This is a genomic window from Planococcus shenhongbingii (genome assembly GCF_030413635.1).
GTDB classification, from domain to species: domain Bacteria; phylum Bacillota; class Bacilli; order Bacillales_A; family Planococcaceae; genus Planococcus; species Planococcus shenhongbingii.
In genome coordinates this window covers 918,847-1,034,189 of record NZ_CP129235.1, presented here as the reverse complement: position 1 = coordinate 1,034,189, position 115,343 = coordinate 918,847, and the positions used below count along the sequence as shown (strand labels likewise).

Below are 115,343 nucleotides of genomic sequence, written 5' to 3'. Positions count from 1 at the left end.
GAGCAGCATTTGCATGTCCCCATATTCCAAAGACGCCGCATTCTTCATTTAAGCTTCTGATTTCAGCAAGCATGGGATTGCTCCTTTCCAGGCTGAGCGAAGCGTTTCGACTGAATCATTAATCCAAGCCGTACCGTCTTCACTTTTGATCACTAATTCTTGAGTGTCAGTGACAGTTCCGATTTTCTTGGCATCTGTAACGATCTGTTCGAATTGCTCTGCTTTGCCAGGAGACACCGTCAGAATGAAACGTGATTGGGATTCGCTGAAAAGAGCGGTAGTAGCTGAGCCGGTCAGTGTAATATCCAGCCCTAACCCTTTGCCAAACGCTTTTTCTGCAAGAGCTACGGCAACACCGCCTTCTGCTACATCATGAGCTGAAGCAACAAGCCCTTGCTGAATAGCGGACAAGATTTGCGCTTGGCGCTGTGCTTCAACAGTCAAGTCGATGAAAGGTGCTTTTCCGAAAATGCGTCCTTCGACCATTTTCTGAAGTTCACTGCCGCCGAACTCGGTAAAACTTTCACCGATCATATAAATGAAATCACCGGCATTTTTAGCATCCTGGGTTGTCACATGAGAAAGATCTTCTACCAGACCGACTAAACCGATTGTCGGTGTTGGATAAATCGCTGTCCCGTTGGTCTCGTTATATAAAGAGACGTTACCGCCAATAACAGGTGCATCCAGAATTGTACAAGCTTCAGACATGCCGTCTGCCGCTTTTTCAAGCTGCCAGAAGATTTCCGGCTTTTCAGGGTTTCCGAAATTCAGGCAATCGGTAATCGCAAGAGGTTTTGCACCGGATACCACAACATTGCGCGCTGCTTCCGCTACTGCAATCTTGCCGCCCATTTCCGGGTCCAAGTAGATGTACCGGGAGTTGCAGTCTGTCGTCATCGCTAAACCTTTGTTTGTGCCGCGGACGCGGATTACTGCTGCATCAGATCCCGGGCTGACGACTGTGCTTGTACGCACTTGGTGGTCGTATTGATTATAAACCCATTCTTTAGAAGCAATTGTCGGCTGTTTCAATAAAGCCGTCAGTGTTTCACCATAGTTTTTCACTTCCGGTTCCACATTTTCCATTTGCTGATATTCATTGAAGTAAGCAGGTACACTTGATGGTTTGTGGTAAACCGGTGCGTCTTCTGCAAGCGCGTCAACCGGAACTTCCGCTACGACTTCGCCTTTATGGACCAAACGCAAAGTAGAATCGTCCGTTACTGTTCCGACTGTTACAGCATCAAGGCCATATTTCTCAAATAGCTCCACGATTTCAGGCTCACGGCCTTTTTTCACAACAATCAGCATGCGTTCCTGTGATTCCGACAGCATCATTTCATAAGCCGTCATCCCAGTTTCGCGCTGAGGCACATGATCCAAATCCATTTCAATTCCAGATCCAGCTTTTGAAGCCATTTCCGCAGATGATGAAGTCAGCCCTGCCGCTCCCATATCCTGAATGCCGACAAGCGCATCTGATTTTACAAGTTCCAGACAAGCTTCCAGCAATAATTTCTCCATGAATGGATCTCCGACTTGTACAGCCGGACGATTATCGCCGGACGATTCCGTCAATTCCTCTGAAGCGAATGTCGCTCCATGGATGCCGTCTCGCCCTGTTTTAGCGCCGACATACATTACCGGGTTGCCGACGCCTGAAGCTACCCCTTTTTGAATGTCCTTATGATCAATCAATCCAACGCACATAGCATTGACCAATGGGTTCCCATCGTATGAATCATCAAACTGCACTTCACCGCCGACTGTCGGGATGCCGATGCAGTTGCCGTACCCTGCAATTCCAGCGACTACTTCTTCAAATAAGTATTTCACACGTGGCGTTGTCAATTCACCGAAACGAAGAGAATTCAGCAAGGCAACCGGGCGTGCGCCCATTGAGAAAACGTCCCGGATAATGCCGCCGACACCCGTCGCTGCACCTTGATAAGGTTCGATCGCTGACGGGTGGTTGTGGGATTCCATTTTAAAGACCACTGCCTGGCCGTCCCCGATATCGACAATTCCAGCACCTTCGCCCGGTCCTTGAAGAACACGCGGCGCTTTTGTCGGGAATTTCGCCAGCACAGGCTTAGAGTTTTTATATGAACAATGCTCGGACCACATGACGGAGAACAAGCCGGTTTCTGTGTAGTTTGGCAATCTGCCTAAAATTTTCTCCACCATGGCAAATTCTGCATCGGACAATCCCATTTGCTGATAGATTTTCTGCTCTTTGATTTGCTCAGTATTTGGCTCAAGCATGACTGACATTTGCTTCCCTCCACTGTTTCACAATTGATTTAAATAATGCCAAGCCGTCACTGCCGCCGATCAAATCGGTTACAGCACGTTCCGGATGCGGCATCATGCCAAGCACGTTGCCGCGCTCATTGATGATTCCCGCAATGTTGTTGCGGCTGCCGTTAAAGTCATCCGCGTATGAAAAGACGATTTGGTTGTTCTTTTTCAGCTGCTCGTAAGTCGCATCGTCGCAATAATAATTCCCTTCGCCATGTGCGATTGGAATTTGGATTTCCTGGCCATCTGCGTATTCGCTTGTAAACAGCGTATTGGCATTTTCAACTTTCAAGCCGACTGTTTTGCACATGAATTTCAAGTTTTTATTGCGGAGCAAAACGCCTGGAAGAAGTCCCGCTTCAGTCAAAATTTGAAAACCATTGCAGATGCCGAGAACCGGCTTGCCGGCTTCCACTGCTTTTTTCACTTCATCCATCACGGCCGAAGACTGGGCAATCGCCCCACAGCGCAAGTAATCGCCGTATGAAAATCCGCCTGGCAATAAAATTCCGTCATAACCGCTCAAATCTGTTGAATCATGCCAAACATATTCTGCTTCTTCACCAAGTTCATCCTTGACTGCGTGATACATATCCAAGTCACAATTTGATCCAGGAAATACAATTACTGCGAATTTCATTGCGAGACAGCCTCCTCAATTTCGAAACGGTAATCTTCAATTACCGTATTCGTCAACAACTTCTGACACATTTCATTAACTAAAGCATCGATATCACGTGCGTCATCTGAAACCATCAATTCCAAGTATTTGCCGATCCGGACATCTTCAATTTCAGCGTAACCCATCTTATGAAGAGATCCCATTACCGCAGACCCTTGTGGATCTAATACGCTTTCGCGCAACGTAACGTAAATTTTTACTTTTTTCATGAATGTTGTCCTCCCAGTTTAGCTAAAATGAGTTCGTAAGCGTCAGTTAAATTGCCCAGATCCCGGCGAAATACATCTTTATCAAGTTTTTGTTTTGTTTCGCTATCCCACAGGCGGCAAGTATCCGGTGAAATTTCATCTGCCAATAAAATGCGGCCATTATTGTCGCGGCCAAATTCAATTTTAAAATCCACCAAATCAACGCCGACTTCTTTGAAGAATCCAATCAGCACTTCATTGACTTTTAACGCTTTTTCACGCAGTTCCTGAATTTCTTCCGTTGACGCAAGTTCCAGCATTTCAATATGGTCTTCTGTAATGATCGGATCACCAAGTTCATCATCTTTATAATAGAATTCAACGATTGGACGTTTCAGGATGGTTCCTTCTTCCAAACCGAGGCGTTTCGCCATACTGCCGGCAACGATATTCCGGGTCACTACTTCGACTGGAATGATTGCTACTTGCTGCACAAGCTGCTCGTGGTCAGACAATTGTTTAACGAAATGGGAAGCAATGCCTGCTCCCTGCAATTTTTCAAAAATCAATGATGTAATTTTATTGTTCAGCATGCCTTTGCCGACGATTTCCGCTTTCTTCTCGCCGTTGAAAGCTGTTGCCGAGTCTTTATATTCCACCCATAAGATATCCTGCTCATCTGTTGCATATAAACGTTTCGCTTTGCCTTCGTACAATAGCTGACCTTTTTCCATGTTCGATGCCTCCGTTTAGTTTAATCCAAGACGATTGAAAATCATGTCCACTTGCTGCAAGTGGTGGTTATAGTCAAAGCAATCATCCAATTCTTCTTTAGACAATTGCGAAGTGATTATTTCGTTCGCTTCCACGATTTGGCGGAAATGCGTTTGGTTTTCCCAAGCTTCCATCGCACAAGGCTGAACTGTATCATAAGCCGCTTCACGCGCCATGCCTTTATCGATCAAGGCCAAAAGCACGCGCTGTGAATAAATCAAGCCAAGCGTCGAATCCATATTGCGCTTCATGTTCTCTGGGAACACCGTCAAGTTTTTCACAATATTTGAGAAGCGGTTCAGCATATAGTTCAAAGCGATTGTTGCATCCGGTAAAATTACCCGTTCTGCAGAAGAATGCGAAATGTCGCGTTCATGCCAAAGCGGAACGTTTTCGTAAGCTGTCAGCATATAACCGCGGATCAAGCGCGCAAGCCCTGTCATGTTTTCAGAACCGATCGGATTGCGTTTATGCGGCATAGCTGAAGAACCTTTTTGCCCTTTCGCAAAGAATTCTTCCACTTCACGCGTTTCTGATTTTTGCAAGCCGCGGATTTCCGTTGCGAACTTCTCAATTGACGTCGCAATCAATGCCAACGTGCTAATATATTGCGCATGGCGGTCACGCTGCAAAGTTTGAGTTGAAATAGGAGAAGCCGCAAGCCCAAGCTGTTTGCAGACATATTCTTCGACAAATGGATCGATATTTGCGTAGGTTCCAACAGCACCGGACATTTTGCCGGTTTCAATTGTTTTAGCAGCTGCTTCAAAACGCTCTAAGTTGCGTTTCATCTCTTCATGCCATAGAGCCAGTTTCAAACCGAATGTAGTCGGTTCTGCATGGACACCGTGTGTGCGCCCCATCATGACAGTCATTTTATGTTCTTTGGCTTTATTCGCCAGGATCTCGATAAAGTTATTCAAATCTTTGCGGATAATTACATTCGCTTGTTTAATCAAATACGATAACGCCGTATCTACCACATCTGTAGAAGTCAGCCCGTAATGTACCCATTTGCGCTCTTCGCCCAATGTTTCGGATACTGCCCGTGTAAAGGCCACCACATCGTGGCGGGTTTCTTCTTCTATTTCTAAAATGCGGTCTACCGAAAATGAAGCGTTCTGACGAATTTTCACAACATCCTCTTTGGGAATGTCTCCGATTTCCGACCAAGCTTCACAAGCCAGAATTTCAACTTCCAGCCAAGCATTGTACCGGTTTTCGTCTGTCCAAATTGCGCCCATTTCAGGTCGAGTATAACGTGCTATCATAATTTAATTCCTCCAATTATTTCGGCCAAATGCCGGATTCATCTATTTCTATTAAAGTCCCTTGCAGGTCTTCCGTTAATATTGTAACATGGCCCATTTTGCGTTTATGTTTGGCTTCATCTTTGCCGTATAAATGAACGGACCAGTTCGGATATCTGGAAATCTTTGCCGTTAGTGGAGCTACATGCTCTCCAAGAATATTCACCATCACTGTATCTGCCCATAGTTTCGGTTCTCTGAGCGGCCATCCGCAAATGGCCCGCACATGCTGATGAAATTGGGAGATATTCGTTCCTTCTATTGAATAATGGCCTGAGTTGTGCGGCCGAGGCGCCAATTCATTGACCAGGATTTCTCCGTTCTCAAGCACGAACATTTCTACGGCCAGCGTGCCAATCATATCCAAGTGACTGGCGATCTTTGCAGCAGCTTCTTTTGCTTTTTCAATAGTTGATTCCATAACAAGAGCAGGAACGATTGTTTGGTGAAGAATATGGTCTCTATGTACATTCTCCCCGATTGGCAATATCGTCATCTCGCCTTGGACATTACGTTGAATAATGACAGAAATTTCTTTTGTAAATTCAACGAATGCCTCTGCTACACATTCGCCATTTTGGAAAAGCGGTTCTGCTAAAGCCAATTCTTCTTTGGAAGTGACCGTTTGCTGGCCTTTTCCGTCGTATCCGCCTCTGGCAGTCTTTACGACAAAAGGAAAAGGCAATTGACTGCTTTTCTCTTCTAATTCACTAAATGATGAAGCAGAAATGTATTCTGCAATCGGTACGCCTGCTTCCGAGATTGCTTGCTTTTCAAAAATGCGATTTTGTGTAATCCGGATCAACTCAGATCCTTGGGGTACATATGCTATTTCTGCCAGCTTTTCTAAGCCGGTAACGTCTATGTTTTCAAATTCATAAGTAATAACATCACTGGCTTCCGCCAATTCTTCAAGTGCATGCATGTCGTTATAAGGAGCGATGATTTGAACATCGGCCACTTGGCCTGTCGGTGAATCCATTGCCGGATCTAACACGGCTATTTTAAAGCCTGCTTCTTTAGCAGCTAATGCCATCATGCGCCCTAGCTGTCCTCCGCCAATAATTCCAATCGTTTGTCCCGGTAAAATAATTTTTGTCATGTTAAATCACCTGTACTTTTTAAGACTTCATCATGCGTTCGATTTCTTCTTTCCTGTAATGCCTGTGCTACTTGTGGATCAGTCGTGCCTAAAATCTGAGCAGCCAGAAGGCCGGCATTGGTGGCGCCTGCTTTTCCGATTGCAACAGTTGCTACTGGAACGCCTCCAGGCATCTGAACAATCGACAATAACGAATCCAGACCGTTCAATGCTTTTGACTGAACTGGAACACCTATGACAGGAAGTGTCGTTTTTGCAGCAACCATCCCCGGCAAGTGAGCAGCTCCTCCAGCACCTGCGATAATCACATGCAACCCGCGGTCTCTTGCTTCCTCTGCATAAGAAAACATTAAGTCAGGTGTACGGTGAGCAGAAATAACTTTTTTTTCGTAGGCGATGTTTAATTCGTCCAGAACATCACATGCATGTTTCATCGTTTCCCAGTCGCTCGAACTTCCCATTATTATGCCGATTCGCGAATCCATTGTGAAATCTCTCCTTTAAAACAAATAAAAGCCCTCAAGTAAACTGCTCACATTACGTGAAAAGCAGTTTACTTAAGGACTTTTTAATAAGACGAAATTAAATGATGCCTTAAACAAGCACATTTTTCGCCACGTATCCATAAGTTGCTTTCCCGCATAGTCCAGACATTCCGGTGTCTTGGTAGAAACGCAGAAGCCAATTCTCCTGCATATATGGGGTATCCTCAATCATCATAACAAGATACTGTTACCTAGTCAATAAAAAAGTCGAACGATTGTTTATTTACTAAACTAATCGTTCGGCTTTTTATAGGTTCTATGCTTATTCACCTAGCTTAATTCCCTTAAATTTTACAATTTGCCGTATTGGTACCGGCTTGCCATCAATTTCTTCAAATAAAGGTTCTTCTTTACGGCCGACTGCTGCATATCCTTCCCGCTTCATGCGTTCAAGACAAGCATCCATTGTTTCATTTTCGCCAACCTCAAACCATATTGTCTTCTTGTTCATTTAAATAACTTTCCTTTCCTTACTTGTTTCACCCAGAATCCGCCATGGATTGTTTTTGGTTCATAAGCGATGATAAAAGCTTTCGGGTCTAGCTCTTTAATAACCGCATATAATTGAAGCTCCATTTTGCGTGGCGTTAAAATTTGCATAGAATGCCGCCCGCCTTCCATGCCGTTAGCTATCCAGTCTGTCACTCCATAACCTTTCTCCCGCAATTTCTTCGGAAGTAATTGATTTTCATCACTGGTGATAACATTCACGGTGATATAGCCAAGTGCCATTTTCTCTTCAATTATCGATCCTATAATCACGCCTGATCCATAACCAATTGCATAAGCTACCAAATTCTGAATCTGATCCAAGTTGTCTAAAACAAGTCCTAAACCTACTATATAAATAACTACTTCGACCATACTCACAACCGCAGCAATATAACGATAACCTTTAAGCGTCATAATCATCCGTATTGTAAAGAAGGTTACATAAACGATATTTATAGAGAAAATAATAATAACCATTAACCATGGATTAATATCCACATTTCGCACCCTTTCTGTGTTGCCTTAAAACATTCAAGTTTCATACTAGTAGAAACTACTTGGGAATGCAAGGCAGAGTGCAATAGACTGTAGGAAACGATAGGAATTGCTTCATAAGTAACATGGAAAAGAAGGTGTTAGCAAGAATTTAGAGCAAAGAAGTTAATACACGAAGCACACTTTTTAATTTTTGTTTTATGGCTGCCTCTTATTGAATGAAGCGAAGTAGAACAAACTGTGTTCAATCAAGAACGACTATTAGATTTTATTAATCCTTCATTAATAAACTCCCGCTACTACATAAATTCTATTTGTTCGCTTTAAGATGTAGCAAATGGGCAAAACCGGGCTTTCAAATTCATTCTTGAATAGATATTCCTGGCAGCGCGGTAGTATTTGATAAAAATGCGGTCACTGCCTTATATCAAGCTGAACATTTAACAATTATGTGCAAAACAAAACTTCATTAATACAGCCCTCAGAACTGCTGTCGTCTCCATTTTTGACGTAACTTTAATCAATAATGGTCATGCAGCCAGCCATTCTGTAGAATTGTCTCTTGAAAAATTATTCCCTATCATAATAAAGCGTTTCATGACCTAGACAACATAGACAGTTTTTTCATTAGTTCTGAGCACTAGTGATGGTTTATTCAACTCAACTCGCGGTAATTATCGTCAGAAACACAAAAAAGCCGTAGCCGGGAATGCCGGCTACGGCTTTTTCTTCTTACAGGGCCCAGCAATGTCCTACTCTCGCAGGGGGAAACCCCCAACTACCATCGGCGCAAAAGAGCTTAACTGCCGTGTTCGGGATGGGAACGGGTGTGGCCTCTTTGCCATCATCACTGGACATGAGTGCTTGCGCCCTCAAAACCGGATATGCGACAGTTGAAACAAACAGTTTGGTTAAGTCCTCGATCGATTAGTATTCGTCAGCTGCACGCGTCGCCGCGCTTCCACCCCGAACCTATCTACCTCATCGTCTTTGAGGGATCTTACTTGCTTGCGCAATGGGAAATCTCATCTTGAGGGGGGCTTCGTGCTTAGATGCTTTCAGCACTTATCCCGGCCACACATAGCTACCCAGCGATGCCCCTGGCGGAACAACTGGTACACCAGCGGTGTGTCCATCCCGGTCCTCTCGTACTAAGGACAGCTCCTCTCAAATTTCCTGCGCCCGCGACGGATAGGGACCGAACTGTCTCACGACGTTCTGAACCCAGCTCGCGTACCGCTTTAATGGGCGAACAGCCCAACCCTTGGGACCGACTACAGCCCCAGGATGCGATGAGCCGACATCGAGGTGCCAAACCTCCCCGTCGATGTGGACTCTTGGGGGAGATAAGCCTGTTATCCCCGGGGTAGCTTTTATCCGTTGAGCGATGGCCCTTCCATGCGGAACCACCGGATCACTAAGCCCGTCTTTCGACCCTGCTCGACCTGTCCGTCTCGCAGTCAAGCTCCCTTGTGCCTTTACACTCTGCGAATGATTTCCAACCATTCTGAGGGAACCTTTGGGCGCCTCCGTTACTCTTTAGGAGGCGACCGCCCCAGTCAAACTGCCCGCCTGACACTGTCTCCCACCCCGATCAGGGGTGCGGGTTAGAATTTCAATACAACCAGGGTAGTATCCCACCGACGCCTCCCCCGAAGCTGGCGCTCCGGGCTCAAAGGCTCCTACCTATCCTGTACAAGTTGCACCAAAAGTCAATATCAGGCTACAGTAAAGCTCCACGGGGTCTTTCCGTCCTGTCGCGGGTAACCTGCATCTTCACAGGTACTATAATTTCACCGAGTCTCTCGTTGAGACAGTGCCCAGATCGTTACGCCTTTCGTGCGGGTCGGAACTTACCCGACAAGGAATTTCGCTACCTTAGGACCGTTATAGTTACGGCCGCCGTTTACTGGGGCTTCAGTTCGCACCTTCGCTTGCGCTAAGCACTCCCCTTAACCTTCCAGCACCGGGCAGGCGTCAGCCCCTATACGTCACCTTACGGTTTGGCAGAGACCTGTGTTTTTGCTAAACAGTCGCCTGGGCCTATTCACTGCGGCTCTCTCGGGCTTTTCACCCTACCAGAGCACCCCTTCTCCCGAAGTTACGGGGTCATTTTGCCGAGTTCCTTAACGAGAGTTCACTCGCTCACCTTAGAATTCTCTTCTCGCCTACCTGTGTCGGTTTGCGGTACGGGCACCTCCCGCCTCGCTAGAGGCTTTTCTTGGCAGTGTGAAATCAGGGACTCCAGGGCATACGCCCCTTGCCGTCACCGCTCAACGTTATGGAAATGGGATTTGCCTCATTTCCCGCCTCACGGCTTGGACGCGCTCAACCAACGGCGCGCTCGCCTTATCCTTCTGCGTCCCCCCATTGCTCAAACGGCGGGGAGGTGGTACAGGAATATCAACCTGTTGTCCATCGTCTACGCCTATCGGCCTCGACTTAGGTCCCGACTGACCCTGAGCGGACGAGCCTTCCTCAGGAAACCTTGGGCATTCGGTGGACGGGATTCTCACCCGTCTTTCGTTACTCATACCGGCATTCTCACTTCTAAGCGCTCCACGAATCCTTCCGGTTCCGCTTCAACGCCCTTAGAACGCTCTCCTACCACGGACATCGTTGATGTCCATCCACAGCTTCGGTAATCCGTTTAGCCCCGGTACATTTTCGGCGCAGTGTCACTCGACCAGTGAGCTATTACGCACTCTTTAAATGATGGCTGCTTCTAAGCCAACATCCTGGTTGTCTAAGCAACGCCACATCCTTTTCCACTTAACGGATATTTGGGGACCTTAGCTGGTGGTCTGGGCTGTTTCCCTCTTGACTACGGATCTTATCACTCGCAGTCTGACTCCCAAGCATAAATCACTGGCATTCGGAGTTTGTCTGAATTCGGTAACCCGGGATGGGCCCCTAGTCCAAACAGTGCTCTACCTCCAGGATTCTCAATCTTGAGGCTAGCCCTAAAGCTATTTCGGAGAGAACCAGCTATCTCCAGGTTCGATTGGAATTTCTCCGCTACCCACACCTCATCCCCGCACTTTTCAACGTGCGTGGGTTCGGGCCTCCAGTAAGTGTTACCTTACCTTCACCCTGGACATGGGTAGATCACCTGGTTTCGGGTCTACAACTGCATACTCATTCGCCCTGTTCAGACTCGCTTTCGCTGCGGCTCCGACTTCTCATCTTAACCTTGCATGCAATCGTAACTCGCCGGTTCATTCTACAAAAGGCACGCCATCACCCATGAACGGGCTTTGACTAGTTGTAGGCACACGGTTTCAGGATCTGTTTCACTCCCCTTCCGGGGTGCTTTTCACCTTTCCCTCACGGTACTGGTTCACTATCGGTCACTAGGGAGTATTTAGCCTTGGGAGATGGTCCTCCCGGATTCCGACGGAATTTCACGTGTTCCGCCGTACTCAGGATCCACTCAGGAGGGCACGCCTTTTCGGCTACGGGGCTGTTACCCAGTGTCGCGGACCGTTCCAGGTCGCTTCGCCTAACGCGTGCTTTTGTAACTCCGTATTGAGTGTCCTACAACCCCAAGAGGCAAGCCTCTTGGTTTGGGCTGTTCCCGTTTCGCTCGCCGCTACTCAGGGAATCGCATTTGCTTTCTGTTCCTCCAGGTACTTAGATGTTTCAGTTCCCTGGGTCTGCCTTCTCATGTGCTATGAATTCACACATGGATCCTGCCCCATTACGGGCAGGGGGTTCCCCCATTCGGAAATCTCCGGATCAATGCTCACTTACAGCTCCCCGGAGCATATCGGTGTTAGTGCCGTCCTTCTTCGGCTCCTAGTGCCAAGGCATCCACCGTGCGCCCTTTCTAACTTAACCAAGTTGGTTACATAGAAAGTCGACCGATCGCTCGGTCTCATCACTTGTGTTGCGTTGTTTCGTTTGTTTCAATGTCGTCATATCCAGTTTTCAAAGAACAAGTTGTTGAAAGTCACAAAAAAAGGCATCGCTGCCAAGGTGTGAACCTTCAAAACCGAACGCAAAACGTCAACCGGAACCGTGAGGTTCCGTTCCGAAGTAATCCTTAGAAAGGAGGTGATCCAGCCGCACCTTCCGATACGGCTACCTTGTTACGACTTCACCCCAATCATCTGTCCCACCTTCGGCGGCTGGCTCCCACAAGGGGTTACCTCACCGACTTCGGGTGTTACAAACTCTCGTGGTGTGACGGGCGGTGTGTACAAGGCCCGGGAACGTATTCACCGTGGCATGCTGATCCACGATTACTAGCGATTCCGGCTTCATGCAGGCGAGTTGCAGCCTGCAATCCGAACTGAGAACGGTTTTCTGGGATTGGCTCCCCCTCGCGGGTTGGCGACCCTTTGTACCGTCCATTGTAGCACGTGTGTAGCCCAGGTCATAAGGGGCATGATGATTTGACGTCATCCCCACCTTCCTCCGGTTTGTCACCGGCAGTCACCTTAGAGTGCCCAACTGAATGCTGGCAACTAAGATCAAGGGTTGCGCTCGTTGCGGGACTTAACCCAACATCTCACGACACGAGCTGACGACAACCATGCACCACCTGTCACCGCTGTCCCCGAAGGGAAAGCCTTGTCTCCAAGGCGGGCAGCGGGATGTCAAGACCTGGTAAGGTTCTTCGCGTTGCTTCGAATTAAACCACATGCTCCACCGCTTGTGCGGGCCCCCGTCAATTCCTTTGAGTTTCAGCCTTGCGGCCGTACTCCCCAGGCGGAGTGCTTAATGCGTTAGCTGCAGCACTAAGGGGCGGAAACCCCCTAACACTTAGCACTCATCGTTTACGGCGTGGACTACCAGGGTATCTAATCCTGTTTGCTCCCCACGCTTTCGCGCCTCAGCGTCAGTTACAGACCAGAAAGTCGCCTTCGCCACTGGTGTTCCTCCACATCTCTACGCATTTCACCGCTACACATGGAATTCCACTTTCCTCTTCTGCACTCAAGTCCCCCAGTTTCCAATGACCCTCCACGGTTGAGCCGTGGGCTTTCACATCGGACTTAAAGGACCGCCTGCGCGCGCTTTACGCCCAATAATTCCGGACAACGCTTGCCACCTACGTATTACCGCGGCTGCTGGCACGTAGTTAGCCGTGGCTTTCTGGTAAGGTACCGTCAAGGTGCCGGCAGTTACTCCGGCACGGTTTCTTCCCTTACAACAGAGTTTTACGATCCGAAAACCTTCATCACTCACGCGGCGTTGCTCCGTCAGACTTGCGTCCATTGCGGAAGATTCCCTACTGCTGCCTCCCGTAGGAGTCTGGGCCGTGTCTCAGTCCCAGTGTGGCCGATCACCCTCTCAGGTCGGCTACGCATCGTGGCCTTGGGAGGCCGTTACCCCCCCAACTAGCTAATGCGCCGCGGGCCCATCCAGCAGCGACAGCGTGAGCCGTCTTTCCGTCGGCTCCCAGGCGGGAGCCGAACCTATCCGGTATTAGCCCCGGTTTCCCGGAGTTATCCCGAACTGCAGGGCAGGTTGCCCACGTGTTACTCACCCGTCCGCCGCTGAAAACTTGGAGCAAGCTCCAAATTTTCCGCTCGACTTGCATGTATTAGGCACGCCGCCAGCGTTCGTCCTGAGCCAGGATCAAACTCTCCATTATAGAGATTCGACTTGCTCAAATCTGCTGGCGTCTCGCCATCCCGAAAGATGCGCGAGTCGCTTGATCTGCTTGCGCTGATCAGTAGGTGTTGCTCGGATCGCTTTGCGACGATCCTCGCAGAAAATTCGTTGTCGCGCCAAGGCGCTTCAACAATTTTTGTTGACGTTTTGCTGTTCAGTTTTCAAGGTTCAATATGCGTTGCTTTCAAACAGCAACTTTATTAGAATACCTCAACTCACAATCCATGTCAATAACTTTCGTTATTTTTCTCATTAAATTTTTAATGAACTTACATCGAGTTGTTTTGAGGACAATTACTAATATATCAGAGGTTGTATTTGAAGTCAACGCTTTTAATAGAAATAATAAAAAAATATTATTTCGTTTACATTTCTTATTATAACAGAATATTCTAAAAATGAAATTACAAAAGTGTTACAAATTTGAAAGGGAATATCTCCTTTACATTGCATCTATTTACCATCTATTCATGATCTCGTTCTGATTCAAAAACTCTTATTTCATTTCTCCCCTTTTTTATATCTCTATTTTCTTTTTCTTCTATATAAAACAATCAGACGCCTCCATAATGTTCCGCGAAAAATTCTTAAGTTCTAATAATACGGACACCGAAACCAGCCCGATCAAATTTCTCTTCTATAATTAGCTTCGCCCCCAACAACTTCCTTCTATATAAAAAAGCCCGCCAAAATTCTTCGGCGGGCTTTCTCTTAAGCGATGAACACAAAATAAAGAACGAAGATCACAAACAACCCATACATAATCGGATGCACTTGCTTCCACTTGCCAGCGGTGATCATCGTAACAGGATAGAAAATAAAACCAATAGCAATACCTGTTGCAATACTATAACCAAGCGGCATCGCTATCATTGTTAGGAAAGCAGGTACAGCGATTTCGAATTTCGACCAATCGATTCTTCCTAAAGCTGAAACCATCAGCACACCTACAATAATTAAAGCAGGAGCAGTTACAGCACTCGTAATTACTTCTAATAACGGATAAAAGAATATGGAAATCAAAAATAGTAATCCGGTTACAACTGCAGCAAACCCCGAGCGAGCTCCTGCAGCCACTCCTGCGCTGGATTCGATATAAGATGTTGTCGTCGAAGTCCCAAAGATTGCTCCACTTACTGTTGCAACCGCATCTGCCAATAACGCTCTTCCAGCACGTGGAAGTTTATCATCTTTAATCAATCGAGCCTGAGTGGCAACTGCCACCAAAGTTCCGGCAGTATCAAAGAAGTCCACAAACAGAAATGTTAAGACAATAACCAGAAACTCAATATTTACCAAAGAACCAAAGTCATTAATGATTGGCTCGAAAGCCACTCCAAATGTCGGAGCCATACTCGGAACATTAAAATCGACGATTGCTTTAGGTAAATCAACCACTTGGAAGATCATACCCACTACAGCCGCAATCAGCATCCCGAAGAAAATTCCGCCTTTAACACGGCGAACCATAAGAATTACAGTAACAAACATTCCAAAAATGGCCAGCAGCGTTGAAGGCATTGATAAATCTCCAAGACCGACCATCGTTGCTTCATTGGCCACAATAATTCCGGAATTTTGCAGACCGATAAATGTGATGTAAAGTCCAATCCCCGCTCCAACCGCCAATTTCAAGTCATTAGGGATTGCATTGATAATCATTTCACGGATCCCGGACAATGAAAGAACGATAAAAATTAGTCCAGAAAATAAAACACCAGTTAAAGCGGTTTGCCACGGCACACCGTAAGTTAAAATAACTGTATAAGCAAAAAATGCATTTAAACCCATACCAGGTGCAAGTGCTATTGGATATCTTGCGACAATCCCCATCATTAAACACCCTACTGCAGCCGCCAAAGCCGTCGCCATAAATACGGAGCCGTAATCCATGTACATTTCAGCAGGCAAATCCGGGATTGAACTTAAAGTCAGCGTCAAAGGATTGACCACTAAAATGTAAGCCATCGCTAGAAATGTTGTTAAGCCGCCGATTATTTCACGGCGATAATTGGTTCCCAGCTCTTCGAACTGAAAATACTTTTTCATGTTTTTCTCCTCCGCGTGTCGTCGCGATAATGCTTTAAATAAAAAACGCATACAGCTTTATGCCGTATGCGCTCGATTTATCCTTTCAAAGCAAAAACTCTGAAAATAGTCCTGCTTCTGGGAAGCGGACAAAAATCGTAGTCGAGTCATTTACGGTAACTCGGTAGAAACTTTCGGGCCATATCCCCGACATTATACGACAACGTTATTTAATTTCTATCGTAATATAACATGGTTCCGTTTTTCTAACAAGATTAAATACGAACATTTCTTTGGATAAAGTGAATAAAGTTCGTAAAAACAAAAAACTGTACTCCATAAACAGAGTACAGTTGCTTCAAGTATTTTATTCCCACTCTATAGTGGCAGGTGGCTTGCTCGTAATGTCATACAATACACGGTTGATATGTGAGACTTCATTGACTAAACGAACACTGATTTTCTCCAGTACATCCCAAGGAATGCGCGCCCAATCTGAAGTCATGCCATCGATCGAGGTAACCGCTCGGATGCCGATCGCATAATCATACGTGCGGGCATCTCCCATTACCCCAACGCTGCGGATGTCAGGAAGGACAGTGAAGTATTGCCAAATATCACGGTCAAGACCGGCTTTACTGATTTCGTCGCGTAAAATCCAATCAGATTCGCGGACGATTTCCAGTTTTTCTTCTGTTACTGCACCCATAATGCGAATTCCAAGGCCTGGACCCGGGAATGGCTGGCGCCAAACGATTTCTTCGGGCATGCCAAGCTCAGTTCCAAGCACCCGCACTTCATCTTTAAACAAAGTATTTAACGGCTCGATTAATTTGAATTGCATATCCTCAGGAAGGCCACCTACGTTGTGGTGAGATTTGATCGTTTGAGCTGTAGTTGTACCACTTTCAATAATATCTGTATAAAGCGTTCCTTGCGCTAAGAAGTCCATGCCTTCAAGTTTTGAAGCTTCATCATCAAATACATAAATAAACTCGTTGCCGATAATTTTCCGTTTTTGTTCTGGATCTGTTACGCCAGCTAATTTATTCATGAAACGCTCACGCGCATCAATTTTGATGACGTTCATGTGGAAGCCGTCAGCGAAAGTTTTCATGACGCTTTCCGCTTCCCCTTTGCGAAGAAGACCGTGATCAACAAACATGCAAGTCAGTTGATCGCCGATTGCTTTATGGATCAGTACTGCTACAACGGAAGAATCTACACCGCCGCTAAGTGCGCAAAGAACCTTTTTATCGCCTACTTCTTCGCGAATCTTCTCGATTTCGAGTTCAATGTAATTTTCCATTGACCAATCGTCTGTCATACCGCATACATCAAAGACGAATTGGCGCAATAACTCATTGCCGTAAATAGAATGGCGCACTTCCGGGTGGAATTGGACACCGTAAAAACCGCGGGATTCATCTGCCATAGAGGCAATCGGACAGCCTGCGCTTGTACCAATTACATCAAATCCAGGAGGCGCAGCGGTAACCAAGTCACCATGGCTCATCCAGACAATTTGCTCTTCCGGCAATTCTTTAAATAACTTACTTTCTTTGATCAGCTTCAGTTCCGCTTTGCCGTATTCACGATTTTGCGCTTTTTCCACTTTACCGTTCAAATGCAGCGCCATTAATTGCATGCCGTAGCAAATTCCTAAAATAGGCAATCCCATTTCGAAAATAGCGTCATCTACTGAAAAAGCATCTTTATCGTAAACGGAATTCGGTCCGCCTGAGAAGATAATCCCTGTCGCATTCATTTCTTTGATTTCTTCAGCAGTAATGGTATGAGGATGCAGTTCACTGTAAACTCCAATTTCTCGAATACGCCGTGTAATCAATTGGTTGTACTGGCTTCCAAAATCCAAAACCACAATTTTCTTTTGCTCTTTTAACATCGGGCTTGCTGGCACACTCTTCACCTCTTCTATTCAATTCAGGCCTCAAAAAACAAAAGAACGCGAAAATACTCCTCGCGTTCTTTTGGCTCTACATCAAAAAGGCGAATGCACATGTCGAGGCATGCGTCATCCACCTTCATAGTCAAGTCATTTCCGGGGACTTGGTAGAGACATCTGGTCCATATTACCAGACATATATGAGGGCACCTGTAACTTTAATTTTCTCAATTGTACAAGGTAGACCACTCAAAATCAACCGGTTGTTTGTTTGATTAAATTTTCCCAACTTTCCTGCAATTCCCGCCATTCAACGGCATCTGTATGCCCGCCGTATATTGACTGCTCATAAGCATTCGTTAAACGGGTCATATCTTTGGTGCCGAAAAACGTATCGATGTAAGACGCGTACGATTTTAAAGTCTGGCCTTCTCTTCTTTTAATGCCATACAGATCCAGCTGTTTCAACAGCCGCAAATACGCTTTTTCGAAAGCAGGAGTTCCGCCGCCGCGAAGCCGGTAATAGGGAATCAGCACGACTGGCAGCCATTTCTGGCGAACCTTATAAAATATGGCTGTCAGCAGGGCTAGCCCGATAAAACCCCAACCGATTTCACTTCGGTTTTCGTCTAAAAATGCATTAAAGCGGCTCCATATGGAAGGCCCTGCATTCCCTGAAGCAGCAGCTTCACCTTCTGTTTCTTCCGGTTTTGGCGGTTCAGGGCGATCCGGCATTTCGTGCTCATCCCTTTCTGCCGCATCCACTTCCACATCGAATTCTACAGCCGAGGAGCCAGTAAAACCAATAGTTGGTTCAAATAGCATCCAACCTACATCCGGCATATATGCTTCCACCCAAGAATGGGCATTATTATTAGTGATTTGGTAAATATCTCTTTCCCCGTCAGTCTCCAGCAATTCACCTTCGTTAAAGCCTTTAACCCAACGGGCCGGAATATCAAGAGAACGGAGCATAACAACCATCGATGTGGAAAAGTTATCGCAATATCCCCTTTTCGTTTCAAACAAAAATTGGTCCACGTAATCTTGGTTTTCAGTAGGAACCGGGATATCCTGCTGGCTGTATTCAAATCCCGCATTGCTGAAATACCGTTCGATATCTCGCGTTTTGTCATATATCGTGGTCGAGCTCGCCGTTATTTCTGCTGCCAAATTCCGGACTCTTTGCGGCAGTTCCGCGGGGAGCTGCAAATAGCGGTCAAATTCAGCAGGCAATTCAGCCAAATCAGCGTCTGACGTTTCGCGCAATGCCGTTAAACTGAAAGTAGGTTCGCTGTAAGTAATCTCGTAAACTTCCGGCTCGTAAACATTGCCTTGCCGATAGGTTTCTATCCGCTGGTCCGCCGAATTATATTGATAATCCAATTCTGTATCCATTACAATCGATTCTGTGCCATATGGGTATAAAACAAAAGGGAAATCTTGATCCATCGACAGTAAAGCGGTGTCTTGTTCTTCCGGATCACCAGGAGTAAAATCAGTAGCAATAAAATCCCCATTTTCGTAAAGATATGAATCCCCGACGTTTTCTGTCAGCTCCCAGCCTTTTGTTGTATAAATATCTTTTGACTCTACTTTCCAATATTGGCCGCTTGTCACTTCCGCTTGAAACACCGGAGAACTGTCGCCTATAAAGGATCCACCCAATTGTGAATCATTTACTCCATATCCAATCCTTCCAACTGTACTGCCCGGTCCGCTTCCCGCTTGACTTGATAGGGATGTAATATATGGCACGGGATCCGGCCAAACTGGTCCTGTTTTCGGCAAATACAAGGCGAATGCAGTGGATGCCGCAATCATAATGAAAAGAGGAATGACAGAAGCAGCGATTTTATCACTGCTCAACTCAATATGATGCCGTTCAGTCCATCTGGCTAAGTGCAGAAGTCCCGCAAGCAATAAGCCAATGACCATAATACGGATGATTGCAGTGTTTCCAGTATAAGGGCTGAACGTATCCAAAACAGCGATAAATACTACCGTTAACAAGTAAAACAAGAAAATACTCAAACGGAAACTCACCCAATAGTGAATCAAATAAACGGCCATCCACAGCAAAGCGAAAAATAAAACCGTTCTAAAAATATCAGTCGTCTGTGCCCAGTTCTGTGAAAACAAAGCACTTATATTCGTTTCTGTATCTTGCCAGACAAATGCTAATGCCTCTGAAGTGAAAAATACTTCACCGGTGTACACATAAATGATAAACCATAAAATATAAATCAATTTCAATGGCCCTGAAATCCGCCAATCTACTTTTAACAAAGCCATCAGCAATCCCATGCCAATAAACATTAAAAACAAAGGCTTATAGGCTGTAGCTGTCAAAGTCATAACCGGAGTCAGCCATTCGGCCAGCAGGAAAAAAACTAAAACATATAATCCAGCCATAAACCATCTATTTTTCCGAATGGAAGTCATTTGCCGTTCACCTCCGTGAATACCGATGCAAAATTCTCAGGGCTGACTCGCTTAACAATAAATCCTTTGGAACGGGCAAATTGATGGGCCATCTCATCTTTAGGTGAAGGTCGCTCTCCTTTGTTCATCACGATTAAACACATGCATGTGTTCAAGTGTTTTACGTTCCGCTGAATAACTTTTACCATATCAATCGTTAGATGGCTGGTAACATACAACAAACTCGAAGCTTGTATTTTTTGCAAATCACGATTCGCAGCTTCTTCTACGGGCTTTTCCAAATCAGCTTGCACTTTTGTCAAATGGTACATAATTCGGTGCAGATGTTCTTCCGTCTGGATCACCGGAAAATAATTGCGCGTATCTCCAACAGATAAATAAGCTACACTGGAATTCGCCCGGACAATTGCTTGTAGAATCGAAGCCACTAATTCAACTTGATTTTCAAATTTTTCTGAAGGAACCCGGTCATCCATTAAGAATAAGTCCTGTGATTGCCGATCTTCAAACTCTTTCGTTCTCATTGTTTGAGTTCGGGCAAAAGATTTCCAGTGAATCCACGAGACCCGATCGCCGGGATGATAATCGCGGATGCCGGTAGCCATGGTCGTGTCTTTCACCAAAGTAAAAGGAGCAGCCATTGAACCATGGTCATATTTGGACTCCATCGGCCGATAAGGCATTTCAACCGTATTAGGGTAAACGAGCACTTTTTGCTGCAAAGGCACTAGCCTGCTTTTACGGACCCAGCCAAAAAAATCAGCAATTTCTATCTGAACTCCTTCAAGGATATGTTCTCCGCGAGGCATTTGCTCAATTTCATAGGTCCAGGAATAGGATTTTCGAAACCCTGGAACGATCATCTTTTGATGGCCCCCAACGGCTCTTTTTTTCAATGCGGGAGAATTGGTTTTTTCTGTTAGGACAGTATAAAGCAAAGGAAACCTCATTTTACGGCGAATGTGAATCGTTGCGGAAAAACTGCTCCCTTTCCGCACCTGAGCTGTATGAATTTCACGGGAAAGTTCAATATCCTGCAAGGGATAAAAAGTAAGTAATATTGAATACAGTGCAAAGGGCAACGCCATATAAAAAATAAACCAGCTTACAAACCCGCCTTGAAACATAGCAAACGAAAATGTTAACAAGAGGATGCCGAATACAAAAAGCAGCCTCCCCCACAAATTAAAGAATTCTAACGCTTTATTCATTGGCCTACAAGCCTCTGAACCGGCACCCTGGTCTTGGCCATAATTCTGTCTGTAATTTCTTCAGCAGTAACTCCGTCATACCGGGCTTCAGAACGAAGCATAATCCGGTGGCCAAAGACAAATTTCGCTAAATGCTGCACATCGTCCGGCGTGACAAAATCCCTTCCTTTCAACATGGCATAAGCCTGGGATGCTTTCATAAGAGCGATGGATCCCCGCGGACTTACCCCCAGATAGACATACGGATCAATCCGGGTCTGTCTGGCCAAATCTACAATATAGCTTCGGATTGTTTCATCTACCCTAATCAATTTTACTTCTTCCTGAAGTTTCAATAATTCTTCAAGTGACATCACTGGCTGAAGTTCATCAATTGGGGCTGAAATTTGGGAACGGTTCAAAACTTCCATCTCTTCCCGTGAAGTTGGATAGCCAATTTTTATTTTCAAAAGGAATCGGTCCAGCTGCGCTTCCGGCAATGGATACGTTCCTTCGTATTCAATCGGGTTTTGGGTTGCCATAACAAAGAATGGTTTAGGGATGTGCATGGTGACGCCATCAATCGTAACGGAAGCTTCTTCCATTGCTTCTAATAGGGAGGATTGCGTTTTAGGGGAAGTCCGGTTTATTTCATCGGCCAATACAATATTGCCCATAATCGGTCCTGGTCTAAAATGAAATTCCATATCTTTCGGATTGTAAATAGAAACGCCTATGACATCAGACGGAAGCAAATCAGGGGTGAATTGAATTCTCTTAAAATCGGCGCCTATCGATTTTGCAAGCGCCCTTACCAGCATCGTTTTCCCTACTCCCGGCACATCTTCAAGCAAAACATGCCCTTGCGATAACATGGCTACTATACTCAATTCTGCAATGTGCCGTTTGCCTATAATCACTTTTTCTATGTTATCTATAACGATATTTAATCGGTCTTTTGCGCTCATCCTGATTCCCCCAGTATGTGATGAAATTTTCCAAATTGTCGAAATCTTATCATAAGCATAACGAATTTAAGTAAATTTCTCAACTGTCCATCACTTTTCGAAGGACTTTTTCCGCAAGAAAAAACAGAGCTTAGCATGCTAAGCTCTGTTAGTTTCGGTTATTTCCAAAAATCATCAAATATGGTGACGGGCAAATGCCGTTTATGCTGAGAGCGCAAATAATAGTCTTCCAGCTTTTCCTGCGCATCTTCTGGAATTTTCTTGCCTTCCAAATAGTCATCTATCATGTCATACGTCAATCCCAATGCTACTTCGTCTGGAATTGCCGGTTTATCTTCTTCTAAATCCGCTGTCGGTATTTTCATATACAAATGCTCCGGCGCCCCTAGCTCTTTCAATATTGCGCGGCCTTGCCGCTTGTTTAAGCGGAACAGCGGTGTAACATCCGCCGCGCCATCTCCGAACTTGGTATAAAAACCGGTAATCGCTTCAGCGGCGTGGTCCGTCCCTAAGACGACTGCATTGTGCGTAGCTGCTATTGAAAACTGCACTTTCATCCGTTCACGAGCTTTTTCATTTCCTTTAGCGAAGTCCGTCAATTCAATGCCAACTGCATCAAGCGCCCGTTTGCTGGCATCTACTGCTTCTTTGATATTGACTGTATAAATTTTAGTCGGATTGATAAAATCGACGGCATCTTGTGCGTCGTGTTCATCGAATTGTTCCCCGTAAGGCAGCCGGACAGCATAGAAGCTGTATTTTTCTTCACCGGCTTCGCCATTAAGTTCATCGACTGCCATTTGTGCCAACTTCCCGACTAAAGTGGAATCTTGTCCGCCGGAAATTCCTAATACGTACCCTTTTAAAAAGGAGTGATGAGCCAAATACTCTTTTAAAAATGAAACAGTACGGCCAATTTCTTCTTTTGGATTTATGGAAGGTTGAACCTTAAGTTCTTCAATGATTTTCTTTTGCAACTCTGTCATCAATACTCCTCCTTATTTCCCAGTAAGCTGTTGGATCATATCTTTCACTTCTTGGATATTGCGCATTTTATTGTCCCAGCATTTTTGGCTTAAATCTACAGGATATTCTTCCGGATTCAATGAACGCTTGTATTCATCCCAAAGCAACTCCAAATTTTTTGCCGCAAATTGCTGCATTTCTTGTACAGATGGGTTTTCATATATGATTTCTCCATCTTTGATGACTTGATGATGGATATCCACTGCATCAAAATTGGAAACAAATTTTGAAACGTAGGTATGGACAGGATGGAACATCTTCAAGTGATCTTCTTCAGCTGGGTTCTCATCCTGCAATGTAATATAATCGCCCTCTGACTTTCCATTTTCCCTATCTATAATCCGGTAAACGTTTTTCATGCCAGGAGTTGTAACTTTTTCCGCATTTCCGGAAATTTTAATGGTATCTTCCATTTCGCCGTGTTCATTTTCAATGGCTACGATTTTATAAACTGCACCGAGTGCCGGCTGATCATATGCTGTAATCAGTTTAGTCCCGATTCCCCATGAATCCACTCTAGCTCCTTGTGCTTTTAAGTTTAGAATGGTGTATTCATCCAGATCGTTCGAAACAACAATTTCCGCTTCCGGGAAGCCTGCTTCATCCAGCATTTTTCTTGCTTCTTTCGATAAGAACGCGATATCACCGCTATCCAGCCGAATGCCTTGGAAATTGATTTTATCTCCTAATTCTTGCGCTACCCGGATAGCAGTCGGCACACCCGATTTCAGCGTATCGTAAGTATCCACTAGAAACACACAATCTTTATGGCGTTTCGCATACGAATGAAATGCTTCATATTCATCTTTATAAGCCTGTACCATCGAGTGGGCATGAGTCCCGGCAACAGGAAGGCCGAACCGTTTCCCTGCCCGTACATTGCTCGTGGCTTCTAGCCCTCCGATAAATGCGGCGCGCGTGCCCCAAATAGCTGCATCCATTTCCTGTGCCCGTCTGGTGCCGAATTCCATGACCCGCTGTTCTTTAACAATTTGTTTAATCCGGCTTGCTTTAGTCGCGATTAAAGTTTGGTAATTAACAATGTTCAAAAGCGCCGTTTCGATCAATTGCGCTTCAACTAACGGTGCTTCAATCCGCAGCAGCGGCTCATTCTGAAAAACCAGTTCTCCTTCAAGAACGGAATACACATTGCCTGTAAAACGGACTGTCCGCAAATATTCGATAAAGTCCTCTTTATAGCCGACTTCTTCTTGAAGATAGGCAAGATCACTTTCAGTAAAACGGAAATCTCTTAAGTAATCCAATACCCGTTCCAATCCGGCGAATATGGCATAGCCGTTGCCAAACGGCAGCTTCCGGAAAAAAAGTTCAAATACGGCTTTTCGTTCATGCATTCCATCTGCCCAGTAAGATTCGGACATATTGATTTGGTACAAATCGGTATGTAAGGCTAAACTGTCATCTGAATAACTTTTCTGCATATGAATCTCCTTCTTCCACTAACATTGTTTTTTTTATTATACCCTAATAGGCAAATTTCATTAAATTAAAAAACGGCCAAACAAATAGATTGACCAATTCCTGAAAACATGAGATACTATTCCAGTTAACAACGAGGTAACTGATATATTTTGATAATCTGGCATTCTACAATTAATGTTTTTGAGAATACTTATTCACACTGGCGCGATTTAAGGATCGCAAGGACGTAAAAGAAGGTAGGGTTTACGTTGCTTAAGTTAGAAAGCACCCAGTGGAACTATGACCGCGGCACTGAAAGAAATACTTTTCAATGGAAATGATTCCCCCGATTAAACGGGATGAAAAATTGAGTCAAAAATAAGTGAATGTTACCTTGCAAAATCAAAGGGATGCCCCCAACTCGGGGGCATCCCTTTTCCAATTGTTCTTATTTAATTTTTTACTGCTGCTGTTGATGCGGTTGTTTCTTCTCGGTTTAAATAATCGGTAACGGCTCCTTTAGAAGAACAAGTTACATTGTGCGCATATTTGCCAAGGACGCCTTTTTTATGCAAAGGAGGAGCAATCCATGCCTTGCGGCGTTCTTCCAGTTCAGCGTCTGATACGTCCACCGTAATTTCCTGTGTTTCTGAATCGATGGTTACGATGTCGCCTTCTTTCAGCAAAGCAATCGGTCCGCCGACTTGCGCTTCCGGTGCAATATGCCCTACGACCAGTCCGTGAGTTCCCCCAGAGAAACGGCCATCTGTCAGCAATGCAACTTTTTCGTCCATTCCTTTACCAACAAGAATTCCCGAAATTGACAGCATTTCCGGCATTCCCGGCCCGCCTTTCGGTCCTACGTAACGAATGACCAAAACATCGCCGTCGTTGATTTGATCCGCCATAACTGCTGCAGTCGCTTCCGGTTCATTGTCAAAAACGCGTGCAGGGCCAGAATGGCGCTTCACTTTTACGCCGGACATTTTCGCGACTGCTCCACGTGGCGACAGATTCCCTTTCAAAACGATCAGCGGACCGTCTTTTCGCTTCGGATTATCGAGCGGCATGATTACTTGCTGCCCTTCCAGCAAACCAGGTGCATCTTTCAAGTTTTCTGCCACTGTTTTACCCGTAACCGTCATGCAATCACCGTGGATGTATCCCGCTTCAAAAAGCATTTTCATCACCGCTTGCACGCCGCCTACACGGTGCAAGTCCTGCATGACGTATTTCCCGCTCGGCTTTAAATCAGCGATATGCGGCACTTTTTTTTGAATCCGGTCAAAGTCGTCGATCGTCAAATCGACTTCAGCTGCATGGGCAATCGCCAGCAAATGCAGAATGGCATTAGTGGAGCCGCCAAGCGCCATCACGACTGTGATCGCATTTTCAAATGCTTCTTTGGTCATAATATCTTTTGGATAAATGCCTTGTTCAAGAAGATTGTATACCGCTGCTCCCGCTTCTTCACAATCCGCCAGTTTCGCTTCTGTTTCAGCCGGGTTGGATGAACTGCCCGGCAAGCTCATGCCCATCGCTTCAGCAGCAGATGCCATCGTATTTGCCGTGTACATCCCGCCGCAAGAACCAGCTCCTGGACAAGCAGCACATTCGATTTTGCGAAGAGCGCCATCGTCGATTGTTCCGGCGTTATGCTGGCCTACCCCTTCAAATACTGACACAATATCGATATCCTGCCCGTTGTTTCTTCCCGGGGCAATCGTTCCGCCGTAAACAAATACAGCAGGCACTTCTGAATTCGCGATGGCAATCAAACACCCTGGAATGTTTTTGTCGCAGCCGCCAATTGCTACGAGTCCATCAAGGCTCTCCGCCCCAACAACTGTTTCAATTGAATCTGCAATTACATCGCGGCTGGAAAGTGAATACTTCATCCCTTCCGTCCCCATTGAAATTCCATCCGAAACTGTGATTGTGTTAAAAATCATCGGCTTTCCGCCAGCTTCTGCTGCGCCTTTTTTTGCGCTTACTGCCAAATCATGAATATGTATATTACAAGGAGTGACTTCGCTCCATGTACTCGCAACGCCGATCTGTGGTTTTGTAAAATCATCATCTGAAAACCCTACTGCCCGGAGCATCGCCCGGTTCGGTGCTTTCATGGACCCTTCAAACACTTTACTGTTAATACGCAAATCTTTTTTCATAAGGCATCTATCCTTTCTTTTAACTCATTATAGAGCAATATTTACGCAATTCAATGAATTAAAAATTTTATTAGGCAAAAAATTGATATTTGTCAAAAAACTTTCACATGTAAGCATTTACATTTTCGAAAGAACTTTTATTATTATTTTTGTTGCTAGCAAGGAAAAAGAAATCCGCTAGCCAGAAAATAACCATTAAAAATGTTATACTTACCGAAAATACTTTTAATTCAAGGCTTTTGTGAATACTGAATTAAATAGGAGATGGTCATTTGTTAATCAGAAAAGCGCATGACAATGAATACGATATGATTAAAAAGCAGCGGCTTGCCTCATACGCCGCTTATAAACATGCAATTCCGGAAGGCCATTGGAACGTCTTAAAAGGCACGTTGTCGTCAGAGAATGTAAAAGACTCAGGCGCTGAAATATATGTTTCTGAAATAAATGGAGATATTGCAGGGAGTGTCGTTTTATTCCCTTCAAAGACAAAAGCTTATGAATGGGATTCACAAACTTTAGAATACCCCGAGATCCGCATGCTTGCCGTAGACGCTAGCTTTAGAGGCAATGGGATCGGAAAAGCTTTAGTGCAGCATTGCATCAAGCAAGCCAAAGAAGACGGTTCCACCTTTGTCGGTCTGCATACGGCAAATTTCATGGAAAACGCTATGCGGCTGTATGAAAAATTAGGGTTCAGACGCATCCCTGCCCTCGACTTTGAACCACTGGACGATGGCATTGTGGTCAAGGCATTCCGGCTTGATTTGAATTCATAAAAGGAGCGGTTTCTGCTATTGCAGAGACCGCTCCTTTTTATGAGTTGGAAAAGATCTTCAAGTGCAAAAAGGGTTTTTCCATTCCATTAATAAGCCAAAGTTACGCGATTCCGCATCTTCCAGATATCCAGGCACCAAGCATACCGGCGTACGGCCGCAACGAAGCAAAAAAGTGATGACTGGATCTTTTATTTGACCACTGATTATCTGCTGCACATATTGCTCTGGTGTCCATTCATTCGCATAGCGATGATATCCCGGAAGCCGCCCCCCTCCAAGCAAGCGGTCCAATTTAAACTGGATAACATGTTCGTACATCGATTGCATGAGCAGTTTACCCAAATCCAGCTTGCGATAGGATGGTTTAACACATATATCAGCAATGTATAATGTATTTCCGTCCGGTTGGTGATTGCCTATTGAGCCATTGTCGGTGATGTCCTCCCAAGTATGGTGAGGATGAAGCGGATCGAAATCCACTATTAAGCTAGTCACAGAACCAGCGATTTCCCCGTTTACTTCTATGCATAGTGCACCTTCCGGAAAATTTTCCAAATGGCTTTCCAGTTGATTCTCCGTCCACCATAAGTCTTCTGGGAAAGGAGGTGGAAAACTTTCCCGCTGCACTGCCATCAAACCTTCAAAATCCTTTTCCAGATAGTTTCTGACAGTGGCCAGCACTGGTAGGCCGTCTTGAAAAACGTATTGTTGCTTTCGATACATCACTTTCCCGCCCTTTCAATGAACTTTCTCTTTCCATTATATTAAAAAACCTTTCGGCTGATAGGCTGAAAGGTTTTAAAAAACACTTCAATCAGTTACCACTGTACCGGCACTAACAAAGCCGGAACCAGCCTAATTTAAACAGAATGGCTTTAAATCGCTACAGCAGATTTTCAACTTATTTTCTTAGTTGATACAACCGGGCTTCAAATGGCCGCAGTTTATTGGCATCTTCCGATCCATAATTATCGAGCAGCAATGTCGCTCCATCTGGCGCCGTCCACTTAAGAGGATCATCTTTGTGATTGGATACTACAAGCATTTTTGCTGTTTCATCTTCTCTAGTGTACGCGTAAACGCAGGAATATGGAGTTTCAAACAGTTTATAAGTCCCATAAATCAGAACTTCATTTTCTTTCCGCAAAGCGATCATGCGCTTATAAATGTTTAAGACAGATAAAGGATCGGGGAGCTGTGCTTCCACATTTAGCCATGTATAATTGGGGTTCAAATTGAGCCAAGGCTGTGCGGTCGAAAAGCCGGCATAACTGCTGCCATGCCATTGCATCGGTGTACGCGAGTGGTCTCTACTGCTCATTTTAATCATTTCCATAATGGCATCATGGTCCATGCCTTCCGCTTTTTTATAACGGTATAAGTTCAAGGTCTTCACATCATCGTATAATATGATGTCATTGAAAGGGGCATTGGTCATCCCGATTTCCTGGCCTTGATAGATAAAAGGCGTTCCTTGCATGAAAAAATACATAAAAGCGATCGAAGTCGCACTTTCACGCCAATAGACATGATCATCTCCCCAAGTTGACACAATGCGGGACCGGTCATGATTTTCGACATAAAGCGCATTCCATGCTATCCCTTCAGCCGCTTCCTGCCAGCGGGTCAACACGTCTCTGAGCGCATCTATATTGACACCGCATGGTTCATCCAGCTTCCTTAAATACCAGGTTTCGAATTGAAACAGCATGTTCATTACGCCGTTCTCTTCACCAATCCACTCTTCCAGTTCATCAGTGGTTACTCCATTTGCTTCTCCGACTGTCATTACGTCGTATTTGGCGAATGTTTCATCCCGCAATTCCACTAAAAAATCAAGTACCCCTTCAACATCGGTCATCTTTCCCCAAGCCGGAACATAATCGCGGCCTTCCGGATTCGGCATATCTGTATAATCTTTTTTAATATGGCTGATGGCGTCTATGCGGAAACCATCAATGCCTTTGTCCAGCCACCAATTGGTCATATCATATAACGCTCGCCGGAGTTCAGGATTTTCCCAGTTTACATCCGGTTGCTTTTGCGCGTACAAGTGCAGATAATATTGCCGGGTTCTTTCATCAAATGCCCATGCGGGCCCACTGAAAATACTTTCCCAATTGGTCGGTTCATCACGCCAAACATACCAGTCGCGTTTGGCATTTTTTTTCGATGAACGGGATTCGATGAACCAGGGATGTTCATCACTTGTATGGTTAAGCACCAGATCAATGACCAATTTCATGCCGCGAGCATGGACTTCAGCCAGCAAGCGGTCAAAATCCGCCATTGTTCCCATGACTTCCATAATGTCTTGATAATCACTAATATCATAACCGTTATCTATATTTGGCGATTTGTACATCGGACAAATCCAGATAATATCAATTCCCAGTTCCACTAAATAGTCCAGCTTTTCTATTACACCGTTTAAATCACCGATGCCATCCCCGTTTGTGTCTTTGAAACTTCGGGGGTATATCTGATAAATAACCGCCTCTTTCCACCATGTTTTTTTCACTAACAGCGCCCCCTTATATCTTTAATGCAAATTCTTAAAGATTTTCATACTAGGCTGGGCCAAGCAAAATTTAAACTTCATAATCCTTTATCTTAGTTCTGTTCCTTCTAATAGCAATGCCGCACCTAAAACTCCCGCTTCATTGCCGAATTCAGCCATTTTCACGGACAGTGGATTCAATAGCAGCGGCTCGAGCTGCTGCATGAATTGATCCCACCACAAAGGAGCTGCTTCTGACACGCCGCCGCCAATCACGACAACTTCCATATCGAAAATGGCTTGCAGAGAACTGATGCCTTGTGCCAAATCAGCTGTGAACTCTTTGACAAGCTGCATAGCGTGTGGATTTGTCGCCGCAACTTCAAATAATTCATGTGAACTGATCGTCAGGCCTGCTTCTTTAATGCGCCGATTAAGCGCTGTTCCTGAAACGTATTGCTCGTAACAGCCGCGCCGGCCGCAAGGGCATAAGACTCCATTCGGATATAACACCATATGCCCAATTTCAGCAGCACCGCCGTGCGGTCCCCCGCTTAACAATTTACCATCCCAAATAATGCCGCCTCCAAGACCCGTGCCAAGGGTCAAACAAACGACGCGGCTGTTCCCTCTTGCCGCTCCGATCTTAGCTTCTGCAAGAGCCGCACAATTTGCGTCATTGTCTACTTCAACTCTTTTTCCTGTTGCAGCTTCCAGCTGTTTTTTCAAGTCGGTTCCTGTCCATCCCGGCAGAATGTCAGTGGCATAAATCACTTTTCCATTAATGGAATCCACGAAGCCATGTGTCCCGATGCCAATTGCATTCACTTCGGGGTGATGCTTGATGATCCGCAGAATTTGTTCTTCCAGATAAGGATACAGCGGAATTTTTGTCGGCACAGTTTCATCAAATGACAGTGTTCCCTGCTGCCCGACAATTGCCAGTCTGATCTTCGTCCCGCCAATGTCGACGCCTAATACATTATTCATGTTCTTCCTCTTTTCTTGTACGCAAATTTCTAAAACTGTTATAACAGTTTTACTGCTTCATTTAACTCATGCGGCCATTTCCAATCACTGATATTCACCGCTTCTGTCACGTGCTGCGGCTTGCTGGCTCCCACAATTGCCGAAGTGACCGCCGGTTGATTCAAAATCCATGCCAGCGAAAACTGTGAAAGATTGACACCTTGCTCTTCTGCCAACTGTTTGTATTTATCAATGCGTTCGAAATTTGCATCTGTGAAATAATGCTGGATCAATTGTTCTCCTTTGGCAGCCCGGCTTTCTTCCGGCAGTCCCTCTTTTGAGTCATACTTGCCAGACAGCATACCGCGTGCCATCGGACTGTAAACCAGTAATCCCATTCTTTCAGAAAGGCAAAAAGGGATTACTTCATGCTCCAATTCTCTGGATAGCAGATTGTATTGGGACTGAGAAGAGATAAAATGTTCGAGCCCATAGAAATCACTGAAGCCGTTCGCTTTTGCCATTTGCCAAGCCGCGTAGTTCGAGCAGCCAATATAGCGGACTTTTCCCTGTTTGACTAACTCAGTCAGCGCCGATAACGTCTCTTCCAACGGAGTCCGTCTATCAAATCGATGAACCTGATATAAATCAATGTAATCGGTTCTGAGCCGCTTCAAAGAATTTTCCACTTCTCTCATGATATGAAATCTTGACAGACCGGCATCATTGACATACTGCCCGACTGGTAGACCTACTTTTGTCGCCAAAACGATTTTATCCCGTCTGCCTTTCAAATTGCGTCCAATGATCTCTTCAGATTCACCTGTCCCGTATTTAAAAGCTTCATCTTGTCCTTTTCCATAAAAGTTAGCGGTATCGATTAAATTAATGCCGGCATCAATTGCCCGGTCTAAAATTTCTGCAGAAGCTTTTTCATCGATCCATCGGCCAAAAGCCATTGTTCCAAGACTAAGGTTCGAAATGCGCAAACCCGATCGCCCTAAATTTGAATACTTCATCTTGATCCCTCCAGTATTCATATTTCTTACGCAAAATACCTTTCCCTTTTTATTCGCTGCTTTGTTCAGGAATCCCTTCAATACCGCTTGTTTTCAATCATTCAATATAATAACAATTACAATAGAAATTCGATATACTTGAATTGACAGAATTTTCTTCGGGAGGGAAGAGCAATGATCAGTGATTGGTTGAACTCTTCAAGGTATACTGTGATTTTTACCGGTGCAGGCATGTCAACGGAAAGCGGTCTGCCAGACTTCCGTTCAGCCAACCAAGGCATGTGGCAACAAAAAGATCCGAGCAGAGTTGCAAGCATTGAAGCTTTGAATAACAATGTGGAAGAGTTTATGGATTTTTATCGAAACCGAGTGATTAGAGTAAAAGAATACGGACCGCATAAAGGACATCGCTTGCTGTCCGAATGGGAAAAACGTGGACTCGTCAAATCGATCATCACGCAAAATGTGGACGGCTTTCATCAAAAAGCAGGCAGCGAGCACGTTGCTGAACTGCATGGCACGCTGCAGACGGTTTTCTGCAATTCGTGCGGCAAAGTTTTCAATAGCGAAGAATATGCAAATGGGATTTACCAATGCACAACTTGCGGCGGATACTTGCGCCCTTCTGTTGTGCTGTTCGGTGAAATGCTGCCGGAGGAACCGTTTAATATAGCGTTCGAAGAAGCAGCACGCGCCGAATTATTCATTGTTCTTGGCTCATCGCTCAGTGTCACACCGGCCAATCAATTTCCGCTCATCGCAAAAGAAAACGGCGCACAGCTCGTGATTGTCAACCAGGAAGAAACGCCGCTCGACCGATTCGCGGACCAAGTGATCCATGACCGGAAAATCGGTGATGTATTGGTGGAGTGGGATAGGCTGTTGAAATAAAAATGGGTTAAAAACGAAACAGAATGGAGGCAAACTATGACAACTTTGAATTATGAATTGATTGATGTTTTTACCAGCCGCCCTTTTGGTGGAAATCAGCTGGCAGTGTTCCACGATGAAATTGAGCTTTCGGCAGAAACTATGCAGAAAATCGCCCGTGAACTGAACCTTTCGGAGACGGTTTTCATCCGCCCTCCCAGCAATCAGGAACACCATAAAAACCTGCGGATCTTTACTCCGAAAATAGAATTGCCGATGGCTGGACATCCGACAGTAGGTGCCGCTTTTGTCTTAGCAAGCAAAGGAATCATTCCAACTGAAGCGGGCACAAATGAGTGGCTTTTAGAAGAACAAATAGGAGAGGTCCCTGTAACGGTTTACAAAGAAGCCATGGAAATTACAAAAGTCGAGATGACACAGCCGCTCCCTGTTTTTGGCAGCCCTTTTCAAAAACCCGGACTTGTTGCTGATTTGCTGTCACTTTCACCTAAAGATCTGGATAACTGCTTTCCGATCCAATCCGTTTCATCAGGTATCCCCTTTTTATTCATCCCTGTCCGTTCTTTGAATGCCATGAAAGAAATCAATTTTCGCGCTGATATCTGGGAAAGGCAGTTTAGCCAAAATCAGTACACACAGCATATCTTCGTTTTCACGATGCAAACCGAAGAAAAACAATCTACCGTCCACAGCCGAATGTTCGCGCCGGCAATGGGCATACAGGAAGATCCCGCCACCGGGGCAGCAAGCGGTCCATTAGGAGCTTATCTGGTGGAGCACGGGATGATTCCTGCAACAACAGACGGCACTTACTTGATACGCAGCGAACAAGGATTTGAGATTGAGAGGCCCAGTTATATCGATATCACTATTGTTAAAAAAGGGAGCACCATAAAAGAAGTGAAAATTGGAGGACAGGCCGTAACGATGGGAAAAGGCCAAATTATTCTTGATGTGTGATCCAGCTCTTCATATTAGCCAGTACAAATAAAAAAGCCGTTCCTTCAATATTTCAATTGAAGGAACGGCTTTTCATTTATTTTCTTGAGTATTTACTTGGAATTGCTTTCCACTGGTCTTCGAGCCATTGGTCGAAGTCAGCGCCTTTATCGCCTTTATACGTATCATAAATATCCACACGTGTTTTTTGCAATTTCACTTTGAAATCCTCAAAAGTATGGTCTTTCGGCAAACTTTTCTTAAGGCGCACAAATGTTTTTGAAGTATCTTTGATCAAGTCGAATTTTTTGCGCTCCGGCATTTCCACCTCTAGCCCAAAATCCTGCAATGCCTCAAAAGCGGCTTCTTGCACTTTATAAACGGGATCGTTGTTCAAGCGGTGCGTCAATATATCAATTGTCTGTTTATGCTTCCATTTGCTCAGCTCTTCAACCGCAGCCAAACGTTCTTTCCAGTTTGCTGTCCGGTTTACAGCCTTTCTCAATTCGTCGTAATTCGGTGGTAAAGTATTGTTGTGTTGTTGACTCAAAAAATTCATTCTCCTTTGATCATTTTCCTTTCCGGAAAATGAAATGATCTCTTCCGTTATCAGAAAAGCTTGTCCTTGTATTGTACCATATATACCGGAAAGAACAAAAAGGCTGACAATGCATTTATTTCCGAAAATTTTAATTGGAAAATATTTAAATAATTTGAAAATAATTGTTTGAATTTTTAAACAAAGGATAATTTAAAGATTGTTACATACAATTTCTAGGAGGCGAAGGAAAAATATGTTGAAAAAAACGGTATTAGGCAGTTCGATGATTTTGCTTCTGGTTGCTGGCACTTCTCTTGACATACAAGCCGCGGTAAACGACAAGGATTGCGGGGATTTTTCATCCCATCAGGAAGTAATGGAATTCTGGTATGCAAATGGCTTTAGTGCTGACAATGATCCCCATGGCCTGGACCGCGACAATGACGGCTTGGCTTGTGAAGTAAGCCAAAGCGAATACAATAGTTTTGTTGCAAGCAAAGAAGCAGATGATTCTTCGGACGATGCTGCAACTGAAGAAGAAGCTGCAACAGGTGAAGAGCTGCCTGATACGGCTTCCAACAATCCACTTATGATGCTGTTTGGCGCAGGTATTGCCGGACTGGGTTCGTTGTTGTTATTCCGCCGGAAAAGCCAGCAAGCTTAATACTTAATATTTCAAAAAGGCAGATCCACTCCTGCCTTTTTCCTTTGAGGTGAATTATTATGAACAAATGGTTGGGGCTGGTCTTAATAATTGCCGGCTTAGCAATCGGCCTTTTTAGTCTGTCGGAATGGTACACAGCGAAAAGTTCGGCACAAAACCTGACCAATGCGGAGATTGAAAGTTTTAAGAAAGTCGAAGCAGCAGCTGGCAGTGAAACTGGAAAAGTAAAAGAAGAATCAGGCAAAAAAAAGCCGCAACCGCAGCCGATGCCTGAACCTACTCCTATATTGACTTCAGGAATCGACCGGCAGCTTGGTGAACAAACAGCAAAGTTGATAATTCCAAAAATCGAACAAAAATATTCGGTTTATTGGGGTGCTGATCCTGCAACATTAAAAAAAGGTGTAGGCATGTATATCAGTGACCTCACCACTGTCCCCGGCGGCCATGGTCATACGGTGTTGAGCGGACATCGCGACACCGTCTTTGTAAAACTTGGCGAACTGGAAAAACAAGATCAAGTGCTGCTGGAATACGAAGACAAAATCTATGTCTACGAAATCACCGATATGTGGATCACTGATGCTGAAGACCGCAGCGTAATTGTGGAAAAAGACGAGTCTGTTCTGACATTGACTACCTGTTATCCGTTTGACTTTATCGGCTATGCTCCAGACCGCTATATTGTACAAGCGAAACTGGTTTCAACACAGGATCCTTTCTAAGGCAAATGAAAAATACCTATTTCTAAATATAAGAAAAGCAAGGTTCAGCCGAATGCTGAACCTTGCTTTTTTGATTTTAAAGTTCTGAAACCGCCTTTATAAATCGTTCGACTTCCTCAAATGTATTGTACGGCGCCAGCCCGGCCCGTATCCAGCCGCCGCTTTTATTGATATCCAGACGGTCGGCCAGCGTCGATGCATAAAAGTGTCCAGAGGCGACAAAAATGCTGTGCTGTTCCGCCATGATTCTGCATACTTCTTCCGGTGCAATTCCTGCTACTTGAAAAGCGATTGTCGGAGTTTTAGGAACGCTGTGATCCGCTTCAAACAAAGTAACTTTATCAAGAGCCGCCAGCCCTTCTCTTAAACGGGCAGCTAAGTTGTTTTCGTATCCTTCAATCTTCTCGAGCCCAGAAAGAATCCGTTCCCTTCGCGTGTCACCTCCCCCGAAACTTGCAAAGAATTCAATTGCCGGACGAATTCCGGCAATGCCTTCATGGTTTTGCGTACCGGTTTCTAATTTATCCGGATAGTAACTTGGTGCCGGCACCAGTTTATACGGCTCCAACTTTTTGAAAACATCTTCTTTGATTGCCGCAATTCCAACATGCGGTCCGAAAAACTTATAAGCCGAACATAACAGGATATCTATGCCTTGGCGGTCGCGGTCAATCGGAATATGCGGCGCTGCATGGACGGCATCCGCTGCCACCAAAGCGCCGACTCTTTTTGCACGCTCCACAATGGGTTTCAGATCAACAATGGTTCCAATCGCATTCGATGCAAGTCCAATCGCCACCAACTTGGTTTTTTTGTTGATTGTTTCTTCTAAATCCGATAAATCAAGCGTCAACGATTCCGTATTCACTTTAATCCATCTGACTTTCAGCCCTCGGTCTTTTGCCATCAATAGCCACGGATCAACATTTGCCCGGTGGTCCATTTCCGTTACGGCAATCTCATCCCCTGCTTCAAATTGCTTGCCAAGTGCATTAGCGATGGCAATCGTAAGTGTGGTCATATTTGCTCCAAAAGCCACTTCATTCATCTGAACTCCTAAGAAGTCCCCCACCGCTTTTTTAGCTTCTGCGATGACTTCTTCCGTTTCCCAGCTTGAAGGGAATGCACCATGCAAATTCGCTCCGCCGTTTTCCATATATCCGGCAATCGCTGCAATTGCTGTCTTCACTACTTGGGAGCCCCCGGGGCCGTCAAAATAAACAACCGGTTTTCCATGATACGTTCTTTTTAATGCTGGAAATTGTTCACGCACTTCAGTAATCGGAAAAGTTGTTTCACTCGTTTTCATGCATTGCAGCTCCTTTTCATAGTGATTCCCTTCTAATAAACCACGAAAAAGTCTCCCATGTCTATTGTTAAGGTATAAATACTCAGAAAAATCAATAAATATTTCTTGAGTAAAAAAATAAAAAATCATGCATAAAGAAAAGAAGAGCGGATAAAACCTGACTAGTGTTGCCTTTACAAACTTGAAATTGGAGGGATTACTGATGGCAAAAGAACTTGCTGCACATGAATTACTCGAAGTCCATGAACTATTAATCTTTAAAACAGCTTGTGTCGCGAAAAGCAAAGTATTCAGCGGCTTGGTTGAAGACAAGAAATTAAAAGAAATTCTTGATGAAGACGTGGAACTTTCTACAAAAGCAATTAAAGATTTACGTAAAATCCTGGAAGATTCTACAAAATAATTGACTGGAAAGGAAGAATATTATGGCTAAACAAGACGAACAGAAAAAAATGACGCAGCCGAAAAAGAAGCGATTAATAAAGAAAACTTAGCAATTCCTGGCTCCATGTTGGATGATTTAGCAATTGCAACGGATTTTCTCGTTACGGCAAAAGCTGCTGTCCGCAACATCGCCGTAGCGATTACAGAAACGGCAACACCTCAAGTCAAAAAAATATTGCGCCGTGAGTTAGACAACGCCATTGAAACTCACGACAAAATCGCCCAATACATGATCAAAATGAAATGTATCATGCCTATGATGTCGATGAACAAATTCAGCATGATTTGAAAAAAGCCGATATTGCACTAGAACTGGCTAAGAAAAATTAATAAAAAACCGTCCAATGCTTCTTGGCAACGGACGGGTTTCAGGCTGTTGTGAAACTCTCAGCCGCCGTTTCATTTCGCTCCACGGCGGACGCTTTTCGCGGGGGGCGGCCTAAGCCTCCTCGCTCGCTGGCGAAAACCTCGTGCTCCTGCATCGCTGCGCTAGCTTCGTCGCAAATGAAGGGGGCAAACTGCTTTTGCCCTTTCATTCCCTGCGGGGTCTCAGGACTCGCCTCGCTTCGCTGCTCCCGCAGGAAAGGCATCAGCCAACCGTAGTTGGGTGGTGCCTTTGCGACGAAGCGCCTGGCGCTGCAGGAGCACATCTTTGCCCTTCGCCGCCTTCCGCTGCATTCTGCTCTCTTTTATCACTTTTAGAGACTCTATAAAAGTGTGATTTTTTGAGAAACCCTTCTCTTATTTGTTCCTGCTCACCAGATATGGAGCCAACCAGCGGAGGAAAACATACTGCTCCTGCGCAAGCTCGTCGCAAAGACTTGGCCTCGCAGGCGTCGGCCAATGTCTTGCCTGCGGGGCAGCGTAAGCGACGAGACAGCCGAGACCCTGCAACGCCCTTTCATGTTTCGAAGCTAGCGCAGCGATGCAACGCTTTTCCATGTCTCGAAGCTAGCGCAGCGATGCAACGCTTTTCCATGTCTCGAAGCTAGCGCAGCGATGCAGAGACAGAAACAGGAGCGTAAGCGACGAAGCGGCTTGGCGCTCGCCCGCGGCTAAAACATATGCTCCTGCAGCGCTGCGCGCTTCGTCGCAAAGACTTGGCCTCACAATCCTCGGCCAATGTCTTCGCAGCTGGTTGGCGGAATATCGGTTAAGAAGTAATCACTGATACTAATTTAAACTTTCTCAACAAGCTTAAAACCGTCCGTTGCTTAGTGGCAACGGACGGTTTTGATTTTATTGCGCAGTATATCCGCCGTCTAAAACAACAGCCTGTCCTGTGATGCCTGACGCTTTGTCGCTTGCTAAAAACATCGTATAGTCCGAAATTTCCTGTACAGACAAGAGCCGTTTTTGCGGCACTAAAGGATAGATGACTTCTTCCAGCACTTTGTCCAAAGAGACATTGCGTGTTTTTGCCAAATCGCCCATCTGGTTGCGCACGAGCGGCGTATCAACATAGCCTGGACACATTGCATTTACTGTGATGCCATGCTCCGCCCCTTCAAGAGCTGCTACTTTCGTCAAACCGATAACGCCATGTTTCGCACTATTATAGGCTGCTTTTCCAGCAAAACCTACTAAGCCGTTAATGGACGCCATATTGATGATGCGGCCTTTGCCTTGCTTTTTCATGATTGGAAAAGCATGCTTTGTTGCAACAAACGGAGCGACCAGCATAATTTTCACCAAGAGCTCGAATTTTTCAGTTGGAAATTCTTCAATTGGAGACACGAATTGCATACCTGCGTTATTGATCAGAACATCAAGCGAACCAAATGTCTCAACGGTTTTATTGATTGCCTGCGCAAGTTCCGTTTCATTTGTCACGTCCACTTTGATGCCAATCACTTCATGGCCTTGATCTTTCAGAGTTTGTACCGCTTTCTTAACTGCTTCTTCATTAATATCCGTCAATACGATTTTGGCACCTGCTTCGGCAAAATCTGCACTAATTTCATACCCAATGCCACTTGCTGCTCCTGTAATAAACACCACTTTATTTTCTACCATTCATATGACCTCCAGAAATTATTAAATTCCCATACCTAGTGAAAACAAGACGATGGCAATAATGGTTCCAAGGGCTGGCACAATAACCGTTACCGCACCGACAGAGCCGTATGCAGCTTTATGGGTTTCCCCGCAAATGCCCTGGATTGTCGTTACGACGTAACCGTTATGCGGCAGTGAATCCAGCGCTCCGGAAGAAATTGCAATCGTCCGGTGAAGCGCTTCTGCATTTACACCCATATCCAAATAATGCGGTGCCAATAATGGCAAGGCGATGGCCTGTCCACCGGAAGATGAGCCGGTGATGCCGGCGATGACACTAACCGCAATCGCTCCGCCAATCAATGGGCTTCCTGGAATGTTCGTCATTGCGTCAACTGCTACCTGAAATGCAGGCGCAGCTTTTGCAACACCACCAAACCCGACAACCGCTGCCGTGTTTCCGATGGCGATCAGTGCACCAATTGTACCATCAGTCAATGCTTTGCCTAAGTCATGGAAATGCGTTCTATTCAATAAGTAAGTGGCAATTACACCGCCAAGAAGCGCAATGATCAATGCTGATGTTTTCAAAGAATCATGGAAGATATACGAAATCACCAAAACAACCAATAGCGGAATCAATCCCATAATCGGACTTGGCAAATTACGCTCTTCTACCAATGGATCGGTTTTGCGTGTTTCAAAGCGTTCTCCTTTATTGACCGCTTTATTGATCATGCGTTTCAGCCACCAATAACCGAATACCGCCATAAATACAGCAACGACGATGCTGACTTCCCATCCGGCGTATGGGCTAGTTCCCAAGAATTCGATTGGAATCCAGTTCTGGATTTCCGGCGATCCGGCTGAAGTCATTGTGAATGTAACTGAACCTAAAGCCAGTGCAGCCGGAATAAATCGGCGCGGAAGATCCGCTTGTTTGAATAAGCTGAGCGCCATCGGATAAACCGAGAATGCCACAACGAACAAACTGACTCCTCCGAAAGTCAGTACCGCACAAGCGATGACAATAGCGAGTACCGCTCGCTTGATGCCAAACTTCCCGACCAGCCAGCGTGATACACTGTCAGCCGCTCCACTGTCTTCCATCAATTTCCCGAAAATTGCTCCAAGCAAGAACATCGGGAACCAGGAAGTGATAAATCCGGAAAACCCGGTCATATAATTGCCTAAAAAATTCACTTCCCCTTCCGCTACCATCTGCGGGAACAGTGGAAGGCTGCTGAACAAAGCGACGACAAGCGCGCTTAACGGCCCAGCAATCAGCAAGTTCATGCCTCTCATCGTCAAATAGATAAGTAAGGCAAGTCCTCCAATTAATCCGATCATACTTAACATGTTTTTCCCCCTTTGATTTTATTGCAGCTTCTTCGTTTTTCAGCAGTTCCCCTTCTGCTTTTAACAGGCATCTTGCTTCGAATCCGCTGCAATTTTTTTCGCATATAATTATTTCCGTCAGTGTCCCCATAAATAAAAGAGCTAAAATTGAATATGAAAGCGCTTTCGATGAGCTCAAATAAAAAAGATCGCGTTTTCAAAATATTTAGACCTGACGATTTTTTTAGTGTACACTTCATTATCTGATAGGTAAAATGAATAATACCTATAGTTTCCATAACTAAAAGTTATAGAAAGGCCGTGAAGAAATTGGATATTCGCCAATTAAGTTACTTCATTGAAGTAGCCAGGCATAGAAGTTTTACTAAAGCTGCATTAGCGCTGCATGTCACGCAGCCCACTTTAAGTAAAATGGTTAAAAATTTAGAAGAAGAAATGGATGTTACTTTATTTGATCGTACTTCCCGCAAAATCGTATTGACAGATGCAGGAGAAGTGGTTTTTATACAAGCACAAAAAATCGTCAATAGCCTTGATGACTTAACGTCTTCCTTGTACGATGTCATGAATTTGAAAAAAGGCAAAATTAATATCGGCTTGCCTCCTGTAATCAGCACATTGTTTTTCCCTACCATAATCGCTGAATTCCAAAAAGCTTATCCTGATGTGGCAATTTTGCTGGCAGAAGATGGCGCCAAGAAAGTAGAGCAGAAAGTGCTCGACGGAGAAGTCGATTTGGGTTTCGTCATGCTGCCTGTCGACGAGGAGAAATTCGATGTGGTGCCTTTTGTACATGAGGAAATCAAGCTGCTTGTCCATGAATCCCACCCATTGGCGAATCGGGGCATCATCAATTTAGTCGAATGCAAAAATGATTCCTTTTTGCTGTTAAGCAAGGAATTTACGCTGAACAGCCGAACTGTCGAATTCTGCATCAGTGAAGGCTTTACTCCAAAAATCGCTTATGAAAGTTCGCAATGGGATTTTATAGTCGGCATGGTTGAAAAGAATTTAGGTGTCACTTTGATGCCAAAACTTATTTGCGAGCGGGTCAAAGACGGTCCCTTTAAAACGCTGTCTCTAACTAATACTTTTCCTTGGGTGCTTGGTATTATTTCTGCTAAAAACCGTTACATCCCTTATACTTCCCGTTCATTTATTTCACTTGTGAAAGATCTTCCGAAAGTTTAAAAGATAAAAACTGCGCCCCCATCAGTGGATGAAGGCGCAGTTTTTAAATGGAAAATTTTCTGTTATCAATAATCCTGTATAAAACAAATCGCAAAAATGGTACGCTTTCTTTGATGGATTGAATTGACTAAATTCTCAGTTTTCCGAAGACATTAATCGATGCCTATTATAATTCTAAGCGGGTGACTTATGCGCAGACTTCTTCCTTATATGCTTTTCGGTATTTGTTGCTTATTGTTGAGTGCAGCGGCTCATGGCATCTTTCTCCGTGAATTAGCCGCCAACCGTTTTATGGCGGGGCCAAACGACGGCTTGTCGCAAATGCTGCCATTTAAACATCTTCTTTATCATCAATATACAGCAGGAGAATTTTTCTATTCAACTCTCTTTGGCTTTGGCACCGGCACATATAGCGAACTGGCTTATTATTTTTCTACTTCTATAATCTTCATCATAACCGTCGCTGCCGTTTTCCTTCTTGAATCAGCAGGAATCATCGGTTCACCGGATATCTTGTTTTGGGCACATGCTGCCGTTATCATCAACATCATTCGGCTCGCTGCTGTCTTATTTATTGCCACCTTCGTTTTTCGATATATGAAATTCCGTCCCGTACCGGCTTTTCTTGGTGCATGTGTTTATGCTTTTTCCAACATTTATTTTCGCCATGCCACCTATTGGGAGTTTTTTGCTGATGCTTATTTGTGGCTTCTGCTTCTCATTTTCGGGGCAGAGAAAGTTTTTCGTGAAAAAAAGGGCGGCTGGTTTATGGCCGCTGTCGCTATATCGATGATTGATAATTTCTACTTTGCTTATGTCAACTTCCTGCTGATCGGCATTTATATTCTTTTCCGGCTCTTTCTGCCACTTGAAAAAAGCGAATCACCTAAAAAGACAGCTATAACCAAACTTTTGATAAGCGGTTTGATAGGTGCCGGTATCAGTGCGGTGTCGTTTATACCAGCCGTCTATGCTTATTTGAACAATCACCGCCCGCCTTTTTCTCAAGACGTCAACTGGTTAGGATTCATCGACAATATTTTATTTACCAGTGCTTTTATAGTACTGCCGGCCGTTTTTGTTTTGCTGGTCTTCGCGCTTCCGCTTTATCGTGAACAGAAATTCCGTTTTTTCGCGTTTCTTGTGCTGTTTTGCATTCTGCTTCACTATAGCCCGAAAGCGGCAAGCATGTTCAATGGCTTCTCGGCTCCCCAGTACCGCTGGGAATATTTTATGGCTTTTGCTGCCGGCGGGGCAGTTGCTGCCGGATTCAGTAATCTGTCTTGGTTAAAGCTAAAGCATATTGCCATAGCCGGCGGCCTGGCATTGCTCAGTTATGCGTTATTCGCCTTGATCGATCCGAATCTGGGCATTGAGCGCTCAATACTGGCCGTTGTCATTGCCGTGACACTGCTGCTCTTTTTTTCATATGTATGGGCTTTGCATAAAAAGTCCAGAATTGGCCAATCCGTTGTCCTCCTGTTATTGGGGACGGGAATTGTGGCAAGTGGTTATCAATTTCTGCTAGCGCTAATGGAACAAGGAAGAACGGTTCAGTTTCCTTTATTTCTTGGAGTCATGGGAATCGCCCTTTTTACATTTGTGCTGTTCGCCCAGGCGAGCCGCGATGCTGTTTATGGGAAAGTTGCTGCTGTCTTTATTGTATTAACGTTGCTATTTTCTGTAAATGGTTCTGAATATGTCTTATTGGTAATCAGAGGGGAAACCCAGCTTGTGACTAAGGAGTTGATCACTGGCCCGGATTATAACGATCCTGAAATTTTTGGTTTGCTTGATGAAATCCGGAAACGGGAAACTGATCCTGTCTACCGCATTGAGTGGATGGAGGGAATTCGAAATAACACTCCTATTGCCATGAACTATCGGGGTTTAAGTGCTTATTCCAGCATTTTAAACGAGCAGCTCCTCCGCTTTTATTTATATGACTTGGAAATTGACATGGCAAGGGAAAGCGTCAGCCGTTATGCGACTCTCGGCAAACGAGCAAATCTGCATAGCTTGCTGCAAGGGAAATACAGCATTTTACCACTCGAAGATGTTAATGTTCCGGCCGGATTTGAACAGGTGTTGGCTTCGGATAATTATGCCGTTTATGAAAACCGCTATCCTTTGCCGTTCGTACATGGAGCTTCGGCAGTGTACAGTGAGGAGAGATTAGAAAGGATGCCGATTTTAATGCGTGAACATGCTTTGTTAACGGGTGTCATCTTGAAGGAAACGGAGATTTCCTCCCCACTCCCTCCTGCTCCCAAAAAGTTATCATACGCAATTGAAAATAAGAATGCGCTATTGGAAGACGGCATTTTAAATGTGACTGGTGAAACAGGCGGTGTCAATCTCCTGCTCACTGAGCCTGTGCCGTCTGGAAGTGACTTATATGTATCGTTTCATCTTGAGAACCAAGCATTGGATGCCCGTTTTCCGCTTACAGTGAATTCATACAGAACTTCAAGAAAATCGAATATTTCCGTTTATAAAACGTTCGTAGACGATCTTACAATCCGTGTGCCAGCGGATGAGTCGATTCGAATCCGAATGCCAAAAGGCACTTACAACCTGACAGAGCTCGAGGTTTTTGAAGAGCCTTACGATGTGCTGCGTGCTGCTGCAATGGAAAAACACCCGAATCAGCAAGTCAAATGGAATGGCAGCCGCTTGGAGGCCCAGTATTTGAATGAAACGGAAGCAAAATATCTGGCCATGCCAGTGCCGTATGAAATCGGTTGGACAGCCGAAGTTAATGATAAAAAAGTCAATGTGCTGGAAGCAAATTATGCATTTATCGCAATTCCGGCTGACATTGGCCTCAATAAAATTTCGCTCACTTACCGGCCGCCGCATTTTTATAAATCGCTGTTGATTTCACTGTTATTTCTGATTGCTGGAACTCTCTATACGCTGAAACAAAAGAGATTATAGAAGCTATTGCCTTCCTTTTTCCTGCCAGCTTCCTCAGGTAAGAAATGATTAACTTTCAGAGAAGAGGGAAATCCATTAAAAACACCATCTTTTGAATGGAGGAATAGCCATGAGTGATCAAAGCCTGCAAAAGATTTTTTATGCTGGCGCAGCAGCGGCTACAGCTTTTGTGTTAATAAAAACGTATACTAACCGAAAAAAGACATTTTGGGTATTTCCGGATCATGACATGCGCAATAGTGTAGAAGTCGACCATAAAGAAAGTCCGAATGCACCTTATGACCATGCAGAAATCGGACTATCGGAACTGGATTCCGCATATCGTTCAGAATGGGTTTCCATGGGGTATCCAAAAACTTATCATGACCTTGAAGAAAATGAGAATTGAAACAACGAATCGTACAAAAAACAGGAAAGACTTCTATAGCCTTTCCTGTTTTCTATTCCTCTGGAACTGAAAAGCCAAGTCCAAGCTCTTGGCAATTCTTCATTCAATTAAGCTTGCATAAACAATGAGCCGTTCTTCACGCGTTCCCCTTGAGTGGTCATAATCTCCAGAACAAGTGATCAGCACAAGTTCCGGGGAAGAATGATAACCGAAAATAGCGGACAAATCTGCAGTTTCCAATGGAATTGATTCCATTTTATACACCTTAAACTTTAGTTCCTTATCTCCTTCTTTTAAAACGATTTCATCACCTGATTGCAATTTGAAAAGATCCCAGAAAACAGCCGGACCATCAACTTGATCCACATGCCCAGCAATGACTGCCCGCCCATTTTGGCCAGGCTGATAACCGTGAGAAAACCAGCTGACATCTTCTCCATTGTCCGGCACAGCCATTTCTCCTGTTTTTGTAAGGCCAAGGTGCTGGACAGCAGCTTTTGCTTTGATAGCCGGGATTTCCAAGGTTGCTGGCAGAATTCCCGATCGTTTAACAGAATTGATGGGATTTGCTGCTTGGACTGGCTGCCTGGCTTCTATTGCTGCAGGCTGTTCAGACTCAAATCCTATTCTTTCGCTGCGTACACTGACTTCATCTGTTTGTACGTGACAGCCACAAAGAAAGGCAGCTGCAATCACAATCAATAATTTATTCTTGAAATCGTTTTTTCCAAACTAACCCACTAGCCGCAAACAATGCAAATGTTCCAAGCATCAAGATCCAAGGAGTCTCGGAATCTGCTGGTACACCAAGACCAGTAGTCGGCATTCCATCAGGTGAAGCTGCTGCTTCATAGTCAACCAACGCAATAACTTCCAAAGCATCCGCATTATTCACTGCAAACACACTATAAACTGTTCCTGCCGCTAATTCTGTTCCTTCCAGAGGCAACACTTGAGTGCCGTCCGGCAAGCGAATTTCTAAATCGTAGGTCCCTGCATCCAATTCTGCATAATCAGTGATTCCAGGGAATTCTGCTCCGCTAAATAATGCGTCCCCACCAATTAATCCAACGTCTACTGCTGGTGCATCCGGAGATAAATGACCAACACGGACTTTTGTTTTTCCTTCTGTCACTTCCATCGAATCCTCAGCAACCACAAATTCAAGAGCATCTACTGTATTTGCTGCTGCCACTGTATACGCTTTCCCAGCTTCAACAGTTAAATCGGCTTGCAATACCGCTGACCCTTCTGCGTATTCAGTCCCAGTAGCAAAAACTTCGACGTTATGGGTTCCGGCCGGCACTTCTAAATATCCTGAATCGGCTTTGAACGGCACATTTTCCAGCGTTAAATCGCCATTGACGTAGACATCTACTGCAGGGGCATCCGGTGACGCGTGGACAACTCTGACTTTAGCCATATGGCTATCCGCAGAGACTCCAATAGCAAGTGAAAAGACAAGGACTAGAGCGACAGAAACTAAAGCGAAAATTTTCTTCATGTTCACTTCTCCTTTGTATCGTTTTTGTAAAACTTTTGTACAACTTATTTATAATACTTCCGAAACGAAAAAGCAAGTTAAAAATCTAACTATTCAGATTTTTTATTTGAAATAAAAAAGAAACTGCTCACTTTTTTGTCACAAAGTAAAAATACTTCCCTCATTAAAAGTGAACAATTTCAGATTTCTTATGCTCTTTCCTCCAGAAGGAGTTTTAAAATGGTTACCGTTTTAAGACACAGTTGATAAAATTTCATTGATTTCATCCATCAGCTCTGCTTCCAAGCGTATTTCTGCAGCTGCAACGTTTGAAAGCACCTGCTCCGGCTTTTTGCCTCCTGGAATGACTGCGTCTACGCCTGGCTGTTCAAGTAGCCAAGCGAGTGCCAAATTGGAAACATCCGTCCCTTTTTTGTCGGCCACTTTTTTCAGTTTCTCTACAATATCCAAATTCTTCTTGAAAATGCCTTTTTGGAACAAAGGCACGCGATTGCGCCAGTCTCCTTCTTCAAGCTGTAGATCTTTTGTATAATTGCCGCCAAGAATGCCAAACGCCAATGGACCATAGGCCACAACAGAAATATTATTTTGTACACAATAAGGCAGAATGTCTTTTTCGATGCGGCGATCGAGCATATGATATTCCAGCTGTACAGCCGAGATCTCCAGGCTTGAATTTGCTTCACGGAGTTGTTCCAGTGAGACATTCGAGACGCCGATCGCTTTGATTTTCCCTTCCTGCTTCAATCGGGACAGTTCCGCAATCGCTTCCCGGATCGGTGTTTTTTCATCCGGCCAATGAATATAGTATAAGTCAACGTAATCCAATTGCAGCCGTTTCAGGCTGTCTTCGAGAGCGCTCCGAAGATATTCTGGGCTATTGTTCCGTGTACCAGTGCGCCAATCGCTTCCACCTTTTGTAGCGATGACATACTGATTCCGGTCATATTCTTTCAACACTTCCCCCAGCAGTTCTTCCGAGCGCCCTTTGCCGTAGACATCTGCTGTATCAATGAAGGTGATGCCGTGGTCCAACCCTGCTCGGACAAAATCTTTTCCATCTTCTTCGCTCAAGCCTTCAAAGAGGTTATGTCCTCCCACTGCATTCGTTCCAAGGCCAAGAACTGAAATTTGTATATCTGTTTTTTTCAATGTAGAAAATCGCATGAAAACACCCTTTCACTTTTCCGGAATCAATTCGATTGTTCCAGAGATTTCCGTCCCATTCAGCGCCTGGGTGGCTAGCCGGTCTGCTTCTGCATTGGCTTTACGCGGCACCAATTCATATTCTGGCTGAATGCCAAGATCTTTCAGCTTCTGGTCAATGCGGTCAGCCCAGCGCATTAAATCCTTTTCAAGTGTGGGCCATTCCCCGCTCATTTGGTTAATGACCACTTTGGAATCCCCAATAAACCGGACCGGCAAATGGTGGACATTCAGTTGCTCTAGTTCTTGAATCCCCATATAAAGCGCTGCGTATTCAGCTTCGTTATTGGATAAAAGCTCTGCTACTGCTGCATTTTGGCGCAGCCGATATGACTTGCCGTTCATTTCATAATAAATGGCGCAGCCGAGACCAGATTTCTGCGTCTCCCGGTCATAACCGCCATCAAAATAAACGGTGACATTGTGAGGTTCCGTTTCAACGCCTTTCAAATACCCCTTCATCTCTTTCATGGTCCAGGAACTATCGTAGTTATCAATGAACACCAGGTTTTTGCTTCGGCCTGTCCGTTCCAAATCTTCTGCGATAATCACCCCTTTGGCTGCCGGCATCTCTTCGGAGCGAAAAAAAGCTTCTGTGCCTTTTGCTGTTCTATATGTGCATTCGATCCGGATGTTCAACGCGCCATGCCTCCTTCTGCAAGCAAGTCTTTATACAAGTCTTATTTCCTTTCCTCCAAATGATAAACTAAAGAAGCGCCAGAAGTTCGTGTTTCTCTCAATGCGCCGTTCTTGAATCCGCTTCTTCAATCTTAATTCTACTGAAGTGAGCCCCCTATTAAAGTGGCTCTTGATCAGAGTTTAGAAGTACGGAGCTGTGTCTTTGACCTATGCGTTCATCCGCGTCTCCAGCCTAGGCATCTAAAAAAAAACCGCCATTACAACAGCTTCCTCCCGAAAAGAAACATATGTTGAACTAATAGCGATTCGCTTGCATAGCTTGATATTCTGTTTTCTTGTTAAATTCCGCTTTGGCAAATGAACAAAGCGGAATTATTTTTTTATTTTGTTCTCTCGCTGTATCTACTGCCGATGCAACCAACCTGCCTGCGATTCCTTGCCCGCGCAAAGAATCAGTGACAAATGTTTGATCAATAATCAGCAAGTTGCTTTCAGTAGGAACAAAACGGATTTCAGCAATCGTTTCTCCTTTTTCGTTCTCTATACAATGTCGACTGTCACTTTTAATAATTTTCATCCTTCTCCTCCTTTCTTCATAGTCGGCTGGGATTTCATCAGCAAGGGAGTTTCGAAATAATCGCGGCCTTCCCATTTTAATTCATCAGCTAAAATGTCAAATGTGGTATGGAAAAATTGCTGTACAGCCTTGCTCGGCGCAGGCGAATCAAAAACGGCTTGAGCGGTCAGAAAATATTCACTCGCTTCTTGATCATAAAACGCTTCCTCAGGTTCTAAAGGTAACTTATTCAAATCTTTATTCAAGAATGGATAAGGCAAAACAAAAAAAGAAGGCTCATCTGTCCGCTCGTCCCCCAACCAAAATCCATATTCGATAAACTGTTCATCAAATGCCGCTTTCTCAATGATTTTATCTTCTGGGAACGGCTCAGAGATGTTTTGCACAATAATAGCGGAGACATCAAAAGTCCCCCAAAATAAGCCCGGCTTTACTTTCCGGCAACGCAAAGGGCCGATGAATTTCATTTCTTCACGGAATGCAAAGTGAAACAGTTCTAAGCCCCGCAGAGCTTGAAGAGGTTCATAAACATTATGGACCATGTCTTCATTCAATAAGGTTTTCACGTTCATCTCTTGCGGACGCGGATTGATGGTAATGCTGATTTGATGCTGCCGCAAAGAACGGAAGATAAAATCATAATACATTCTTATGGGCGTACCATTCCGCAGATGAGTGGAATGGGTATGGCCATCTACATTGATGCTCACCGTACTGCTCCGAATATCAACATCTACTTGAAAAACATGATTTTCATAATAAAGAAGCCCTGTAGAAAATCCGTCCGGTGTCAGCGCCAACATTACATGCGCCCACTGCGGTTCTTGTGGAGCCGCCTCCAAGCGGATTTTGCCTAAAATCTGAGACAATAATTGCAAAGTTAATTTGGTATCTTTCCATTCAGAGTGTTTCAGTAATTCCATGCACAGTCCCCCTCTAAGTAAGAGTATGAACATTAAATGATTGGCATTAAAAAAAGATTAATTTCATAATATCATTTTAACCCTGAAAAATATTAACTATTTCAAAAATTTTGATAATAAAGAGAAGAACTTTGCATTTGTTTCATCGTTATTTAAAATACTTTATGACTATTTTCCTTCGATGCTTTAAGCCTACTAAAATAGCAGCATCATTTTTTCACGCCGCAATTCTTTTATTCGGCCTCTTCAAATTGAAAAATCATTACATTCCTAGTTCTAGTTTCAAACTAAGTTTATTAACTGCCATCCCATATAAATCGCTATTCCCCAAATAATTATTGCAGATATTTGATTCAGCCGAGTAATCACTGTTCCTGTCTTGTCCAATTGGCCGATTTGCCTTCCTACCGAAGCTAAAGCGAAAAACCAAACCCAAGAAACTCCAATGCAGGAAAAAGTGAAAATCCATTTTTCCATTCCTGTATAAATCAAAGAACTTGTGCCAATTACAATAACGATATCGATAAAGCCATGAGGATTTAGAAGTGAAACTGAAGCGGCGAATATAATTTGGCGTTTTGTTGTAAAGCTGCCCATAACTTGTTTGTGGGTAGCTTTAGAGCTTTTCCATAATAGCCCTCCCATATAAATCAGGAAAAAGAATCCTCCCAAATATAAAGTGTTCCTCAGCCAACCAAAATCGATTACTAAAACCGAGACACCCGCTACTGCTGAATAAATCAGAATTGTATCGCAGACGCCTGCGGTTATTATTGCAGGTAAAGCATTGGAAAACTTTTTATGGGCAGTCCCCTGATTGAAGATAAAAACATTTTGCATGCCTAACGGTAAAATTAAGCCGAACGCTAAAACTATTCCATGAAACAATGGTTCCATGCCACTTCCCCTCACTCTACTTAAGAATGGATAATAACGGAAGCTTGAATTAACGTATTAGAACGTGTCATATGTTCTGATTCTACCCTGTAAACTGAACCCCGACTTTTTGACATAACCTGCCATTCTTTCTTTCTGGTAATTCTACTTCTGATTCACTTGCTGGAATGATGATCAAAAAGCTCAAAATATCACTTCCATCTTTTTAAAAATTTTTGCTAAAATTAGTAAGGACTTTTTTAAAAAAGGGATAAAAACAACAGAAGAAGCAAGCTGTTGAATAAGTTTCCCTCTAAGTATGTGTTGCAGCAATTCTTTTTTACATAAATTACTCCACTAATAAAATCATATAAAAATGACAACTCATTCTCTAAATATCATTTTCATACTTTTTAATATCAAATATTTGATTTAAATTAACTATTTATAATTCTTAATAACTATTATACCAAATCAAAGCCGGAATATATATCTGAAATTTCTGAATTATTAAACAAATTAAAAAGCACCCTTATATAGGATGCTTCTTTCCCCAACTATTTTATTTCCACGCTTTAAAAACTTCCGCAGCCCTGGCTGCTGCTTCTTCGCTGTTTTCGTCCTTTTCTTGATTTTCAATCATTAGCGCGAGGATGAACAAAGGATAATCAGAGTTATAGCCGACAAAATAATCATTTTCTCCAAGGCGATTTTGTGCAGTACCGGATTTCCCAGCGAGTGGAACCCCACTGAGACTGGCTGCTTCGGGGAAACCTTCAGCCACAGCTTTACGCAGGCTTGTACGAATAATCTCAGCATTTTCAGCGTCGATCAACTCTTTTTTCCATACTTGCCCGTCTTCTTCCTCTAAGAAAAAGGTGGGTTTGTAAATGGTTCCTGCTGTGAAAAAGGGCTCGTACATAGCTGCTAGATGAAGGATGTTCACTTGCATCTGGCCCTCGCCAAGTGAAGTATCCGCAAGCTGCCCTTCCGATCGGAGAGTGCCTTCATTTGAAATTTGAGAAGAGATGAGGGGAGTCGGAAATGGAATTTCTTCGCCAAAACCAAATTGCTTCAACCCATCAACCAAGGCGTCTCGTCCGATATCCATCGCTTGCCGCGCAAAATAAATATTATCAGAGTAAACAAGCGCTTTGTTCAAGTCAATTGGATTCGGCACTTTATCGTACATGCGCTCTACCCGGTAATTCCCCCAGGAAGGCACTCTCTGCCATGTCTTTCCGTTAATTTCCAATCCTTCAGCTGGATCCAGTGTCCCTAATTTTATCCCAATGGCTGCGGTCACAGGCTGAATTGTAGTACCCGGAGCATATGTCGCCGCGAAACGATTGAATAAAGGATTCAAAGGGTCTTTTTGCAGTTTCCTGTATGCCGACCCGCTGATGCCTAAAATAAAATCATTCGGATTGAAACCTGGGGAGCTGAACAGCACAAGCGTTTCGCCGGTTTTCGGATCTACTGCGGCACTGGTCCCCGCTTTTCCACTCATTGCCTGGTAAACTGTTTTCTGCAACTCGGCATCTATTGTTAATTTGATGATGTCTCCTTGCTTTGCCGGCTTCTCAGCTGCAATGATCGGTTCACTTCCTGCATGAGGTTTTTGGATCAGAATGCGCACTCCCTGCTCTCCTCGGAGCCGGTCCTCCAAAATACTTTCCAGTCCTTGGCGTCCGATCAAATCCTCTTGTTCATACCCTTGGCCTTGCCGCTGCTTTAATTGTTCTGCGGTAATCGGTCCGATATACCCCGATACATGAGACAATGCAGCCCCGTAAGGATATTCACGCAGCGGCACTTCTTTTTGTTCAGTGCCTGGTATCGCAAAGATTTGCTGCAAAGCGTCTGTCGCTTTAGCAGGCAGCACTGCGAGCGGAACATAATGCCCCGGCTGCACCCAACTTTGATTCAGTTTTTCTTCGATTTCTCCAGGGGTGATATTTAAAAGAGCAGCAAGATCATTTTTCTTTTTTGCCTCGTCAAAGTTTGCGGGCACTACTCCGATTTCAAAGCCTTTTCCATTGACTGCAATCGGCTTCCCGTTGCGGTCATGAATCTCTCCCCGTTCAGGATCAGTTCGTTCAATTTCAACAAGATCCCCTTCTTCAAGCTGCGGAAAAATGAAAGAGGGATTCCATTCCACATACCAGTCTGCTGTTTCTTCTTGGGTTTCAAATAACATCGTCAATGTCCGACTGAACTCTACCGGTCCTGCTGCGGTGTCCATCTTGATTTGAATGGGAAAGTCAGCAGGCTCACTCTTGCTCCAGCCAACACCGGTGTCAGGTTCCTGATAGCTGATGCTGACATTTTCAATGCCCAAGTCTTGATATAATTGTTGCTGCCATGCCACAAACGTTTCTTGTCCAAATGCCATTTTAGTGCCTTCCGTTAAATAACCGCCATACATCCCAGTGAAATCCGCTTGTTCCCAGTGGCTAATGTATTCCAAAAAGCGAATCTCCGGTGTGGCTTGCTCTTCCAGCGGCTGTTCTTTAGGTGTTATTTGCTGTTCTTCCTGACAGCCTGCGAGGAGGATGCCAAGTAAAAGCAAAAGAATGACGGACCTTCTTTTATCCATCTACTAACCTCCGTTCCAGTCTTTTCCCCCCCAATACCCGATTAACGGAAAAGTTAAATGCCGCAACGGAACAATTGAAAAATAAAAGCCAACAAACTTTTTATCCTCTAGATGTTTCCAAAGCTAATATCAATACATCTTCCGTGGAATCCGCTAATTTCCACAACTTCATTTTTATCAATGAAATTCCACACGAGTTTCTTTAAATTCTGAAACTAAACTTGCATCATTGCCTGTATATTTACCATAATAGACAAAAAGGAGGAGTGCTGATGAATCAAGATGTATTAGTTGTCGGCGCCGGGTTTGGCGGTTTAACCGCCGCATCATTGTTGTCGAAGCACGGAATGAGTGTAACGCTTCTTGAGGCCTCTTCTGAACTGGGCGGCTGTGCCGGCAAATTCACACGCCATAAGTTCGTTTTTCCTGTAGGGGCGACTCTTGGAATGGGGCTTGAAGAAAACGGTATTCTTGAGCGGGTGTTTCGTTATTTGGAAAAACCGTTTCCTCTTGAGCCTCTTGAAACTGTCATGGAGATGATTCATCCCGAAGCTACGTTTCTTTTTTTAAGAGACCGCAACCGCCATGTGGAGCAGCTTATTCTCGCGTTTCCACAGTATAAGAAGCAAATTCAGTCGTTCTACAGCGAAGTTTTTTCAACCGCTTCAATCATAAGGACACTCATGGGGCCGCTTCCTGTCCTTCCTCCTTCCACGGCGAAAGAATGGACGTTTTTGATTGGTTCTCTTCGTCCGCGCCACATCAAATTATTGCCTTTTTTCAACCAGACACTCGAACATCGGCTAGAGCGCCATGGCCTGGCCCATCTTACTCTTTTCCGCCAAATGATTGATGGGCTGCTGATGGACAGCATGCAGACAGACAGTAAAAATGCCATGTACCTGCTCTCTGCGCTGGCGCTTGATATTTATCATGAAGGAGCCTACTACGTGCCTGGCGGGTTATATCGTTTTGCCGAATTAATGGGCCAAAGCCTGACTGAAAATGGAGGCACATTAAAAAAGCGCCGTACCCTGGTCAACTTGCAGCACGCAGATGGCAAGTGGATGGCAACCGACCACCGCGGCACGCAATACAAAGCAGCACATGTCGTGTTAAATGTACCAATACATCAGCTGCCGAAAATTTTGCCGGCAAATTCACTTGAACAATTAAAAAAGCCATTACGGGATGGCCTTTCCACCCCTACCTGGACAACACTGGCTTTATACATTGCTGTTGATTCGTCGAAACTTGGTACTCCTTTGCCGCTCTTCAGGCAAATTGCAACAGAGGCAGGAGCCGGGCTAGCTGAAGGTGCACATTTTTTCATGTCAGCGTCACGTCCAGGAGACTTGCTGCGTGCTCCTCTGGGCATTCAAACAGTAACAATCTCCACTCATTCACAGGTACAGCATTGGGATACTCAAGAAAAATATGAATCAACCCGAGAAGCAGTCGCGGATCGCATACTTCATTCAATCGAGAAAGTAGTGCCTAATTTCAAAGAAGCCATTATCCATTTCGAAACCGGCGCCCCAAAAGCATGGGAACGCTTTGCAGGGCGCCCAAACGGCTATGTAGGAGGGTTCCCGCAAACTTTAGATAATGCCCTCTTTAATGCCATTTCGCACCGATCCGGGCTCCCAGGCCTTTATGTCTGCGGCGATCATATTTTTCCAGGTGGTGGTACAATCGGGGTGGCGACAAGCGGCATACATGCGGCCCGTTCGATAACCGGAGAGCGTCTGATTCTTTGAATCCCTTCATTCTCTTAGGATATTTTTCATGGATCATAATCCCTAAAAATTTTCTTATGGGAATTCCGTTTCGTTTTCAACTGTCATATAATGAAATAAAAAATTTCATTTTTATTGAAGGGGAAATCGAAATGATGCAGCCGCCATCCGCACAATTTCCGTTATTAGCATGGGTTGTACTAATTATCGGAGCTTTCTTTTTCGTATCTATGCTTCCAATTTTTTTTATGACTGTCATCCTCCCTATTTGGAGGCCGGAAGAATTCAGTTTTGTTTCCGTCATTATGCTATTGATTGCTGCAGGTTTTATGGCGATTGCTTTGCGAATGATGAAATGGGCAAAACAGGAAATGAAAACAGCTGGCAGACAAAAGAAAGAAATGTCCCTGCCTTCTGAAGAAAGGCCATCTCTTTTATTGCTGGAAGAAGTTCCGGACAAAAAACCGATTTGGCCATGGCTAGTAATCGCTCCAGGGGCTTTGCTCTTAATCAGCGCTGGCCCCGGCGCGGTGATGTTCCCGATTATGCCTTTGTTTTTGGCAGGAATGTCGACTGATTCAGGAACTGTCCCAAAGTATGTGCCTTTACTTATTATCCTGATTGGATATGGGGTAATGGGCGGGTATGTATACTGGCTTTTCCGCGCCATCAAAGCTTTGCGGAAAACTTAAGGTTTTGCTGTTTTTAGAACTCCTAAGAACTATCTCACTGCTCTTTATTTAACAGCTATTCCGTAAAACAGCCGTCTCCAAAGACAGTTGTTTATATGTAGAGAGTGGCAATGCCGAATTTAAATGAATTGAACCACAAAAAGAAGCACTTGAACCGAGTAGTCCAGATGCTTCTTTTACTTTTAATATTTATCTGTCCTTCAATCTCCGGATGCCACCGGCTTTTCTTTTTCTTGATAAGATACCGCTTTAACAGTCACGTCTGTATTGCCCCGCACTGCTTTGGATACTGGACAATGTACATGAGTTTCATCCGCCAGTTTCTGTACTTCTTTTTCGCCTAGCCCTTCGATTGCAACTTCTAAATCTACTGCGATTTTATTAAATCCTTTGTCCATTGGGTCAGTAAGCAATGAAATCTTGGAACTCACCTGCGTTCTGCCTGTGACTCCTTTTTCCTGCATAATTTTGGAAAGGATAAAACTGAAGCTTGAACTGTATCCCAATGCCAGAAAGCGTCCTGGATTAAAAGCTGTTCCCGGTCCTGTTCCTCCAAGTTCTTTTGGCATATCGACTGGTGCTGAGAAGGCACCGTCCTCCAAATAACTTTCTCCACCTGGTCCGTCAACAGTGATTGCAGCAACTGATCGATGCAAGAGCTGCGAATCTTCCATTGCAAAATCTCCTTTCTGGATTTAATTTCACCGCCAGTATACTTCATTTACGTTTATTTTATTATTTGGCTTATCGAAAACAGGATGATGAAAAAATCTTCTATGAAAATTTATGCTCATTTTCAAATGAACGCCCGTAAAATTTTTTCATCCAATTGCAGCATCCATTTCCGGATTGATCGGCGATGGCGTTTTTCGGCAGGCAAAATTTCTTTTGCCCGGTCCAACAATTCGGCACATTTTTCTTCAAGAGCCGGATTTTCCTGCCAGCAATACTCAGACAGATAATAGTAAAGCAGCTTAATTGCTTCGATATAAGAATCCAGACTAACAGGGGCTAGCAAGTCGATGCCGACCAATAACAATACGGCTTCGTCATCTTCTTCGAGGTCTTCCTTATTGGGTCCATAAAGCCGGCTAAACTCTTTCATTTCTTCGAAAAGCACCTGAACTTCCCCCAAAACCAAAGCGGCGACATAATCTTCATTAGAATTGATCAACATCTTCTTTCCCCCCTCTTTTTTTCGTACCTAGGCACTTCTGTTATTGTAAATCGTATTCACTAGCTTCTTTAGATATAAATCAAAGCATTTAAATTTATAAATATAATTCTACAAACACTCTCTTTATTCCTTCTTCTATTATTCCCTTTTTAGAATAAATATTAAACAAAACTTTTTAATAATGTTAAAGGTCATTGGCATATCAGAAAATATTTAAATTAGCCTGTTTATTTATATCACCGAAGTAGATTGTTACATTTTTCACAATAAAAAGAGCTTTTGATGATAGAACATTCATCAAAAGCTCTTTTTAATATACATTGTATATGCATAAAATATGCATTATCAAAACCTTTTCTCCATTGTTTATACAAATGCTTCCAGATAAAAGTTCCTGTTACTCACAGAACTTCATAATCAAGTTCTTCTCCATTCAGTAATTTTTTTATATTGGAAATCGACACATTGCTTATCCGTGCTACCGCTTCATAACTGGCTCCTCCAATATGAGGTGTGGCAACGACATTTTTTAAAAGAGGCAATTCATTTACAGGCGGTTCTTTTTCAAAGACATCCAAGGCCGCTCCTTTGATCTGGTGATTTTTTAATGCATCAATCAAATCCTTCTCATTGACCAATTGGCCACGGGAAATATTGATTAAAAAAGCGGTAGGTTTCATCAACGCCAAGGTTTTCTTGTTAATGAACTGCCTATTTTTGTCTGTCAGGGAAGTAGCGATGATGATGTAGTCGGCTTCCTTAAATAACTGATCACGTTCTACAAAATCAGCGTTGAGCTTTTCAGCCAGTTCATAATCTTTGTAGTTGCCAAAAACCATGGTTTTCATGTCAAAACCCATAGCACGCTTAGCCAAGGCTTTCCCAATCGCCCCAAAACCAATAATGCCCAATTTTTTATTATAAATTTCAAATCCCATCGTTGTGTCCCAATGGTTTGACTTCACTTCTTTGTCTTTCCCAGGGATATCGCGGGCTGCCGATAGCATCAAACCGAAAGCATGGTCCGCCACTGCCTGGGCATTTAATCCGGGAGCGCTTGTCACACGGATTCCTTTTTGCCGGGCATAACCTACATCTATATTGTCTACTCCTGCCCCGAATTTGACGATGTACTTTAAATTCGGTGCTGCATCCATTATTTCCTTATCAATTTTCACGATATTCACGAGAATGATGTCCGTATTTTTCACTTCTTTTTTCAGCTCTTCTTTATCTATTCCTTTATCGGTGTATAAGACTTTAACATCACCAATTTTCTTCAGTTCTTCAATCAAGTGCGGATCAGCTCCGTAAAAGGCTTCCCTCAGCATAAGCAAAATATTCATAAAATCCCTCCAACTAGTGAGTTTTCTATTTATATTTCTGAAAAAAAAGCTTCCCTTTAAACATACTATAGCGACTTCTGAAATTCATTGAAACTAAATTTCTTTTAGAATTGAACAAACAACTGGAACAGCCCTGCTTTCTTCAAATTTAAAAGCACTGGCTGTATTCCCCAGTGCTTATTTCCAGCTTCTAACGATATACGCGGAAATAGGTTTGTCTCCTTCAAAACCTTCCCCATTGTAAATAACGCCAAGTTCTTTTACAAAATAATACAAAACCGTGATGTATTCTTTAAGGCTGTCTGCTAAAACGACGCGGTCATCGTATTTATAATCGACTTCAATCACTTGTCCGTACCGCCCTTCGGTCCCAGGATCCAAATCAATAGCGATAAAATGCCCTCCCCCGTCGCGGTAAATCGGAATCTTCCGAGAAAGCATAAAGTTATCTTTTACAAACCCCTCAGGAATGGATTGAACTTCTTCCTGGCGTCCAGCATCCTTCACTGCATCCTCAGCCTCCATAAGGATTTCCTTCAAACTCATTAACGGATATCCCGTAATATGGGCATATGCCAGCTGGCCGGCTTCCATTAATTCCATCCAAGGTTCTAGATCGTTGCCATTGCAGTATCGGTAAAGCGACACAAAATCCTCAATCCGTTCAGCTTCATACAAATCAAAAATAGCTGCAATTTCCTTTTCCGCATTGCCAGGCATTAAAGGCACCAGCAACTCCCCGAATTTTTCTTTCAAAAATTCATGGTACTCTTGCCAAATTTCAATAAATGCCATACCTCTATACTTGGTTAAAAACTCTTTCATTCCGGGTACAGAATGATAAATTCCAAATTGATGCTCCAATTCAATTATTTCAGATGGATTTTCTTTATTGTGGTACTCTTCAATCGGCTCTTTCTTCCACCAGACGCATTTATAGGGCAAGCCCGCCTCCAACACTTCAGCAATTGCATAACGGACCATTTGTCCGTCATGTTCATATTCCATCAACTCAAATGGATATGGCTGTTTGCTTATTGGATGAACTAATTCGATCTGGTCCGTTCGCGCTATATTGTCCTCACTGTTTTGAAACGGATTCGGCATATCATCGGGCAGCTGAAGGCCTGAATGCTCCGAAAATAACAAAGCCGACTCTTTAAAATACAATAGATCCCACCCTTTTTCATACATGGAGGTTCCCCTTTCTGATTGGCATTTACTTTCCCACTGTAACTATTCATTTTTTACATTCCTATTCTATACCCATCTTTAATGAGGTTTAGCCGCTGCATAAAGCTGCTTCCCTTTTTTCTTCATAAAATCCCATTTTTTCTATAATAACTGGTAAACATTTTGCGAAAAGCGGGTATGCATTAGCTACAAGTATGGTTCCTACTTTCAGAAATGGAATGATTGTTTTGCTTATGCCAAGCATTGTCGTCATTATCGGCTTTGTGCTCGTTCATCTTTTCGCAAAGAATGTCAGATTTCTTAACGCCCCTGAAAAGAATATATTCATGTCACTGCTCTCCGGAGGCTCCATTGCTTAATTGTTCTTGTAGCTTCTCTTCTTCAGCTGATTTTATAAATTCAGCCCCCTTTATTGCCAATAAAATAAAACATCGCAACCTCCAGTAAAACTGAAGAATGCGATATTCATTGAATAGCAGGCTTTCCGAAAGACATCAAGGCGTTCAGATGACTTAATTTAACAGAGGTTGCGATTGCAGCTTTAAATTGGATCCATAGATTGAAAATAAGATTAATGCCCTGCGCAAAGTACTTGAATCCTTTAAAAAGCAGTTTATTTTCAAGGTCTTGAAATGAATTTAAGATGTTTGCTTTTAACAAGTTCGATAAAATGCAGCCGCTCTTTTTCATCATTTAGCAAAAGGTCGACGTTTTTGGGCCTCACTAAAAAGCGTTTTATGTTCCTATCATGCCAAATGATATAATTATACCGGAAATCATCCTCGAGTTCTGCAAACCATTCTACTTTCTTTAGTCTCTTTATATTTTTTTCGAACTTTGAAGATGGAGTATAAAAATACAGTACTGCTTCCACAAAACTTTCTGCCAGACCCAGCAATATTTCAAAAATAAACCCGATAATAGCCTCTCCCAAAGTCAACACCTCAGATTTTTGAAATAAATGGAATCCCTCAGTCTTTTTCGCAGGTATACGAATGACTAAAATATATTTCTCTTCTTATTTTCTGCTTGATATTCAAAAAAACAGCACCATCATTAAGACAGCGCTGCTTTTCTATACTCTGCTGATTAAAACCCTAATCGTTTAAATTCTTTCGACATATAGATAGGTGTTAAAAAGTAAAGATTTTGATGATGTCTGCCAGAGATATTCATCAATTCCTTGAAAATGTTCTCAGATACGGCGTACAGGTACATGGCATTCGGCATGCTTTTTAACTTAGGAGGCGCTTGATCCCATTTTACTTCTTCGATTTCAACCCATGCGCTTTTTGATTCTACAGAACTTTGAATGGTTAATCTACCAAATAAAGTGATGAATTTTTGGCCGTTCTCTTCGTGTGTGTCTTTCACGCGTGTAAAAGTGTACTTAACGTTTTCTGCAGATAAGGGCTGATTCAAAAGCATAGGTCCCATCTCCTTCTTAGAGTGTCAGCTTGGCTAGGCAACAAGAAAAGAAAACTCTTATATAAAAGAAAAAATCTGAAATAAAATTTACGTGCCCGCTTGTTATGTAAAAGAATGCATTAGACGAACTATAGAATACTAGCAGATTCAATTTCTCTGCCTATAATAATCTCTCACATGAAAAGTTGTCAGGTACAGAAGAGAACTCCGGAGCCAATATAATAAATAAGGCAACAGCAGGACTTATTGTTTTTTGCATAATTAAATAGTAGCGCAAAATCTTCTTGTTGTGTCAGAAAATTTATAATTATTTATTTATTTATCTAAAATACATCATTTTTCCCATATACTTACTATTTCACGGTTGCCGGTTCACTTTTCAGAATAGTCATTAGGACTTAGTTCAAACAAACATGGCAATAAAGGCATTATCAGACTTACAACGATTTAAATTTACTTTTCTGTGATGTCTAAAAAGGCACGAGCCTCTCTCAAGTTAGACTCTAAATCCTCACTAAAAATGTGTTTGGATATCTCTGCAATACCGCTTCTTTTCGCCAGGCGGTCCAGTTGATTTTGCATAAAAGTCGAATTACACAAAATGGCAGCTTTTTTCATGTAAGGCAGCATCCAATTCAGCAATTCTTCCCACACATCATATACTTCAGGAGTAAAGACAAAAGGCTCTCCGTCCATCACCATTGCCTGATTATCAACCAATAGTTTGATTTCTCCCTTTTTTAATAGCAATGCCAGGCTTTTAATAGTTTGAGCAATTCTCCGCGCCTCATTTTCTTTAATCGGACCCGTTATTCTCCATAAAATAACTTGCTGAACTAAATCAATGTTATAGGTAAAGCGGCTTTCCAATGGCCTTTTAAATTCTTTTTTCAATAAAGCAGAGCGTGGCGTGAACCGTTCATGCTCAAACAAATAAGATAAATTTACATCGAGCGCATTTGAAAGTTTCTCGATATTCAGCAGAGATAAGTTTTTCTCTCCTCTTTCAATCGCTCCTACGTAAGAGCGATCCAATTCAGCACGAGTAGCCAATGCCTCTTGAGTGATGCCCGCTTGTAAACGTAATTCTTTTATCCGGCTCCCAAAATCTTTTAATGTATTCAATGGAGTTCTCCTTGTCTTCACTTTCTTTTTATTTATTATAGACTCCATTTTTACGAAAACCACAAAAAAATTTCTTTTAAATGAAATTACCTGTCCGATGGCTGATGAATTCTTTTTCTTTTTCTTGAACATTCCTTCTGTACATTTCCATCTCTCAGCATTCCGGCAAGTAATTCAAAAATCCCTCTCTTTCAAGATTATTCCCATCCTTGATTCCTATCCGGTATTTGTAAATTCGGGAACAGCTTATCAATCATTATAAGAAGCAGCTCTTATAAACACTACGGACAATAAATCCCATTTTCATTATTAACTAATAATTTCCAGTCTTTATCCGACTATCGTATTGTTTTGTCATCACTTTATTACAGCAAAAGGCAGTTTGGATAGGATTCCAAACTGCCTTTTGTATAATGATTTCTTTTACTCGATGGGAATGCGGTGCCCAATATGGTCGTTATGCAGGTCATGGGATTTTGGTACGTTTAGTGTTAAAACCCCATTTTGAAAAGCAGCTGTTACATGATCTTCGTCGATTTCCCCAATATAAAAACTGCGTCGGAAAGAACCATAGGTGCGTTCTTTTCGGATATACCGCTCATTCTGCTCATCTGACTCCACTCCGCGTTCTTTTTTGCCGCGGATTTCCAAGTACCCGTCCCGGTATTCTATTTCGATGTCGTCTTTTGTGAATCCAGGCAAGTCGACCTGCAGCTCATAAAGTTCATTTTTTTCTTTAATATCCACTTGAGGATAATGCGTTTCTCCAAAGAATTTGTTAAAAACATCTGTTTCCACTGTACTTTCAAAAAGGCTCGGGAAAAACTCATTTCTTCTTTTCGGTCTGAGCTTAGCCACGACATTCCACTCCTTTTCGTTTTTTGAATCTCATTGTCCGTAAAACAAGATCAAACATGGACAGGAGATAAAACTGACATTAAGGCTTCTTTCAACAGACCTCCTGCAGCTTCCTGAACTGCCCCTTCTTGCTTTACATCACCAATCGAATTCTACAGCTTCAAAATCCCTCTAGTTTGGTACTCCCAGACTGTTTTCTAAATAGATCTCTTCACCATGGATTATAATAAATTTGATGTTTTTGTCAATTCATCCGCATACCTATCAGGCGTTGAATTTCCGAAAACTATATTGAAGCTTCACCAAGTATCTCCGCCAGAAGAGGGGGGCCATGCATCTATCATCCGCCGCACCAGAACAGCTTGTCCAGCATGATAACTATTATGGTTGATAATCACCATCAACAAATCTGCTCTTGTTCTTCTTTTGCCGCCAAACCCTTCTTCAGACAACTCTTTTGCTGCTTCCTGCTCAGCTTGCTGCAAGCCGTGCACGAACTTTGAGACCTCCTCATTCCATTCCTCTTCACTCGCTGGCATTGCTTCTTTGGGCCAAGTCTCTTCTGCATGTTCCGGGTTTTTAGGTGCTTCGCCTTTCAAATACGCCAGCATGAACTCCTGCCAATAATTCATATGCCATAAAAGCTGCCAAACGGAATGTGGGCATTTATCGGGTTTGTCTCCAGCTTTTTGCCAATCCAACTCTTTAAATACTGCAGCTGCATCAATATGCGCACTTGTTCCGCGCATTCCTTTTTGCAAAAATTCATTGGCCATGTATATTCCTCCTGCTGTAAGAAATTCACAAATTGAAACAGAAAATCTTTCAATCCATAATAACCGCCCTCTAAATCGTTTGATTTATGAGGACGGCTTTTTTTCAGCTAGTTAATATAAGTATTTGTTTTATCTGCGATGTATTTTCCCTTACAACAAACCCATTAAGAATTTTTCTTTTTCTTTTTTTCTTCCTTCTCTTTTTTCTTTTTCTCGTCTTTTAAAAAACGCTTTGGCCTTTCCAACACTTCAATCAAGTCTCCCAGGAACTTCGCAGCCGGTGCGCCGTCAACTGCCCGATGATCTATCGTCAAGCTTAGCGGCAGCCGCTTTCTTTCCTGGACTTTGCCATCTTCCATTACAAGGTAATTTTCGATTTGCCCAATTCCAAGAATCGCCGCTTCCGGCGGATTGATAATCGGTGTGAAAAATTGGACCCGATACGAGCCAAGGCTGCTGATTGTAAAAGTGCTGCCGGTACTTTCCTCACTCGACAATTTGCCTTCTCTTGCCTTTTCAGCAAGTTTAGAAAGCCGCTTCTGCAGCTTGGCTGGCGAGTGCTTGTCTGCATTCTGAAGAACGGCTACTTGCAGACCGTTTTCTGAATCAACTGCAAAACCCAGATGGATTTTCCTTTTTGGAATAATTTGATTTTCAATGATATGGGCATTCAAAGCCGGATGTTCACCAAGCGTCTGTGCCACAGCTTTTGCAATAAGAGCGGTCCAGCCCGCTTCCTTTCCTAACGAGTCTTTTCTAGCTTCCAGCTTTGTGATATCTGCCCACGCAGTTTCTGTAAGCTGGGCACTGTTTTGAAGGCTTTCCGTCATCCTTCTGGCGATTGCCCCCCGAATACCCGAAAGCGGAATAACTTCATTTTGCAGAGTTTCATCTTCGTTTTCGCCGCTTGACTCTTCTTGGTCAGAGGTGGATGAGTTTTCAGTCTCTGATTCTTTTGGTGCTGTTTCTTGTAATGCCTCATCCTCAGGCATTGCTGCCGCCTGCTCTTCCATTGACGATTCTTCTTTTGATGTTTCTTCTTGCACTGCTACTGCCTCAACTGCTTCTTCTGTTAATGCTTCTTCCGTTGCCGGCTCTTCTGTTAATGCTTCTTCCGTTGCCGGCTCTTCTGTTAATGCTTCTTCCGTTGCCGGTTCTTCTGTTGATGCTTCTTCCGTTGCCGGTTCTTCTGTTGATGCTTCTTCCGTTGCCGGTTCTTCTGTTGATGCTTCTTCCGTTGCCGGTTCTTCTGTTGATGCTTCTTCCGTTGCCGGTTCTTCTGTTGATGGTTCTTCCATTGGAGGTTCTCCTTTTGGCATTTCCTGCTGTGATTCTTTTGTTTTCTCAGCTGCGTCCATCACTTCAGTTTGTCCAGCCACTCTGCGAATATCCTTTTCCGTAATCTTGCCATTTCTTCCCGTTCCCGCTACTGACTCCAGTGGAACGTTAAGTTCGCGCGCAAGCTTTCGCAGACCTGGAGCCAAACGCATCGCTTTTGCCGGTTCCTTTTGTTCAGTAGCCGTTTCCTGATTTTCGGCTGTTTCTGTTGTTTTCTGTTCTTCTGGCTTCTGATTTTCTGTCTCTGCACTTTTTTCCGGTTCCACTTTTTCTACCATTCTTTGCTCTTCCGGCTTAGTTTCCTGAATTTTTCCTGTTGGATCAATCGTAGCCAACACCTCCCCGATTTTTGCTGATTCCCCTCTTTTAAAGACAATTTTTTTAATGATCCCACTGGTTTCAGCTTCTATTTCAGACACTTCTTTTTCAGTTTGTATTTCAAGCAAAGGGTCCCCTTTTTTAACTGCATCTCCTTCGGAAACGAACCAGATGACCACTAAGCTTTCGTCGACATCCTCCCTTATTTTCGGTAATTTCACTTCAATCATTCCACCGCCTCCTGTTTTCCCGTTATCCTTCGTTCACTAACTCTTTTACTTGTTCATAGATTTTTTCCGCGCTCGGTATCACAAAGTCTTCCAGCGGACGGCTGTAAGGTACTGGCACATCCGGATTGGCCAGACGCCGTGGCGGAGCCTCCAAATCGTAAAACACTTCTTCCGCTACAATTGCTGTCACTTCAGCAGTCATGCCGTAAGATTTGTAGTCTTCATCAACAACGAATAACCGATGCGTCTTCTTGACTGACTGGATAATCGTATCTTTATCAATCGGAGCGATTGAACGCAAATCGATCACTTCCGCCTCGATTCCTTCTTTTGCCAGTCTTTCGGCCGCTTCTACCGCGTAATGGGTCATCATTTGGACGCCCACAATCGTGACGTCAGTCCCTTCCCTCACAATTTTCGCTTTATCAAGCGGCACTGTATAAGCTTCTTCCGGCACATGTTCGGCAGATGCCTCCAGCTGTTCCATCCATCCCAGCCCCTGCAGTGATTTATGGAACATGAACAGGACCGGATTGTCGTCCCGGATAGCAGAAATCATCATACCTTTCAAATCATAGGGAGTGGAAGGGGCTACCACTTTCATGCCTGGCATATGACCGAATGTGGCATAAAGCGTTTGGGAATGCTGCGCTGCATCGTTATATCCGCCGCCGACCGCTGTCATAAGCACCATCGGCAACCGGACGTTTCCTCCAGACATATAAGGAATTTTCGCCATGTGATTGTAAATCTGGTCCATGCAGACCCCGAAAAAGTCGACAAACATCAATTCAGCAATCGGCCGCATGCCTTCCGCAGCGGCACCGATAGCAGCACCAATAAATGCCGTTTCAGAAATCGGCGTATCCAATACCCGCTGCGAACCGTATTTTTCAATCAATCCTTGCGTCGATCCAAATATGCCGCCATAGTTTCCAATATCTTCTCCCAGCACAAAAACGTTCGGGTCTCTTTCCATTTCAAGTGCAATCGCTTCAGCCATTGCTTTATTGCCTGTTAAGATTCTTTTTTTCGCTGTCTCCATTCTGAATTTGCCCCTTCCATTTTAAGATGTGAATACATCTTTTAACGCTGATTCAGGTTCAGGATAGCTGCTGTCTCTTGCAAATTGATATGCTTCATCCACTTCTTGCTTAGCCTGTTTTTCAATTTTCTCAATTTCCTTTTCTGTAACTCCTTCTGCTTCTACAAGCATTTTCCGCAGTTTCAGGATTGGGTCTAACTGGCGCAACCCCGGCACTTCCGCTTTGTCGCGGTATAATTCCGGATCTCCCTGGAAATGGCCCAAATAGCGATGGGTTTCAATCTCGATAATTGTCGGTCCCTGTCCAGACCGCGCTCTTGCAACCGCTTCTTCCGAAGCTCTATACATTGCAATCGGATCATTGTCTTTGACATAAGCGCCTGCAATTCCATATGCAGCTGCCCGCAAATCGTTTGAAGCCACAGCAGTCGAGGAAGCTTTTGGGACAGAGATGCCATAAGAATTATCTTCGACTACCACAATTAACGGCAGATTCCATAACGCCGCAAGGTTTAACGATTCATGGAATGCGCCTGCATTGGCAGCGCCTTCGCCGATAAACGCCACGGCTACCCAGTCCCTGCCTTGCATTTTGCTGGCAAGCGCCGCTCCGGCGGCATGTGGAATGCCAGCAGCAACAATTCCTCCACAGGAAAATTTGGCGTCAGGATCAAACAAATGCATATGGCCGCCTTTGCCTTTTCCAAGACCTGTTTCCTTACCAAAAATCTCGGCTGTCATCTTTTTTAAATCGACGCCTTTTGCAATGGCATGGTGATGCGGACGATGCGGTGCCGTTACCGTATCGTCTTTTGTCAAATGCACACAAATGCCTGCTGCAGCCGGCTCTTGCCCTGTTGACAAGTGCATCTCACCAGGAACCGGACCGGCACCTATATTAAATACAGGAGTCTTTCCTTCGGTATACACTTCTACCATCTGGTCTTCATAATATCGACTTTTCACCATATGTTCGTACATCCACTTCAGTTTTTCCACGGACACGGCAGGCTGTTTTTCCTCGAAAGTAGTCAATTTTTTTCCTCCTTTTTGAAATAGTGAGCCTTGCAATTGTTGGAAAACACCTTACAAAGTGTAACTAGTATTAATACTATCTACTTTCTGTTAATTGTCAATATTCTGTCAAAATTGCAATTTCCGCTGCCTTTATTGTCCATTGCTCAACCAATCTCTTCACATTCGTTCATTAACAGTACGTCGAAAAAACTTATTCAACTATTCTTTCAGTTTTCTGCTTATGCTGGTTTTTTTATCAATTTATCGAAAGAACAATGCATTCCGGTATTACAAAAAGACTATTTCTTTCTGCGTTAGTATAGTACGATATCAGTAATGTCATATTCGGCCATTTCATTTCTTTTAAGCTTTAAAGACAAAACATATTTACTAGACAGAGGTGTCGACGTTGAAAAAGAACCAAAAATCCATGATCCTTCTCTTCATTCTACTCGTACTGTTTTTGTCTGGTTGTTTTTCAGAAACAGGGGCTCCTATTGCAAAAGTTGGTGAATTTGAAACTAGAAAAGCTCCGGTTGCTGTTATTCCCTCTAAACTTGTTAAAACAAGCGTGGCTTCCTTATCGGCAGTCGGCGATATTTTAATTCATGAACGGGTTTATCTGGATGCCCAAACCGAAAACGGTTATGATTTTAACCCCATGTTTGCCGAAGTAAAGCCTTTTCTCGAAAAATCCGATATCACCATCGCTAATTCCGAAAGCATTGTCGGAGGAAACGAAGTAGGTTTATCCACTTATCCTTCGTTCAACAGTCCGTTTGAAGTGGCAGATGCAATGAAAAGCGCAGGGATTGATGTTGTTTCGATGGCGAACAACCATACACTCGACAGAGGAGAAAAAGCGATTGTCAGTGCGCTGAAATACTGGGATAAAATCGGGATGACGCATACCGGTGCCTCTGCTTCTGAAGAAGAACGCAATCAGATTCCCACCATCACGAAAAATGGCATTGTCTTCTCTTTTCTTTCTTATACGTACGGAACGAACGGAATCCCCACACCTAAAGGAAAAGACTATCTGCTCAACCGTATCGATAAAGCGAAAATGAAAACAGACTTGATAAAAGCGAAAGCCGCCTCAGATGTTGTGGTATTGAGTTTGCATTTCGGAAATGAGTACGAAACTATGCCAACCGATGAACAAAAAGAATTGGCGCATTTCGCTGCTGAACAAGGTGCCGATCTTATTCTCGGACACCATCCCCATGTGCTGCAGCCTGCAGAATGGATTGAAACGACGGATGGAAAGAGAAGCTTCGCCATCTATTCTTTAGGCAATTTCCTGTCAGGCCAAGAAGGACTGCAAAGGCAGATTGGTGGAATTCTTCATATCCATGCTAAAAAAACAATAGATGCCAATTCGACAACTATCGTCCTGAAAGAGCCTTCTTTTACACCTACTTATGTGGAAAGCCAGAACCATAAAAATTACAAAATCACATTATTAAAAAATGCTGATCCAGCTGCAAATCAAGCGATTAAAGACCATCTATCCTTATGGGTAAAAGACCTTGCATTTGATGAATAAAAAGAAAACCACTCAGTGGTAATTATTTTCCGCTGAGGGGAAGTTGATCCATTCGGACTTATAGGTCAATGGGATAAAACAAAACAACGCCGCATTCAATCCAATTGATTGAATGCGGCGTTGTTAATTTTTTCATTTTTAAGCTTTTATTCGATTTTGCTCCAATGCCACTCCGCCCGCACACCCAATCGCAATGCCAAATCCAAGCCCGACTGCCACATTGCCAAAAATCATGCCGATAATTGTACCGATTAAAACGCCTAACACAATGCCAATGCCTATAAAAGGAGTCTTTTGATTGTTTTCATTATTGGGATTGGTAGCCATTATGCTTCTTCCTTTCTATTCTTAATTAGTAACGGATAGAAAACCTGGAATAAAGCTGATCGATGCGTTCTTCAATGCCAACTGCATATGCATGAGTTCCCGCTATAATTTCTTACCTATATTGTAGGGGCTTGCAAAAGGTTAAGCAAAGAACCTTACTTCATATCCCTGTAAATGAAAGGAAAGCCCTGGCTTTCTCTAAAATTTTAAGACTATATGCCTGTTTGGCATGGAAAGTAAGCAAATTAAATATGAAAGAGCGAGAGGACTGCTCTTCACAAATCGAGTGAAAAGCAGTCCTCTATATTCCTTAATGCCATTTTTCATACTGCCGAATTTCCACTTTTTTCTCCGAACTCAGTTCAATCGGCTCTTCATGATGAAATAGGATTACCTTTCCTCCTTCAATCAATTGATAGCTGACGGACTCCTTGTCGATACGCATATAAATCAAGCGGCCGTGAAACTGAAAATGAAAAGCAAAAGAATTCCATTCATCCGGAAGCGCTGGAGCTAAATGAAGACCGTCTTCTTTTATCCGCAAACCGGCAAATCCATATACAATAGTGAGCCATGAACCTCCCATATTCGCCATATGAAGTCCGTCTTTTGTATTGCCATGGCTATTATCCAAATCCAAACGGGCCGTTTCTTGGAAATACTGATAAGCTTTCTCTCTATAGCCCAGCTTCGATGCCATGATGCTGAATATACAATAAGACAGCGAGGAATCGTGAGTCGTGATTTGTTCGTAATAATCATAGGAATTTTTTATCGTTTCGAAACTCTGTTCGTCTTCCAATAAGAAATGCGCCAGTACAGTGTCTGCTTGCTTGCATACTTGATACCTGTAAAGAGCAAGCGGATGATAATTCAAGAGCATCGGAAACTTGTATGGCGGAATCTCATCCAGATTCCAGCGGGCCTTTTGTAAAAAACTATCATCCTGCGCATTGATTTTATATGCTTCATTATATGGAAGAAACATCTTTTCTCCTGCTTCCCGCCATTCCGTCACTTCCTCATCTGTGAGTTTCAAATGTTCAGTGAGCCTCTCGAAATGCATTTCGTCGTTTTCTTTAATCTGCTGATAAACTCGTGCAGCCCATAAAAGATTATGTTTGGCCATTACATTTGTATAATAATTATTGTTGACGATGCAGGTATATTCATCTGGACCCGTGACACAGTCAATTTTAAACTGCCCATTATCCATATGCCCTGTATCCACCCATAACCGGGCAGTTTCAAACAGCACCTCGGCCCCGACGTCTTTAAGAAATGCTTCATCTTTTGTTACCAAATAATATTGGATATAGCTATAAGCAATATCAGCGCTGATATGGTATTGGGCAGTGCCTGCTGGAAAAAACGCAGAGCTTTCAGGGCCATTGATGGTCCGCCAAGGAAATAATGCGCCTTTCTTATGTCCAAGGACAGTCGCCCTGGCTCGTGCGCTGTCTAATATGGAATATCGGTATAAGAGAAGATTTTTGGCTATTTCCGGATTAGTCATCAAGAAAACAGGAAACATAAAAATTTCTGTGTCCCAAAAATAATGCCCTTCGTAACCTTCTCCTGACAGTCCTTTCGCCGAAATATTGCTGTGAGGATCTTTGCCGACTGATTGCAGCAGGTGATAAAGATTAAAGCGAATGCCTTCTTGGAGGGCGGCATCCCCATCAATCTCCACATCAGAATGCAGCCAGAATCGGTCCAAATACTCTCTTTGCTCCATCAGCAAATCTTCAAAACTGGTTTCTTCTAACCGTTCCTGAATTTTGCGTGCTTCTTCCACTACTTCAATTCCGTGTCTAAGTGTATCCGTATAGACGTTGAATTTAGTAAATTCAATCGGCCGATTGCCTTCGCACAAATAGATTTCTTCAACACGGCTTTCTGCCGCTTGGCTTTCATACGAATACTTTTCAGCGCAGATATCCGTAGCGGTTACACAAGCCACTTCAAGTTGAGTGACGTACGTCAAGTCTTTGACAATACTGTAGTCCTCTTCTTTTCGGGCTTCCATTACATACAGCCTTTTCGCATGCCCGGAAGCCACTCTTGGATCCCGAAGGTCCACAAAGTTCGAGACATCTCCTTCAACTGCAGAAATAATTTTCACTTGCCGTATGCCGTCAATCGGCTCTATGTTAATTGCAATTGCAAATAATTCTCTCGTAATAAAAGAAGTAAGCCTTCTGAAATGAATTTTCACTTCTTTTCCTTTTGGCGATTTCCAGTGGATTATCCGTTCTACAAATCCAGCTTCCATATGTAAACTTCGTTCAAAATGAATAATTTCTCCTTCAAACATTGAAAACAATTCATCATCCAGATAAATCTGAACGCTCTGGGCATCAATGACATTAAGGATTTTTTGCTGCATCACGGGATAGCCGTACAGTTTCTCCCCATATACAATTTCCACTTCATCATGAAAAGCGTTAATATAAGTCCCTCGAATAGAGCTAAATGATTCCGGGTAGCCTTCTTCAAAATTTCCTCTTACCCCCAAATAGCCATTTCCCAGGGATAAAATGCTCTCATCGAGCAATAAGTTAGGATTATCTAGTTCGCATTTTGTCAGTTTCCACGCCATCGGTTTCACTCCTCAGCTGCTCCCGAAGATTGCAAAAGAATCTGGAAGCCATTTGTCCGCTTATCTTTTGGCGTTAGCCTGCTGATAGCGCTCGATAATTTCTTCAAATACCAATTTTGAAGTATCGCTAACCAGATAATCTGCCTCGGAAAGATGAGCGGCATCTCCTACTCCAACGGAAAACATGTTTGCCGCATTTATTGCTTCAACTCCAGCAGTTGAATCTTCAATACCTATGCAGTCGGAGCAGCTGAGTCTTAATGCATCAGCGGCAACTATGAATGTTTCAGGATCCGGTTTTCCTTTCTTCACTTTTTCGGCATCGACAATGTAATCGAAGTAGGCAGTCAACCCCAGCTTTCCAAGGATATGGCGGGCATTCTTGCTAGCTGAACCGAGAGCGATTTTAATGTTTTTTTCTTTATTGGCGCTTAGCAGCTCTAAAATTCCTGGAAGAATATGAGATGGATCTATCGTTTCAACCAACTCTAAATAATGCTCATTTTTTTTGCTGGCCCAATTTTGTTTCTCTTTTTCCGAGAGCTCAGAAAGAGCGGGATTTAGTTTTAAGATCATATTCAGCGAATCCATCCTCCCTACTCCTTTAAGCTGTTCATTGAAATGCCGGTCAATTGGAATGTCGAGCTCACTCGCAATTTTCTGCCATGCCAAAAAATGAAATTCTGCTGTATCTGTAATCACGCCATCCAAATCATAAATAAAAGCTTGTGGAAATTTTTCCATAGTCATCCTTCTCTCCTTGCTTTTCTTTCTTCTGGAACCAATGCCGTTCAAATCGACGATTCTGCTTTTTTTTGCATTTTCAAAGAAAATCGGTAAAAAACAAGAAAAGAAAGATACGCACTGATTGATACTGTAAATAGTGGAATCAGGAAGTATAATCTTGTAGCACTTACATAAAACAGCGACATATTGCTTACCAGGATGAACAAGCTTAATAACGGATTACCAAGTGTGATAAAAAATGCATTTTTCAATAGAGTTCTTGTTTTCATTCGGTAATGCACACAGAGTGAAAAGAAATTAAGCGTATACACAAACAAACCAAGCCCAATCAGCGTAAATAGCAAAGCCATAAAATCATTCGACTGCTTAAAAAAATAAATATCCACCAGCCAGACTAACCATAATGCCAATAGGGCCAACCCCGCTAAAAAATTCTTCCGGTAATTCGCTTTCATGTGAAAAAAATACGTTTTTGTAATCGAAGACTGGTCTTTTTGCAGAATCCATTCCCGGGCTGTCGCAAATAAGGCAACGGTACTTGGAACTGTCACTGCTGGAATCAACAAGACAAGCGGCAGTAAATACACCACAAACCCAGGGCCGAATCCATTAATGTAAACACTCAGCAAAACAAACAGCAAAGGCAGATTAACGATAATCCATAAGAGGTTTGCCATCGAAAATCGCATGATCCATTCTGCAAAAACATATAAGGCGCCTGTCAAACCTGGCAAATCACGCATGTTACGCCCTCCCTGCATCAATAACTCTTAAGTTGAAATCTCCTCTTATTTTACTGCCCCTTCTCCGATGCCTTTAATGATGTGTTTTTGCGCCAATGCATAGAAAATAATTACCGGAATGATGGTTAAAGTCAATCCCGCCATCGCTAAATTCCATTGAATAGTAAATTCACCAAAGAAAAAGAATGTCGATAAAGGAATTGTCCGCAAGTTCGTGTCAATCAATGTAAGGGAAGGCAATAGAAAATCATTCCAAATACTGATAACGTTCAAAATCATGACTGTAGCTGTAATGGGTTTCAGCATCGGAAAGATGATTCGCCAAAAAACCCCGAATTTCGAAGCTCCGTCTATCGTAGCTGCTTCTTCTAATGTAATGGGGATAGACTTGATGAAGCCGTGGTATAAAAAAACAGAAAGACTGGCATGAAAACCGATATTCATGAAGATCAGCCCTTCCCGGGTATTGTACATAGGGATATTCAAGTTTTCAGTAATGGAACTCATCAATTGCATAAGCGGCATCATCAAGGTCTGAAAAGGAATCAGCATCGTCGCGATTAAAGTCATGAAAATGACAGTACTTATTTTGCTTTCGGTTCTGACCAGCATCCAGGCAGTCATAGAGGATAAGACGACAATCAGTAAAACTGAAATAATCGTAATATAAAGTGAGTTGCCGAGTGCGCTTAGAAAATTCATTTTCTCAATTGCTTCAATATAGTATTGAAAACTAAAATTTTCCGGCAGAGATAAAGCATTATCGTATAGTTCCTGGCGATCTTTAAACGAGTTGACAAAAATGATGTAAATTGGAGACAGGAAGAAAAGCGCTAACAGAATCAGCAAAACCGCTTTCAAGACATTTGTGGTTTTCCTCATCACATCTCAACCTCCCGTTTTTTCGTCATATATACTTGGGTCAGCGTAATGGCAGCGACTATCAAGAAAAAGACAATGGCTTTCGCTTGCCCAAAGCCATAATTGCTGCTTCCAAAAATCTCCTGGTAGATATTCATCGCAAATAGCTCAGTGGCATTTGCCGGTCCCCCGCCAGTCAGCGACAAATTGACATCGTAGATTTTAAAAGCGGATGAAAGGGTCAAAAATAAACTGATGGTCAGGGCAGGCATCAACAGAGGCAGCGTAATTCTGGTAAAGCGTTGCCATTTACTGGCTCCATCTATTTTGGACGCTTCGATGACATCATTCGGAATAGCTTGAATTCCTGCAATGTAAATGATCATGATATAGCCGGCCATTTGCCAGGTGAAGACAAAAACTAAGCTGTATAAAGCAAACTCCGGATCAACAAGCCAATTAAAAAATACTTGGTCAAATCCGGTAATTTCTCCGAAGAACGTAAAAACATCCAAAAATACAAATTGCCAAATGTAACCTAAAATCAGTCCACCAATCAAATACGGCATGAATAGCAAAGTCCGTGCCGCATTGGCAGACCGGACCTTGGACGTGACCAGCATGGCAAAAGCAAGCCCGATGATGTTGATGGTGATGACCGATAGTACAGTAAACAAAGTCGTCAGCCAAGTCGACCGAAGAAATTGTTCATCTTTCCATAATTCGATGAAGTTATCCGTGCCTACAAAAACTTTTGGATTTGCTCCGATTCCGTCCCATTCAAAAAATGAATAATAGATGCCGATGAGAAAAGGGATAATTACCACTATCGTAAAGATAAAGAGCAAGGGCACAGTGAATAATACAAACCATTTGATGTTGCTTCTTTTCGTCACGTCCACCCCTTCTTTCCTGTGATTGATAAGCAGGGACCTGATAAAGGAATAGTGGACACGCCTGTACAGGCGTGTCCCAGACTGTTGATAACCCTTATGCTTTTCTTTCATTTCGCTCCAGGGCGGACGCTTTCCGCGGACACGGCCTCAGTCGCTTCCTTCGCTTCGCTCTGTCCAGGGTCTTCGGCTCGCGCTGCTCCCGCTGGAGTCGCCGCCTTCCGCTGCATTCAACTTCCTTTTTCCACCTTTAGAGATTCTCTAAAATAGGAACTGCTTGAGTTAGCTCTCTATTGTTTGCTCCTATTCTTCAGATATGAAGCCAAATAGCGGAGAAAACCGTACTGTCCCTGCATCGCTGCGCTAGCTTCGAAAATTAAAGTGCGTTGCAGCTCACTAATACAAAATTAACTTTCTCAACAAGCTGTGGACACACCTATAAAGGCGTGTCCAGATCCACTTTTATTTAATTTTTATTGAGCGCCTTTCCATGCTTCATCCATGCCTGCAATAAATTCTTCGCCGGTCATATCTTCTGAGAAGAATTGCTGAGCTAGTGGCGTTAAATCGTTTGGAACGATATTAGCCGGATAATAGTTGATGGCCCAAGGAATGGTCTCCCCACTATTGCTGGCATCCAGAACAGCTTTTGATAATGGATCCAATTCGCCCGCTTCGATATTTGTCAGAGCCGGAACAAATCCGAACTCTTCTACAATGTAGCGGTGCCCTGTTTCACTAGTAGCCATCCAGTTTAAGAAGTCGTTTGCCGCTTGAATTTCCGCTTCTTCTTTTTGGCTATTGATCACCCAGTTGTTGCCCACGCCAACCGCCAATTTATCATTGCCCATCAGCGGAAACGGCATCATGCCGACCTCAAAATCAAAATCGAATTCTGAGAGCATACCGAACGCCCAGTTTCCTTGGTGGATCATCGCAGTTTTTCCTGATGCAAAATCACCGATTTCCTGGTCATATGTGATGCTGAGCGGATTCGGTGTGTTCGCTTTTATCGCTTCCATGAACTTTCCAAACTCCTGGAATTCAGGTGTTTCTGCCATGGTTACTTCTCCAGCATTCAATCGATCAATAAAATCAAAATGATCTTCTTGAAGGGCAAAAGGATAGTTGCTCATGTGTCCGATCAAGAAATACGCATCTTGAGCAAGACCGAAGCCATTGATGCCTTGGCCTTTGAATTTTTCCAGCGTGCTGACAAAAGATTCATAGTCGGCAATATCTTCGGGTTTCACAAGGTCTTTGTTGTACACTATTCCAAATCCTTCTACTCCGTATGGAACACCAACTGTTTTGTCGTCGACTTTCAACTCCATATTTGGCGCTATGTGCTGTACGTATTCTTCCTTGCTCAGATCATAAGCATATGATTTCAATTGTTCAGCTTCGGTTTCATTTTGAAGCGTGAAAATAGATGGTCCCTGGTTGCTGTTCAACCGGATCTGCAGCTGCTGAAGATAGTCGTCGCCAGTTGTGCCGAGAACTTCCACTTCAACGCCTGTTTCTTCTGTATATTCTTTGGCCATTGCAGCCAGCTGATCTGAAATTTCAACTTTCCGGTTGAAAACCGTAATTTTTTGGCCTCCTGACTCTCCGGAATCTCCAGTGTCTCCGCCACTGCCCTCACTTCCCTCTTCGCCGCCTCCGCTGCACGCAGCTAAAATCAGCAGCACAAATGCCAACACTAAAGCACTCCATATACTTTTTTGGAACCTCACGCAAATCCCCCCTTTTAAAGTTTGACTGCTATAGTAAATAAAACGAAAATCCGTTTTATCACACCCAAAATTAAGTTTGTTGAAGTTATGGTAAATGGCTTAAAGCGTGAATGAGTTTTACTTCGGGTAATAGAGCCATTTATTATTGCTGGCTGTTGCGGATATCAGTTATTCAGATTTTGCCGTATGTATTTATCTGGGTGTTTAACTTGACCTCTATCTCACCATGTAAAATTCAACAATATTGGTTAGGCTTAAAAGCTTTCACATCCGTAATTATAAATTCAATATTCGGAATAGTCAATATCTTCAAGTTTTGAGCACCCGTAAAGTATTGCATTAAAACATAACGCTACTCAAAAGGGTTTTTGAAGCATACAATAGATTAATATGGTTTCTTTTTTTATTCCATAGTAAAATATTTCGAATGCGAAGTATTCAATTTATAAAGTAATAGAATTAATTTAAAGTGAATTTTTCTTAAATACCATCGAAAAGGGGAAACTGACGTGGCACAGGCATTAGAGAACTCAAAAGAACTAAAAACTTTTTTCGAAAATAATAGAGAAGATTTCGAGGAGCATCTGTTATCGGAAGCTGTTAATGTAAAAGAGAAAATCGATGAAATCTTGGCTATTGGAAATATTGATCTTATTTCAAATGCTCATAAATTAGTTGTTTTTATCATCGATGGCCAAGAAGAACAACTGAATTTATTTGCCAAGCAAGAAGGCATCGCTTGGGCTACGCATTCCATCGCCTTAACCTTCAAGCTGGAATGGATTCAGGCAATTCGACGCACTCTCTGGAAATTTATTGAGCATTACAACTTAACCTTGGCTAAAAAAATGCCTATGGATTTTTTCCGTCTGGAAGAAGGGCTCAATTCCGGAATTGATACGTTTTTAAATACTTTTTTCATAAACTACTCTACATATAAAGATTCATTGATTCTGGCCCATCGCCAGCTGGTTGAAAATTTGTCAGTTCCAATCATTCCGATCAATGCATCGGTCTGCATCCTGCCTTTAATAGGTTCAGTCGACTCTTTTCGGACTAACATCCTGGAAGAAAAGGTATTGACAGAAATCGGAAGATCCCGCATCCAAACATTGATTATCGATTTGTCGGGCATCGCTGACATGGAAATTGAAGCCATCCACCACTTGATGAAAATTATCGACGGCACTGCTATGATGGGCTGCAAATCCATCATTACCGGTTTACGGACTGAAGTGGTTAGAAAGATGATTCAGTTGGATTTATCGTTTGACCAAAAAACAAAAACACTTGGCACGCTTCAGCAAGCGTTAAAAGAATACTTAATCGTTTAATCATTAAAATATAAGCTCCAGTAAAGGAGGCATCCCATTTGGATCCTTTAGATATTCTTGAAAATCTGGACAAAGTAAAACCGGTTTTCCAACCGATTGTCAGCGCCGTTAAACACTCCATTATTGGCTATGAGATTTTTGGCCGTTTTCAATCCGATGGCGACTGGATAAGCCTGGCCGATTTTTTTCATGATTTGGATGTACCGGATGAATACAAAGCCGAAGTCGATCATCACCTGCTCAAACAAGCGATTGATGAAATGCTTGAATCGGACAATAAAGGTTCCCTGTTCATCAACCGCAATGCCAGGCAATTACTGGTCAACGGCGGCGAAGATTTTTTGCAGACCTTGATGGAGTTTGAGAAAAAAGGCTTTTCAATGGACCGCTTGGTACTGGAAATTACAGAGCATGATTTTGAAGAAGGTTTTGACGTCCTGAATCATTTGCTAATCTATTATAAAACCTACGGCATCCAGATCGCCGTCGACCATGTCGGCGCAAAAAGCTCAAATATTGATCGCATTCGGCAAATCAAACCCCATATCCTGAAAATTGATACCGGCATCATCCGTCAAAGTAATCCAGATGTTTTTCAGGATATCCTTTATTCCTTATCATTATTAGCGCATCGGATTGGAGCAAAACTTTCTTTTGAGAATATTGAAGATGATTACCAATTAAATTTCGCCTGGAAACATGGCGGTCATTATTACCAAGGTTTTTATTTGGCGAAGCCTGATTTCACTCCTTTATTGGATGATTGTTTATTGATTGATGTGGGTGAAAAAGTAATCGGTTTTATACAGCATGAAAAATCACTTGTCAAAGAACGCCTCGCTTTTGCCTTGAGCTGTGAAGAGAAAATAAAAAAATTGATGAGTAAATGGGATGGTCCCGAAACGGCAGACTCTTTCATTGAAGTTGTCACCCGTTCTTTTGACGAGGAAAGTTTCCGGATTTATATTTGCAATAGCGACGGCCAGCAAATGTCTTCAAACTTTAGAAAACAGGATGAGCATTGGAAAATAGAAAAAGGGCAAGTCGGATCTCACTGGGGTTTCCGTCCTTATTTTTTGGAAAACATATTGCATATGCGCACTTGGCATAAAGGCATCCTTTCGGATTCCTATGCAGATATTGAGACAGCAGAAATGATTCGGACTTTCAGCTTCCCACTTTCCGAAAAGTACTTCCTTTTTATCGATATCAGTTACTCGTTTATTTTTAACCATGATTATTTATTGATCGAATAGAACGTGAAAAAGCAAAGAAACCGCTGTCCTTGAAATCTTTGGATTTCATAAGAAGCGGTTTCTTTTTGAGTTAGCAATTGCTAATAAACATCAATAATTATCCTGTTCAGCCATTTAACTTGCCGACACGTGGACGCGGCGACATTAAAATTTTATGATGATGCGTGACGATTCTCCTTTTGCCAGAATATCGAATCCTTTGTTCACTTCATCCAAAGTGATAAAATCCGTTATCAGTTTATCGACTGGCAAGCGGTCTTCCTGGAACAAATTCATATATCTTGGAATATCCCGGCTCGGTACACAACTGCCAATGTAGGATCCCTTTAAAGTCCGCTCTTCAGCAGTCAGCGAGAGATAGGGGAAAGAAAACTTATGTTCCGGATGAGGAAGCCCTGTTGTGACAGTAGTTCCGCCCCTCTTAGTGACGGCATATGCCACTTCCATCGCGGGAACCACTCCTGCTGTCTCAAACGCAAAATCCAAGCCGCCTCCGGTAGCTGCTCGAATCTGCTCCACTACATCCGGATCTTTGGAGTTGAAGGTGTCGGTCGCCCCTAATTCCTTTGCCTGCTTAAGTTTGGTTTCATTGATATCAACGGCAACGATTCGGCTGGCACCTGCAGCAAGAGCGCCGAGCAAAGCACTAAGACCGACACCGCCAAGGCCAACAATGGCTACCGTACTGCCCAATTTCACTCCTGCCGTATTGACGACTGCTCCAACTCCCGTAATGACCGCACAGCCGAATAAAGCCGCTTTTTCAAAAGGGATGTCTTTGCTTACTTTTACCACTGAGTTTCGGGAAACTACGGCATATTCCGAGAAAGCCGAAACCCCAACATGGTGGTTCACCACTTCACCTTCATTATGCAGGCGTTTGCCACCGCCAAGCAGCGTACCCGCCGTATTCGCGGCAGCTCCCGGCTCACATAAAGCTGGACGTCCTTCTCTGCACGGCCCGCATTGGCCGCAGCTCGGAACGAAAACGCAGGCGACATGGTCTCCGGCCTCCAAATCTACCACGCCTTCTCCGACTTCCACAACAACCCCTGCTGCCTCATGCCCTAAAGCCATCGGCAACGGACGCGGCCGGCTGCCATTCATCACTGACAAATCCGAATGGCAAAGACTGGCAGCTTTAATTTGAATCAGCACTTCTCCCCGTTCCGGAGAATCTAACTCCAATTCTTCAATCTGGATCGGCTGGCTTTCTTCATATGGAGTCTGTGCTCCTATTTCACGCAATACAGCTGATTTTACTTTCATCTGATCCTCTCCCTATTAGGATTTTCACGTTTTATCTAAAGCCCTGCAGCATCCATCAATACAGCTTAATCCCGACAAATTTCAAATCCGTCATTTCCTCGATGGCATATCTGACGCCTTCTTTGCCGATGCCGCTGCTTTTTATGCCTCCGTATGGAATATGGTCGTAGCGGCGGACTGACACTTCGTTGATCCAGACTCCTCCCGTCTCAATCGCATCGGCCATGCGCATCGCCCGGTTGATGTCAGCGGTGAAGACGCCGGCATGAAGGCCAAAATCCGTGTTATTGGCATGGGCAACGACTTCTTCTTCCGTTGAAAACGGCATGACGCTGACGATCGGTGCGAATACTTCCACACAGACCACTTTCATTTCATGAGTCGCGTTGCTGAGGACAGTAGGTTCCAGCAGTGAACCTTTCCGGATTCCACCGGTCAGGATTTCCGCTCCTTGTTCTTCCGCTTCTTTCACCCATGACTCTGCGCGCTGTGCAGCTTCTTCCGTAATCATCGGTCCCATGTCTGTAGCTTCATCCAATGGATCTCCCGTTTTAAGCGCGCTTACTTTTTCAACAAGCTTGTCCAGGAACTTTTCATAAATCGTTTCATGGACATAAATTCGCTGCGCGGAAACGCATGCTTGTCCGGCGTATGTATATCCGCCGAGCACAATGGCATTGACCGCGACATCAATATCTCCGTCTTCAAAAACAATATTCGGTGCATTTGATCCCAATTCCAGCGTCACTTTTTTCCGTTTCGCCATTTCATGGATTTTCCATCCTACGGCACTGCTTCCGGTAAAAGAAACCTTCTTGACGTCTGGATGGGTCACCAATGTTTCCACTAGCTCCTGCCCGGGTCCCATAACAATATTCAAAGCGCCTTTCGGCAATCCGGCATCTTCCAATAATCGATGCAGCAGCACCGATGAAAACGGCGTTTTTTCAGCAGGCTTCAGAACCACGGTATTGCCTACTGCAAGGGCAGGCGCTACTTTATGAAGAGCCAGGTTCAAAGGGAAGTTAAATGGCGTGATGGCCGCTACTACACCTAACGGCACTCGCTTGGCTATGCCAATTTGATTTTCTCCGCCAATGGCGCTGTCGAGTGGAATCGTTTCTCCGTAAATCGCTTTCGCTCCTTCTGAAGCAAAGCGTAGGACTTGGACGGCACGCAGCACTTCCACTCTGCTTTCTCTGATGGGTTTTCCCGCTTCCAGCACAAGCATTCGGGCAAACTCATCCGTTCTTTGCTCCAACAAATCCGCCGCTTTCCGTAAAATTTCTGAGCGTTTATGGGCTGGCATCTTTTTGGTTGTTTTGTTATAGACACGCTGGGCCGTTTCGATAGCATCTTCAACATCTTTCGGAGTAGCACAGGATATTTTGCCGATCACTTCATTGGTATAGGGATTAAAGACTTCAAGGTCTTTTCTTCCGTCTTTGCTGATTTCTGTGCCATTGATAATGGAGCCAAAATAAAGATTCTCAACTTCAATCATTTGTTGTTCCTCCTTCATCTTAAAAAACCAGCCCTGCAACATCCGAAATTCAGTTGTCAGAGCTGGTTCATTTAGGCGGACTTATTCATAAAAGCCCTCGGTGGATTTGATGAAATTCCGGAATTGATTGGAATCGTGGCCATACCAGACTTGTGAGTTGGTGCGCTCGGCATACTTTTTAATTTTTTCCACTGCACTTAAATAGCCCAGCGAGTCATAAATGATTCCCGGGATTTTAACGGGCGGCCCATAGTTCTCGGCAGAGTAGACGGCATCCGATGCTAAAATGACACCGCCTTCTCCCGGCAGATCGATATGGAGCCCGAGCAATCCCCAAGCATGGCCTGGACCAAAGTTTAAAATTTTAACGCCTTTCGCAAGCTCGAGTTCATCTTCATGAGGCATGACGGTTTTCCATTTTAAATCTTTGCCGATCCACGCATTAATATCCGCCCATATGTAGGCGCCCATATCTTTCGTCATCGCGTATTGCTTCATCGTATTTTTCAATTCCGAATCATGCACGATGATGGTGGCATTTGTAAACAGTTCCAGACAGCCTGCATGATCCAAATGCAGGTGAGATGCCACTACGTATTTAATATCGTCCGGACGCACATTCAACTGTTCCAAGCGGTTGATCAAATAACAGGATTCGTCTTGGAATGCCGGGAATAACTTCTGGACGCCTTCCGGCCATCTTCCTTCTTTCCCCATGCCTTCCGGATTGCAGCCCGTATCGAATAAGATTTTTCCTTCCGGGTGGTCTATTAAAACAGCATATACCGGAAACTCTATGAATTCTGCCGGGGGATTTGGATTGTCGATGCTTGCCGGATTGTGCGCGGCCACCATAAAGTTTTTGTCCATTTTCATTGTTCCTGTATCCAATACGTATAATTTTGGTTTATCCATTGTATGACCTCCATTTAGTTGTTATTTTCCCAACCTGAATCAGACCCACATTTCTCTAAACCTTTCATGAATACAAAACCAGATTATTTCTCCATAATGATGGTGGCTCTTGTCACTTCTCTTGCAGCGGATTTATCCAATGCCAATTTAATATCATCCATAGAAAACTCGGCGTCTATCATCCCGTCGAACGGATATTTGCCTTGAGTATCTGAAAGAAATTTCAACGCTTTATACAAATACCACGGGTTATAGCGGACTACTGGTATAATTTGAATCGATTTTCTGGTAAGCAGCCCCGGATCGAATTCAACGAGTTTGCCTGGTGTGATATTTCCGATGGTGACATATTTTCCGCCTGGCCGGATATAGTGGATTCCTTCAGCGAAAGCTGCAGGGACACCCGCCACTTCCATGGCAAGTTCGGCTCCTTTTCCATCCGTTAAATTGAGCACTACTTTTACCCGCTCTTCAACAGTTGCATAGTCATTTAAATTAAGCGTATGATCTGCGCCAAATTGCTTGGCTTGCTGCAGCCGGCTTTCCACGCCATCGACCACTATCACCGTCGCCCCTTTTTCCTTGGCTACCGCAGTGGCATTCAAGCCGAGTCCTCCCGCACCTTGAATCACAATGGTTTGCCCGTAAGTCACTCCGGCTTTATCGAGGCCGAAATAAACCTGTGATAAAGCGCAATTTGCACTGGCTGCAGAAGCTTCTGAGACATTGTCGGGGACTTTGTAAAAATATTGGTCTGGGTGGATGTAATAATGCGAAGCAAAGGTTCCATGAAAATGAGGGCTTACTTCCGGTGGCTGATTCCAAAAGTCATAGGCATGTTCACATAAATGAAAATGCCCTTCTCTGCATGCCGCACATTTTCTGCATGTAATGTAGTAAGCTGAAACGATTCGGTCTCCTTCTTTGATCGGAGTTCCTGCATAATCCGTCTCAACCCCTTCTCCGAGCGAATGGACTTCCCCGACCATTTCATGGCCCAGTACTCCTTTTTTTTTCGTCGGATGCTGGCCTCTCCAAATATGCAGTTCCGATCCGCAAATATTGGAACGCAACACCTTCAGAAGAACCGCTCCCGGTCCTGGAAGCGGCAAGTCATATTCCCGGTAGCTCAATTTTTCCGGTTCGTCCATTACCGCAACTCTTCCTTTTTGAGGGTTTCCCTTCACATTTCTCCACTCTCCTCTCGTAAATGAAAAGCGCTTACTTTTTCATTATACTTAGCAGAATATGGGATAACAATATATTATTCTGATTATTCACAATATTTTAATATAAAAATGAAAATTGATAAGAAGGCTTAATTTGGTATCGCTATTTTTCCGAGGAGGTCAAAGCTTCTTTAGGAGCTTCATTTTTCACCGTTCCCAATATAAATTTCGCTAAGAAAAAACCTGCTGCAATAGCAATGCCCATGGCCATCAGTGAACCAGCCGTTTCAAGCTTCATAACCATCAAAAAGAGAATTCCAATCGTCACGAGCGTCATAATAGAAACTGCCTTCCAGAGAATGCGATCCCGCACTTTATTAAGCAAAGCACTTGATGGAACATTGTCGGTTTCACGATTAGCAGCTTCCCCTATTCCTTTCAGTCGAATCAAATTAAATAAAATCCCTAAAATACTGTTGCCGATAAGTGCTGCCACAGACACATTGATCCAGGCATATCCCCATCCCCAAGCGGAGAACACGAGATAAAAAGCAGAAGCTAAAGTAAGAATCGTACTGATCGGGAATAAGATGTCCAACTTTACAGCAAGACTGGACCATTGGCGTATCCCTTTTACATCCTTTGCATGGAGCATAGAAATCATGGCGGTAAAAAGCAGTCCGATAGACATAAAAATCAATGCCGCTCCTAAAATGTGAAAAAACAGCACGATATTATAAAGCATGTCCTCATCCTCCTTTTGTGTTCAAGTTCAGGGTATAACAGCAGAGTTTTCAATTCTCCGGCAAATCCTCTTTTTCCCGTAATGTCTTAATTCAAAAAAGCCACTTTAGAAATAATCGGCTTTATTTCAAAAGTGGCTTTTCGATTATGAAATTGATTGAAAAATTCACAAGCAGCTTGAGCTTATCTGAACGAAACAGTATCAGAAGAGGTTTCCGCTTTGGTTTTTGCCAGCATAAAATGCGCCAAGGCAAGACCAGCAACTACAGCGATTGCCATCGTGATTAAGGATCCCCATAAAGTGAGCTTAACGGCCATCAAAAAAAGAATGCCGACAACCAGCATGAACATGATTGAAACTGAATTCCAAAGAACCGGATCTCTCACTTTATTCAACAGCTCAACGGAAGGCACAGCATCTGTTTCTATATTGGCAGCAGCCAGAATTCCTTTTAAGCGGCGAAGGTTAATAACCGGCCCCAAGAAACTGTTTCCGAGAAGCGCAACTAAAGATACATTGATCCAGGCATGGTCCCAGCCCCAAGCTGAAAAAACCAAATAGAAAGCAGGCAGCAAGATCAGCAAAGAGCTTAGTGGAAACAAAGCATCCGTTTTTACAGCCACCCCCGACCAAAGTTTAACGTCCTCTGTTCCTTTCGCATGCAACATGGAAATCATTGATAAGGCAAGTATGCTAATTGCCATAAAGATGGTAACAGCGCCCAATATATGGAGAAACAATACAACATTGTACAGCATTTTATTCTTCCTCTTCTCCAGTTAAGTCATCAAAAGATTGACTTCGCTAACTTTTCGAGTGACCGGGTTTGGGTGAAAAATATGCGCTATTACTCTTTTCCTTTTTCTGCTCCTTCCTTTCAGTTAGTTTCTTAAAGCAAAACATAATTCCTTGATTAATTTCGTAACCATTATACGCCTTTACAGCTCTAAAAACCACCTATTTTCTAATTATTCAGAATACGTTACAATGATAATAAATTATTAACTTCTATTCATCATTAGGAAAGGAGCAAATACATGGAATTTAAACTTCAGGAAGCAATAGAAATTTTGGAACGTACGCCAGACACGCTGATATGTTTTTTATCTGGTTTATCGAACGAATGGCTCCTTGCCAATGAAGGTGCAGGAACCTGGAATGCGGAAGAAGTAGTTGGCCATTTGATTGAAGCAGAGAAAACCAATTGGCTTCTCCGTGCAGAAACAATTCTTCAAAAAGGAGAAAATGAGCTGTTTCCTCCATTTGACCGCTTTGCACATTTGAAAAACCAGTCCAGCAATTCAATCGAAGAAAAACTCCACGAATTTAAGACAATCCGGATGCAAAATATTGAGAAGTTGAAGGAGATCATCGATTCCGAGACGCCTTTCGAGTTGACCGGTATACACCCCGAATTTGGTCCTGTCAAATTACGCGAGCTGCTTTCTACATGGGTAGTTCACGACATGACGCATATTTCACAAATTGTGCGGGTTATGGCTGAAAGATATCGGGAAGACGTCGGTCCTTGGGCAAATTACCTTGGTGTTTTAAAGAGAAAATAATAAGGCTTATACAAAAAACCACTATCCAACACGAGTTTGTTGGATAGTGGTTTTCGCAAAATGTTTTATATTTTAAATAACCTCCACAATAGCCGGTTAATCATTTTCCTAATCATCCTTTTGCCGATTCGGCTTCCAATTGTTCCATTTCGTACTGCTTTAAAATCACCTGTCAGCCGATCGATTTTATATAATATTCCTCTGGTCTTATTAAAACTCATTCCTTCACCTCCCGTTATTGCAATCATAATTAGTCATATTATTTAACATCTCCATCTAAGTATCAAGAAATATTTTTTAATGGTTCTCATTCTGAATCGCAGACATTTAATTTTTCCATTACATTTCTCTTGTTCCCCTAGGTTTCTTGATAAAAATATGATATCATAAGCAATATCTGAATTTTCCAATAATGTTTTATTTACAACATTTTCAGTTCTCAACTCACATATGCGGTTCAACCGATAGAATCATATTGTATTATTCCAGTGCTGTCTGCACCTAATTAGAGGAGGAATTCCAATGGCCAAGAAAAAACTGTCTATTGCCACAAAACTGCTAGCATCTGCTTCTATATTTTTAGCAATCGGTTTCACCCCAGAACCTGCCGAAGCCCATAATGGAGAGGGCAATTGGCCTTCGCATGCGGTCGGTTCGATGTCGTGTGCCGGAAAAATGGTTAAGGCGGCACCTCCCCGCTTTGTAACCGCTTGGAAAGGACGCGAAATGGATACGGTTTTTTGGAAACCGGTCCTTTACCGATACAATGGATCAAAATATGAACAGTATAAATCGCTTGCAGATTGGCCAGGCTATGCCTACGTCACACTATATGGATTTAACCCAGATACTAAACCGGGCTGGCGCAATACTTCGAATGACGGAAAGTTGAACTTCACTTCATTCAAAAGCCTTCCAACTGGAAGTTATAAAATCCTGAATCAGATCCATTGGGTGAGCAGCGGATCTACACATACGGAATGGTCACCAAATTCGTGCAGTATAAAATAAGAAATTTAAAGTCCGTTGAATAAAACCAGTGGTCGAATCGCTGATTCCACTACTGGTTTTTCATTCCGGCTTCTGTTGCAGCAAATTGAATGCAATCTTCCCTTGTCCGCAGTTATAATGGTCAAGAAAAGCATATAATTCGACAGTAGCAAGGAGTGCCGGCAATGGAACAAACCATCCGTGTATTAAATCTTGAAGATTTGCCTTATTTAGAAGAAATGGAAACAGGTATAGAAGATGATTATGTTAAACGGATCTTTGAGTGGCTTGTCACTTCCGACAATAATCGCCTGTTCGGTTTATTTTTAGACAATCAACTGGCGAGTATATGCGGCTACTCACTATTTGCCAAACATTATGTGATGCTCGGCAGAATTCGCAGTGATATCCGTTATAGAGGCAAAGATTTGGCTACCGTGCTGACTGGCCGTGTCATGGATGAAGCATTCAAACTTCCGGAAGTCCAATGGGTCGGAGCGAATACACAAGAAAAAAATCTTCCTGCGCGGCGTGTTTTAGAAAAGCTCGAACTCACGCCTTATGCTCCCATTCACGGAGCGACCACAAAAGATGTGTCAAAGCTTGCAAAAGGTGCTCCGGTTTGGCATGAAATTACAGACCTTGAGCGAAAGAAAATATGGGTCGATAAATTATATGTAAAGACTGGCGCTATTTTTCCATATGAATGCTATTATTCTTTCCCAGCTTCTAAAGAATTGTTTACAGAAGATGAGCTGAAAAAATGGTCCTTTTTTGAAAATAAAAAGGCGACACGATTCCTGATTGTCAAAAAAGATATTAAAAAACATCATTATTTGCATACCATTTATCCGTGGAATGATTTGGCGGAACAACCGGGCTTGTGGGAAACCATTGATGCCGCTTATCGGAGGCTGTGCCAGGAAGTTGGAGAAGATACTTTAATTTGGATGGATTTTACGAAAGTTCAAGCTTCTGCTCTTCCTCAAAACCATGACTTTGAACTCTCTTCTCCTTGGATATTGTACGGAACCGGGCGGCTTAAGAGTAACCACAATCAGTAAGATTTCTCTTCATTTTACGGGCCTTTCAAAAGGAAGAAAAACGAAAGTGCATAAGGCAAAAGAAGAACCGGAAGCTCTCTTTCCCGGTTCTTCTTTTATGCCTACGCAGCTTTAAAAATAAGCAGGAATCGGCTCATTTATTACTCGGCCGTATAATTCCTTACTTGCCCGTATCATACAGACTCCTTGACTGGTATGCTGATACTCTGCAGGCAAGGCACAGAAACCGAAGCGTGCGTAATAAGCAATGCCAATTTCGCTGTACAGCATGAAAGCAGCATGAGGTTGCTGTTTCAGACACTCTTCTATGATTCTTTCTCCAAATCCACGGCTGCGAAAAGCTGGGTTCACTACAATGGAGCCGATGCCAAATAAATAAGGTGTGAACTGCAACAAAATAAGCGAAGCAATAATTTCTTCATTGCCGTCCACTACTATAAAACGCTTTCCATACTCCTCCTCTTTTTTATTATCTTTTATGTATTGCTCAAACGAGCGGCCTTTTGCCCATTCCCGGTAACCTTGTTCATAAATTTTTATATACTCGTGTGCAGATGCCTCCCGGAACTTCACCAGATTTTCCTCCTTTTTATTCAAATCATATCTTCTATATAAATTGACCCCATAGTTTTCAGCTGTGGATATTCTGCAAGCTCGCCGCAAAACGGCCGAAGCGTTATAGTAAAGGACGATTCTTTAGTTCAGCATATATAAATTCTATTTTTCATTAATTGAAAGAATCACAAAAAACGAAAAAAGCCTCTCCTTAAAAATATTGGAGAGACTCGGTTTCAACTGTTACCACGCGCTGGGTCTCAGCTGCTTCTAAAATGGCTAAGATTACGGCTAATGACGATAAGGCTTCCCGGCCTGTAACCATCGGTGGTTGATCCAAGCGGATGCTTTCAATAAAGGCGTCAATCATACCCGTGTTTGTCTGATTGTCATTGGTCTGGATGCTCTCTAATTCATAATTGACTTTCTCGCCGTCTTTTGTCAGCACTTCCAACTGGTATTGATCGCTATTGTATATTTTCAAAATACCTTTTTCACAATACAGGACAGTGCTATTGTCTTCTTGCCCGTAATGGGTCCAGGAAAAAGAAGCTGTTCCTAATCGCCCTTTTTTCGTTTTCAAACTGCAGACAACGTTATCGCATACTTCAATCGGTTCACCGTGTTCATTGACTTTATCCAGTGCTCCTTGAAATGCGCTGACTTGTTCAATTTCGTCATCCAGCAGGTATTGCAGCACATCCACTTTATGGATTCCCAAATCCCCTGCCACCCCCAGGCCGGAGCGTTCTTTTTTAAAAAACCAGGTAGAATTGGTTTTGTTATACCCCCATTGTTCAGGACCCGAATGCCCGAACGTCGTCCGAAAAGTCAGCACTTTCCCCAGTTCTCCACTTGCAACGATTTCCTGAGCTTTTTGATGGGCACGCGTAAAACGCTGGTTGTGGTCGATCATCAATTTCTTTCCTGATGCTTTTTCGGCGTTGAGGATTTCTTTGGCATGTTCGATTGTCAGCGATATGGGCTTTTCGCATAGCACATGCTTGCCGCTCAGTAATGCTTTGGACGAAAAAATGTGATGGTGTTCATTTGATGAACAATCACTGATAATCTCGATAGTCGGATCCTCCAGTAATTCTTCAACTGTTTTTGCAACTTTCCCACCGAATAACGCCGCTAAAGCTTCCGAACGGTCCAGATTGCGGTCATAGAAAACAATTTCATCTACGTACGGATTCGCGGTATATTCTGGTGCATGGCGCAGTTTGGTAATGGAACCGCACCCGATGATGCCTACTCGATATCCCATTTTTTGGCCCCCTACTCTCTTTTTTGGAATACTACCGCAATAATGATGATCAACCCTTTTACAAAGCCTTGCAAATGCGGTGAAACGTTCATAAGATTCATCATATTATTCAAAATGCCCAAAATTAGAACGCCAAAAAGCGTGCCGATTATTTTGCCGCGGCCGCCTGTCATCCGGGTCCCGCCGATAATGACAGCTGCGATGGCATCCAATTCGTATTGCGCACCAGAGCTGGAAGAAGAAATCGAATTCAAACGGGATGTCTCAATCACAGCCGCCACGCCAACCAATGTTCCAATTAAGGTATATACACCAATTTTAATGCGGTCTACACGGATCGCTGACAGCAAAGCCGCTTTTTCATTGCTGCCAAGCGCATAGACATAACGGCCGAAACGGGTTTTATGCATCAAGAGATAGACAATTGCCGTCATCACAATGAAAATGATGACAGGAACATCAAATATCCATAAGTCACTATTGGCAATGGCGGTAAATCCCGTAACTTCCCCCGATACGCTGCCCCCGTCCGCAATATAGAGCGCAATGGAACGTGCACCTGCCATCATTCCAAGCGTCGCAATGAATGAGGCAATCCTGCCTTTTGCCACCATCAAGCCATTCAGAAATCCCGCAAATGAGCCGACCAGCAATGCAGTGAAGACGCCCACTAAAACGCTGCCCGAAGCATTCAACGCCAGAACAGATATGACTCCAGCTAAAGCCAGGACAGAGCCGACTGACAAGTCAATGCCGCCGGACAACATAACAACGGTCATCCCCATCGCTATAATCCCGATAATCGAAACTTGCATCAAAATATTCAACTGGTTGTTCATGTCCAGAAATCTGGGGTTCATAATAGATGAGGCGATGAAAATGACAACAAAGGCGATGATGACACTATATTCCGACCAAAGCCAGGAAAGCCGGCTTTTCGCAGTTGACTTTTGAGGCTTGTATTCTTTCACATTGATATTAGCCAATTTTTGCAGCCTCCCTTTTCGAGCCAGTGGCATAATTCATGATTTCTTCTTCTGTTGCTTCTTCACCAGTAAATCTTGCTGTTATTTCACCTTGGTACATCACGTTGATATTATGGCAAATCCTCAGTACTTCCGGCGCTTCAGACGATAAGATAATGACCGTTTTCCCCATTTTGGCTAATGCGGTGATTTCATGATAAATTTCCTGCTTTGCTCCGACGTCAATTCCTTGTGTCGGATTATCAAAAATCAAAATGTCTGCACCAACTTCAAGCCATTTGGCGATAATGACCTTTTGCTGGTTTCCTCCACTTAATTTGTCGATGGTAATCCGGGGGTTATGAACTTTGATATTCAGCATTTCCTTGTACTTCTGAAACTTCGCTTTTTCCGTCTGCTCCCGTATGAATCCGCTTTTCTCAAAATTCCCCATTGAAGACAAACTCATATTGTGAATGACGCTCAAATCTTTGATAATGGCGTTTTCTTTGCGGTCTTTCGGCACAAGCCCTATCCCGGCTTTGACCGCTTTTCTTGGATGATCTATTTTTACAATACGGCCATGGACTCGCACCTCACCCGTGTATTTTTTCCGGTAGCCAAACAAGCTTTCAAAAAGTTCTGTTCTGCCATCACCGCTAAGGCCTGTAAAGCCAAGAACTTCTCCTTGCTTAACGGTAAAATTGATGTTCCTGAACAATCCAGGACTTGTTAAATTGACCACTTCCAAAGATACGGGACCAAATTGATGCTCATGTATAAAACGGTCTTGTGAAATTGATTTGCCGACCATTAGTTTCGTAATCGTTTCAATATCTTCTTCTTCAACGCTGCCGCTTTTAACCCGCTCACCATCCCGTAAGACTGTAAAACGGTCACACACTTCTTTGATTTCTTTTAGCTTATGGGAAATATAGATAATCGAAACCCCTGATTGTTTTAGATTCTTCATTAACTCAAACAGGCGGTTCACTTCATGTTCAGCTAATGATGTCGTAGGTTCATCCATAATGATCAATCTGGAATTATGCAGCAATGCCTTCGATATCTCTATCAATTGTTTGTATGAAGTAGCCAGATTCCGGACATATTCCTTTGGATCGACATCTACGCCAAGCTTTGTCATTATGTCATGCGTTTTCTCGCACATTTCTTCCACTTTTAGAAATCCGACTTTATTTCGAAGTTCAGATCCTAAAAACATGTTTTCATAAACCCGAAGATCAGAAACCATATTCAGTTCCTGGTGTATAAAACTGATGCCCTGCTCTTGAGAAACCCGTGGATTCAGCATATTAACTTCTTGTCCGTCTATGAAAAGTGAACCATTATCTGGTTGATGGACCCCGCCTAAAATGTTCATCAAAGTCGACTTACCGGCGCCGTTCTCTCCCAGCAATGCATGTATTTCCCCTTTTTCGACTTGCAGTGTTACACCTTTTAAGACAGGTACCCCATTAAACGACTTTTCGATATTCTTCATAAGCAGAAAAGGGTGTGTAGCCATGGCTTAGACTCCTTATATAGGAAAAGAGGAAATACAACGGCCAGCATTGTATTTCCATAGATTCCTTTAGAATTTAGATTCCGGATCGTAATATTCATCGACGTTTTCTTTTGTTACTTGTGTTGCTTCTTTAACAACCATTTTTTCAGCTGGTTCCTCGCCTTGAGCTATATCTGCAGCAATTTTCACAGCATCTTCAACCATTTTCGGGGAATACAGGAATGTCGCTTTCATCAAACCATCATTTTTCATATCTTCAAATACTTCTTTTGCACCGCCTGCACCTGTTACAAACTTGATATCAGTGCGCCCTGCTTCTTTGATCGCCTGTAATACACCTAATGCCATTCCGTCATCTTGTGTGAAAACTGCGTCAATCTGTGGATTAGCCTGTAAAATATTCTGCATCACTTCCAATGATTTTTCAGTCGAGAAGTCGCCGCTTTGTGAAGCGATGATTTCCATTCCTTCCTGGCTTGCCACTGCTTCTTGGAAACCAGATCCACGCTGCTCAGTGACTGAACTTGGAGGTCCAGTAATTTCGACGATTTTTCCTTGGCCATTCAATTGTTCTATGAAATACTTGCCTGCATTGACGCCGATTCCTTCATTGTCGCCTTTTACTACTACTGTCGCCGCGTCATTTTCAAGTTCCCGGTCAACAATGACCAGCGGGATGCCTGCATCTTTTACTTTTTGTCCGACTGGCGTTAAAGCTGCCGATTCAATCGGCAGCATGACAATCACATCAACGTCTTGAGCGATTAAATCATCCACATCGTTTGCCTGCTTGTTCGGATCTGCCGCGTTGGTCATTACATAATCTATGCCTTCACTTTCTTTTAATGCCTGGGCTTGTTTCTCCGCACTGTCAATCAACGCTCCCATCCATCCGTGCGTTGCAGAAGGCAAGGATATGCCTATCATCAGCGTTTCGTCTTCTGCTCCGCTTCCTCCTGAACCTGCTTCTTCATTTCCTCCGCAGCCTGCTAAGCCGAAGACTGCAGCCAGCGATAAAATCAACAATTTCTTCATTCAATTCACCCCTTTGTTTTTTTAAAACAGCTTTCCTTCGAATGTAAGCGTTTACACCCAAAACTAAGGCCAGCGCTCTATCATCAAGGTCCATTAATAACAGAGCGCCGGCCTTAGCTGCTTTATCCCGATGTCGATCCACGTATGACCAATTCATGCTCCAATATAATATTGTCCACTTTTTCTCCTTTAATCTTGCCGATCAACATATCTGCTGCAATTGTGCCCATTTTATACATTGGCTGAGCGACAGTTGTCAATGTTGGATTTGTCATATTTGAAAAATCAATCTTGTCAAAGCCGACTACCGCAATATCATTCGGCACATGCAAACTTGAAGCATTTATCTCTTTTAACGCTCCGATTGCAAGCATATCGGATACCGCAAAAACAGCAGTCGGCCGATCCGCCAGCGCTAATATCTTCCTCATGGCTTGCTGTCCATGTTCAAAGCTTAGTTCTGAGGTATAAATCATATAATCTTTGTTCAAGGAAATGGTGTTTTCCTGCAAAGCCCGCTGGTATCCCATTTTCCGCTCTCTTGCGTACAGGAACTTTTCATCTGAATTTATGAGAGCGATTTTCTGATGACCTATCTGAATCAAATGCTTTACTGCCCGATAAGAAGCTTCTTCGCTATTGATGGTTACATAAGGAATTCCAATACCACCTCCATATTCGCTGCATTGAATGATTGGATAAGTTTCTGCCAATTGTTTTAATGTCTCGACATTGACAGCAGGATCCATCGAAATAATGCCATCTGCCATTTTCTTACGAACGAGATCAAAGTAAATATTTTCTTTTTCCGGATTTGAATCCGTTTCACACAGTAAAATGTTATAACCTTGGCTAAGCGCCATGTTTTCAATGCCTTTAATAATTTCCAAGTAAAAAGGGTTCGATAGATTTGGGATTAAAACCAGCAAGATCCGGCTTTCAGAATTCCGGAGATTTCTCCCCAATATGCTTGGCTCATAATTCAATGTCTTTATGGCCTCTTCTACTTTGGTTTTCGTTTTCGTCGAAACCGAATTTTGGCCATTTAAGACTCTTGAAACGGTTGCTACCGACACTCCTGCTTGTTTTGCTACCTGCTGGATATTTGCCATATTGTTTTTCCTACTTTCCACAATTCCCATACATAATAAATGAAATCGATTACATTTCTATAGTAAATTGTTCAGAATTATCTGTCAATATATTTTTTAGTTAAACATTCTTGTTGATTTACTCCATGAATTTATATATGTTAATTATGTAATGGATTACATTTCTGTATTTTCTGATTTTTATAAAAGGAGGTTTTTTAATTGAAACTAGGGGTCTTTACTGTTTTATTCTCCGACAGAAATTTTGAAGATATGCTGAGTTATGTGTCAGCCAAAGGAATTGAGGCTATTGAACTTGGCACCGGCGGCTATCCTGGAGACGCCCATTGCAAAGTGGATGAATTGCTGGAGGATGAGCAAAAATTGCAGCGCTTTAAGCAGCAGATCAGCGACTATGGCTTAATCATCAGTGCGTTGAGCTGCCACTCGAATCCGCTTCATCCTCAAAAACAAATTGCTGAACCGGCTGATGAATTGCTGGTAAAGACCTTGCAGTTAGCTTCCAAGCTGGAGGTTCCGGTAGTAAATACTTTTTCAGGTTGTCCAGGCGATCATGAGAATGCTCTTTATCCGAATTGGCCTGTTGCTGCCTGGCCACACGATTTTCAGGAAATATTAAAATGGCAATGGGAAGAAAAACTGATTCCTTACTGGAAAGAGAAAAACGATCTGGCAGAATCGCTCAATGTAAAAATTGGTTTGGAACTCCACGGCGGATTTTCGGTACATACCCCCGCCACTTTGCTGCGGCTGCGTGAAGCCTGCGGTTCTGCAATTGGAGCCAATTTAGACCCAAGCCATATGTGGTGGCAAGGCATTGACCCGGTCGAAGCCATCAAGATTCTCGGCCGTGAAAATGCCATTCATCATTTTCATGCGAAAGACACCATATTCGATCAGCAAAATGTGAATCGAAACGGCTTGACGGATATGACGGAATATTCGCAGATGCGTGACCGGGCATGGTATTTCAGAACCGTCGGCTTTGGGCACAACCAAAAAACCTGGGCAGACATCATCAGCGCACTGCGGCTTTATAATTATGACTATGTGGTCAGCATCGAACATGAAGATGGCTTAATGTCCATTGAAGAAGGATTTACAAAAGCCGTTGAGAACTTGAAGCCGGTTTTGGTCAAAGAGTCTGTTGCCCAAATGTGGTGGGCTTAAAACAAAAAAATGGCTTTGGCACAATCTGCGCCAAAGCCATTTTTTTGCTGCCTGCTTTTCTGCCGTATATATCGATGCATGGATGCACTTGGAATATTTGCTTACATCACCTAATCGATTCTCTCAGGTAGTGGAGTGAATTGAAATAGGCTTGCTCGGGATTTTCGCCCCGGACTCTGCATTCAAGCGTTAAATCCCCTTGATAGCCATCCTTTTTCAATACTGAAAATAGACGTTTAAAATCAATGGATCCACTTCCAGGCTGGAACCGCTGATTGTCTGCCAAATGAATATGCCCGATCACATCGCGGTGATCATGCAGCGAAACAGCCGTATTATCTTCTTCTATATTCATATGATAGAAGTCCGCAATAATTTTCACATATTCAAAGCTATTTTCTTCAATATAGCTTCTCGCTTCGGCAATTGTATTAATCATATGGTCCTGATAGCGGTTCAGCGGCTCTAAAAATATCAGGGTCCCAGTTTCTTTAGCTGCATGGTTCAAGTAAACCAAGGATTTCGTTACAATTTCCCGGTCTTTCTCTTTGCTGCGCGGAGAAATCATGGGCGGCAACCGGTAGGTGAACATCCCCCACGCAGCAGGGACGACAATGCCTTTCCCTCCTATCTGCTGCAGCGCCTTTAAAATCCCTGTTATTTCCTTTAAGCCATTAAGTCTTTTTTCCTCATTGAAATCACCGATCCAGCCATCATATCCCCCGCAAGCAGTTGTAACGGAGAGACCTGTTTCTTCTTGTTCTTTTTTAACGCTTTCCATATTTCCCACCAGTAATTTGCCGTCAATTTCGTAGCCGTCAAACCCCATCTGTTTAATATAGCGAAATTTTTCATTGATCGCTTCAGGAAAGAACGGCTGGTTTTGTGTGCCGATTTTCATTAAAGTTTCCTCCTGTCAACGACTTTATGCTTCGGGCACTACCTTAAAGTTATGGAAAGACTCTTGTTTCAAATCAATCGCCATTTTAATGCTCAATTCCGGATGCTGATCGACAAAACGAATATACGCCTCTGCGCTATCCTGGAAAGGAATAATGGGGTCGATGATGTCTTCGCAATTAAGGTGGCCGGACATCAGCAATTCCCAGCACGTGTCTTCAATGCGTTTCCGGTTCCATCTAGGATAATCTGGATTCGGTTCACTGGCTGCTCTTGAAAACACAATTTTCGCATTATTGAAATGGGCTTCCCGGCCAAAATTTAATCCTTCCGGAAAAGTTTTGCCGAAAGCTACATAGGAAATGATGCCGCCATAACCAATGCCTTTGAGTGCGCCTTGTAGCGCTGCTGCATTGCCGCTCGTTTCAATGATGGCATCTGCTCCCAGTTTATTCGTCAGCTTTTTAATTTCAAAGCCGGCATCCACCATTTGGGGATCCAAAGCTGCATCAGCACCATTGCGAAGAGCCACTTTTCGGCGATGAGCAAGCGGATCAACAGCGATAACCAAAATAGCCCCTGCTCTCTTCGCCAATTGAACCGCAATCTGGCCAATGGCCCCGAGCCCAACAACCACGGCGTAGTCGCCGGCACGAACATGGGCATCGCGCACTCCGCTAAGCGCAAACTGGGCCGGGTCATAACAAATAGCGTTCTGCCATTTGGCTCCTTCCGGCATTTTACGCAACCGCGGATTATTTATGCCATCGACAATTAAGGTTTCCATAATAGGACCGTATGTACAAACCAAATCTCCAATTTCATATTTGGTCACATTCGGCCCTGTTTCAATAATACATCCGACAATCATATTTCCTAATGGAAATTCACCGAACACAATCCCTTTAGCGGAACCTTCTTTTCTTGGCATAAACATCCGCCATTCCTCTGAAAACTCTTCTTCCATGAAAGGCGACTGCCCTCTAAAATCAGCCACTTCTGTCCCATGCTTCGGGGAAGCAATCTCTACTGCAATTTTCACTTCATTAGGAAGAACCGGCCGATCCTCATAATCAATCAATGCAGCGACTCTTGGTTTGATTGCTACAAGCTTTTTCATCTGCACGTAACTCTCCTTTTATTTTTTAACCTTTAACCCCGCCTTCAGTTGCTCCTCCTTTAATAAACCGCTCGGTGATCCCATACATGATGACAACAGGCAAAGCGGTAACAATGGAAGCTGCCATCATTCTGCCCCAAACATAATCCGGCGTACTGAACAAAGCATTTAACCCGATCGGAAGTGTGAAATTCTCTGAGCTCGACAGGAAAATGGAAGCGAATAAAAAGTCATTCCAGGCAATCATAAATGAATAGACAAAAACAGATATGATTCCTGAAATGGATAACGGGATAATAATGTAAAAGATAATCTGCACCCGGTTTAAGCCGTCAATCATCGCAGCTTCTTCCAAATCATCAGGTATCGTATCAAAATAACTCTTCAACATATATATGGCGGCTGGCAATGTCTGAACAATAAGCGTAATGACTAATGCGGTTCTTGTGTTATACAGCCCAAGGCTTGAAATGATTTTAAAAAGAGGTACGACCAGCAAAAGGCCGGAAAACATATAAACGACATAAAAACTTGAATTAATGGTAGTGCGTCCAAAAAACTTTAGTTTCGACAAAGCGTAAGCACCAAAAATAGAAAACAACACGGATATCGCTGCCACAATCAGAGAAACGATCAAACTATTATTGAAATAAGTGATATATGGAAAGAGAACCGGATTAAAAATATCCAGATAATGTTCGATTGTCCATTGTCTCGGAAGCAACGTAGGCACTTGTGCAATCGCTTCAGCGGAGTTTTTCAAAGACACCATTAGCATAATGAAAAATGGGAAAAGGGAGACCAGCAAAACGAAAGCCAATCCGATGTAAAACAAGATTTTCCTTGTCATTTTTTCTTTCTTGCTGCTAGCCATTGCCATCAGCATTCACCCGCTTTCTCATTAATAATATGACTGCGAACAAAATGATAAAGAGAATAACTGAAATAGAAGCAGCTTTCCCAAGATCATTAAATGCAAAAGCTGTTTCATATAAATAGATCCCAAGCGTATTAACTTGATTGGTCAACAGGTAGACGTCTTCAAACATATAGAACATCCAGATTGCCCGGAGAGTGACGACAATGACTAAAACCGGCATAATAGCAGGCAGCGTCACAACTTTAAATTTCTCCCACGCTGAAGCTCCATCTATTTCCGCTGCTTCATACAAGGTGTTGTCAATGGTTTGCAAAATAGCTAAAAACGAAATGAATGCGTATGGAAAATACCTCCAAATGGCAAATATCACAACCAGTACAAAGCTGCTGGCTGGCCGGTCAAACCAAAGCGGTGCCTGATCGAATAGATGGAGAACATCCACGGTTAAATAATTCACAATTCCATAATTATTGTTGAACATATATTTCCAGGCAAATACGAGAGAAATCGAAGGAGCTACATAAGAAGCAATGATCAAAGAACGCGATATCTTCCGGAATTTAAAGGGCCGGTTAAAGAAGATTGCGACAGCCAGTCCCACTACCGTACTGCCTACTACTGTCAGTAAGGTATATAAAAAAGTAATTCCCAGTGATTTTAGAAAGACCTCGTCTGTCAAAATTTGTTTGTAATTTTCAAAACCGATGAAAGTTGGATCCAGGTTTGGATTAATGGATTGCTCAAAAAAACTGATTTGTATATTAGAGAGCATCGGATAAGCGACCAGCAATAAAATCAAGAAGATGCTTGGAAAAAGCAGAACGGCTGCAAGTTTTGTATCGGTTTTTCTTTTAGCCTTTCTTTTCATAGTTTCCCTCCATTTCCGGCTTCGTCAAAATCGGCCTAAGCAAGTCTTTCAGAATCACTCCGCTAAGCTTTCTTGCCACAATAAGGAGGGGATCACCTAAAGGCATCCCCTTGTCTTTTCTTATTTTAAAATGCCTTCTAAAGAAGTTTCAGCATTTGCAATGGCGTCGTCGACATTTTGATTGCCAACAGTAACACCATTCACCATTTTCGGAATCTCACCCGAACTTGTAATATCCCCCATCTTCAAAAAGTTTTTTCCATCAACCAGCCCAAAAATTTGAATATCATTGAAAGAAGACGCAATTTCAGTTGAAAGGTCGCCAAATGCATTGACCACTTCATTCGCTTGATAGTCTTCATTTTCAGTAACCAAATCGCTGACCGGCTGTGCTCCTCCCGGGGACATTAAAACCCAGTCCGTCATATTTTCCGGCTGTGCCATGAAAGCAAGGAATTTTTGTGCTGCTTCTTTTTGTGCGTCTTCCAAGCCGGATGTAACAGTCAATGCCGAAGCGGATCCATAAACGGCTTTCGTTTCATTTTCCGGAATCGCAAATCCGATATTTTCCGCTTTTCCTTGTTCAAAAACTCCTGGCAGAATATAAGTAGAGTAAATCGCCATCGGAACCGATTCGTTCATAAAAGCATCGTTCACTTCAGTTGTGTCGTTCGAACCCGGCATCGTATATTGAGCCAAGTCTTTGTAATATTGCAGCGCTTCTTTCATTTCCGGTGTATTCAACGTTAATTCTCCGTCTCCATTCAACACATTGGCATTGTTTGACAAGGCAAACTGAGAGAATACTTGCTCGGAGAATCCGCCTTCTACAGTCGGTATGGCGATTCCATATTTCTTGTTTGCTGCATCTGTAAAGGCTTCTGCCACTTCCATGACTTCCTGCCAATTTTCCGGTTCTTCAAATCCTTTGGATTCAAGCATCTGCTTGTTATACCAAATCCCTTGGACCCATCCACTGACTGGCAAACCGGTATAGCTTTTACCGTCTTCAGTGGCAAGCAACTTTAATGCCCCTTCATAAAAATTATCTTCACCCGCCTCTTCAATGACAGATTGGACGACTTCCCGGTCAATCAGCTGATCCTTATCCATTACCTTTGCGTAGTCCTGCCCTACTTCTACAATTTCCGGCAATTGACCGGCGCTGGCCAGCGTGACAATTTTCGTATTATAAGCATCTTCTTCTACCGGTACTTGCTCTATAATAATATCCGGGTTTTCTTTCTGGAACCGTTCAATCAAGTCAGTAATGACGGCCAAACGCTCTTGCTCTACTGATGAATGCATAAATTCGATGGTAGCGCTTTCCGCATCACCTGCTTCTTCACCGCCGCAGGCAGCCAAAAAGCCAGTCAGTAAGATTGCAAAAAACAGTAAGTATTTTCGATTCATTTTCTCTCCTCCTAATCGATTGGTTTTAACCAGAAAAATTGATACGGCTCCAGTTCAACGCTTTCTTCAAATTTTATATTTTGTTGCGTGAGTATATTGCAGTAATGCCCAACTACCGGCAAAACGACTGATTGATTTGCCAGGTTGTGCAGAAGCAGAATTTGTTCTTTGCTTTTATTGATTCGGTAAAAAGCAAAAATTGATTCCCCGTAATCCAGCATTTTCATTGCGGCATTCGGATGAAAAAGTGGTTCGGCTTTCCTTATTCCAATCATTTTAATCATTTCTTGAAAAACTTGATTTGTTACGGTTCCACTTTGAAGAAGTTCCTGCTCTATGTCACCCAGCCAGTATTTCTCGCGATTGATGGAACGGGCTGCACCTGTTTTTTTTACTCCATCATAATCATTTCTTGCCCCTAAAACACTTTGAATATAAATGGCAGGAATGCCGGGCAATCCGAGTAAAATTGAATGCGCAACCAAAAAACGTTTAATGCGAAGCGCTTCTTCATCGCTTTTTCTATTCAATGCATCAAAATAAGTAGCATTAATTTCATAGGGGACATCTTTTCCGTCTTCGTTTTTCTTGTACGAAATTAAAGCTCCTTCTTTTTTCAATGCCTCTGCCATCTCAATGATTTTATTTTCGGGAATAATTCCGCGGATCGGATTTAAGCCGATTCCATCATGAGAAGCCAAAAAGTTGTAGAAAGCCGTTTCTTTGCCCATATGCGGAAAGCTTTTCGCCCACTTGCTCAAAGCACTTGCATCCCCATAATGGATAGAGTATAAAATCAAAGGCGGCAAAGGGAATTGATAAACCAAATGGGCTTCGTCACGGCCATTTCCAAAATAGGAAATATTGTCTTCATGAGGCACATTTGTTTCAGTAATCAGCAGCGTTCCTTTTGCCGCTTCGTCTACTACTTCTCTGAACAATTTTATGATGTTATGTGCCTTTTCATGATGAATTGATGAAGTCCCAATTTCTTTCCAGATAAAACCGACAGCATCTAACCGGATATATTCTGCCCCTTGTTCTATATAAAAGAGAAGGGCATCGATTATTTCTGCCAGGACGGCAGGGTTGGAAAAATTCAAGTCGATCTGATCTTCGCTAAACGTCGTCCAGATATGTTTTTCTTCCTCTGTCGATAAAGTGAATTTGGTCAATAGCGGATGCGTCCTTGGGCGTGTCACTCCACTTAAATCCACTGTTGGATCCACTTCTATAAAATAGTCCCGGTAGACAGGATTTCCTTTCAAATACTCCTGAAACCATTCGCTTTTTGCAGACACATGGTTGCACACCAAATCGACCATAAGGCGGGCCGACGCAGAGAGTTGCTGGATATCTTCCCAGTTTCCCATCACAGGACTTACTTCTTTATAGTCAATAACAGAAAAACCATCATCTGAAGAGTAGGGATAAAACGGAAGAATATGGACGATTTCAAATACAGTGGAAAAATAATGGTCATATATCTTTTTTAAAGTCTGTAAGGCTGGCTGCTGCTGTTCTTTAAATTGGTCACCATACGTGATTAAGACAACATCTTTTTCATCCCAATACTGTTTCCTCATTTTCAAAGGCTTCTGCTTGGTCTGATGAATGGCTTTCATTATATAGGAATAAGTAATTTCAACATTCTGATTATTGTAGATAGAAAAAAGCCGTTCTCTTATACGTTCCATGGGTACCTCCAATTCTGAAGTACTTGTGACCCAAAAAAGGATGCCTTTATTAAATTCGTATTCAGCTTAATATTACTTCTGCTTTTGGTTAAAACATATAATAGATAGCACTTTCTGTCAAATTGATTTTAGAATTTTCTGTGAAATATTAAGTGGCTGCCAATAAATTTAAGAGCCCTTTTTACTATTCGGAAAGAGTCCTAAGTCTGAGAGATTACATTTAACACTGCACAGTCAGAACTGCCAATAATAAGAAAAGCGGACAGCAAAGGAGCAGCTTCTTTTCCATATCAAAATTCAAGAAGCTGCACCGTCTACTAAATATTATTTCCCTATCATCTGTTGGCCAAAATTCCTGGAAATTCGTCACCTCATAAAGTTTCCACCTGAAATTTTCATTGCTTCACCTACAATATTGCGGGCAGCGTCCGTCAGCAAGAAAGCGATCATGTTCGCCACTTCTTCTGTTGTTGATATACGGCCCGATGGAATAGCGGCGGCTGCCTCGTTCATCCCTTCCTCAAAAGAAACACCTTTCTTTTCCGCTTTCTTTCTGATGCTGTTCCACGCCATTTCCGTGTCTACATATCCAGGGCATACCGCATTGACGCGGATCTTGTGTTCAATCGCCTCAAGAGCCATCGATTGCGTCCAGCCAATCACAGCAAATTTGCTGGCGGCATAAGCCGTATTTCCATGCGTCCCTCTTAGCCCTGACAGCGAAGACAAATTGACTATATCGCCTTCTTTCTTCTCCAGCATTCTGCTATACACCAGCTGAGTTAAAAAGAGCGTGGATTTGAAATTCACATTCATGACTCGTTCAACCGTAGCCTCATCCAGTTCCTCTACTACCCCACCACCGCCAATGCCGGCAGAATTGACAAGTCCATTTATAAATCCAAGTGCTTTATCAGCGCTTAACACAAGTTCTTCTCGTTCTTTTTCAACTGTAAGGTCCGCAGTTTTAACGAAGACATTTTCCTCTCCAACAACCGGAATCAGCTGCTGTTTCAACTCATTCAGCTTCTCTTCGTTTCTGCCCGTAATGGTCAGCCTTGCTCCCATTCCAGCTAGCACCTTTGCAGTTTCGTAGCCGATGCCTCCAGTCGCACCCGTAATTAGAACATGTTTATGTTTTAATGCCTCATTCGAAAAAATAGACATGAACATTCCTCCGTTTGTTTCGTTTTGCGATGAATGTTCATCTTTTCCCTTTCTGCAGCGCTAATCAAACATAATGTGCCGGAATGGAAAGCGTTCAAAAACAGAATGCAATGAAGAAAGCAGTCTTTAGAAGCTCAAAATTGTTTAACAAACAGGTAAATCAGGAAAAGAGACATTAACATAAAAGAAGGTGGGATCAATATGCGTATGTCTTGTATGGGGAGCATTCTTATTTCGATTATTATTTCAATAATTTTAACCATCCTTATTAATTTAATTTTCCTTTAAAATAGACAAAACAGCCGATTTTGAAATGAACATTTCAAAATCGGCTGTTTTACTGCATTGCTTACTTTTATTGTTACATCTGATTTAAATACTGTTCCAGACGGTCAAAGGTTTCTGTCATGCCTTCGACTACACCCATATCCATTACTTGTTTCAAATCTTCCTCTTTTTCAAATAAAGTACGGCTGACAACCCGGGTTCCATTGCCTTCTTCCACAAATTCAACCGTGATTTTCATGGTCGGAAAACCTTCAGCATTATTTCCCTTTTCATCGGAAAAAATATCCTCATAGATGAGCCGCTCTGGTTTTGCCACTTCCTGATAGACGCTTTTTCCCCATGCTTCTTCACCGTCTGCTGACCGCATGCAATAATGCCAGATCCCTCCCGGCCGGACATCCATTTGATAAGTAGTCGTTGTCCAGCCGACCGGCCCCCACCAATTTTTAATGTGTTCAGGTTCAGTATGCATCGTAAAAACAAGCTCTCGTGGGGCCATGAAAAACCGTTCCATCACCATTTCCAGTCCTTCAACTCTTGTAAAGGCGTCATTTGATCCTTTGTTGACTGACATTGGAACTCCTCCTTATGATTTGTTTGATTTCTTTGGCTCTAGTTCCCGGCATTTACAGCTTTTCTTCCTCCTCTCCGTTTTTTTGGACTTCTTTTAAATAATCATCCAATCGATCGAAGCGATCTTCCCAAAGATGGCGGTACGTATCCGTCCATTCCTGCAATTCCTGAAACGGCTGCGGATTCAATTGATAGACACGCCGGTTTGCGATCGGATGGACAATCACGATGCCAGCCTCGCTGAGCACGCGCAGATGCTTTGATACCTGCGGCTGCCGGAGTCCAAGTTTCTCAGCAATTTCTCCAACGGTAAGCGGACCTTGTTTCAATAGTTCGACGATGTTCCAACGGTTCGGTTCTGCCAGTGAATTCAATAGTGTTTTCATAATCCTATTATACTTCCAGAGGAATATTCCTGCAAAGGAATATGAACTGATTATTCAATCTTTTTTCATTATTTTAAGGCTTTTATCTAAAAAAAGAAACCGCTTTAGCCGTATATGTAACTGCTAAAGCGGTGAATTTTTCGTACTTATTCATTTTCCAACGCCGCTATAGCTTCTTCCAGCTTTTTCTTTTCCTCGCCAGAAATTGCCGGATACTGAGGATTGATTTTTTCAAGCATTTCAACCATCACTTCCGAAATGATATAGCGCGAATACCATTCGTTGTCAGCTGGCAGCACATACCACGGTGCATAATCCGTGGAAGTCTGGTTGATGATATCTTCAAAGATGTCCTGGTATCCTTCCCAATGCTGCCGCTCTTTTACATCATTAAACGAGAATTCCCAGTTTTTTTCCGGATTTTTCATCCGCTCAAGCAGTCTTTCCTTCTGCTCTTCTTTCGACATATTAAAAAAGAATTTCACGACTGGAAATCCATTTTCTACTAAGTATCTTTCAAATTCATTGATCTGGCGATAACGGAATTTCCAAATGTTCTCATGGATCAATTCATTCGGAAGCGGTGTCTCCTCCAGCAAATCGTGAACTCTTGGAGCGATTACTTCTTCATAATAGGAGCGGTTGAATATGCCGATCTGCCCTCTTTCAGGCAAACCTTTATGGAACCTCCAAAGATAATCATGTTTCAGCTCCTCTTCCGTAGGCTTTTTAAATGAAGTCGTTTTTAAGCCTTGTGCTGATAAATTAGAAAAGATATAGCTGATGGCTTCATCTTTTCCTGCGGCATCCATCGCCTGTAAAACAACGACAATGCCTTTCTCCTCTTCTGCACGCAGCTTCGTATACAATTCTTTCAATTTCTCGACGCTTTTAGGAATCAAATGCTCACGCAGCTCATCTTCTGATGGGCAATCTTTTTCATGGGTATTGTAGTTTGACAATTCCACTTTCTCATCTTGTTTTATCAGATACTCACTCGTGTCCATAGTTTTCCTCCTTTGTTTCCTTCTTTAAGATAAACCTATAGTGCAAAGAGTAGCTGGCAAAAATTAAAAAACGAGCACATTATGCCTTGCTTCTTTAATTTACCCGCCCCGCTGAGCGACAAACTGCTTCAAATACATTAACTGTGACATGTTTTAAAAGTTTAAATAGCAAATTAAAAAGAACAGCATCTTTCAATAATGACTTAGAAAGATGCCGTTCTTTTAGTTTTATTAAGGACCTACCAATTCCTTAAGGTGTTCATATTGCCAATTTCTTTCTTCCGCAATTGCCGCTTCTTCAAAATCCGTTTCAAAAGCTACAGCTTTGACTGCATATGTTGAAGCATGAATGGCATGGCCAATCATATGAGGAGTGGAACTCGCTTGTCCCGCTGCTCGGGCAGCAGCTATTGCCGCTTCACCGATTGCTTCTCGCGCTGCCGCATGCGCAGGAAACGCTGCTTTTCGGGCATCGCCTACCCGGATTTCACCTCTGGCCCATCGCCTGGAAGCTTCAAGGGCTCTTTTTAACCGTTCGTCTTGCGGACGCTGCTTTTCGTAATAGGAAAGCACACGTTCGGCACAATCCGATGCCCAGTTCGCAGCCGTTTGATGATTGGTCTTTTCCAATAATTCATCGATGAATTTTTTGGTCTCTGTATCTGTAAATTCTTTTGCCATCGATTCCCATCCCCTTTGGCATATCTCTCAATTCCCTTTAAAGTATAGAGGAAAAGGCATGATAAAAAAATAGAACTATTGGAATATATTACTGGCGAAGGTGATTTTCACGGGAAACTTCATTTGAAATGAAAGACATTCGGGTAGTTTGAGACTATAATAAAGGCTATTGTTTTTAAATAGTCGGCTGTTTTTCTTATGCAGTTGGGAAAGCTGAATAAGCAGCCACTTAATAATCAATGGAGGAATTTTCTTGAATACAAAAGCTTTTTCTTTGGCCTTATTCACAGTTTTAATATGGGGTTCATCTTTTGCGGCCATTCGCGTCAGCCTGCAAGAGGGATATGGTGCTGGCCAATTAGTGCTCGTACGTTTTGTAATTGCGTCAGCGTTATTTCTTGTCTATGCCTTGTGGCCAGGAACAAAATTCCGGCTGCCGCGTAAAGGCGATATTGTCAGTATTCTAACACTTGGCTGGATTGGCATCAGCGTATACCACCTTTGTGTCACATTCGGAATGGAAACAATATCAGCAGGTACAGCTGGCATGCTGATCGGTTCGGGTCCTATTTTCACTGCATTGATTGCAGTTATTGTTTTAAAAGAACGTTTGACTCCGCTTGGCTGGCTTGGCCTCGGCATCGGATTTATCGGAATTGTGCTGATCGCTTTTGGAGCTGCCGGAGCTTCGTTGACACTTAACAATGGCGCGCTGCTCGTCTTGATCGCTGCTTTTGCGACGTCCGTATTCTTCGTTTTCCAAAAGAATCTGTTGACTCGCTATACAGCTATTGAGTTGACTGCCTATTTTACGTGGGCTGGGACTTTGCCGTTCTTTATTTTTTCACCCGGAATCTTCACAACGCTGCAAAACGCTTCACTAGAAGCTCATTTATCGACATTGTATGTCGGTATTTTTCCGGCTGCCATCGCTTACGTAACCTGGTCGATGGCTTTGTCTTTGAGCAACGCCAGTTCCGTTGCAAGTATGATTTACCTGGAGCCTGCAATCGCAATACTTGTAGCTTGGATATGGCTGCATGAACTTCCAACTTCCCTATCATTGATTGGCGGAGTTATCGCGATTTCCGGTGTGCTGATTGTCAATGTGCTAAGCAGAAAGAGCCAGCGTATGCATTCAAGCCGCACAGTTGAATCTTCATAAAGAATGGAAAATAGAAAGCCATAGCTAGGGACGGAGTCTTTTACTTTTTGTTAATAATTTAAATGGAGGGATAAAGAATGGCAGACAATCAAACAGAAATCGAACACAGCTTACCGCACGGAATAGGGAAACCTGCAACACGTGCCTTTTTGTTAGCCGGTTTTGCGCGTTTGGAGCAATTCACCACTGTTTCGGAAAAAGAGATGTTGAAGCTGCATGGCGTCGGCCCCAAAGCAGTCGCTATCATTCGCGAGGCACTGGCTGAAAAAGGGCTCTCTTTTTCCCAAAAAACCACTGACTGAAAAAGCCTTGCAAAGGATCTGCATCCTTTGCAAGGCTTTTGTTTTTATTTTCCCGCAATGCATTAATATGATTATTGCTTAGTGGAGAGCACCGAGATGTACTCTTTTACAACTTCATAAACATAATCCTGATTAGCTGAAGCTGTATCCGGATTGTAGGCACCGTCGTTTGTCTTGTTATTCGATAGAACCCGGATACCGAGAAACGGAACGTCATATGCTGCAGAAATTTGGGCAGCAGCTGCGGTTTCCATTTCTTCCACAGAGGTGCCATATTTCTCATGAATCCAGTTGATGCGGTCCACTTCATTGTTCCAAAAATCAGCAGAACCGATTGTACCTTCTACAACTTTCCCTTTTGAATACGTATCTTTCACCGCATTGGCCGCAGCCAATAAATCTTTATCACCTTCGTAGTAACGGATATTTTCAGCATCTGGATCTTCTCCGGCACTGCCTTCCGAAGCCATCAAATCCATGGGCTTCCATTCCGTCGGCTCAATGCCTTCGCCTTTTGCCAGCTCACCCGTTTTTAAAGCTCCTATATTTACAGAACGCTTGCCGAGGACAATATCAAAGACGTTTAATGCCGGATCATGTCCGCCTGAAGTCCCTTGATTGATGATTGCAGCTGGATTGTATTTTTCGATTGCTAGGGCCGTAGCGGCACCAGTGTTTGCGAAACCTTTGCCTGTCTTCGTTACAATTACCGGATAGCCTTCCACTGTACCGATGTAAAATTCAAAAGTTGAACCGGATTCTTCAACTTTCACATTTTCCAGCCGTTCCGCAAATTTTTCCGCTTCAATCGGCATTGGTCCTTGGATTAGAATAGGCCGCTGCGGCTTTTCTTCCGCTTTTGTCTCGGCAGTTGTATTGCATCCTGCAAGAACCAGCAATACGGCCATGATCATGGCTAAAATCTGATGTGCTTTTACTTTTTTCACACTGTCTTCCTCCTAGTTGTCAATTACTCTCGTGTTTGGACCAATAGAAAAAGGCCGGAACAGGTAGCATATGCTCTACATTCCGGACCCACAAAGTCAAAGTATAATGGATTGGCAAGCCGAAGGAATGCCAACTACTTTAACCCGTAGTCCAGTTCATTTTTGGGAACTTGGTAGAAACGCCCGGACCATATTACCGAGCATATACGAGAATCAATATGTATTTATTGTACTTGGTTAATATAGCAACGAGATGGAATATCGTCAACCTATAAACGAACATTTGAAACTAATAGACCATTTATCGTTCGTCTTTGACCCTTTATTCCCCCTTTTCTCTTTCGTTATTTCAAATTCCCTGTCTCATTACATCTAATTGCTTACTGCCGATTATTTCCTCAAAATTTTCTTTGGCAAGAAAATACCGCTGATTTTGAAAACTCTCAAAATCAGCGGCTGAGCCGTTCATCATTCAAATTGATCGTTGTTCCCTGACAATCGTCTGGGCATAGACATCATGCGGTAGTTTCGCACCTTCCAGCCTTTCAAAGCCTTCACGATTTTTGAACAAATCAATTGGACTTTTGAGATCCCGGTAAAGAAAACGCTTGGCGATTTGTTCGCCGCTGAGCTGAAGGCCGTCTTCGCTTTCCAGTATCAGCCCTTGGGCTTTGTATCCAAGCGTCTGCCCGGATTTGGCTAATTGGACATATTCGAGTCCCCAAACGACAAGCGTCGGCACCACTAGGGTATACACAGGATTGGCTTTAACTTTCTTTGGCACCGCTGTTTCCAACACTGCTAGCGCTGCCGTTGCCGCGATAAAATCAATGAACATTGCCTTAGAACGTTTCTTAGATAAATCTTTCATCCAACTCCTCCTTTATAATCCTTTGCTACAATAAGAGTAGTGGAAGAAAAGGCTCTTTACAACAAAAAAGCGAGTGGCCTAAGCCTTCCCGCTTTTTATCATTTGTTTGCGGGAAACCTTTTTTTAACTGCTCTGAGTATTGACACAAGCATATCACGGATTGCATATACCGGCCGTACGCTGCTTTTGCTTTGCCACTGAATCCATTCAAGCGCAATCAAACACAGAATAAGCCAAATGGCGCCCGCTATGAAACCGGCCAGCACATCACTCGGAAAGTGTGCTCCCAGGTAAACCCGGCTCATGCCAATTAAGGTCACTAAAATAGCCATTAAAAAGATGGACACCCACTTAAAGAGAGCATTTCCATTTCCGCGTATTACCAAATACATGATAAATCCGTAAAAGATAAGGGAACCCATGGAATGGCCGCTCGGAAAACTATAGCCAACTGCATCAATTTCGGGATTGATCGATGGACGGCCTCTTTCATAAAGTCCTTTAAGCATCTTAGTCAATAAACCGCCGATTCCGACTGCCACCAGAAAAAAAAGAATGCCCCATTTATCTTTATACTTAACCCACAGGACCACTACTGTCAGTGTAGATAAGGTGGTTAAGAACCATACTGATCCCATCTCAGTGATAAAAATCATCGCACTGTCTAAAAAAGGAGTATCAATCGCTTTAAAATAACCGATAATCGTCCCGTCGAATCTTCTCATTTCATTTTCCATAACTTCTTCAGCCAATTCCGTAAATATGACAAGGAACAGAGCCGCAATTCCAAGGCCAAGACCCAGCAGCAAGAAGGTGATGCCGACTTTTGTATTCTCTTTGATCATCTAATCGCCCCTCGCCTACTTCCTAAATTGTTAAACATATACCCCTAACCCCCGGAATTTATTCGCTGAAAAGGAAACAGCTGCCCCTCAAATTTATTGGCAGGAGCAGCTGACATTTTATAAAGCTGTCGTCTTTGATGATTCGCAAACATCTTTCAAATTTTTCAATGATTGGTCCATAGCATTACTCATCAGCTTTTTAATAATCAGCTTATCAGCCATTTTCATCAATAAACTATGCGGTACCTCGTATTCTTCAAAATAGTCGACTCTCGTCCCATTTCCTTCAGGCGTATAAGTCCAGTTTTGAAGGGAATCAATTGAACCTTTAACCATGCCTTTCCAAGTATATCCGTTGCCGTTCTGCGAGTTTTCCGTGACGGCAACAATAACAGGCAGCTGCATTCCAAGAATGTTGAAGTCCAAATCCATGGTAGTTCCTGTTTCGCCTTGCCCTTTTAAATTACGTGGTTCAGACAAACCCGCATACCACTGATACCACCGGGTCGGATCTGCTGCATATTGATAAACTTCATCAATCGGACGCTCAATCAAGATGCTTTTTTCAACAGTCACCATAAATTCTTCCTCCTTCTAAAAGTATGATTTGGTTAAATCGTAAACTTAATCTAAAGGAATGTACAAGAAATACCTTTCATTAAAAGTTTTTTCTTTAGTGCCGTTTTTTATTTCTTATGCTCTTCAACTGAATAATGCTTATCCAGAAATTCTTTCACAATCACCCGGTGGCTGCCAATCATCTTCTCGGGCAATTGATCTGGAAAAAAGAACTCAAAACTCACCGATTCCGATTCCTCAATTACCAGTTCCCCTTCATAGCCTTCTGAATAATACGCTATGGTAACGAGATAAAATTCGTCCCCGTTTTCAGCCACAACAAAATGATCCGGACCGGAGTAGACATTGATAAGGTGCAGTCCGCTGACCGTCAATCCCGTTTCTTCCAGCACTTCACGCCGGGCTGCCTGTTCTGTTGATTCGCCCAATTCCATCAATCCTCCGGGCAACCCCCAAGTCCCTTTTGGAAACTTCCGCTCCTGCAGCAGCAGCCGTCCCTTATCATCCGCAATAACTGTCACAGCTCCTGTAAATATCACCGGCCGGTGTCCGATCATTACTCTCAAATCCTCGACATAGCCCATTCTAAAACTCCTTTTCAGCAATCCCGTTTGTTTTATTATACCCAATAATACCTACCTGCCACCCAAAATAAAAACCACCATCTTTAAAGAAAGATGGTGGCTTTGTGAAATTAAGACAATCCCAAAAATTTCATGAAGCTGAGGATCACTATCCCGATGACACCGAAATCAGAATCCCCGAATGTTGTTCCTTCGAAACCGATGTCTCCCATCAGCACCAGCAGGATTGCTGGTATAAAACTGATCAAAAGTCCATTGGCAAATGCGCCGGCCATAGCGCCTCGTCGGCCGCCTGTGATATTTCCGAACACACCCGCAGCGGCACCCGTGAAGAAATGCGGAACGAGTCCCGGAACAATCACACTCAGACTAAGCGAAGGAAGAACGAACATCGCCAAAAGACCGGCTAAGAAACTGAATAGGAATCCGATGATTACAGCGTTTGGAGCAAATGGAAAAATTGTCGGGCAATCTAATGCCGGTTTGGTATTCGGCACTAGTTTATCGGCAATTCCTTGGAACGCTGGAACGATTTCAGCGATTAGCATCCGTACTCCAGCAAGAATTATGTATACACCTGCAGCAAATGTAATGGCCTGAATGAAAGAAAATACAATGAAATTGGAACCGCCGGAAAGATTGGTTTCAATATATTCCTGTCCGGCAAATAATGCCACGATTACAAAGAACACTGTCATCGTCAAAGATACCGCAACCGATGTATCCCGTAAAAACCCTAATGATTTCGGCACTTTGATTTGCTCGGTCGTCTTTTCCTTATTGCCTACCCATTTTCCGACTGTTGCAGAAATGAAGTAGCCGACAGATCCAAAATGGCCGATGGCAAAATCATCGCTTCCTGTGATTTGGCGCACGAATGGCTGCAGCAAGGCAGGAAACAGAACCATACACGCCCCCAGCAAAACGGATCCGACTGCAATAAGCGGTATGCCGGATAATCCACCGATTGACAAGGTAACAGCCAATAAGCAAGCCATAAACAGCGTATGATGGCCTGTCAGGAAAATATACTTGAATGGTGTGATACGAGCCAAAATAATATTGAAGATCATCCCAAAAACCATGATCATAGCAGTCGATGTCCCGTAGCTGCCTTGGGCTGTCGCTACGATGGCTTCGTTATTCGGAATGACGCCCTGTACATTAAAGGCATGATCGAACATTTTGCCGAATATATCAAGCGCTCCGATTAATACTGCCGCTCCTGCGCCAATGATGATAAAACCCATTACTGTTTTCAGTGTTCCAGATACTACATCCGCGCTGGACTTCTTCTGCAACAGCAACCCGATGAGCGCAAACAGCCCGACGAGAATGGAAGGTGTCCCTAAAATGTCTGTCATAATTAGCTCAAGCATTGATTCTCATCCCTTTGATATGAATTTTATTGGAAATGCGGTTCTAGTTTAGATTTAATCTCCGGAATACTCATCATATTCTCCAGTGATACAAGCGTCCGTTTTCCGTCGTCAAGCTGGCCGATGATGTCTCCTGCTCCAATAAAGATATCGGCCTGCTCCGATTTGGCTGAAGTCAGATCCGTATGGTCCACTTCTGCTGTATGTTCCATTTCTTTCAAGGCTTTCTTGACATTCAATTCCATAATAAAGCTGCTTCCTAAACCGTTTCCGCATACTACCATAATCTTCTTCATTGTGTTTCCTCCTTTGAATTTTCATGAATGAATTCCATGAGCTCCGTTTTATCTGCGATTTCAAGCATCCGCTTAATATTAGCCGGTTCATTAAGTAACTGCGTCAGTTGGATCAGTGCACGCAAATGCGAGTCACTGTCAGATGCGGCCAATACGATAATCAACTGCACTGGCTTGTCCGCTGCAAATTCCACAGGCTCTTCCAATTTCAATAAGCTCATCGACAAAGAGTTGACTCCTTGTTCCGGCCTGGCGTGTGGAATGGCCACGCCTGGAGTGATGACGACATATGGGCCATTCGCTTCGATGCTGTCAATCATTGCCTCCACATAACGCTCTTCAACTGTTCCTGATTCAACAAGCGGCTGCGCTGCAGATTGAATGGCCTGCTGCCAAGACGCCGCAGAGGGGTGCAATTGAATCGTCTGCAAAGTGAGTAATTCTCCTAACACTGGTTTTTCAGCCTCCTTTAATGAAAATTTTGTTTGCTTTCGTGAAGGGCTGTACAAATTGGATTGCAATGCTGTTTCAAGTTCTGTTGCATTGTGAATAGTCGCA

The 115,343-nt window shown here is 43.3% G+C and carries 104 protein-coding genes, 3 rRNA genes and 4 riboswitches (2 of these 111 only partly in view); of the genes, 21 read left to right on the top strand and 86 right to left on the bottom strand.

Features of this window, described 5'->3' with window-relative positions; genetic code table 11:
* The 21 genes from purF to ilvD all read right to left on the bottom strand — a co-directional run.
* Positions 1 to 73: the start of an amidophosphoribosyltransferase gene (gene purF / locus QWY16_RS05070; RefSeq protein ID WP_300991831.1), read on the bottom strand. 1,349 nt of this gene lie to the left of the window's left edge; the window shows 73 of its 1,422 coding nt (coding positions 1-73); its start codon is at positions 71 to 73; its stop codon lies off the left edge, out of view.
* The gene (gene purL / locus QWY16_RS05065) at positions 49 to 2,277 is read right to left on the bottom strand and encodes a phosphoribosylformylglycinamidine synthase subunit PurL (protein ID WP_300991830.1); all 2,229 of its coding nucleotides are present in this window, start codon (positions 2,275 to 2,277) and stop codon (positions 49 to 51) included. The genes purF and purL overlap by 25 nt, the downstream gene beginning before the upstream one ends.
* Positions 2,261 to 2,944, bottom strand: a complete 684-nt coding sequence (gene purQ, locus QWY16_RS05060; protein ID WP_300991828.1) for a phosphoribosylformylglycinamidine synthase subunit PurQ — start codon at positions 2,942 to 2,944, stop codon at positions 2,261 to 2,263. The genes purL and purQ overlap by 17 nt, the downstream gene beginning before the upstream one ends.
* A complete protein-coding gene (gene purS / locus QWY16_RS05055; RefSeq protein WP_300991826.1) occupies positions 2,941 to 3,195 on the bottom strand; it encodes a phosphoribosylformylglycinamidine synthase subunit PurS in 255 nt (84 codons plus the stop codon). Before purS ends, purQ begins: the two co-directional genes overlap by 4 nt.
* A complete protein-coding gene (purC, locus tag QWY16_RS05050; RefSeq protein WP_300991824.1) occupies positions 3,192 to 3,908 on the bottom strand; it encodes a phosphoribosylaminoimidazolesuccinocarboxamide synthase in 717 nt (238 codons plus the stop codon). The genes purS and purC overlap by 4 nt, the downstream gene beginning before the upstream one ends.
* 15 nt (positions 3,909 to 3,923) lie before the next feature.
* On the bottom strand, positions 3,924 to 5,219 hold the full coding sequence (gene purB / locus QWY16_RS05045; RefSeq protein WP_300991823.1) for an adenylosuccinate lyase: 1,296 nt from the start codon (positions 5,217 to 5,219) through the stop codon (positions 3,924 to 3,926).
* Between the two features lie 16 nt (positions 5,220 to 5,235).
* Complete coding sequence (gene purK, locus QWY16_RS05040; RefSeq protein ID WP_300991822.1) at positions 5,236 to 6,360, bottom strand: 5-(carboxyamino)imidazole ribonucleotide synthase; 1,125 nt, start codon at positions 6,358 to 6,360, stop codon at positions 5,236 to 5,238.
* A complete protein-coding gene (purE, locus tag QWY16_RS05035; RefSeq protein ID WP_300991821.1) occupies positions 6,357 to 6,845 on the bottom strand; it encodes a 5-(carboxyamino)imidazole ribonucleotide mutase in 489 nt (162 codons plus the stop codon). The genes purK and purE overlap by 4 nt, the downstream gene beginning before the upstream one ends.
* Positions 6,846 to 6,982: 137 nt before the next feature.
* A riboswitch (purine riboswitch) is annotated at positions 6,983 to 7,082 on the bottom strand.
* Between the two features lie 85 nt (positions 7,083 to 7,167).
* Positions 7,168 to 7,356, bottom strand: a complete 189-nt coding sequence (locus tag QWY16_RS05030) for an NETI motif-containing protein (protein WP_300991819.1) — start codon at positions 7,354 to 7,356, stop codon at positions 7,168 to 7,170.
* Positions 7,353 to 7,874 carry a DUF2179 domain-containing protein gene (locus QWY16_RS05025; RefSeq protein ID WP_436837180.1) on the bottom strand — a complete coding sequence of 174 codons (522 nt, stop codon included), beginning with the start codon at positions 7,872 to 7,874 and terminating at the stop codon, positions 7,353 to 7,355. The genes QWY16_RS05030 and QWY16_RS05025 overlap by 4 nt, the downstream gene beginning before the upstream one ends.
* A 757-nt stretch (positions 7,875 to 8,631) precedes the next feature.
* Positions 8,632 to 8,747 (bottom strand): 5S ribosomal RNA (rrf, locus tag QWY16_RS05020).
* Between the two features lie 52 nt (positions 8,748 to 8,799).
* Positions 8,800 to 11,732: ribosomal RNA gene (locus QWY16_RS05015) — 23S ribosomal RNA — on the bottom strand.
* A 209-nt stretch (positions 11,733 to 11,941) separates the two neighbouring features.
* A 16S ribosomal RNA gene (locus QWY16_RS05010) occupies positions 11,942 to 13,494 on the bottom strand.
* Together the 16S, 23S and 5S rRNA genes form the textbook arrangement of a ribosomal RNA operon.
* 731 nt (positions 13,495 to 14,225) lie before the next feature.
* Entirely contained in the window at positions 14,226 to 15,563 is a 1,338-nt protein-coding gene (locus QWY16_RS05005) for an NCS2 family permease (RefSeq protein WP_300991815.1), read from the bottom strand.
* Positions 15,564 to 15,681: 118 nt separating this feature from the next.
* Positions 15,682 to 15,783, bottom strand: a riboswitch (purine riboswitch).
* Positions 15,784 to 15,909: 126 nt separating this feature from the next.
* A complete protein-coding gene (gene guaA / locus QWY16_RS05000; protein ID WP_300993294.1) occupies positions 15,910 to 17,448 on the bottom strand; it encodes a glutamine-hydrolyzing GMP synthase in 1,539 nt (512 codons plus the stop codon).
* Positions 17,449 to 17,570: 122 nt separating this feature from the next.
* Positions 17,571 to 17,672: riboswitch (purine riboswitch) on the bottom strand.
* 31 nt (positions 17,673 to 17,703) lie between these two features.
* Entirely contained in the window at positions 17,704 to 19,893 is a 2,190-nt protein-coding gene (locus tag QWY16_RS04995) for a DUF4129 domain-containing transglutaminase family protein (protein ID WP_300991813.1), read from the bottom strand.
* Positions 19,890 to 20,756, bottom strand: coding sequence for a DUF58 domain-containing protein (locus tag QWY16_RS04990; protein WP_300991811.1), 867 nt, complete (start codon positions 20,754 to 20,756; stop codon positions 19,890 to 19,892). Before QWY16_RS04990 ends, QWY16_RS04995 begins: the two co-directional genes overlap by 4 nt.
* Positions 20,757 to 21,100: 344 nt before the next feature.
* Positions 21,101 to 22,051 (bottom strand): AAA family ATPase, encoded by a 951-nt coding sequence (locus QWY16_RS04985; protein ID WP_300991810.1) that lies wholly within the window; start codon positions 22,049 to 22,051, stop codon positions 21,101 to 21,103.
* Positions 22,052 to 22,209: 158 nt separating this feature from the next.
* Positions 22,210 to 23,037: an NAD(+) synthase gene (gene nadE / locus QWY16_RS04980; RefSeq protein WP_300991809.1), complete on the bottom strand. Its 828-nt coding sequence runs from the start codon at positions 23,035 to 23,037 to the stop codon at positions 22,210 to 22,212.
* Positions 23,038 to 23,049: 12 nt separating this feature from the next.
* Entirely contained in the window at positions 23,050 to 24,519 is a 1,470-nt protein-coding gene (locus tag QWY16_RS04975; RefSeq protein ID WP_300991808.1) for a nicotinate phosphoribosyltransferase, read from the bottom strand.
* A gap of 432 nt (positions 24,520 to 24,951) precedes the next feature.
* Positions 24,952 to 26,670 (bottom strand): dihydroxy-acid dehydratase, encoded by a 1,719-nt coding sequence (gene ilvD, locus QWY16_RS04970; RefSeq protein ID WP_300991806.1) that lies wholly within the window; start codon positions 26,668 to 26,670, stop codon positions 24,952 to 24,954.
* 272 nt (positions 26,671 to 26,942) lie between these two features.
* Between ilvD and QWY16_RS04965 the strand changes: the two genes are divergently transcribed.
* Positions 26,943 to 27,449 (top strand): GNAT family N-acetyltransferase, encoded by a 507-nt coding sequence (locus tag QWY16_RS04965; RefSeq protein ID WP_300991805.1) that lies wholly within the window; start codon positions 26,943 to 26,945, stop codon positions 27,447 to 27,449.
* A 57-nt stretch (positions 27,450 to 27,506) separates the two neighbouring features.
* Here QWY16_RS04965 and QWY16_RS04960 read toward each other — a convergent pair whose 3' ends face one another.
* The 4 genes from QWY16_RS04960 to QWY16_RS04945 form a co-directional block, all read right to left on the bottom strand.
* Entirely contained in the window at positions 27,507 to 28,172 is a 666-nt protein-coding gene (locus QWY16_RS04960; protein ID WP_300991804.1) for a GNAT family N-acetyltransferase, read from the bottom strand.
* A 178-nt stretch (positions 28,173 to 28,350) separates the two neighbouring features.
* On the bottom strand, positions 28,351 to 29,970 hold the full coding sequence (locus tag QWY16_RS04955; protein ID WP_300991803.1) for an alpha-glucosidase: 1,620 nt from the start codon (positions 29,968 to 29,970) through the stop codon (positions 28,351 to 28,353).
* A gap of 87 nt (positions 29,971 to 30,057) precedes the next feature.
* A complete protein-coding gene (locus QWY16_RS04950; protein ID WP_300991802.1) occupies positions 30,058 to 30,939 on the bottom strand; it encodes an ROK family protein in 882 nt (293 codons plus the stop codon).
* A 38-nt stretch (positions 30,940 to 30,977) separates the two neighbouring features.
* The gene (locus QWY16_RS04945) at positions 30,978 to 31,937 is read right to left on the bottom strand and encodes an aldo/keto reductase (protein WP_300991801.1); all 960 of its coding nucleotides are present in this window, start codon (positions 31,935 to 31,937) and stop codon (positions 30,978 to 30,980) included.
* A 174-nt stretch (positions 31,938 to 32,111) separates the two neighbouring features.
* On the opposite strand from QWY16_RS04945, the gene QWY16_RS04940 reads away from it, so the two are divergent.
* The gene (locus QWY16_RS04940; RefSeq protein ID WP_300991800.1) at positions 32,112 to 32,828 is read left to right on the top strand and encodes an NAD-dependent deacylase; all 717 of its coding nucleotides are present in this window, start codon (positions 32,112 to 32,114) and stop codon (positions 32,826 to 32,828) included.
* 36 nt (positions 32,829 to 32,864) lie between these two features.
* On the top strand, positions 32,865 to 33,788 hold the full coding sequence (locus tag QWY16_RS04935) for a PhzF family phenazine biosynthesis protein (protein ID WP_300991799.1): 924 nt from the start codon (positions 32,865 to 32,867) through the stop codon (positions 33,786 to 33,788).
* A 76-nt stretch (positions 33,789 to 33,864) separates the two neighbouring features.
* Here QWY16_RS04935 and QWY16_RS04930 read toward each other — a convergent pair whose 3' ends face one another.
* Positions 33,865 to 34,326 carry a HEAT repeat domain-containing protein gene (locus QWY16_RS04930; protein ID WP_300991798.1) on the bottom strand — a complete coding sequence of 154 codons (462 nt, stop codon included), beginning with the start codon at positions 34,324 to 34,326 and terminating at the stop codon, positions 33,865 to 33,867.
* Between the two features lie 235 nt (positions 34,327 to 34,561).
* On the opposite strand from QWY16_RS04930, the gene QWY16_RS04925 reads away from it, so the two are divergent.
* Entirely contained in the window at positions 34,562 to 34,972 is a 411-nt protein-coding gene (locus tag QWY16_RS04925; protein WP_300991797.1) for an LPXTG cell wall anchor domain-containing protein, read from the top strand.
* Positions 34,973 to 35,031: 59 nt separating this feature from the next.
* A complete protein-coding gene (srtD, locus tag QWY16_RS04920; RefSeq protein WP_300991796.1) occupies positions 35,032 to 35,697 on the top strand; it encodes a class D sortase, LPxTATN-specific in 666 nt (221 codons plus the stop codon).
* Between the two features lie 76 nt (positions 35,698 to 35,773).
* On the opposite strand, the gene QWY16_RS04915 is transcribed toward srtD, so the two are convergent.
* Positions 35,774 to 37,006: a cysteine desulfurase-like protein gene (locus tag QWY16_RS04915; RefSeq protein ID WP_300991794.1), complete on the bottom strand. Its 1,233-nt coding sequence runs from the start codon at positions 37,004 to 37,006 to the stop codon at positions 35,774 to 35,776.
* Between the two features lie 202 nt (positions 37,007 to 37,208).
* Here QWY16_RS04915 and QWY16_RS04910 point away from each other — a divergent pair, with 202 nt between their 5' ends.
* Both QWY16_RS04910 and QWY16_RS04905 read left to right on the top strand, forming a co-directional pair.
* Positions 37,209 to 37,409, top strand: coding sequence for a spore coat protein (locus QWY16_RS04910; RefSeq protein WP_300991792.1), 201 nt, complete (start codon positions 37,209 to 37,211; stop codon positions 37,407 to 37,409).
* 105 nt (positions 37,410 to 37,514) lie between these two features.
* The gene (locus QWY16_RS04905) at positions 37,515 to 37,739 is read left to right on the top strand and encodes a spore coat protein (RefSeq protein WP_436837165.1); all 225 of its coding nucleotides are present in this window, start codon (positions 37,515 to 37,517) and stop codon (positions 37,737 to 37,739) included.
* 950 nt (positions 37,740 to 38,689) lie between these two features.
* Here QWY16_RS04905 and QWY16_RS04900 read toward each other — a convergent pair.
* Both QWY16_RS04900 and QWY16_RS04895 read right to left on the bottom strand, forming a co-directional pair.
* Positions 38,690 to 39,466: a 3-hydroxybutyrate dehydrogenase gene (locus QWY16_RS04900; RefSeq protein WP_300991791.1), complete on the bottom strand. Its 777-nt coding sequence runs from the start codon at positions 39,464 to 39,466 to the stop codon at positions 38,690 to 38,692.
* A gap of 21 nt (positions 39,467 to 39,487) precedes the next feature.
* On the bottom strand, positions 39,488 to 40,807 hold the full coding sequence (locus QWY16_RS04895) for a GntP family permease (protein WP_300991790.1): 1,320 nt from the start codon (positions 40,805 to 40,807) through the stop codon (positions 39,488 to 39,490).
* 309 nt (positions 40,808 to 41,116) lie between these two features.
* On the opposite strand from QWY16_RS04895, the gene QWY16_RS04890 reads away from it, so the two are divergent.
* From QWY16_RS04890 to QWY16_RS04880, 3 genes are all read left to right on the top strand, one after another.
* Positions 41,117 to 41,998, top strand: coding sequence for a LysR substrate-binding domain-containing protein (locus tag QWY16_RS04890; RefSeq protein ID WP_300993291.1), 882 nt, complete (start codon positions 41,117 to 41,119; stop codon positions 41,996 to 41,998).
* A 189-nt stretch (positions 41,999 to 42,187) separates the two neighbouring features.
* Positions 42,188 to 44,938: a YfhO family protein gene (locus tag QWY16_RS04885; protein WP_300991789.1), complete on the top strand. Its 2,751-nt coding sequence runs from the start codon at positions 42,188 to 42,190 to the stop codon at positions 44,936 to 44,938.
* 109 nt (positions 44,939 to 45,047) lie between these two features.
* The gene (locus tag QWY16_RS04880) at positions 45,048 to 45,326 is read left to right on the top strand and encodes a hypothetical protein (RefSeq protein ID WP_300991788.1); all 279 of its coding nucleotides are present in this window, start codon (positions 45,048 to 45,050) and stop codon (positions 45,324 to 45,326) included.
* A gap of 99 nt (positions 45,327 to 45,425) precedes the next feature.
* Here QWY16_RS04880 and QWY16_RS04875 read toward each other — a convergent pair whose 3' ends face one another.
* The 8 genes from QWY16_RS04875 to QWY16_RS04840 form a co-directional block, all read right to left on the bottom strand.
* The gene (locus tag QWY16_RS04875; protein WP_300993288.1) at positions 45,426 to 46,022 is read right to left on the bottom strand and encodes a class F sortase; all 597 of its coding nucleotides are present in this window, start codon (positions 46,020 to 46,022) and stop codon (positions 45,426 to 45,428) included.
* 10 nt (positions 46,023 to 46,032) lie between these two features.
* Positions 46,033 to 46,830 (bottom strand): DUF4397 domain-containing protein, encoded by a 798-nt coding sequence (locus QWY16_RS04870; RefSeq protein WP_300991787.1) that lies wholly within the window; start codon positions 46,828 to 46,830, stop codon positions 46,033 to 46,035.
* Between the two features lie 231 nt (positions 46,831 to 47,061).
* A complete protein-coding gene (locus QWY16_RS04865) occupies positions 47,062 to 47,997 on the bottom strand; it encodes an aldo/keto reductase (protein WP_300991786.1) in 936 nt (311 codons plus the stop codon).
* A gap of 12 nt (positions 47,998 to 48,009) precedes the next feature.
* Positions 48,010 to 48,675 carry a ribonuclease H family protein gene (locus tag QWY16_RS04860; protein ID WP_300991785.1) on the bottom strand — a complete coding sequence of 222 codons (666 nt, stop codon included), beginning with the start codon at positions 48,673 to 48,675 and terminating at the stop codon, positions 48,010 to 48,012.
* Between the two features lie 295 nt (positions 48,676 to 48,970).
* Positions 48,971 to 49,252 carry a GNAT family N-acetyltransferase gene (locus QWY16_RS04855; protein WP_300991784.1) on the bottom strand — a complete coding sequence of 94 codons (282 nt, stop codon included), beginning with the start codon at positions 49,250 to 49,252 and terminating at the stop codon, positions 48,971 to 48,973.
* A complete protein-coding gene (locus tag QWY16_RS04850; protein WP_300991783.1) occupies positions 49,249 to 50,175 on the bottom strand; it encodes a DUF5996 family protein in 927 nt (308 codons plus the stop codon). The genes QWY16_RS04855 and QWY16_RS04850 overlap by 4 nt, the downstream gene beginning before the upstream one ends.
* Positions 50,176 to 50,457: 282 nt before the next feature.
* Positions 50,458 to 51,072 (bottom strand): LysE/ArgO family amino acid transporter, encoded by a 615-nt coding sequence (locus QWY16_RS04845; protein ID WP_300991782.1) that lies wholly within the window; start codon positions 51,070 to 51,072, stop codon positions 50,458 to 50,460.
* Positions 51,073 to 51,613: 541 nt separating this feature from the next.
* A complete protein-coding gene (locus QWY16_RS04840) occupies positions 51,614 to 53,650 on the bottom strand; it encodes a penicillin-binding transpeptidase domain-containing protein (protein WP_300991781.1) in 2,037 nt (678 codons plus the stop codon).
* A gap of 272 nt (positions 53,651 to 53,922) precedes the next feature.
* On the opposite strand from QWY16_RS04840, the gene QWY16_RS04835 reads away from it, so the two are divergent.
* Positions 53,923 to 55,410: a phytoene desaturase family protein gene (locus QWY16_RS04835; RefSeq protein ID WP_300991780.1), complete on the top strand. Its 1,488-nt coding sequence runs from the start codon at positions 53,923 to 53,925 to the stop codon at positions 55,408 to 55,410.
* Positions 55,411 to 55,541: 131 nt separating this feature from the next.
* Complete coding sequence (locus QWY16_RS04830; RefSeq protein ID WP_300991779.1) at positions 55,542 to 56,081, top strand: hypothetical protein; 540 nt, start codon at positions 55,542 to 55,544, stop codon at positions 56,079 to 56,081.
* A 200-nt stretch (positions 56,082 to 56,281) separates the two neighbouring features.
* On the opposite strand, the gene QWY16_RS04825 is transcribed toward QWY16_RS04830, so the two are convergent.
* From QWY16_RS04825 to QWY16_RS04775, 11 genes are all read right to left on the bottom strand, one after another.
* Positions 56,282 to 56,755 (bottom strand): OsmC family protein, encoded by a 474-nt coding sequence (locus tag QWY16_RS04825; protein WP_300991778.1) that lies wholly within the window; start codon positions 56,753 to 56,755, stop codon positions 56,282 to 56,284.
* Positions 56,756 to 56,877: 122 nt separating this feature from the next.
* Entirely contained in the window at positions 56,878 to 57,258 is a 381-nt protein-coding gene (locus tag QWY16_RS04820) for a hypothetical protein (RefSeq protein ID WP_300991777.1), read from the bottom strand.
* A 401-nt stretch (positions 57,259 to 57,659) separates the two neighbouring features.
* Positions 57,660 to 58,604, bottom strand: coding sequence for a phosphoglycerate dehydrogenase (locus tag QWY16_RS04815; protein ID WP_300991776.1), 945 nt, complete (start codon positions 58,602 to 58,604; stop codon positions 57,660 to 57,662).
* A gap of 177 nt (positions 58,605 to 58,781) precedes the next feature.
* Positions 58,782 to 59,798: an SMI1/KNR4 family protein gene (locus tag QWY16_RS04810; protein WP_300991775.1), complete on the bottom strand. Its 1,017-nt coding sequence runs from the start codon at positions 59,796 to 59,798 to the stop codon at positions 58,782 to 58,784.
* A gap of 1,089 nt (positions 59,799 to 60,887) precedes the next feature.
* Positions 60,888 to 61,226 carry a hypothetical protein gene (locus tag QWY16_RS04805; RefSeq protein ID WP_300991774.1) on the bottom strand — a complete coding sequence of 113 codons (339 nt, stop codon included), beginning with the start codon at positions 61,224 to 61,226 and terminating at the stop codon, positions 60,888 to 60,890.
* Positions 61,227 to 61,679: 453 nt separating this feature from the next.
* Complete coding sequence (locus QWY16_RS04800; protein WP_300991773.1) at positions 61,680 to 62,351, bottom strand: helix-turn-helix domain-containing protein; 672 nt, start codon at positions 62,349 to 62,351, stop codon at positions 61,680 to 61,682.
* Positions 62,352 to 62,774: 423 nt separating this feature from the next.
* The gene (locus QWY16_RS04795; RefSeq protein WP_300991772.1) at positions 62,775 to 63,209 is read right to left on the bottom strand and encodes an Hsp20/alpha crystallin family protein; all 435 of its coding nucleotides are present in this window, start codon (positions 63,207 to 63,209) and stop codon (positions 62,775 to 62,777) included.
* Positions 63,210 to 63,508: 299 nt separating this feature from the next.
* Positions 63,509 to 63,985, bottom strand: a complete 477-nt coding sequence (locus QWY16_RS04790) for a DinB family protein (protein WP_300991771.1) — start codon at positions 63,983 to 63,985, stop codon at positions 63,509 to 63,511.
* Between the two features lie 164 nt (positions 63,986 to 64,149).
* Positions 64,150 to 65,871: a dihydrolipoamide acetyltransferase family protein gene (locus QWY16_RS04785; protein ID WP_300991770.1), complete on the bottom strand. Its 1,722-nt coding sequence runs from the start codon at positions 65,869 to 65,871 to the stop codon at positions 64,150 to 64,152.
* Between the two features lie 22 nt (positions 65,872 to 65,893).
* Positions 65,894 to 66,916 (bottom strand): alpha-ketoacid dehydrogenase subunit beta, encoded by a 1,023-nt coding sequence (locus QWY16_RS04780; protein ID WP_300991769.1) that lies wholly within the window; start codon positions 66,914 to 66,916, stop codon positions 65,894 to 65,896.
* A 21-nt stretch (positions 66,917 to 66,937) separates the two neighbouring features.
* Positions 66,938 to 67,897, bottom strand: a complete 960-nt coding sequence (locus QWY16_RS04775) for a thiamine pyrophosphate-dependent dehydrogenase E1 component subunit alpha (protein ID WP_300993285.1) — start codon at positions 67,895 to 67,897, stop codon at positions 66,938 to 66,940.
* 445 nt (positions 67,898 to 68,342) lie between these two features.
* Here QWY16_RS04775 and QWY16_RS04770 point away from each other — a divergent pair, with 445 nt between their 5' ends.
* A complete protein-coding gene (locus tag QWY16_RS04770; protein WP_300991768.1) occupies positions 68,343 to 69,482 on the top strand; it encodes a CapA family protein in 1,140 nt (379 codons plus the stop codon).
* Between the two features lie 138 nt (positions 69,483 to 69,620).
* On the opposite strand, the gene QWY16_RS04765 is transcribed toward QWY16_RS04770, so the two are convergent.
* The 7 genes from QWY16_RS04765 to QWY16_RS04735 all read right to left on the bottom strand — a co-directional run bounded on the left by QWY16_RS04765 (position 69,621) and on the right by QWY16_RS04735 (position 77,391).
* A complete protein-coding gene (locus QWY16_RS04765) occupies positions 69,621 to 69,809 on the bottom strand; it encodes a glycine zipper domain-containing protein (protein ID WP_300991766.1) in 189 nt (62 codons plus the stop codon).
* Positions 69,810 to 70,119: 310 nt separating this feature from the next.
* Positions 70,120 to 72,411, bottom strand: coding sequence for a glycoside hydrolase family 65 protein (locus tag QWY16_RS04760; RefSeq protein ID WP_300991765.1), 2,292 nt, complete (start codon positions 72,409 to 72,411; stop codon positions 70,120 to 70,122).
* Between the two features lie 60 nt (positions 72,412 to 72,471).
* Positions 72,472 to 73,155 (bottom strand): beta-phosphoglucomutase, encoded by a 684-nt coding sequence (gene pgmB, locus QWY16_RS04755; RefSeq protein WP_300993282.1) that lies wholly within the window; start codon positions 73,153 to 73,155, stop codon positions 72,472 to 72,474.
* Positions 73,156 to 73,202: 47 nt separating this feature from the next.
* The gene (locus QWY16_RS04750) at positions 73,203 to 73,901 is read right to left on the bottom strand and encodes a YesL family protein (protein ID WP_300991764.1); all 699 of its coding nucleotides are present in this window, start codon (positions 73,899 to 73,901) and stop codon (positions 73,203 to 73,205) included.
* A 45-nt stretch (positions 73,902 to 73,946) separates the two neighbouring features.
* A complete protein-coding gene (locus QWY16_RS04745) occupies positions 73,947 to 74,783 on the bottom strand; it encodes a carbohydrate ABC transporter permease (RefSeq protein WP_300991763.1) in 837 nt (278 codons plus the stop codon).
* Positions 74,783 to 75,658 carry a carbohydrate ABC transporter permease gene (locus tag QWY16_RS04740; protein WP_300991761.1) on the bottom strand — a complete coding sequence of 292 codons (876 nt, stop codon included), beginning with the start codon at positions 75,656 to 75,658 and terminating at the stop codon, positions 74,783 to 74,785. The genes QWY16_RS04745 and QWY16_RS04740 overlap by 1 nt, the downstream gene beginning before the upstream one ends.
* 470 nt (positions 75,659 to 76,128) lie before the next feature.
* Complete coding sequence (locus QWY16_RS04735; protein ID WP_300991759.1) at positions 76,129 to 77,391, bottom strand: sugar ABC transporter substrate-binding protein; 1,263 nt, start codon at positions 77,389 to 77,391, stop codon at positions 76,129 to 76,131.
* Between the two features lie 509 nt (positions 77,392 to 77,900).
* Between QWY16_RS04735 and QWY16_RS04730 the strand changes: the two genes are divergently transcribed.
* Together QWY16_RS04730 and QWY16_RS04725 are read left to right on the top strand one after the other, a co-directional pair.
* Positions 77,901 to 78,725, top strand: a complete 825-nt coding sequence (locus tag QWY16_RS04730; RefSeq protein ID WP_300991757.1) for an STAS domain-containing protein — start codon at positions 77,901 to 77,903, stop codon at positions 78,723 to 78,725.
* Between the two features lie 38 nt (positions 78,726 to 78,763).
* A complete protein-coding gene (locus QWY16_RS04725) occupies positions 78,764 to 79,981 on the top strand; it encodes an EAL domain-containing protein (protein ID WP_300991756.1) in 1,218 nt (405 codons plus the stop codon).
* A gap of 144 nt (positions 79,982 to 80,125) precedes the next feature.
* Here the strand turns inward: QWY16_RS04725 and QWY16_RS04720 are convergent, their stop codons facing one another.
* The 6 genes from QWY16_RS04720 to QWY16_RS04695 all read right to left on the bottom strand — a co-directional run bounded on the left by QWY16_RS04720 (position 80,126) and on the right by QWY16_RS04695 (position 86,341).
* On the bottom strand, positions 80,126 to 81,250 hold the full coding sequence (locus QWY16_RS04720; RefSeq protein ID WP_300991755.1) for a zinc-dependent alcohol dehydrogenase family protein: 1,125 nt from the start codon (positions 81,248 to 81,250) through the stop codon (positions 80,126 to 80,128).
* A 55-nt stretch (positions 81,251 to 81,305) separates the two neighbouring features.
* Entirely contained in the window at positions 81,306 to 82,754 is a 1,449-nt protein-coding gene (locus QWY16_RS04715) for an aldehyde dehydrogenase family protein (RefSeq protein ID WP_300991754.1), read from the bottom strand.
* 81 nt (positions 82,755 to 82,835) lie between these two features.
* Entirely contained in the window at positions 82,836 to 83,669 is an 834-nt protein-coding gene (gene ahlS / locus QWY16_RS04710; RefSeq protein ID WP_300991753.1) for an AhlS family quorum-quenching N-acyl homoserine lactonase, read from the bottom strand.
* Positions 83,670 to 83,752: 83 nt separating this feature from the next.
* Positions 83,753 to 84,820, bottom strand: coding sequence for a zinc-binding dehydrogenase (locus tag QWY16_RS04705; RefSeq protein WP_300991752.1), 1,068 nt, complete (start codon positions 84,818 to 84,820; stop codon positions 83,753 to 83,755).
* A gap of 181 nt (positions 84,821 to 85,001) precedes the next feature.
* Positions 85,002 to 85,583 (bottom strand): hypothetical protein, encoded by a 582-nt coding sequence (locus QWY16_RS04700; protein WP_300991751.1) that lies wholly within the window; start codon positions 85,581 to 85,583, stop codon positions 85,002 to 85,004.
* 182 nt (positions 85,584 to 85,765) lie between these two features.
* Positions 85,766 to 86,341: a hypothetical protein gene (locus QWY16_RS04695; protein WP_300991750.1), complete on the bottom strand. Its 576-nt coding sequence runs from the start codon at positions 86,339 to 86,341 to the stop codon at positions 85,766 to 85,768.
* 279 nt (positions 86,342 to 86,620) lie between these two features.
* On the opposite strand from QWY16_RS04695, the gene QWY16_RS04690 reads away from it, so the two are divergent.
* From QWY16_RS04690 to QWY16_RS04680, 3 genes are all read left to right on the top strand, one after another.
* Complete coding sequence (locus QWY16_RS04690; protein WP_300991749.1) at positions 86,621 to 87,148, top strand: DinB family protein; 528 nt, start codon at positions 86,621 to 86,623, stop codon at positions 87,146 to 87,148.
* Between the two features lie 522 nt (positions 87,149 to 87,670).
* Positions 87,671 to 88,159: a hypothetical protein gene (locus QWY16_RS04685; protein ID WP_300991748.1), complete on the top strand. Its 489-nt coding sequence runs from the start codon at positions 87,671 to 87,673 to the stop codon at positions 88,157 to 88,159.
* Positions 88,160 to 88,323: 164 nt separating this feature from the next.
* On the top strand, positions 88,324 to 89,202 hold the full coding sequence (locus QWY16_RS04680; RefSeq protein ID WP_300991747.1) for a GNAT family N-acetyltransferase: 879 nt from the start codon (positions 88,324 to 88,326) through the stop codon (positions 89,200 to 89,202).
* Positions 89,203 to 89,313: 111 nt separating this feature from the next.
* On the opposite strand, the gene QWY16_RS04675 is transcribed toward QWY16_RS04680, so the two are convergent.
* The 6 genes from QWY16_RS04675 to QWY16_RS04650 form a co-directional block, all read right to left on the bottom strand.
* Positions 89,314 to 89,775 carry a GNAT family N-acetyltransferase gene (locus QWY16_RS04675; RefSeq protein ID WP_300991746.1) on the bottom strand — a complete coding sequence of 154 codons (462 nt, stop codon included), beginning with the start codon at positions 89,773 to 89,775 and terminating at the stop codon, positions 89,314 to 89,316.
* Positions 89,776 to 89,968: 193 nt separating this feature from the next.
* Positions 89,969 to 91,027 carry a Gfo/Idh/MocA family protein gene (locus QWY16_RS04670; protein ID WP_300991745.1) on the bottom strand — a complete coding sequence of 353 codons (1,059 nt, stop codon included), beginning with the start codon at positions 91,025 to 91,027 and terminating at the stop codon, positions 89,969 to 89,971.
* An 11-nt stretch (positions 91,028 to 91,038) separates the two neighbouring features.
* A complete protein-coding gene (locus QWY16_RS04665) occupies positions 91,039 to 92,013 on the bottom strand; it encodes an ABC transporter permease (protein WP_300991744.1) in 975 nt (324 codons plus the stop codon).
* Positions 92,006 to 93,520 (bottom strand): sugar ABC transporter ATP-binding protein, encoded by a 1,515-nt coding sequence (locus QWY16_RS04660; RefSeq protein ID WP_300991743.1) that lies wholly within the window; start codon positions 93,518 to 93,520, stop codon positions 92,006 to 92,008. Before QWY16_RS04660 ends, QWY16_RS04665 begins: the two co-directional genes overlap by 8 nt.
* A gap of 66 nt (positions 93,521 to 93,586) precedes the next feature.
* Complete coding sequence (locus QWY16_RS04655) at positions 93,587 to 94,555, bottom strand: substrate-binding domain-containing protein (protein WP_300991742.1); 969 nt, start codon at positions 94,553 to 94,555, stop codon at positions 93,587 to 93,589.
* 122 nt (positions 94,556 to 94,677) lie between these two features.
* Positions 94,678 to 95,667, bottom strand: a complete 990-nt coding sequence (locus QWY16_RS04650) for a LacI family DNA-binding transcriptional regulator (RefSeq protein WP_300991741.1) — start codon at positions 95,665 to 95,667, stop codon at positions 94,678 to 94,680.
* Between the two features lie 201 nt (positions 95,668 to 95,868).
* On the opposite strand from QWY16_RS04650, the gene QWY16_RS04645 reads away from it, so the two are divergent.
* A complete protein-coding gene (locus QWY16_RS04645; protein WP_300991740.1) occupies positions 95,869 to 96,837 on the top strand; it encodes a sugar phosphate isomerase/epimerase family protein in 969 nt (322 codons plus the stop codon).
* Between the two features lie 106 nt (positions 96,838 to 96,943).
* Here QWY16_RS04645 and QWY16_RS04640 read toward each other — a convergent pair whose 3' ends face one another.
* The 11 genes from QWY16_RS04640 to QWY16_RS04590 form a co-directional block, all read right to left on the bottom strand.
* Positions 96,944 to 97,738 (bottom strand): sugar phosphate isomerase/epimerase family protein, encoded by a 795-nt coding sequence (locus tag QWY16_RS04640; RefSeq protein ID WP_300991739.1) that lies wholly within the window; start codon positions 97,736 to 97,738, stop codon positions 96,944 to 96,946.
* Positions 97,739 to 97,762: 24 nt separating this feature from the next.
* Entirely contained in the window at positions 97,763 to 98,857 is a 1,095-nt protein-coding gene (locus QWY16_RS04635; protein WP_300991738.1) for a zinc-dependent alcohol dehydrogenase, read from the bottom strand.
* A 25-nt stretch (positions 98,858 to 98,882) separates the two neighbouring features.
* Entirely contained in the window at positions 98,883 to 99,731 is an 849-nt protein-coding gene (locus QWY16_RS04630) for a carbohydrate ABC transporter permease (RefSeq protein ID WP_436837179.1), read from the bottom strand.
* Positions 99,724 to 100,605 carry a carbohydrate ABC transporter permease gene (locus QWY16_RS04625; RefSeq protein ID WP_300991736.1) on the bottom strand — a complete coding sequence of 294 codons (882 nt, stop codon included), beginning with the start codon at positions 100,603 to 100,605 and terminating at the stop codon, positions 99,724 to 99,726. The genes QWY16_RS04630 and QWY16_RS04625 overlap by 8 nt, the downstream gene beginning before the upstream one ends.
* Before the next feature lie 120 nt (positions 100,606 to 100,725).
* Positions 100,726 to 102,018 carry an ABC transporter substrate-binding protein gene (locus QWY16_RS04620; RefSeq protein ID WP_300991735.1) on the bottom strand — a complete coding sequence of 431 codons (1,293 nt, stop codon included), beginning with the start codon at positions 102,016 to 102,018 and terminating at the stop codon, positions 100,726 to 100,728.
* 11 nt (positions 102,019 to 102,029) lie between these two features.
* Positions 102,030 to 103,715 (bottom strand): sugar phosphorylase, encoded by a 1,686-nt coding sequence (locus QWY16_RS04615; RefSeq protein ID WP_300991734.1) that lies wholly within the window; start codon positions 103,713 to 103,715, stop codon positions 102,030 to 102,032.
* A gap of 366 nt (positions 103,716 to 104,081) precedes the next feature.
* Positions 104,082 to 104,882 (bottom strand): SDR family NAD(P)-dependent oxidoreductase, encoded by an 801-nt coding sequence (locus QWY16_RS04610; RefSeq protein WP_300991733.1) that lies wholly within the window; start codon positions 104,880 to 104,882, stop codon positions 104,082 to 104,084.
* 361 nt (positions 104,883 to 105,243) lie between these two features.
* Complete coding sequence (locus tag QWY16_RS04605; protein WP_300991732.1) at positions 105,244 to 105,744, bottom strand: SRPBCC domain-containing protein; 501 nt, start codon at positions 105,742 to 105,744, stop codon at positions 105,244 to 105,246.
* A gap of 52 nt (positions 105,745 to 105,796) precedes the next feature.
* Entirely contained in the window at positions 105,797 to 106,129 is a 333-nt protein-coding gene (locus QWY16_RS04600) for an ArsR/SmtB family transcription factor (protein ID WP_300991731.1), read from the bottom strand.
* A gap of 146 nt (positions 106,130 to 106,275) precedes the next feature.
* A complete protein-coding gene (locus QWY16_RS04595) occupies positions 106,276 to 107,136 on the bottom strand; it encodes a PPK2 family polyphosphate kinase (RefSeq protein ID WP_300991730.1) in 861 nt (286 codons plus the stop codon).
* A 231-nt stretch (positions 107,137 to 107,367) separates the two neighbouring features.
* Positions 107,368 to 107,817: a putative immunity protein gene (locus tag QWY16_RS04590; RefSeq protein WP_300991729.1), complete on the bottom strand. Its 450-nt coding sequence runs from the start codon at positions 107,815 to 107,817 to the stop codon at positions 107,368 to 107,370.
* 253 nt (positions 107,818 to 108,070) lie between these two features.
* Here QWY16_RS04590 and QWY16_RS04585 point away from each other — a divergent pair, with 253 nt between their 5' ends.
* Together QWY16_RS04585 and QWY16_RS04580 are read left to right on the top strand one after the other, a co-directional pair.
* On the top strand, positions 108,071 to 108,982 hold the full coding sequence (locus QWY16_RS04585) for a DMT family transporter (protein WP_300991728.1): 912 nt from the start codon (positions 108,071 to 108,073) through the stop codon (positions 108,980 to 108,982).
* Positions 108,983 to 109,059: 77 nt separating this feature from the next.
* Positions 109,060 to 109,284: a helix-hairpin-helix domain-containing protein gene (locus QWY16_RS04580; RefSeq protein ID WP_300991727.1), complete on the top strand. Its 225-nt coding sequence runs from the start codon at positions 109,060 to 109,062 to the stop codon at positions 109,282 to 109,284.
* A 71-nt stretch (positions 109,285 to 109,355) separates the two neighbouring features.
* Here QWY16_RS04580 and QWY16_RS04575 read toward each other — a convergent pair whose 3' ends face one another.
* The 8 genes from QWY16_RS04575 to QWY16_RS04540 form a co-directional block, all read right to left on the bottom strand.
* The gene (locus QWY16_RS04575; RefSeq protein ID WP_300993279.1) at positions 109,356 to 110,198 is read right to left on the bottom strand and encodes a 5'-methylthioadenosine/S-adenosylhomocysteine nucleosidase; all 843 of its coding nucleotides are present in this window, start codon (positions 110,196 to 110,198) and stop codon (positions 109,356 to 109,358) included.
* A 160-nt stretch (positions 110,199 to 110,358) separates the two neighbouring features.
* Positions 110,359 to 110,461, bottom strand: a riboswitch (purine riboswitch).
* 242 nt (positions 110,462 to 110,703) lie between these two features.
* Positions 110,704 to 111,102, bottom strand: a complete 399-nt coding sequence (locus tag QWY16_RS04570) for an RDD family protein (protein WP_300991726.1) — start codon at positions 111,100 to 111,102, stop codon at positions 110,704 to 110,706.
* Between the two features lie 98 nt (positions 111,103 to 111,200).
* Positions 111,201 to 111,947, bottom strand: coding sequence for a phosphatase PAP2 family protein (locus QWY16_RS04565; RefSeq protein ID WP_300991725.1), 747 nt, complete (start codon positions 111,945 to 111,947; stop codon positions 111,201 to 111,203).
* 117 nt (positions 111,948 to 112,064) lie between these two features.
* Positions 112,065 to 112,526, bottom strand: coding sequence for an SRPBCC family protein (locus QWY16_RS04560; protein ID WP_300991724.1), 462 nt, complete (start codon positions 112,524 to 112,526; stop codon positions 112,065 to 112,067).
* Between the two features lie 107 nt (positions 112,527 to 112,633).
* Positions 112,634 to 113,110, bottom strand: a complete 477-nt coding sequence (locus QWY16_RS04555) for an NUDIX hydrolase (RefSeq protein ID WP_300991723.1) — start codon at positions 113,108 to 113,110, stop codon at positions 112,634 to 112,636.
* Positions 113,111 to 113,220: 110 nt separating this feature from the next.
* Positions 113,221 to 114,489, bottom strand: a complete 1,269-nt coding sequence (gene ulaA, locus QWY16_RS04550; protein WP_300991722.1) for a PTS ascorbate transporter subunit IIC — start codon at positions 114,487 to 114,489, stop codon at positions 113,221 to 113,223.
* Positions 114,490 to 114,515: 26 nt separating this feature from the next.
* Positions 114,516 to 114,785 carry a PTS sugar transporter subunit IIB gene (locus tag QWY16_RS04545; protein ID WP_300991721.1) on the bottom strand — a complete coding sequence of 90 codons (270 nt, stop codon included), beginning with the start codon at positions 114,783 to 114,785 and terminating at the stop codon, positions 114,516 to 114,518.
* Positions 114,782 to 115,343, bottom strand: partial view of a BglG family transcription antiterminator gene (locus QWY16_RS04540; RefSeq protein WP_300991720.1) — the 3' portion only. It continues 1,505 nt past the right edge of the window; the window shows 562 of its 2,067 coding nt (coding positions 1,506-2,067); the start codon falls outside the window, past its right edge; the stop codon is at positions 114,782 to 114,784. Before QWY16_RS04540 ends, QWY16_RS04545 begins: the two co-directional genes overlap by 4 nt.

Bases quoted from the DNA above. Each gene is read 5' to 3' on its own strand.
- purL (WP_300991830.1), bottom strand. From the start codon at position 2,277: ATGTCAGTCATGCTTGAGCCAAATACTGAGCAAATCAAAGAGCAGAAA.
- purQ (WP_300991828.1), bottom strand. From the start codon at position 2,944: ATGAAATTCGCAGTAATTGTATTTCCTGGATCAAATTGTGACTTGGAT.
- purS (WP_300991826.1), bottom strand. From the start codon at position 3,195: ATGAAAAAAGTAAAAATTTACGTTACGTTGCGCGAAAGCGTATTAGAT.
- purC (WP_300991824.1), bottom strand. From the start codon at position 3,908: ATGGAAAAAGGTCAGCTATTGTACGAAGGCAAAGCGAAACGTTTATAT.
- purB (WP_300991823.1), bottom strand. From the start codon at position 5,219: ATGATAGCACGTTATACTCGACCTGAAATGGGCGCAATTTGGACAGAC.
- purK (WP_300991822.1), bottom strand. From the start codon at position 6,360: ATGACAAAAATTATTTTACCGGGACAAACGATTGGAATTATTGGCGGA.
- purE (WP_300991821.1), bottom strand. From the start codon at position 6,845: ATGGATTCGCGAATCGGCATAATAATGGGAAGTTCGAGCGACTGGGAA.
- QWY16_RS05030 (WP_300991819.1), bottom strand. From the start codon at position 7,356: ATGAACAAGAAGACAATATGGTTTGAGGTTGGCGAAAATGAAACAATG.
- QWY16_RS05025 (WP_436837180.1), bottom strand. From the start codon at position 7,874: ATGGTTATTATTATTTTCTCTATAAATATCGTTTATGTAACCTTCTTT.
- QWY16_RS05005 (WP_300991815.1), bottom strand. From the start codon at position 15,563: ATGAAAAAGTATTTTCAGTTCGAAGAGCTGGGAACCAATTATCGCCGT.
- guaA (WP_300993294.1), bottom strand. From the start codon at position 17,448: ATGTTAAAAGAGCAAAAGAAAATTGTGGTTTTGGATTTTGGAAGCCAG.
- QWY16_RS04995 (WP_300991813.1), bottom strand. From the start codon at position 19,893: ATGACTTCCATTCGGAAAAATAGATGGTTTATGGCTGGATTATATGTT.
- QWY16_RS04990 (WP_300991811.1), bottom strand. From the start codon at position 20,756: ATGATCGTTCCAGGGTTTCGAAAATCCTATTCCTGGACCTATGAAATT.
- QWY16_RS04985 (WP_300991810.1), bottom strand. From the start codon at position 22,051: ATGAGCGCAAAAGACCGATTAAATATCGTTATAGATAACATAGAAAAA.
- nadE (WP_300991809.1), bottom strand. From the start codon at position 23,037: ATGACAGAGTTGCAAAAGAAAATCATTGAAGAACTTAAGGTTCAACCT.
- QWY16_RS04975 (WP_300991808.1), bottom strand. From the start codon at position 24,519: ATGCAGAAAAGTTATTCAGATGACAGTTTAGCCTTACATACCGATTTG.
- ilvD (WP_300991806.1), bottom strand. From the start codon at position 26,670: ATGAAAAAAGATTTGCGTATTAACAGTAAAGTGTTTGAAGGGTCCATG.
- QWY16_RS04960 (WP_300991804.1), bottom strand. From the start codon at position 28,172: ATGTATCGAAAGCAACAATACGTTTTTCAAGACGGCCTACCAGTGCTG.
- QWY16_RS04950 (WP_300991802.1), bottom strand. From the start codon at position 30,939: ATGAATAATGTATTAGGCGTCGACATTGGCGGGACGAAGATCAGACTG.
- QWY16_RS04945 (WP_300991801.1), bottom strand. From the start codon at position 31,937: ATGAAGTATTCAAATTTAGGGCGATCGGGTTTGCGCATTTCGAACCTT.
- QWY16_RS04940 (WP_300991800.1), top strand. From the start codon at position 32,112: ATGATCAGTGATTGGTTGAACTCTTCAAGGTATACTGTGATTTTTACC.
- QWY16_RS04935 (WP_300991799.1), top strand. From the start codon at position 32,865: ATGACAACTTTGAATTATGAATTGATTGATGTTTTTACCAGCCGCCCT.
- QWY16_RS04930 (WP_300991798.1), bottom strand. From the start codon at position 34,326: ATGAATTTTTTGAGTCAACAACACAACAATACTTTACCACCGAATTAC.
- QWY16_RS04925 (WP_300991797.1), top strand. From the start codon at position 34,562: ATGTTGAAAAAAACGGTATTAGGCAGTTCGATGATTTTGCTTCTGGTT.
- srtD (WP_300991796.1), top strand. From the start codon at position 35,032: ATGAACAAATGGTTGGGGCTGGTCTTAATAATTGCCGGCTTAGCAATC.
- QWY16_RS04915 (WP_300991794.1), bottom strand. From the start codon at position 37,006: ATGAAAACGAGTGAAACAACTTTTCCGATTACTGAAGTGCGTGAACAA.
- QWY16_RS04910 (WP_300991792.1), top strand. From the start codon at position 37,209: ATGGCAAAAGAACTTGCTGCACATGAATTACTCGAAGTCCATGAACTA.
- QWY16_RS04905 (WP_436837165.1), top strand. From the start codon at position 37,515: ATGTTGGATGATTTAGCAATTGCAACGGATTTTCTCGTTACGGCAAAA.
- QWY16_RS04900 (WP_300991791.1), bottom strand. From the start codon at position 39,466: ATGGTAGAAAATAAAGTGGTGTTTATTACAGGAGCAGCAAGTGGCATT.
- QWY16_RS04895 (WP_300991790.1), bottom strand. From the start codon at position 40,807: ATGTTAAGTATGATCGGATTAATTGGAGGACTTGCCTTACTTATCTAT.
- QWY16_RS04885 (WP_300991789.1), top strand. From the start codon at position 42,188: ATGCGCAGACTTCTTCCTTATATGCTTTTCGGTATTTGTTGCTTATTG.
- QWY16_RS04880 (WP_300991788.1), top strand. From the start codon at position 45,048: ATGAGTGATCAAAGCCTGCAAAAGATTTTTTATGCTGGCGCAGCAGCG.
- QWY16_RS04870 (WP_300991787.1), bottom strand. From the start codon at position 46,830: ATGAAGAAAATTTTCGCTTTAGTTTCTGTCGCTCTAGTCCTTGTCTTT.
- QWY16_RS04865 (WP_300991786.1), bottom strand. From the start codon at position 47,997: ATGCGATTTTCTACATTGAAAAAAACAGATATACAAATTTCAGTTCTT.
- QWY16_RS04855 (WP_300991784.1), bottom strand. From the start codon at position 49,252: ATGAAAATTATTAAAAGTGACAGTCGACATTGTATAGAGAACGAAAAA.
- QWY16_RS04850 (WP_300991783.1), bottom strand. From the start codon at position 50,175: ATGGAATTACTGAAACACTCTGAATGGAAAGATACCAAATTAACTTTG.
- QWY16_RS04845 (WP_300991782.1), bottom strand. From the start codon at position 51,072: ATGGAACCATTGTTTCATGGAATAGTTTTAGCGTTCGGCTTAATTTTA.
- QWY16_RS04840 (WP_300991781.1), bottom strand. From the start codon at position 53,650: ATGGATAAAAGAAGGTCCGTCATTCTTTTGCTTTTACTTGGCATCCTC.
- QWY16_RS04835 (WP_300991780.1), top strand. From the start codon at position 53,923: ATGAATCAAGATGTATTAGTTGTCGGCGCCGGGTTTGGCGGTTTAACC.
- QWY16_RS04830 (WP_300991779.1), top strand. From the start codon at position 55,542: ATGATGCAGCCGCCATCCGCACAATTTCCGTTATTAGCATGGGTTGTA.
- QWY16_RS04825 (WP_300991778.1), bottom strand. From the start codon at position 56,755: ATGGAAGATTCGCAGCTCTTGCATCGATCAGTTGCTGCAATCACTGTT.
- QWY16_RS04820 (WP_300991777.1), bottom strand. From the start codon at position 57,258: ATGTTGATCAATTCTAATGAAGATTATGTCGCCGCTTTGGTTTTGGGG.
- QWY16_RS04815 (WP_300991776.1), bottom strand. From the start codon at position 58,604: ATGAATATTTTGCTTATGCTGAGGGAAGCCTTTTACGGAGCTGATCCG.
- QWY16_RS04810 (WP_300991775.1), bottom strand. From the start codon at position 59,798: ATGTATGAAAAAGGGTGGGATCTATTGTATTTTAAAGAGTCGGCTTTG.
- QWY16_RS04805 (WP_300991774.1), bottom strand. From the start codon at position 61,226: ATGCTTTTGAATCAGCCCTTATCTGCAGAAAACGTTAAGTACACTTTT.
- QWY16_RS04790 (WP_300991771.1), bottom strand. From the start codon at position 63,985: ATGGCCAATGAATTTTTGCAAAAAGGAATGCGCGGAACAAGTGCGCAT.
- QWY16_RS04785 (WP_300991770.1), bottom strand. From the start codon at position 65,871: ATGATTGAAGTGAAATTACCGAAAATAAGGGAGGATGTCGACGAAAGC.
- QWY16_RS04780 (WP_300991769.1), bottom strand. From the start codon at position 66,916: ATGGAGACAGCGAAAAAAAGAATCTTAACAGGCAATAAAGCAATGGCT.
- QWY16_RS04775 (WP_300993285.1), bottom strand. From the start codon at position 67,897: ATGTACGAACATATGGTGAAAAGTCGATATTATGAAGACCAGATGGTA.
- QWY16_RS04765 (WP_300991766.1), bottom strand. From the start codon at position 69,809: ATGGCTACCAATCCCAATAATGAAAACAATCAAAAGACTCCTTTTATA.
- QWY16_RS04760 (WP_300991765.1), bottom strand. From the start codon at position 72,411: ATGGCGTGGAAACTGACAAAATGCGAACTAGATAATCCTAACTTATTG.
- pgmB (WP_300993282.1), bottom strand. From the start codon at position 73,155: ATGGAAAAATTTCCACAAGCTTTTATTTATGATTTGGATGGCGTGATT.
- QWY16_RS04750 (WP_300991764.1), bottom strand. From the start codon at position 73,901: ATGCGTGATTTGCCAGGTTTGACAGGCGCCTTATATGTTTTTGCAGAA.
- QWY16_RS04745 (WP_300991763.1), bottom strand. From the start codon at position 74,783: ATGAGGAAAACCACAAATGTCTTGAAAGCGGTTTTGCTGATTCTGTTA.
- QWY16_RS04720 (WP_300991755.1), bottom strand. From the start codon at position 81,250: ATGAAAGTAAAATCAGCTGTATTGCGTGAAATAGGAGCACAGACTCCA.
- QWY16_RS04715 (WP_300991754.1), bottom strand. From the start codon at position 82,754: ATGATTGAAGTTGAGAATCTTTATTTTGGCTCCATTATCAATGGCACA.
- ahlS (WP_300991753.1), bottom strand. From the start codon at position 83,669: ATGGATAAACCAAAATTATACGTATTGGATACAGGAACAATGAAAATG.
- QWY16_RS04705 (WP_300991752.1), bottom strand. From the start codon at position 84,820: ATGGACGAACCGGAAAAATTGAGCTACCGGGAATATGACTTGCCGCTT.
- QWY16_RS04700 (WP_300991751.1), bottom strand. From the start codon at position 85,583: ATGCTTTATAATATCGTGCTGTTTTTTCACATTTTAGGAGCGGCATTG.
- QWY16_RS04695 (WP_300991750.1), bottom strand. From the start codon at position 86,341: ATGCTGTACAATGTTGTATTGTTTCTCCATATATTGGGCGCTGTTACC.
- QWY16_RS04690 (WP_300991749.1), top strand. From the start codon at position 86,621: ATGGAATTTAAACTTCAGGAAGCAATAGAAATTTTGGAACGTACGCCA.
- QWY16_RS04685 (WP_300991748.1), top strand. From the start codon at position 87,671: ATGGCCAAGAAAAAACTGTCTATTGCCACAAAACTGCTAGCATCTGCT.
- QWY16_RS04680 (WP_300991747.1), top strand. From the start codon at position 88,324: ATGGAACAAACCATCCGTGTATTAAATCTTGAAGATTTGCCTTATTTA.
- QWY16_RS04670 (WP_300991745.1), bottom strand. From the start codon at position 91,027: ATGGGATATCGAGTAGGCATCATCGGGTGCGGTTCCATTACCAAACTG.
- QWY16_RS04660 (WP_300991743.1), bottom strand. From the start codon at position 93,520: ATGGCTACACACCCTTTTCTGCTTATGAAGAATATCGAAAAGTCGTTT.
- QWY16_RS04655 (WP_300991742.1), bottom strand. From the start codon at position 94,555: ATGAAGAAATTGTTGATTTTATCGCTGGCTGCAGTCTTCGGCTTAGCA.
- QWY16_RS04650 (WP_300991741.1), bottom strand. From the start codon at position 95,667: ATGGCAAATATCCAGCAGGTAGCAAAACAAGCAGGAGTGTCGGTAGCA.
- QWY16_RS04640 (WP_300991739.1), bottom strand. From the start codon at position 97,738: ATGAAAATCGGCACACAAAACCAGCCGTTCTTTCCTGAAGCGATCAAT.
- QWY16_RS04635 (WP_300991738.1), bottom strand. From the start codon at position 98,857: ATGAAAAAGCTTGTAGCAATCAAACCAAGAGTCGCTGCATTGATTGAT.
- QWY16_RS04630 (WP_436837179.1), bottom strand. From the start codon at position 99,731: ATGGCTAGCAGCAAGAAAGAAAAAATGACAAGGAAAATCTTGTTTTAC.
- QWY16_RS04625 (WP_300991736.1), bottom strand. From the start codon at position 100,605: ATGAAAAGAAAGGCTAAAAGAAAAACCGATACAAAACTTGCAGCCGTT.
- QWY16_RS04620 (WP_300991735.1), bottom strand. From the start codon at position 102,018: ATGAATCGAAAATACTTACTGTTTTTTGCAATCTTACTGACTGGCTTT.
- QWY16_RS04615 (WP_300991734.1), bottom strand. From the start codon at position 103,715: ATGGAACGTATAAGAGAACGGCTTTTTTCTATCTACAATAATCAGAAT.
- QWY16_RS04610 (WP_300991733.1), bottom strand. From the start codon at position 104,882: ATGTCTATTTTTTCGAATGAGGCATTAAAACATAAACATGTTCTAATT.
- QWY16_RS04605 (WP_300991732.1), bottom strand. From the start codon at position 105,744: ATGTCAGTCAACAAAGGATCAAATGACGCCTTTACAAGAGTTGAAGGA.
- QWY16_RS04600 (WP_300991731.1), bottom strand. From the start codon at position 106,129: ATGAAAACACTATTGAATTCACTGGCAGAACCGAACCGTTGGAACATC.
- QWY16_RS04595 (WP_300991730.1), bottom strand. From the start codon at position 107,136: ATGGACACGAGTGAGTATCTGATAAAACAAGATGAGAAAGTGGAATTG.
- QWY16_RS04590 (WP_300991729.1), bottom strand. From the start codon at position 107,817: ATGGCAAAAGAATTTACAGATACAGAGACCAAAAAATTCATCGATGAA.
- QWY16_RS04580 (WP_300991727.1), top strand. From the start codon at position 109,060: ATGGCAGACAATCAAACAGAAATCGAACACAGCTTACCGCACGGAATA.
- QWY16_RS04575 (WP_300993279.1), bottom strand. From the start codon at position 110,198: ATGATCATGGCCGTATTGCTGGTTCTTGCAGGATGCAATACAACTGCC.
- QWY16_RS04570 (WP_300991726.1), bottom strand. From the start codon at position 111,102: ATGAAAGATTTATCTAAGAAACGTTCTAAGGCAATGTTCATTGATTTT.
- QWY16_RS04565 (WP_300991725.1), bottom strand. From the start codon at position 111,947: ATGATCAAAGAGAATACAAAAGTCGGCATCACCTTCTTGCTGCTGGGT.
- QWY16_RS04560 (WP_300991724.1), bottom strand. From the start codon at position 112,526: ATGGTGACTGTTGAAAAAAGCATCTTGATTGAGCGTCCGATTGATGAA.
- QWY16_RS04555 (WP_300991723.1), bottom strand. From the start codon at position 113,110: ATGGGCTATGTCGAGGATTTGAGAGTAATGATCGGACACCGGCCGGTG.
- ulaA (WP_300991722.1), bottom strand. From the start codon at position 114,489: ATGCTTGAGCTAATTATGACAGACATTTTAGGGACACCTTCCATTCTC.
- QWY16_RS04545 (WP_300991721.1), bottom strand. From the start codon at position 114,785: ATGAAGAAGATTATGGTAGTATGCGGAAACGGTTTAGGAAGCAGCTTT.